This is a genomic window from Cryobacterium sp. M96 (assembly GCF_002929845.1).
Classification (GTDB): Bacteria; Actinomycetota; Actinomycetes; order Actinomycetales; family Microbacteriaceae; genus Cryobacterium; species Cryobacterium sandaracinum.
Window position 1 is genome coordinate 1 of record NZ_PJJS01000040.1, and the last position, 94450, is coordinate 94450.

A 94450-nucleotide genomic window follows, 5' to 3' on the forward strand; every position below is an offset into this window, starting at 1 on the left:
TAGGACACCGCCGGACTCAACGTAGCAACACACACAATGGCCACCCCAACGGGTGGCCATTGTGCGTTAACCACCACCACCGCCCCGCCCGGTGGCCACCAACAGCGACGCCCCCGCCCCATCCACCCCGCGGCGCACATCCGGCAGCGGTCGTGGCCAACTCAGGAGATCCAGCCGGGCCGTGCCGGGCATCCGCACCAATGCCGCACTAACCCGCGGCGGCCGTCTACTGCGGGCAACAGATGTCCTGAGTTAGCCACACACACACGGGCTCTGGTGCGAGGGCGCACACCTGCACCGACGACAGAGGGCCACCCGCGCGAGGGGGCCTGCCGTCGCTAAGCGAGGGTGAGTAGGCCCGTTCCGGGTGCAGTCATGCGGGGTGCGGGACCGGCGGCTGCTAGTTGATGGGGAGGAGGTTGCCGGCGGGGACGGGCTCGCCGTTGAGGACGTCGAGGGTCCAGCCTGCCTGGTCATGGACGACCACGTTGAGGGAGGCGTTCCTGATCGTGTCGACGGGCTTCTCGAGCGCCTGCATCAGCGTCAGTCGGATCAGTGTTCCGTGGCTGACGACGATGATACGGGCACCCGGGTGGTTGCGGGCCAGCAGCTGCAGGGCCTCGACTCCGCGGTCGGCGACACTGGCCTCGGTTTCGGCGCCGTGGAAGCCGCCGATTCCGGTGGGGCCGCCGGGGACGCGGAGCGCGTCCAGCTCGGGGCCTGCGCCCAGTCCCTCGGCGGGACCGTAGTTGCGCTCGACGATCCCTGGGATGCGACCGGTGACGGTCAGGCCGAGGCCCCGGGCGATGAGATCGGCCGTCTCGGCTGCGCGGCTGAGTGGTGAGGAGACGACGAAGTCCCACTCCTGTGCGGCCAGGTGGCCGACGGCATCCGCTGCCTGGCCACGCCCGGTGTCATTGAGCGGGATGTCGGAGTGGCCCTGGATACGCAGAGCGGCATTCCAGTCGGTCTGGCCGTGGCGGATCAGGGCAAAGGTAGTTGTGGAACTCACCGTTCTATTCTGCCTCGGGCTGAGGTCGGGAGATGAATCGGGTCTCGACCGGGTCGAACATCGGGCGGATCGACTTTTGGAGCAGAGCGCGGTGGCTCAGGTGACCGGGGACGACGCGAAAAGCACGTGCTTGCTCGCCACCAGGTCTGCTGCGTCGTAGATGCGGGTGAGGTCGAGGCCCGCGGCCCGGGCGCCGCGCTCTTCGGGCTCACTCTGCGGGGCCATCCGCCCGAGCATCACGCCGCCGAGGGCGCGCACGGCGCAGGCCGCGATGACGCCTTCCGGGGTACCGCCGATTCCCATCGAGAGGTCGATCGCGGCATCCGTCGATGCGGCGGCGATGGCCGTGGAGACGTCACCCTCGGCCGTGCGGAGCACGCGTGCTCCGGCGCACCCGAGTTCGCGGATGAGTTCGACGTGGCGCGGTTTGTCGAGCACAGCGACGGTGAGCGCGGTCTCGGGGATGCCGCTGGCGAGCGAGAACGCACGGAGGTTGCGGGTGGCGGAGGCGTGCAGGTCGAGCACGCCGTGACCGGCTGGGCCTGAGATGAGCTTCTCCATGTAGAAAACACCGGCGGGATCGAACATCGTGCCTCGGGGGGAGATGGCGATCACGCACACCGCCCCGGGCAGGTTCCGGGCGACGAGGGTCGTGCCGTCGAGCGGGTCGACTGCGATGTCGCAGTCCGGTCCGTTCCCCGTGCCGAGCTGCTCCCCGTTGGCAAGCATGGGGGCCTGGTCCTTCTCGCCCTCGCCTATCACCACGGTTCCGCGAAAAGGCGCGGTCAGGAGAACGGCACGCATGGCGGCGACGGCCGCCTGGTCGGCGTTGATCTTGTCGCCGCGACCCACCCAGGGCAGTGTGGCGCGTGCCGCCGCCTCGGTCGACGCGCGCACGGCGGCGACCAGCCCGGCCGGCCAGCCCTCGGCTCCGATCACGGTGGATTCGGGCAGGGGAGCGAACGGGCGGTGCTGCGGCATGGGCTACCTCTTGCTGGGACGGCGGTCTCGTGACCGGCAGCTGAAAGCCTACTCGCGTGCCCGGGGCGGGCACTCGTGCGGGCGACAGCGCGGGCGACAGCGCGGGCGACTCAGCGCGGGCGACTCAGCGGGCGGGTACCGGTGCGTGGGCTAAGCGAGCAGCTCACGAATGTCGGCGGCCGTCAGGGCGGTCCCGCGCGCGGCGCCATCCGTCATCACGCTCTCGAAGAGGCGGGCCTTCGTGGCCTTGAGGGCCATCACCTTTTCCTCGATCGTGTCCCGGGAGACCAGGCGGTAGACGAAGACGTTCTTCGTCTGGCCGATCCGGTGCATGCGGTCCACGGCCTGCGCCTCGGTGGCCGGGTTCCACCACGGGTCGAGCAGGATGGCGTAGTCGGCCTCGGTCAGGTTCAGGCCGAACCCGCCGGCCTTGAGGCTGATCAGGAAGACCGAATTGTCGCCGGCCTTGAAGCTCTCGATCACCTGCGCCCGGTTGCGGGTCTTGCCGTCGAGGTAGGAATAGCTGATGCCCGCGGCGTCGAGGCGTGCGCGGGCCTTGCCCAGGTACTTTGTGAACTGGCTGAAAATGAGGGTGCGATGCCCGCCGGCGACGACGTCCTCCAGCAGTTCGAGGAGCACGTCGAGCTTGGTCGACGGGATGTCGTCGTACTTCGTGTCGTAGAGGCTGGCATCGAGGCTGAGTTGGCGCAGCATGGTGAGCGAGCGGAAGATCTCGAAACGGTTGGAGTTCATGTCGTCGATCAGGCCGAGCACCTTCTGCCGTTCCCGCTGCAGGTGGGTGTCGTAGACCGCGCGGTGCTTCGGGTGCAGCGTGAGCTCAAGCACCTGCTCCTGCTTGGTGGGCAGGTCGCCGGCCACCTGCTCCTTCGTGCGGCGCAGCATGAACGGGCGGATGCGGCGGCGCAGCTGGTCGAGCCGGTCGCCGTCGGCATCCTTCTCGATCGGTTTCTGGTAGTAGTCGCCGAAGCGGCCGGGGCTGGGGAACAGTCCCGGTGCCGTGATTGAGAGCAGCGACCAGAACTCCATCAGGTTGTTCTCCAGCGGCGTGCCCGTGATCGCGAGCTTGAACGGGGTGGCCAGGCGGCGGGCGCACTGGTGGGCGCGGGACTTGCGGTTCTTGACGAACTGGGCTTCGTCGAGCAGCAGCCCGGACCAGGCCAGGGCCTCGTAGTCGCCGAAGTCCAGCCGGAATAGCGTGTACGAGGTGACGACGACGTCCGCGCCGGCGTGCAGCGAGGCCAGAGTGCTGCTGCGCTTGCCGGCGGTCTCGGTGATCGCGGCCACCCGCAGGCCGGGCGCGAATCGGGCGCACTCGGCCGCCCAGTTGGAGACCACGCTGGTGGGTGCCACGACCAGGAACGGCGCGCTCTGCCCCGGCTGCTCCCGCACGCGTTCCATCAGGGCGATGGCCTGCAGGGTCTTGCCGAGGCCCATGTCGTCGGCGAGGATGCCTCCCAGTTGATGGTCGTAGAGAAAGCTCACCCACTCGAAACCGGCCTGCTGATAGCCGCGCAGGGTGGCGTCGACCCCGGCCGGCAGCGGCTGTTCCGGAATCTGGGCGACGTCGGTGAGCCCGGACACGGTGTCGCGCCACGCGGCCGCCTGGCCGGCGACGACCCCGAGGGACTGCAGCTCCTCCCAGAGGTCGGCCTGGAACGGGCTGATCCCCAGGGACTCGGCGCCGGCGTCCTGCAGCCCTCGGGCCTCCTCGATCAGCCGGCGGAGCGTGTGCAGTTCGGGGCGGTCTAGATTGAACCAGGTGCCGCTGGGCAGGATCATCAGCTGCTGACCGACCGCCAGGGCCCGGAACAGGCTGTCGAACGGGATCTCCTCGCCGTCGATGCTGACGGCCACCTGCAGGTCGAACCAGTCCCGGTCATCCGGGCGTTCGGTGGTGCCCACGGTGATCACCGGCGCCTCGTCGGCCTGGCGGTAGTCGGGGGCATCGCCGGCGACCAGCACGGTGACATGGTCTGCGGCCGCCAGGGTCGGCACCACGGAGTCGAGGAAGCCGAGCATGGCGGTGCCGGCCAGGGTGGCGCGCTCGATCAGTACCGGCAGGCCGCTCTGCTGCCCTACCAGGGCCGGCACGGAGGTGAGGAGCGCCTGCACGTCGTGCAGGATCTGTCCCTCCCGGGTGCCGTCGCGAAACCTGTCATCGTCCGGCACCGGGCGGAGTGGCTGGTGGTATTCCGGGTAGTGCCACACCCAGTGCAGGGTGATGCGGGCATCCATCTGGTGCGTGACGGTCAGGGCCAGCACGGGCTGCGGGGTCTCGGGCAGGGCGAACGACTCGTCCCGGCTGGTCACGGTGACCCGGTGCCGAAGGAACGGGTAGAACTCGGCCAGGAAGTCGGCCTCGTCCGCGCCCGGCACCGCGATGGTGTCGGAGGCCGCCATGGACCGCAGCTCCCGGCTGATCTCGCCCGACAGCGGGGCGAGGGTGATCTGCGGGGAATCGCTGCCGGACTGGCCCGCCCAGGTGTAGACGCCGTGGGCGGGGTTGCCGATGAACCCGAACGTGCCGCGCGCCTGCGGCTCGTCGCCCAGCAGCAGGACGGGGCGCAGCGTGAGGCCGTCGGACACACGACGGATGTCCAGCTCGAGGCACGCAGGAACGGGCGAGACGAGCACGGGATCCTGCTGCGCCGTGGCGGAGACCAGGGGGAGCCCGGCGTTCGCCGCGTCGTCGAGCAGGTCCCAGAGCGCTCGGTCGGGGAAAGCGTCGACCGGAATCCACTGGGTGGAGGTGGCGTAGTACGGGCGGGCCGCGAACTGCAGCGCGTAGAGCGCCGAGAGCACCCGCAGCTGGCCGCGGTCGAGCGACCCGTCGGTGGTCAGGTTCTCCCAGGTGACGCTGCCCCGGATCCACTTGCCCTGCTTGCCCATCATCACGGGCCGCGCCGCCAGCCGGCGCAGCCCCGGCTGACTGGCGAAACGCCCGTGCTCGGGAGCGAGAAGTTGGAACTGGAGGGCGAGGCGGGTGTCTGCGGACGGCGCGGAATCCGGTCGCGTCAGAGGAGCCAGCGTACTTCGCCACGCTGCCCGTGCGGAGAACCCGGCGGTGCCGACGGCCGACCCGGGCTCGCGGCCCAGGGCGGTGGCGGGGGCACCCGGCACTCCGCCGAGGCTGCGGCCCACGGCGCCGCCCTGGCTCGCGATCAGCAGCGCGGCGACATGCTTGCAGTTGCGCTTCATCGGGCAGGTGCAGACGCCGGATGCCCGCACCGCGGCGCCGGCGGAATCAAGGGTGAACGAGACGGTCACCGAATAGGGCGTCGGGTGAGAACCGCGCACCATGCCGAAGAGCTGGGTGTTCGAGCCGAACCAGGTCTCGGCATCAACGTGGCCGTTGCGGGCGTAGCGTTCGCCGCGTGAGAACGCCTGGCTGCCCACAAGGAGCGCGATGTCGTGGGAGCTGAACGTGTGGGCCATGGCGGGAACCATTCTTCCATGCCCCAGCCCGGCTGTGCCCGGCCGTGCCCGGCCGGGCGCATCAGGGGGCTACTCGACGTGCCCGTGTTCCTTCGAGGACCCCTTCGTCAACGTCTTTCCCTGGAAGAAGGCCGGGTTGACGCTGCGCTGGATCAGCATCAGCACGAGGCCGCCGATGAACAGCACCATCGCGAGGATGAACACGAGCCCGACCCCGCCGATGTTCGATCCGCTGCCGTAGTCGGGGTTCATGCTGTCGTAGAGAGTGGTTGCGAAGATGACCAGCAGGATGACCCCGCCGATCAGCGGCGCCAGGAGTTTGAGCAGGATGGCCCGGGGCCCGTTCAGCGAGTCGCGGAAATACCAGACGCAGGCAAACGCGGTGACCCCGTAGTAGAAGCAGATCATCATGCCCAGGGTCAGGATCGTGTCGGTGAGCACATCGGTGCTGAGCACGCGCATGATCGCGTAGAAGCCCCAGGCCACGATTCCTGCCATTACGGTGGCGAAGGCCGGGGACTTGTAGCGCGGGCTGATTGAGGCGAACCGCTTCGGGAACGCTTTGTAGTGGCCCATCGATAGCATGGTGCGTGCCGGCCCGACGAAGGTCGACTGCAGCGACGCGGCCGAGCTGGACAACACGGCCAGCGACATCAGGATGGCGAAGGGACCCATCACCGGTCCGGCGAGGGCGGCGAACACGTTGCCCTGGATCTCCTCATTGCCGAGTCCGAATTCGCCGGCGCCGATGCCGGAGAACATCAGGGCGGCGACCGCCACGAGGATGTAGAGCGCGAAGATGATGCCCACGGTCAACGTCGCCGCACGCCCGGGGGTTGTCTTCGGGTTCTTGGTCTCCTCGTTCATGGTCAGGGTGACGTCCCAGCCCCAGAAGATGAAGATCGAGAGCGAGACCCCGGCCGCGAAGGCCGAGAACGAAGGGGCGAGGAACGGGTTGAACCAGTCGGCGCTGAACGCAAGGGCATCGAAGGCGGTGCCTTCTACGACCTGCAGCAGGGCGGCGACGCTGAACCAGACCAGCACGATCAGCTGGAAGGCCACGAGCACGTACTGCACGGCCTTCGTGGTCTCCATGCCGCGGTACGAGACATAACAGGCCGCCACCATGAACACCAGACAGGTGAGCACGTTGATCACAACATTGTTCGTCAGGTCGGCGAGGCTCGGGTTGCCGAGAAGCTGGGCGAGCATCAGATAGAAGAAGTCGACGGCGACTCCGGCGAGGTTGGAGAGCACGACCACCGTCGCGACGATCAGACCCCAGCCGCCCATCCAGCCGAGCCACGGCCCGAAGGCGCGGGTGGCCCACGTGAAGGAGGTGCCGGCATCCGGCATGGCGTTGTTGAGCTCGCGGTAGCCGAGCGCCACCAGCAGCATGGGGATGAACCCGACCAGGAAGATGCCCGGCATCTGGGTGCCGACGGCCGCGACCGTCGGGCCGAGGGAGGCCGTCAGGGTGTACGCCGGCGCGATGCACGAGATGCCGATGACCGTGGCGCCGAGAAGCCCGATGGAGCCAGCGCTGAGGCCCTTCTCGGAAAGGCCGCCGGTGAGGGTGGAGGTGCCGGGCGTGGAGCCCGAGGAGGGATGTTGGCTAGTCATGGACTGTCCTTAGGGTCAGTGCGGCTTACGGGCGTCAGTGCCGGTGGGGACCACGATGAGGGGAACGGGGAGCGCGTGCAGCATGCGGTGCGCGGTGATGCCGAGGAAAATCGTGGTGGGCTGAGCCAGCCGGCTGGAGCCGACGAAGGCGATTTCGGACGGCTGCCAGTCGAGGGCCTCGACGGCGGCCTCGACGGTGTGCCCGGACGCGACCTCGGTGGTGATGGTGCCGCGCGCCTTCGACCGACTCTGGAAGTACTCCAGGACGCCGTCGAGGTGGGCCTGGCTCTCGCTCTCGTCGACCGGGTGCCGACGACCGGCGTCGACCTCCACGAGCGTGACGAAACGCAGGTCGACCGTGAGGTCCGCCGAGAAGGCCACCAGTGAGTCGAGCAGCGTCTTCCAGCCCGGCCGGGTGCCGATGGCGCAGGTGATCCGGGTCAGCTGTGCGGGAGCCTTGTAGCCGCGGGGCGCGAGGGCGACGGGCGCCGGCGAGGCGTGCAGGAGCGCGTTGGCCACGCTGCCGATCGTGAATCGGTTCATCAGGCCGCGGCGTGAGGCCCCGACGACGATGCGGTCCGAGTCGAACGCGCGAGCGGCCTGGAGCAGCCCTTCCGTGGTGGAGTCGGCGTAGAAGAGATGCGTTGTGGCGACCACGTCATCGGGAACCAGGGCCTTGCCCTGTTCCAGCCATTCGAGGGCCTGCTCCTCGAGCAGAGCCTGGTAGTCGGGGGAGGTGGAAGCACCGACCCGGGCCGGGACGGTGGATGAATGATGCGGAAGCACGAGGCACAGACGCAGCTCGGAGCGGGTCAGGCGCGCCAGCGCGACACCCAGCTCGACGGTGTCATTGCCCCGTTCGGTCGCTTCGTATGCGATGACGTAGTTGGCTACTCGGGTCACGCTGGTTTCTCCCTCGGTTCGCGACGGGTGTCGCACTCAGTGGTCATAGTGCTGTGGATTATGGGCGGGCTGGTCATGTTCATGGTCATGCTCGGCGTGCTCGCCCGGCGCACAGTGCGCCGGGCTGCGTTCCACGTCGAGCGACGGATTGCGGTCGAAGAAGCCGACCGGCTTGAGCCAGAACGACACGGTGTCGACCGGCATGATCGGCCACTCTTCCGGTCGGGTGATGTGGTGGATACCGAAGACGTACCAGAGCACGATATCGGCGTTCCGCACCGGCCGGCGAGCCTGGATCCACTCGGGCAGGCCGTGGTCGACCGCGCTCTGGTTGACGAACTCGCCGCACGGCCAGCGTTCGGACTCGTCGTTCGGGGTGACCCAGACCGTGTGCCCGATCACCTGGGCGCGTTGGAGGGCAGGCGCCGCCTGGTCGAAGAAGGACGGGATGGCTCCGCCGGGCACCAGCTTGTAGGACACGGGGGTGCCGAGGCCGTTGAGCGAGTTCTCGTTCACGACCTTCCAGGCCCGTTGGGTGTCCCAGTTGTAGTCGTCGAACCCCTCGGTCTCGATCGGGGTGTTCAGCTGGGTGATCGCGAGGCCGAGCGGGTTTGCGGCGCTGATCGGCTCGGCCTGCGTCTCGGTGCGGAACACCGTGTTCTCGCGGCCGTCGACGTCGAGGTCCATCCGGGCCACGATGAAGTGCTGGTGGAACGGCGCGTAGGTGCGCGTGTCGACCAGGGTTCCGTTGGGGTGCGGCTGGCCCTCGTCGAGGTGCGTCACCACCATGATCCCGGTGGCGCGCACCTCGCATTCCATGTTGCCGTCCTGGTAGAAGCGCCAATAGACGAGGTACTCGTAGTTCGCTACCGTGACGTGGAAGGACACGACGAGCCGGCGCATCCGGCGCACCTCGGCACTGCCGTTGTGGTCGACGTGCTTCCAGAGCACCGCGTTGTCTTCCTCGTGGATGCAGAACGCGTTCGGGATGCTGTACGGCTCGCCCTTGCTGTTGTGCAGCACGGCATCGAGGTAGCGGATTTCGCCGAGGCAGTCGCAGCCGAGCTCGAGCGAGGTGGTCATGAAGCCGAGGCCCCACTCGCCGATGTCGAAGGCGGTGCGACGGAAATGGTCGACGCTGGGGTCGCGGTAGGGCACGACCATCTCCGCGAACGACAACCGGTTGGCGATGGGCCGCACCCGGCCGCCGTCCCGGTAGCCCACGGTATGCAGGGTCATGCCCTCGCGGTAGTTGAAGCCCACCCGGAGCGACCAGTTCTGCCACTCGATCAGGTTGCCGTCGAGCGTGAAGCTCGGGCCGTCGGGCTGCCCGATGTCGAGCGGGGTGAGCGGCGGGCGCGGGCTTCGATCCCGGATGCGCCGGGGCACCAGGTGCGGCACGTATTCGCCCATTCCCGCCGGCGGTTCGACCGTGAACGAGTCCTCCACCTGGAGCAGTTCCATGGTGTTGACGTCGAGCACGAAGTGCAGGCCGCTGACCGGTCCCGCATAGGGGTTGGCGTCGGTGGACGCCCGGACCCAGACGTCTGACCAGCCCAGGCGGCGGCCGCGATACCGGTCGGGGATTACCGCGTCGCCGTAGGTCCAGGTGTCGATGAAGACCAGGTCGAGGTCGGTGATGCCCCGGCGGGCGAGAGTGGCGATCACATCGGGGTGGGCGCGAAGGGCGGCGTCGGCTTCCTCCCACTCGTCGACGGTGAAGTTCGCCTGCATCCCCGGCACCGTTTCCCACTCGAGCAGGGCGTCGGTCGTGAGCGAGACGACGCCCACCCAGGTGGTGTTCTCGGCGCGGTGGAGCACTACCAGCCGTGCGCGTCGGTCGGGAACCGCGCTGGTAGCTGTGAACTCGGCGACGGCGCTCCGGGGCGGCTCGACCAGCTCGATCGAGGTGAACCGCCACCCGTCGGCGACGCCGCGCTCGCGGGCGAGGATGGCGACGGCGGAGGTGAACTCAGCGGCGGAGAGCGGGTCGAGCGGGTGGAAAGTCATCGAGGGGCCTCTGTTCTCGTTGGCGGTGGTCGAGCCTGGCGGTGGTCGAGCCTGTCGAGACCCGTGTTTATTCCAGCGCGCTCATCACGTGCTTGATCCGGGTGTAGTCCTCGACGCCGTACATCGACAGGTCTTTGCCGTATCCGGACTGCTTGAAACCGCCGTGTGGCATCTCGGCGGTCAGCAGGAGATGGGTGTTGATCCACACCGCGCCGAAGTCGAGGTCGCGGGAGACCCGCATGGCCGTAGCGTGGTCGAGGGTCCACACGCTGGAGGCGAGCGCGTAGTTGACATCGTTCGCGAGCGTGACCGCGTGCTCCTCCGACGTGAAGGGCTGCACCGTGATCACCGGGCCGAACGTTTCCTCCTGCACGATCGCATCCGTTTGGCGCACCTGAGTGACGACTGTGGGCTCGAAAAAGAAGCCCTCGGTGCCGACCTGGTGTCCGCCGGTGGCAATGACAGCGTGGTCGGGCAGGGCCGCGACCTTGCGCGAGACGTCGCCGAAATGGTTGACGTTGTTGAGCGGCCCGAAGTAGTTGTCGGCGTCGTCGGCCGACCCGGTAGTGCGGCTGCGGGCCTCGGCGACGAGTGCGTCGACGAACTCGTCATGGATGGACTCGTGCACGAGCACTCGCGTGATGGCCGTGCAGTCCTGCCCGGCGTTATAGAAGGAGAAGTCGGCGATGGCGGCGGCGGTCACGCTGACGTCGACGCCGGCGAAGACCAGGGCCGGCGCCTTGCCGCCGAGCTCGAGATGGGCCCGCTTGAGCGTCTTCGCGGCGCCGGCGGCGACGGCCATACCGGCCCGCACGCTGCCAGTGATCGAGACCAGGCCGGGTACCGGATGCTCGACGATCGCGGCCCCGGTGCCGCCGTTGCCGAGCACGATGTTCATCACGCCGTCGGGGAGGATGCCCTGGCTGATCCGGGCGAGTTCGAGGGTCGACTCCGGGGTGGTGTCGCTGGGCTTGAGCACGAGGGTGTTGCCGGCCGCCAGCGCGGGGCCGATCTTCCAGATGGCCATCAGGAAGGGGAAGTTCCACGGGGTGACCTGCCCGACCACGCCGATCGGTTCGCGGCGTACCCAGGAGGTCATGCCGGGCAGATATTCACCGGCGGACTTGCCCTCGAGCAGTCGGGCGGCACCGGCGAAGAAGCGCAGCTGATCGGCGCCGGCCGCGACCTCGTCAACGGCGATCGTGGCGCGAGGTTGGCCCGTGTTGCGGTGCTGGGCCTCCACGATGGCGTCGCTCTCGGCATCGATCGCGTCGGCGAGGCGCAGCAGCGCGCGCTGCCGCTCGGCGGGAGTGGTGCGGCCCCAGGTGCGGAAGGCGGTCTTCGCGGCGGTCATCGCGTCGTCGACGTCGGCCGCGGTGGAGACCGGGGCCCGGGCAACCCGGCGTCCCGTTGTGGGATCGACGATGTCGAGCAGCTCGGTGCCGGAGGGAGTGACAAAGCGGCCGTTGATGAAGTTTTTAAGGGTGGGGGTGGCCACGGGCCTGATCCTCTGCGCTGAGTGTAGAAACGGGTCTTTTGTTCGGTAAGTATGGCATCCGACAGAGGAATTCGGATACCCGGACGAAAACTGGGTCGTGATGGGGCTGCCGCCGTAGCACCGCCGAGTTGTCTCCGGACCGCTGGCGCGTTTTCTCGATGTCCCCTAAACTTGAGTCCAACAGGCTCAGCTTTTTGCCGACCTGCGACGAGAGCGGCCGGCCCGAGAGAGGATCTTCCGATGCAAGCAGGTCAGCAACCGCCCCAGGATGAAGCGAAGACGGCGTTGGAGCAGTACGGTGTCAACCTCACCGAGATCGCCCGGACCGGCAAGCTTGACCCGGTGATCGGGCGGGACGCGGAGATTCGGCGGGTCAGTCAGGTACTCACCCGCCGCACCAAGAACAACCCGGTGCTGATCGGTGAACCCGGCGTGGGCAAGACCGCCGTTGTGGAGGGACTGGCCCAGCGCATCGTGGCCGGCGATGTGGCCGACTCCCTCAAGGGCAAGCAGCTGGTCTCCCTCGACCTGGCGGCCCTGGTGGCGGGGGCCAAGTATCGCGGCGAGTTCGAGGAGCGGCTCAAGGCCGTGCTCAAGGAAATCAACGACGCGCAGGGGCAGATCATTACCTTCGTCGACGAGCTGCACACCCTGATGGGTGCCGGCGGCGGCGAAGGGTCCGTGGCGGCCTCCAACATGCTCAAGCCCATGCTCGCCCGCGGCGAGTTGCGCCTGATCGGTGCGACCACGCTCAACGAGTACCGCGAATTCATCGAGAAGGATGCCGCCCTCGAGCGCCGGTTCCAACCGGTGCTGGTCGACGAGCCCAGTGCGGAAGACACTGTGGCCATCCTGCGCGGGCTCAAGGAGCGCTACGAGGCCCACCATAAGGTGTCGATCGCGGACTCGGCGCTGGTGGCCGCGGTCTCCCTCTCCAACCGGTACATCACCGCCCGCCAGCTGCCGGACAAGGCCATCGACCTGATCGACGAGGCGGCCAGCCGGCTGCGGATGGAGATCGACTCCGCTCCCGTGGAAATCGACGAACTGCGTCGAAGGGTGCAGAGGCTGGAGTTGGAAGAGCTCGCGCTGAAAAAAGAGAAGGACGACGCCTCTAAGGCTCGCCTGGGGAAGTTGCGTGCTGACCTTGCCGAATACACGGTGGCCCTTGCTGAGCTGCAGGACCGCTGGGACAAGGAGCGTTCCTCGCTCAACCGGATCGGCGATCTGAGGAAGCGCTTGGTGAGCACCCGCAGCCAGGCCGAGGTGGCCGAGCGCGAGGGCAACCTGGAGAAGGCGTCCAGGCTGCTCTACGGCGACATCCCGGTGATCGAACGGGAACTCGCCGAAGCGGAGCAGACCGAGCAGGATGGGCCGCGGATGGTCGGTGACCAGGTCACCGCGGAGGACATCGCCGCCGTGGTCGCGATGTGGACCGGCATCCCGGTAGGGCGGCTGCTGCAGGGCGAGACGGAGAAGCTGCTGAACCTCGAGGGTGAGCTCGGGCACCGCTTGGTCGGGCAGAAGCAGGCCGTGCGCGCGGTCGCCGACGCCGTGCGCCGCAGCCGGGCCGGCATCTCCGACCCGGACCGGCCGACCGGTTCGTTCCTCTTCCTCGGGCCGACCGGCGTGGGCAAGACGGAGCTGGCGAAGGCGCTCGCCGAGTTCCTCTTCGACGACGAAAAGGCGATGGTGCGCATCGACATGAGCGAGTACGGGGAAAAGTTTTCCGTGTCCCGTCTGGTCGGGGCTCCTCCCGGCTATATCGGCTACGAGCAGGGCGGGCAGCTGACCGAGGCCGTGCGCCGCCGCCCGTATTCGGTGATTTTGTTCGACGAGGTGGAGAAGGCGCATCCGGAGGTCTTCGATGTCTTGCTGCAGGTGCTCGACGACGGCCGGCTCACGGATGGCCAGGGCCGCACCGTGGACTTCCGCAACACGATCCTGGTGCTGACCTCGAACCTCGGGTCGGCGTTCCTGATCGACCCGGTGCTCAGCCGGGACGAGAAGGAGGCGGCCGTGCAGGCACTCGTGCGCAAGACGTTCAAGCCCGAGTTCGTCAACCGTCTCGACGACATCGTCGTGTTCGAATCGCTGTCGATGGAGGACCTCGGCCAGATCGTCGGGCTGCTCGTTGACCGGTTGGAAAAGCGGCTGATCGAGCGGCGGCTCGAGCTGGGCGTGACCCCGGATGCCCGCACCTGGCTGGCGGAACGCGGCTATGACCCGATCTACGGTGCGCGCCCGCTGCGGCGGTTGATGCAGACCGAGATCGACGACAGGTTGGCGACCGCGATCCTGTCGGGCGCCGTGCGGGACGGCGAGACGGTACGGGTGGACCTGGCGCCGGACGGGGAATCGCTCAGCGTCGCATCCGCCCCGTTGCTGGTCGTGGACCCGGCCGACCTCGACGACGACGCGCTGCTGTAGTTCTATCCGTCGCCGGATTTCGCGTTTAGCGGAATTCGGCGGGAATACGACGGAACGGGCCCCCTGCCCCGGTGACGGTCAGGGGGGCTGGCATAGGGTCGAAGCATGCGTGCAACAGTGATTTACGGGGAACGGGACATCCGCCTCGAAGAAGTATCCGATCCGATTCTCTCCACCGGCGGTGACGCCATCGTGCGCGTCGTCGCAGCCTGCGTCTGCGGCTCAGATCTCTGGCCCTACCGCGGCATCCATCCCACCGAGGAGCCGAAACGAATCGGCCACGAGTTCGTCGGCATCGTCGAGGAAATCGGCGCCGACGTCAGCCGGGTCAAGGTCGGCGACTTCGTCATCGCGCCGTTCTACGACTGCGATAACACATGCATCAACTGCCAGAACGGCACCAGCACCTCCTGCCTGAACGGCGGCTGGTGGGGCTCGGACGACCAGCTCGGCGGCTTCGCCGACGGCGCCCAGGGCGAGAAAGTGCGCGTGCCGCACGCCGACGGGTCGCTCGTTGCGACGCCGACCCTGCCCACCGACGCCCAGGTTCCCGGTCTCCTGGCCCTCGCCGACGTCATGGGCACCGGCCACCACGCCGCGGTCTCCGCCGGTGTGACCGCGGGCAGCACGGTCGTCGTCGTCGGCGACGGCGCGGTCGGCCTCTGCGCCATCATCGCGGCCAAGCGGCTCGGGGCCTCCCGGATCGTGGCCATGTCGCGTCACCCCGAACGGCAGATCGTGGCCCGCGAGTTCGGCGCGACCGAGATCGTCGAGGAGCGCGGCGAGGCCGGCGTGGCCCGCATCCGTGAGCTGTTCGACGGCATCGGCGCGGACTGCGTGCTCGAGTGCGTCGGCACCAAGGAGTCGATGGAGCAGGCCATCGCGTCGGCCCGTCCCGGCGGAATGGTCGGCTACGTGGGCGTGCCCACCGGCGGACCGATCGAGGTTAGCCCGCTGTTCGGGCGGAACGTGGGCCTGAACGGCGGCGTCGCATCCGTTCGCGGCTACGTCGAAGAGTTGCTGCCGGAGGTGCTCTCGGGTGCCATCAACCCCGGCCGCGTGTTCGACCTGCAGCTGCCGCTGGCCGAGGTTGCCGAGGCCTACGCCGCCATGGACGAGCGCCGCGCCATCAAGGTGATGCTGCTCCCGTAGGCACGGAGATCACACGTGTCGGGAGGGGGATCTCGACGGGCTCGATCACCGCGACGGGCAGGATCACCGCGGCCGGCTTCGGCGCTTCCAGCAGTAGTCGACGGGCCGTGAGGCCGATGACGGCACTGTAGGTGGGGTAGGCGAAGCGCACCCGGGCCAGAGTGGCGACGTCGACGCCGGCGGCCATCGCCGTCGTCACGGATTGGATCACTTCGACCGCGTTCTCCCCGGTGGCATGGGCGCCGAGGATCAGCTCCCGCCGCCGGTCGGCGATCAGCTTGAGGAAGCCAGGTTCCCGGCCGTCGATCACAGCGCGGTCGAGTTCGGCGTAGGGCACTGTCGCGACGACGCAGTGCGGGTCGCGAGCCCTGGCCTCCTCCTCGGTGAAGCCCACGCCCGCGTAGTCGGGGTCGGTGAAACCGCCGGCCGGGAGCAGGTGGTGCGGCGTTCTGCGATTGGCGCCCAGCACCGCGTTCTCGGCCGCGGCCTCGCCCTCGAATTGGGCCGCCTGTACGAGCATGTCCCGGCCGTTCGCGTCGCCGACCGCGAAAATATGGGGCACGACACTCCGGAAGTACTGGTCCACCGGGATGGCGGAACGTTCGATGGTGATGCCAGCCCGGTCGAGCCCGAGGTCGTCGACATCCGCCGGCCAACCGGTGGACATAATGACGGCGTCGAAGGCGGAAGACTGTTCCGTTCCTTTTTCGCGCCAGGACAGGGTGAGGGTTCCGTCGGCGTCCGGCTCGATCGCCGTCACCGCTTCAATGCCCGTGTGCACGGCCACGCCCTGCTCGCGGAACGCCGCCGAGACCGTGGCGGAGATGTCGGAATCCGACGCCATCAGGATGCGCGGTGCCACATCGAGCACGGTCACGTCGGAGCCGAAGGAGCTGAACACCGTGACCAACTGGGCGCCGGTGTTTCCGGCGCCGATCACGGCTACCCGTCGGGGTAGCGACGGCAGCTTCAGAATGTCTTCCGGGACCGTCGCCAAGTGCGCCCCCGGCACGGCGAGTCGCCGAGAATGCCCGCCGACGCAGACCAGGAACGTGGCGGCGGTGAGGATGCGGCCGGTGTCCAGGACCACGGAATGCGGGTCGATGAATCGCGCCCGACCTTCCAGAACCAGTTCGATTCCGGCGGCCGCGAACCTCTCGGCCTCGCTCTTGATCGAGCGCACCTTGTTCACCCGCGACTGCACCCGGTCTCCCATGGTGGCCCAGTCGATGACGGGGTCGTTGACTACGATCCCGTAGGTATCTGCCGCGCGCACCTCGCGCATCAGGCGCGCCGCCTTGGCGAGCACCCTCGTCGGCACGCACCCCGTGTTCACGCAGGTCCCGCCGAGCTGGTCGGCCTCCGCCACGGCGACCCGGGCTCCCAGTTCGGCGGCACGGAGCGCCGCGGCCGTTCCCGCCGGCCCCGCGCCGATGATGACGACATCAAAGTGATTTGGGGTGTGTTCGGTCATCGTGGTCTCCACCGGTGTTCACTGCTGGGGGCAGCCGGGCGCGTTGCCGGGAAAAATAGTCGAATCATGTTTTTACCTGACGGGGCTGTGGAGTTACTGTGTCGGGGCGGGCTCTTGCTGCTGGTCGTTGACTAGTCGTTGACCAGTCGTTGACCAGGAGAAGCTCGACGAGAGGCTTGCGGGTGCGCGGGGCGGACTCGCGTTCGAGCAGCTCAGGGGAGAGCAGGGAGACGTCGCCGAGCACGCCGAGGGCGGTGCCGTCGAAGCCGCCGAGCTGGTGGGTGTGCAGTCCCTCGTGCTGGGCCTGGATCGTCAGATGGGCGACGGCCTGACCCAGGTCGTAGCGGGCCCACGGGTTCTCGCGGGTCACGTCGATCGGCAGGGTGGCGACGTTGACGATCAGCACGGAGGCGGCATCCGCCCCCGCCTTGTTGAAGCCCATCAGCGTCTCATGGATCTTCGCGAAGCTGTCCGAGCCGCGGCGGGCGACGATGAAGCGGGCCGGCTGCATGTTGCTGGCCGAGGGAGCCCAACGGGCGGCTTCGAGCACGGTGGTCAGAGTGGCTTCGTCGACGAGGGCCGTCGGGTAGAAGCCGCGGGGACTCCAGCGCCCGGCGAGCACGGGGAGGAGGAGCGACGCCGTGTGGGCGGCGCGGCTGAGGGTTTTGGTGATGAGGTTCATAGGCCCATCTTTTGCCGGAGTCTGGCTGGGATGGCGGGGCAACGCTGACCCATCCACTCCAACGCGGGCGGCGGCACACTATTCCGCTACCACCTGCCGCTGCGGTATACGCATCGCCGAAGCATCTCACGAGCGGGTAAGCGTCGGAATGCGGCGTCGAAACCGACGCTCTACCCGCTCTCGCGGCTACTCCTTGATCAAGCCGGCTCGCACCTCGCGGCGCAGCACCTTGCCGATCAGCGACCGGGGCAGCTCGTCGACCTCCACGACGGTGCGGGGCACCTTGTAGGCGGAGAGCCGGGTGCGGCAATACGTGCGGATGGCGTCGACGTCGAGGGTGGCCCCCGCCGCCAACACGACCGCGGCGGCGACGTCTTCGCCGCCGTTCGCGCTCGGCAGCCCGACGACGGCGGCGTCGGCGACATCCGGATGCGACAAAAGAGCGGCCTCGACCTCGGAGGGCGCCACATTGAAGCCGCCGGTGATGATGAGTTCTTTGATACGGTCGACGACCGTGACGAAGCCGTCGGAGGAGACGCGGACGATGTCGCCGGTGCGCAGCCAGCCTCCATCGAGAAGGGTCTTGGCGGTCTCGGTCGGCTGGTCCCAGTAGCCGGAAGAGACCTGTGGGCCACGGATGAGTAGCTCACCTTCCTCTTCGATCCCGCGGTTCACGGTCGGGTCGTCCGGGTCCACCACGCGGATCTCGGTGCTCGGGAACGGCACGCCCACCGTGCCGGGGCGCCGGCTCGGGCCCATCGGGTTGCCGACAGCGATCGGCGAGGCCTCGGTCATGCCGTAGCCCTCGACCAACAGCCCGCCGGTGGCGGCCTCCCAGCGTTCCACGATCGACACCGGCAGGCTCATCGCGCCCGAGATGGCGTAACGGATGCTGCGCAGGCTTACATTCTTCGCCGTCGCGGCCTTCACGAGCCGGTCATAGATCGGCGGGACGGCCGGCATGAATGTGGGTGGGGTGCGCCGGGCCGCATCGAGCAGCAGTCCCTCGTCGAACTTGGGAAACAGCACGAGCCGGGCGCCGGTGGCCATCGCGAACGTCAGACAGAGGGTCAGGCCGTAGGCGTGGAACATGGGCAGGACCGCGTAGAAGACCTCCTCGCCAGGGCGCAGCCCCTGCACCCAGGCCTCGCCCTGCAGGGCGTTCGAGCGCAGGTTGAAGTGGCTGAGGATGGCACCCTTCGGGGTGCCGGTGGTGCCGCTGGTGTATTGGAGCGCGGCGGTGTCGGTGACCTTCGGGCGCGGGTGGCCGGGGCGCAGCTTGCGTGAGCCGACGATGCCGGACCAGCTGAAGGCATCCTTGCCCAGCGGGCCCGAGGTCAGGGCGTCTCGCGACTCGCGGGCTTTAGCGATCGGCAGCTTGAGCAGGAGCCGCTTGGCGAGCGGCATCGCTTCCGTCAGGTTCACCGCGATCACGGTGCGCAGGCCCAGGTCGGCGGGGAAATCGGTGACGGTCTGGTAGATCTTGTCCCAAACGATGGCGACGCGGGCGCCGTGGTCTTCAAACTGGTGTCGGAGTTCACGTTCGGTGTAGAGCGGGTTGTGCTCGACGACGATCGCGCCCAGGCGTAGCACGGCGTAGAAAGCCACCACGTGCTGAGGGCAGTTCGGCAGCACAAGGGCCACCCGGTCGCCGGGTTTGACGCCGAGGCGCAGGAGGCCGTTTGCAGCCCGAGAGATCTGCTCGCCGAGCTCGGCGTAGGTGGTGGTGGCGCCGAAGAAGTCGAGGGCCACGCTGGGGCCGAACCGGCGCGCCGAGGTCTCGATCATGTCGGAGAGCGTGTCGGTCGGTTCCTGGATGGTACTCGGAACGCCGGGGGCGTAGGAGCCGAGCCAGGGTTTATTCTCGAAGACGTTCATCGGGCGGCCAGTTCTCTGATCAGGGCCGCGACGAATGCGTCGATGTCGGCCTCCTCGGTGTCGAAGCCGCACATCCAGCGCACCTCGTTGGTCGCGGGGTCCCAATCGTAGAACCGGAAGTGCCCGCGCAGGCGATCGGCCACGCCGGGGGGCAGGATCGCGAAGATCGCGTTGGCCTGAGTGTTCTGGGTGAAGGACAAGCCCTCGATTTCGCCGGCGGCGATACCGGTCTCGAGGGCGTGGCGCATCCGTGTGGCCATGGCGTTGGCGTGGCCGGCGTTTCGCTGCCAGAGGTCGCCGCCGAGCAGCGCGATCAGCTGGGCCGAGATGAAGCGCATCTTCGAGGCCAGCTGCATGTTCAGTTTGCGCAGGTAGAGCAGGCCCGCGGATGCCTCAGGGTTCAGGACCACGACGCACTCGCCGTACATCATGCCGTTCTTGGTGCCGCCGAAGCTGAGCACGTCGACGCCGGCGTCACGGGTGAAGGTGCGGAACGGCAGGCCCAGCGAGGTGGCGGCGTTGGACAGGCGGGCGCCGTCCATGTGCAGCTTCATGCCGTGGGCGTGTGCGTGGTCGGCGATGGCCCGCACCTCGTCGACCGTGTACGCGGTGCCGAGCTCGGTGGTCTGGGTGATCGACACCACGAGCGGTTGAGCGCGGTGTTCGTCGCCCCAGCCCCAGGCCTGCTGGTCGATCAGTGCGGGGGTGAGTTTGCCGTCGGGGGTGTCGACGGTGAGGAGCTTGATGCCGGCCACCTTTTCGGGGGCGCCCGCCTCATCCGTGTTGATATGAGCGGTGGATGCGCAGATCACGGCGCCCCAGCGCGGCAGCATCGACTGCAGGCCGATCACATTGGCGCCGGTGCCGTTGAAGACCGGGAAGGCTTCGACGCCCGCGCCGAAGTGTTCGGTGAAGACCTGCTGCAGCCGGGCAGTGTAGACGTCTTCGCCGTAGGCGATCTGGTGCGCGCCGTTGGCGGCGACGATCGCCTCGAGAATCTCGGGGTGCACCCCGGAGTAGTTGTCGGATGCGAACCCGCGCGAAGAAAGGTCATGGAGTTGAGTCACCCCTCCATCTTCGCGCATCCGTCTGCTCCGCTTCTGTGCGCTCGGTGTGCGAATTCGACGGAGATTTTGCGTTGAAACGGTGATTTCGGGCCGAAACCGGCCCGTGGGAGCAAAATCAACGTCGAATTGGTTCGGGGCAGGGTTCAGGTTCGGGGCCGGGATCGGGCTGGCGGGGCGGCAGGTCAGCCGCGCAGGGCCTGGCGCAACGTAACGCGGGCGCCCATCCGCAGCAGGGAGTTCGAGTAGATGCGGGAGCCCAGCAGGATGACCACGGCCGTCGAGGCGAGCAGGATGGCCAGCGAGAGCAGCGGCTCCCACCAGGCGGCCGTGCCGAGGAAGATGCGCATCGGCATGCCGACCGGGGCCGAGAACGGGATGTAGGACATGACGGCGAGCACGGTGGGGTTGTCGTTGAAAAAGATCACCAGAAAATAGGGAATCATCACGAGGAACAGCACGGGCGAGGTGGCCGAGCCCACGTCTTCCTGGCGGGAGACCATCGACGCGGTCGCGGCGAACAGCGCCGCAAGCATGACGAAGCCGAACGCGAAGAACACGGCGAACCAGACGATCGACGGCCCCACGGTGCCCAGCAACCCGAACTGGCCGGTCGTGGCCATGCCGATCGCCACCAGCAGGCCGATCGCCACGATCTGCCCGAAGGCCATGATGCTGTTGCCCACCACCTTGCCGCCGAGCAGGGCGCGCACCGGGATGGTGGTCATCAGGATCTCGACGACCCGGGTCTGCTTTTCCTCGACGACGCTCTGCGCGATGGTCGAGCCGAACGTGATCGCCGACATGAAGAAGACCAGCCCGAAGCCCAGGGAGACGAGGTAGACGAGGCCACCGCTCTGCCGCGATGTCGGCTCGAGCAGGCTCACCGCGGGGGTGACGCTCAGGGCCGCGAGCACACCCACCGGCGGGGAGTCGAGGGCGATGACGCGCACGCCGAGCAGGGCATCCGCCCGGGTGGACGGAACGACCGCCGCGGAGACGGTGCCGTCCCGCACCAGGGACTCGGCAGCGCCGATGTCATCGGCCTTCACCATCGTGAACGACTCGGTCTGCTCGACGACCTGAGCGGCGGACCCCACGACGGCCACCTTCGGCATGGTCAGGTTCTGACTCGCAATACTGCCGGCGACGACGGAACCGACCGAGATGAGCAGCAGGATGCCGGTTGAGATCAGGAAGGCCTTGCTGCGCAGCCGGGCCATGATCTCGCGGGTCGCGACAAGCCACACACTCCGGGCGAAGCTCGGCGCCGGATACCGGGGGCGAACCTGCGGGCGTCCGATGTGTGGCGTGCCGGCGCGGTCGTTCCAGATGGTGCTCACTGCACGATCTCCTTGAAGATCGTGGCGAGGCTGGGCCGCTGTTGGCTGAACTGTGTCACCGGGGCCCGGGTGAGGGCCTGGCGCAGAACGGACTGGCTGGCGGCATCCGTTTCGGCTTCGAACACGGCGACACCCCCGGAGAGGTCGAGCACGGAGATGCCGGGCACGGTATGGATCCACTCAGCGTCGGCCGCGGTGCGCAATTCGAACCGGGGGCTGCTGTGCTGCTCGCGCAGCCGCTCTCGGGGGCCGTTGGCCCGGATCTCGCCGTCGGCGATGATGACGACGTCGTCGCAGAGGCGCTCGACGATGTCGAGCTGGTGCGAGGAGAACAGCACCGGCGCGCCCTGGGCGGCGAAGCCGGAGAGCACGCTCATGACCACTTCCACCGCGAGCGGGTCAAGGCCGGAGAACGGCTCGTCGAGCACGAGGAACTCCGGGTCGTGCACGAGCGCGGCCGCGATCTGGGCGCGCTGCTGGTTGCCGAGCGAGAGAGACTGCACCAGGTCACCGGCCCGCTCGCCGAGGCCGAGCCGGTCGAGCAACTCGGCGGTGTTGCGGCGGGCGGAAGCCGGGCCCAACCCGTGCAGGCGGGCCAGGTAGACGAGATGCTCGCCCACCTTCATCTTCGGGTAGAGGCCGCGCTCCTCCGGCATGTAGCCGAAGCGGCGGCGGTCGTCGCTGGTCAGCGGAACGCCGTCTTGCAGCACGGTGCCGGAGTCGGCCGACAGCACCCCCAGGATGATCCGCATGGTGGTTGTCTTGCCGGCGCCGTTCGCACCGACGAAGCCGGTCAGGCGTCCGCTCTCGACGCCGAAACTCACGTCGGTCAGCACCTGCCGGGTGCCATAACGCTTGTTTATGGTCCTGATGTCGAGCATGCCCACCCCTCTGTAGCCTGGTTCCACGCTAGCGCGCCGCGGGGTGCCGACGTCGGGTTCAGGGGGCCAAAAGCACGCGAGAAGTGTTGACGGATGCCGCCGACGCGTCCCACAGGCCGACCACCGCGGTCGCAAGTGCGGTTTCCAGCCCGGCGAGGGCACGCACGACGAAGATGACCGCCGCGGCATCCGCGCCTACTTTCGCGAAGCCCTGACCGACCGCGCGGGTCCAGGTTTCGGCGGCGGCCTTCGCGGCGGCGTAGTTCGCGCCGCCCGGGGCCGGCTTGTCGACCGATACCGACGACACGATCGCCAGGCGACCGGCCGGCGAGGCCAGCAGGTCGTCGTTGAACGCGCGGGTGGTGTTGCGCAGCGTGGCGACGACGTGCGCGTGCAGGAAATCCCAGTCCCCGTCGGACTGGCCGGCCAGCCCGCCGCCGCCGCGCCAGCCGCCGACCAGGTGGATCAGGCCGTCGATCGGACCGTGCTCGCCGTGCACGGCGTCGGCCAGGGCCGTGACCTGGGCGAAGTCGCCGAGGTCGCAGACATAGGTTGCGGCACCGGGAACCTCGGCGCGGAAGCCGCGCAGGCGCTCGGCGTTGGTGCCGACCGCGATCACGTGCGCGCCGGCATCCGTCAGCGCGGTGGCCACGGCGCGGCCGGCCGCGCTGGTCGCACCGGCGATGAGCACGGTGCGACCAGCGACGGCCCTGCCTGCGGTGTCAGTCACGCCCGGTGAGCCCGGCCGTCGACTCGATCACGGGCTTCATCTTCTTGTCGAGCGCCTCGAAGAACATCGACAGCGGGAACTCGTCGTCCAGAACAAGGTCGGTGTAGCCCTTCGGTGCGCCAGCAAGCACGTCCAGCGGCAGGCCGCGAGCCCACTGCGACGCCGGGTTCGGCGTGAGCGTCTCCGCGATCATGTCGTAGGCGGCCAGCCAGTGGGCCTTCTTCGGCCGGTCGATCGACGCCCAGTAGAGGTCGTCGATTCGCTTGCCCAGCGCGATGACCACGTCGGGCACGGCTTCCCAGTCGAAGGTGAGCCGGGTGTCGGTCCAGTGCAGCACGTGGTGCTGGTGCATCCACGCGAAGAGCAGCTGCCCGCCCAGCCCGTCGTAGTTCCGCACCCGGGTGCCGCTGATCGAGAATCGGAAGATCCGGTCGAAGATCACGGCGTACTGCACAAGTTTCGCGTGCCGGCGTGCTTCCGGGCTGGCGTTCTCGTCGCGTTCGATCGTGACCGATTCGCGGAACGCGGTCAGGTCGCAGCGCAGTTCCTCCAGGGAGTAGAGGAAGAACGGCATCCGCTGCTTGATCATGAACGGGTCGAATGGAAGGTCGCCGCGCATGTGCGTGCGGTCGTGGATGAGGTCCCACATGACGAAGGTTTCCTCGGTCAGGTGCTGGTCGTCGAGCAGCGCCGCCGCATCGGCAGGCAGTTCGAGACGCGTGATCTCGGCGGCCGCGCGCACGACCCGGCGGAACCGGGCAGCTTCGCGGTCGGCGAAGATCGCACCCCAGGTGAAGGAGGGGATCTGGCGCATGGCGACGGTCTCGGGGAATAAAACGGCCGAGTTGGTGTCGTAGCCGGGCGTGAAATCGAGGAAACGGATCGGCATGAACAGCTCGTTCGTGTACTCCTGCTCGAGCTCGTCGATGAATTCCGGCCAGATCACCTCGATCAGCACGGCCTCGACAAAGCGGTTCGCGCTGCCGTTCTGCGTGTACATCGGGAACACGACCAGGTGACGGATGCCGTCGGCCCGCTGCTGCTGCGGCTGGAACGCCATCAGGGAGTCGAAGAAGTCCGGCACGCCGAAGCCCTCGGTGCTCCAGCGGGTGAAGTCCCGGGTCACGGCCGCGAGGTAGGCGGCGTCGTGCGGGAACAGCGGGGCGAGCTCGTCAATGGCGGCGGCGATCACGCCGACGTGCGCCGCGGCATCCGCGTGGTCGGCGGCGACGGGGATGGAGCCGTCCTGCGCCTGGCTGGCCTGAAGCGAGGTGGCCGCGGACTTGAGCCGGAGCCAGGCCGGGCTTGTGGCCGGGTTGGCGGCGGTGACGGCATCCTCGAGAACCTCGGGCTCACCGACCAGTGCATCGTGCGCAACGTAATTCGACATGGGAACCTCCGTTCTTCGTGAGTGCCGCGGTCGCGGCGGGGTCGTTCGTGGTGGTGCTGGGTGGTGCCGGTGGTGCCATTTGGCGCCACGGTCCAGAGTAGCGGGAGGGTGCGGGCGTTTTCTTGCCATATCTCGCAACGAATCGCCGTGTTCCGACCCTCCGGTCGTCGAAAGCCCCCGTTCCGGTTGAAAGTGTGCGTTGTTCCGGTCATTCTCCGAGAATCGCCCATTGTGCCGAGTGCCGCCCTTCCGGCGGTGATTGTGGGCGCACACGGAGCTTTTGGTCTCTGCGGCGCGAGAGGGCGGTGCACGAGAACCGGCTGCCCGGGTCTCGACAGGCTGGGCCACCGGATGGCTCGACCACCGGATGGCTCGACCGCGGGGGTGGCCTGCGCTATCGTCGAGGCGACCATGCAGCGACCATGCAGCGAGGAGCGCCGCCGATGAACTTTGACGAGGTGATCTCGGCGGTCGTGCGGATCGTCGAGGCGGCCGGTGCAGCCATCATGGTGCTCGGCGGCGCGGCCGCGATGATCGCTGCGGTGCCGACCGCGCTGCGGGCCGACACCCGGCAGCGGGCCTATGAGAAGTTGCGCCGCAATCTGGGCCGGGCCATCCTGCTCGGGCTCGAAGTGCTGATCATCGCCGATATCATCCGCACGATCCTGGTGGATCCGACCCCGCAGAGCGTGCTGGTGCTCGGCGCGATCGTGGTGATCCGGGTGCTGCTCAGCTTCTCGCTTGAGGTGGAGATGGACGGCATCTGGCCCTGGTCCCGCTGGCGCCTCGCCGCGAACAAGGGCGGCACGCCGAACCTCAAGTAGCGCTCGAAACGACACGTTCGAGGGGCGGGCGCCGCCGCGCACCCTTCAAACCTGACGGTTCACCGAACAGCGTCAGGCGCGTCGGGGGCATCGGCAGTCGACTGGGCCGGCGGAGAGACGGCCCGCAACCGCCAGAGCGACGTCACTTCCTTCGACCGGGCGGCGTGCAGGGGATCGGACGCGTCGGCGGCGCGGCCGTGCACGGGTTTGGCGTCCAGGCGGGCGACGACCTCGAGGCCCGCGTCCTCGATCAGGTCGAGGAGTTCGCCGCGGGAGCGCAACCCGAGGTGCTCGGCGATGTCGGAGAGCACGAGCCAGCCCTCCCCGGCCGCCTGGAGGTGGTCGGCCAGCCCGGCCAGGAAGCCCCGCAACATCCGGCTGTCGGGGTCGTAGACGGCGAAGTCGGTGGCGGTGACGGCGGACGCGGGAATCCACGGCGGGTTGCAGACCACGAGGTCGGCGCGGCCGGCGGGGAACAGATCGGCCTTGATGATCTCGACCGCACCGGCCAGCCCGAGCCGCCCGATGTTCGCGCGCGCGCAGGTCAGCGCCCGTGGCTCCTGGTCGGTGCCGACCACGTGACGGATGCCGCGTCGCGCCAGCACCGCAGCGAGCACCCCGGTGCCCGTGCCGATGTCGAACGCGGTGGCGGTCCCGGCGATCGAGCCGGCCTCAGCCGCAGAACCTCCGGCCCAGGCTGCCGGCAGCGGGGCCGTGTTCACCAGGTCGAGGTATTCGCCGCGCACGGGCGAGAACACCCCGTAGTGCGGGTGGATGCGGGCGCCGAGCGCGGGTACGTCGACCCCGGTCGTGCGCCACTCGTGCGCCCCGATGACGCCGAGGAGCTCGCGCAGGGCGGTGACCGAGGCATCCGTCGCCGGGCCGTAGGTCTCGGTGCAGGCCTGGCGCACGTCGGGCGCGCGGCGGAGCGGAACGGTGTAGTCGGCGTCGAGCGGCACGAACACCAGGCCGAGCAGCCGGGAGCGGCGCAGCGCCTCGGAGCGGTAGTGCCGGAAAGCGGCGGCCAGGTCGGTGGTGGGCGCGTGCCGGCCGTGGTCGATGCGGCGGGCGAGGGCGCTGAGCAACTGGCGGGCGCCCAGGAAGTCGCCGCGCCAGAGCATGCCGGTGCCAGCCTTCGCGTGGCGGTAGGCGGCATCCGCGGTCATCGTGTCGTCGGCGATGACGACGCGTTCCGGCGGCGCCCAACCGCTCTCCGAGTGCCAGAGGGCCGACCGAGTCCGCCCGGCCTCCGCCCAGGTGATGCGGGCGGGCCTGGTCGCCGTGTTCGTGCTGGTCATGGGTTCCATCTTTGCGCGGGTGGGGTGGGGTGGGCGTGCCGGGGCCGGCGGGAGAGCACGGGGTGCGGCCCGATCAACGCAGCGCGGGCATGACCTCGCGTTCGAAGAGTTCCAGACCCGAGCGGTCGTAGGCGGCCTCCGGGAAGTAGTGGATGGCGTAACCGAGGCCGCGTGCCTTCATGCCGTTCAGGCGCTCGACGACCTGTTCCGGTGTGCCGACGCACTGCGCCTCGCCGCTGCGGTACTCGGCCATGAATGCCGCCGCGCCCTCCGAACCGAGGTAGGGGGTGACCCGGGCCTCGATGGCGTCGAGACGGTCGGCGACCTCGGCCTCCGTCGCCGCGATCACGGTGTTGTAGTTCGCCGAGCGGGTGATCGCGCCGAAATCGGTGCCTTCCGCCATGCAGTGCGCCTCGAGCAACTCGCTCTTGTGCGAGAAGCCCTCGGGGGAGCCGTCGAAGTTCGTGTAGTTCGCGTACTTCGCCGCGATCTTGAGGGTGACCTTCTCGCCGCCGCCGGCGATCCAGACCGGGATGCCTCCGTCCTGCAGTGGTAGCGGCCGCACGATGGCGCCGTCCACCTGGTAGTGCTGTCCGTCGAGGGTGGCCTTACCGGTGGCCCAGGCCTGGCGCATGATCTGCACGCCCTCGTCGAGGCGTGCGAGGCGCTCGCCGGCGCGCGGGAAGCCATAGCCGTAAGCGCGCCATTCGTGCTCGTACCAGCCGGCGCCGATGCCCATCTCGACGCGTCCGCCGGAGATGATGTCGATGGTCGAGGCGACCTTCGCGAGGTAGGCCGGGTTGCGGTAGCTGATGCAGGTGCACATCTGGCCGAGGCGCACCCGTGTCGTGGTGGCGGCGAACGCGCTCATCAGCGTCCAGGCTTCGTGGGTGGCCTCCTCGCTCGGCACCGGCACGGTGTGGAAGTGGTCGTACACCCAGATCGACTCCCACTCGCCGGCGTCGGCGTGCGCGGCGAGGCCGCTCATGGTCGCCCACTGTTCGACGGGATCGATGTCGACCAGGTCGTGACGCCAGCCCTGAGGTATGAAGAGTCCGAATCGCATGGTTTCGAGCCTACGCGGGGGTAGCGGATGCTGCGTCCTGCGCCCTGCAGTTGCAGCTGGTGCCCGGGACCGGGAAGATCAACACCATGAAGTTCGTTCTGGCCCCCGACTCGTTCAAGGAATCCATGTCGGCCGTCGAGGCCGCCACGGCCCTGGAGCGCGGCATCCGTTCCGTCTTCCCCGGCGCCGAGTGCGTGCGGGTGCCGATGGCCGACGGCGGCGAGGGCACCGTGAACGCGATGGTTGCCGCCTGTGGCGGTGAGATCGTGGAGACCGAGGTTCAGGATGCCCGCGGACGCCCGGTGCTGGCCGCCTACGGCTATGTGGCCGCCGAGCAGCTGGCGATCATCGAGGTTGCGGCGTCGGCCGGCATCCATCTCGTCGCCGCAGCCGACCGGGACGCACGCACCGCCAGCACGTACGGCGTCGGGCAGCTCATCACCGACGCGCTGGACCGCGGTGCGAGCCGGTTCGTGATCGGGCTGGGCGGCTCGGTGACCAACGACGGAGGGGCTGGCATGCTTCACGCCCTCGGCGCTCGTCTGTTCGATTCCGCCGAACGTGACCTGGACTGCGGGGGAGCGGCGCTTGCGCGGCTCTGCCGGATCGACCTGGAAGGATTCGACCCGCGGGCGCGGTCCGCGTCGTTCGAGATCGCGAGCGATGTCGCCAATCCGCTGCTCGGTCCGGGCGGCGCCACCGCCGTCTTCGGCCCGCAGAAAGGCGCCGATCCGCAGGCCGTGCGGGACCTCGAGGAGGCCCTCACGGTCTTCGCGCGGGTGCTGACCGCGGATTCCGGGCGTTCCGTGGCGGAGCTGCCCGGCGCCGGCGCGGCCGGCGGGCTCGGCGCGGCCTTCCTCGCCTGCTTCGACTCCCGCATGCGGCGGGGCGTCGAGGTGGTGATGGAGGCCGCCCTCCTCGAGCGTCGCCTGAGCGGGGCCGACTTCGTTTTCACCGGCGAGGGCAGCATCGACGGGCAGACCCTGCACGGCAAGACCCCGCTCGGCGTGGCCGAGGCTGCCGCGCGCAACGGTGTGCCCGTGATCGCGTTCGCGGGCCGGGTAGGACCCGGGTCCGAGGTGCTCTATGACCAGGGCTTCGCCGCGCTGGTGCCGATCGTTCAGGAGGTCAGCGACCTCCCGCAGGCACTGACGGATGGTCCGGCGAACCTCGAACGGGCCGCCGCCACGGTGTGCCGTATCCTCGCCCTCGGGCTGTCGGCCGGGGCGGCCCGCGGGGCGCAGACAAGCTAAGCGACGGGAGCCGGAACGTCACGGACGGCTCGAGATCACACACCCGAGCTCACAGGCTCGAGATCGTCAGGTACCGCCCTCATTCGCGAGGGTGAGGGCGGCCGCCAGCGCGGTGACGGAGTCGAGGTAGCGGCCGCCGAACGGCACGGGACGCCCCCGGGCGTCGAAACGGTAGACCAACGGCTGTCCGGTGGGCAGGTTCAGGTCGCGGATCTGCCCGTCGGACAGGCCGTCGATCACCGCGCACAGAGCCCGCAGGGAGTTGCCGTGGGCCACCACGAGCACGATCTCGCCGCGGGCGAGAAGCGGGTCGACGCGCTCGGTGAGGAAGGCATCCACTCGGGTGATGACGTCGCTGAGCGCCTCGGTGCGGTTCAGTGCGGCCGCCGGCAGCGCGCGGAACAGGGCGGTGCCGGCGAACTCGTCGTAGAGCAGGTCGCCCATGGCGGGCGGGGCCTCGGCGACCGAGCGGCGCCAGGCCACGAACTGTTCCTCGCCGAACTCGGCGCGCACATCGTCTTTGGAACGGCCGGTCAGCGCGCCGTAATTGCGTTCGTTCAGTCGCCAGTCGGCGTCGCAGCCGACCGGCGGGCGGGCCAGACCGGCGGCGACGATCGCGGCGGTCTGCCGGGCGCGTGTCAGCGTCGAGGTGAACAGGGTGACAGGTGCTGCAGCGGGTGCCGGTGCCGTGGTCATGGCCGGAGAGCCGGTGCCGGTGGTCGGTGGCCGTTCGCCCGGCAGCGCAAGGTTGAGGAGGATGGTGGCCGTGTGGGCCTCGCGGATCCCCTGATCCGACAGCGGCGCATCCAGCACGCCCGTGAACAGCCCGGCGGCGTTCGCGGTGCTCTGGCCGTGCCGCAGCACGATTAACACCCCCGTTTCACGCACGGTGACCAGCCCTGTTCGAGTCTCAGCCGGCGGATGCCTCAGCCGTCGCGGATCTTCCGCCGCTAATTCTCAGGCTACAGCCCCGCAGTGACCACCGCCCGGCGGGGAGTGGCCGGGTTGAGCGGGAGCGACTCTCGCGGAAGGGGGTGGGCTCAGAAGCCGAAATCGCCGCCGCCGAAATCGCCGCCGCCGAAATCGCCGCTGCCGGAGTCGCCGCCGGAACCCGCGTCGCCGCCGGAACCCGCGTCGCCGCCGGAATCGCCGCCGGAGTCGCCGGAACCGGAGTCGGCGCCCGAGGCATCCGCGCCGCCGGAGTCCATGGGCAGGAAAGCGCTCATCAGCGTCGACGCGATGACATAGCCCGCCACGGTGCCGAGCAGGGAGCTGCCGACCATGCTGCCGAAGCTCGGCCCGCCCTGGCCCTGGTTGCCGAAGGCGCGGGTGAGGGTGCCGGGCTGGCGCAGCTCCGCCCGGGTGGCCGCCTGAGCCAGTGTTGCCGGTTCGGCGTTCGCCGGGCGCTCGCTGGCGTTGGCGTTCTCGCTTAGCTGGCGGAACAGCAGGTCGCGTTGCTCATCGTTCAGTTTGCTGAAGGCCTCCGCGTGCACCTGCTCGATCGTCTCGGGCGGTGCCGTGCGCAGTAGGTACTGATAGCGATCGACGGCGATCTCGTCGTCGGTGCGCTGCGGTGCGGCCGCGCGTCGCTGCTGTTCCGGCTGCTGGGGCTCGGTTCCGAAGAGGCGGTCGAAGAATCCCATGGTGTGCTCCTCTGGCTCGGGTCGTCTGGGGCGTTGGTCCCTACGATTCCACCCGTCGCTGGGTAGGCGCTGGAACCGTGCGCTCAGCGCTGCCGCGCGGCCGCCACGATCACGGCGATGCGGCCCGGAACCGAGTCGTCCTGGAGCGCGGTCACGTCGCCGAGCGCACGACCGGCCACGATATCGCCGAGGAGGCGACGCATGATCTTGCCCGAGCGGGTCTTGGGCAGGTCAGGCACAACGAACACCTCCTGCGGCCGGGCGACGACCCCGATGGCCTGCGTGACGTGCGCGCGCAGCAGTGGCTCGAGGGTGCCCCGGGCGGCCAGCCAGACCGCGGGGTCGCCCAGGTTGCCGCGCTCGCCGGAACCGCTGGTGGGGCGCGGTGCCGCGGCCGGGATCACGAAGGCCGCGATGGCCTCGCCTGTTCTCGCATCCGTCACGCCGACGACGCCGGCCTCGCCGACCAGCGGATGTGCGACGAGCGCCGACTCTATCTCGATCGTCGACAAGCGGTGCCCGGACACGTTGATGACGTCGTCGACGCGGCCGAGGAGCCAGATGTCGCCGTCGTCGTCGTATTTCGCGCCGTCGCCGGAGAAGAAGAAGCCCTGCTTCGCGAACCGGGCCCAGTAGGAGTCGCGGTAGCGCTCGGGGTCGCCCCAGACGGTGCGGGCCATGCCTGGCCAGGTGCCCTCGATCACGAGGTAGCCGCCGGAGCCGAACGGCACCGGCCGGCCGTGGTCGTCGACGACGTGGGTCGTCAGGCCCGGCAGGGCGCGCAGGGCCGAACCGGGCTTGAGCGTGCTGACGCCCGGTAGCGGCGCCATCACGGCGGCGCCGGTCTCAGACTGCCACCAGGTGTCCACGATGGGGGCGCTGCCAGCGCCGATGTTCTCGCGGAACCACACCCAGGCCTCCGGGTTGATGGCCTCGCCGACCGACCCGAGCAGACGGATGCTGGACAGGTCGAACTCGCTCGGCAGCCCTTCCGGGAACCACGTCATCAACGTGCGGATGAGTGTTGGCGCCGTGTAATAGGTGGTCACCCCGTAGCGCTCGATGATCTCGAGGTGCCGGCCCGGATGCGGGGTGTTCGGCGTTCCCTCGTAGATCACCGAGGTGGTGCCGTTGGAGAGCGGCCCGTAGTGCACATAGCTGTGAGCGGTAACCCAGGCCAGGTCGGCCGTGCACCAGTGCACGTCGTCGTCCTTGACGTCGAAGACGGCCCAGTGGCTCCAGGAGGTGTGCGTGAGGTACCCGCCGCTGGTGTGCACGAGCCCCTTCGGAGTACCCGTCGTGCCCGAGGTGTAGATGATGAACAGCGGGGTCTCCGCGTCGAAGTACGCGGGTTCGTGCACGGGGGAGGCGAGGTCGACGCTGTCGTGCCACCAGACATCCCGGCCCGGCGTGAAGGGGATGTCGGGGGTCAGGTCGCCGGTGCGGCGCACCACGAGCACGTGCTCGATCGAGTCCACGCCCGCGACGGCCTCGTCGGCCGCGGCCTTGACCGGCACGGCCTGACCCCGGCGGAACTGGCCGTCGGTGGTCACGAGCAGCTTCGCGCCGGTGTCCTCGACCCGGAACCGCAGCGCTTCGGCGGAGAAGCCGCCGAAGACGAGCGAGTGCACGGCGCCGAGGCGCGCGATGGCGAGGGTGATGATGATGGTTTCGAGGATCACCGGCAGGTAGAGCACGACCCGGTCGCCCGGCACGATGCCGAGGTCGGTAAGCGTGTTGGCGGCGCGGTTCACCGCGCGTTCGAGTTCGGCATAGGTGATCGTTCGGCGGTCGCCGGGCTCTCCCTCGAAGTAGAAGGCGACCTTGTCACCCTTGCCGGCGGCCACGTGCCGGTCGACGCAGTTGACGGCCACGTTGAGCTTGCCGCCCGCGAACCACTCGGCGCGGGGAATGGAGAGCACGCCGTCGGCGTCCGCCCTGGCCGGCTGCCAGGTGTGGTCGGTGTGCCACGGCTCGGCCCAGTCGAGGCGGTTGGCCTGCTCGGCCCAGAACGCGATCGGATCGGCGGCGGCCCGGTCCCACCAGGTGGCGTCGACGTTGGCCTGCGCCGCGAAGGCGGCCGGGGCCGGGTAGCGCCGGGTTTCGGTCAGGAGATTACGGATGGTGGCGCTCGCCGGATCGAACGGGGCCGGCATCGGCGTCAGGCCCATTTGCGGTTCGCCCAGCGCTCGAAGAGGCCAACGGCGGCATCCGTCAGCTTGCCGAGGATGGCGAGCAGGATGATGGCGAGCAGGATGCGGTCGATGCGGCCGTTGTTCTGGGAGTCGATCAGCAGGAAGCCCAGCCCCATCGAGGAGGCGATCAGCTCGGCGGCCACGAGGAACAGCCAGGCCTGGGCCAGAGCCAGCCGCAGCCCGGAGACCACGGCGGGGATCACCGCGGGCAGCTGCACGGCCGTGAACAGGCGCGCCCTGCGCAGGCCGAACGCGCGGCCCGCCTCCACGAGCTGACGGTCGACGTGCCGCAGCGCCGCAGACACGGTCGTGTAAACGGGGAAGAAGGCGCCGATGGCGATCAGGGTGAGCTTGGACTCCTCGCCGATCTTCAGCCAGAGGATGAGCAGGGGAACCCAGGCGAGCGACGGCACCGCCCGGATGGCGCCAAGGGTAGGGGCGAACAGTACGTCGGCGGCCCGGGACAGGCCGACTAGGGCGCCCAGGGCGATGCCCAGGGCGGCGCCGACGGCGAAACCGATGAGCACTCGCTGGGTGGAGATCGCCGCGTACTGGCCGAGCAGCCCGCTCGCGAACAGGTCGACGCCGGCCTGCCAGACCATCGCGGGGGAGGGCAGTTGGGCCATCGTGAACACGCCGAGCGCGGTGGTGAGCTGCCAGGCCGCGAGGATCAGGACCGGCAGGACCGCTCCGCCGCCGAGGGCGATCCAGCCGCGCGAGGCGAGCGGCCGGCGCGGGGCACGCGCCGTGCGGGCGGCGGGGGCGGATGCAGCGAATGCGGTGGCGTCGGGCACGGTCCGGGCCGACGTGCGCGGCAGCGTGCGGGGCAGTGTGCGGGGCACAGTCTCGGTCATGGTCGCGTCCTCTCGGTGGGTGGCGCTGGTGGGGCCGGGGTGCTGGGTGCAGGGGGTGCTGGTGGTGCGGGTGTCCGGGGCGGTTGCCCGCCCCGGACGGCGCTACGGTGGTTCCTGATTACTCCGTGACGACCGACGGGTCGGCCTTCGTGGCGAAGCTGTCGTTGACGATCGTGTCGAGGGCGTCGTCGATCTGGCTCTGCGCTGCCACGTCACCGGCGGCGACGAAGGTCGGGCCGATCTTCTTCAGCACCGTGAGCTGGGCCTTGCCGGGCACGTTGTCCACGTCGAGGTTGGAACGCTCGGTGATCACCGTGGTGGCCACGGCGAGGTCGAGGCCCGAGACGCCGGCCAGGATCTCGGCGGTCTGGCTGGGGTTCTCGAGCGCCCAGGCGCGGGCGTGCTCGTAGACGTCGACGACGGTCTGGGCCACATCGGGCTTCTCGGTCAGGAAGCTTTCGGTGGCGTTGAGGAACCCGTAGCTGTTGAAGTCGACGTTGCGGTAGAGCAGCTCCGCGCCGGCAGCCTCGGCACCGGCCATGATCGGGTCGAGTCCGGCCCAGGCGTCGACCGAGCCGTTCTGGAGGGCAGCCCAGCCGTCGGCGTGCTGCAGGTTCTGCACGGTCACGTCGTCGAGGGTGAGTCCGGCCTCCTCCAGAGACTGGAGCAGGAAGAAGTAGGGGTCGGTGCCCTTGGTGGCGGCGATCTGCTTGCCCTTGAGATCGGCGACGTCGGTGATCGCGGAGTCGCCGGGAACGACGAGGGCCGCCCACTCGGGCTGCGAGAAGATGTCGATGACCTGGATCGGCGAGCCGTTCGAGCGGAACAGCAGCGCGGCCGAGCCGGCGGTGGAACCCACGTCGATGGCATTGGCGCGCAGTGCCTCGTTGGCCTTGTTGGAGCCGGCCGACTGTACCCAGTTCACGGCGATGTCCTGGTCGCTGAGGGCATCCTCGAGCCAGCCCTGGTCCTTGATCACCAGGCTGAGCGGGTTGTAGGTGGCGAAGTCGATGTTGAGGGTGCCGCCGGTGGTGACGGTGGTCTTACCCGCTTCGGCGGCCTCGGCCGGCTCGGCGACCGGTTGGTTTTCACCCGCGACGCAGCCGGTGAGCAGCAGGGCGGCGGCGGTTGCGACGGCAAGGAGTGCGATTCGTGTGGTGGAGCGGTGCTGTGTCATCGGGATCTCTCAGTTGATTGGGCAGCGGATGCTGCACCCGGTGTGGGAAAGCGGTGGTGAAAGCAGTGCGGTGGTGAAGTGGTGAGGCAGAAAAGTCAGTAGGGGAAGGCCGGGATGGTAGAGGTCGCGGCGAGCCCGCGTGCCTCGCCGTGGCGGTCGATGCCGAGCCCGGCGAGAAGTCGTCCGCGCAGTTCGGCGAGTTCCGCCGAGCCGCGGTCGCGGGGGCGGGCCCCGGGAACGGTGAGTTCCTGCACGATGGTCGCGCCGGCGCGGGTGTCGTTGTCGGGCCGGCCGAGCAGGATGATCCGGTCGGCCAATTGCAGCGCCTCGTCGACGTCGTGCGTGACCAGGAGGACCGTCGTCGGCGCCTGGGCGTGCACGTCGAGCAGGAGGTCCTGCATCTTCAGGCGGGTGAGCGCGTCGAGGGCGCCGAACGGTTCGTCGAGCAGCAGAACGCCCGGGTTGCGGGCCAACGCCCGGGCGAGGGAGGCACGCTGCGCCATCCCGCCGGAGATGGCCTGGGGGCGGTGGCCGGCGAACGCGGCCAGACCGACCAGCTCGATCAGTTCGGCGACGCGGGCGCGGCCGGCGGCCCGCGGGGTGCCGCGGGGCAGTCCCAGTGCGACGTTCTCGGTGACGTTGCGCCAGGGCAGCAGGCGCGGCTCCTGAAATCCGACCGCGCAGCGCGGGTCGATGCCGGCGACGGGCGAGCCGTCGATTCTCACCTGGCCGATGGTCGGGGAGTCGAGGCCGCCCGCGATGCGGAGCAGAGTGGACTTGCCGCATCCGCTCGTGCCCAGAATCGCCAGCACCTCGCCGGGCCGCACCGTGAGGGAAATGTCGCGGAGCACCGGGGGTAGGGCGGTGGCCCCGCGGGTCGTGGCAGGGGCGAACGTGCGGCCGATCGCCTCGAACTCGACTGTGCAGGCCGAGTTTCCGGTCGTGGTCGTGGCCGTGGATCTGGACGCCGCGCCGCGCACGGACGCCGGATCGGCGAACGCCTCGTGTGGTGCGGCGCGGTGCGGCATGGGCGGCTTTCGGTCGAGGGAGGGGAAGAGTTGCTTGACGTTAGCCGAGGGCAGACGGATGCTGCTGGGCCGGCCGCAACCCGACGTAACACGCGGCGCTTCTTCTTGGGATGATGGGGCCATGACTCGAACCGTTTCCGGAGCCCGTGTGCTCATTACCGGTGCCGCCAGCGGCATGGGCCGCCTCTATGCCGAGCGGGCCGTCGCCGAGGGCGCGAAAGCCGTGATCCTCTGGGACCGGGACGCCGGGGCGCTGACCCGTGCGGCCGGCATCCTCGGCGATCGGGCCGGCGAGGGCACGCTCGTTGTCCCGTATGTCGTGGACATCGCCGACCTCGGCGCGATCGCCCAGACCGCCCAGCGGGTGCGCACGGAGGTCGGCGACCCGGACATCGTGATCAACAACGCCGGCATCGTGCGCGGAGCCTTCTTCTGGGAGCACGACAACGGCGCGGACACGCGGCCGACCATGCAGATCAACGCGCTCGCGCCGATGTACATCGCCCGGGAGTTCCTCCCGGCGATGATGGCCAATCGCGGTCGTGCGTCGCGTATCGTGAACATCGCGTCGGCGGCCGGGATGCTCTCGAACCCTCGGATGAGCGTCTATGCGGCGTCGAAGGCGGCCCTGATCGGGTGGGGCGACTCGCTGCGTCTGGAGCTCAAGCAGCAACGGTTCGGGCACGTGAAGGTCACGACCGTCTGCCCCAGCTACATCTCGACCGGGATGTTCGAGGGTGCCCGCGGTCCGCTGCTGACGCCGGTGATGACGCCGGAATACGTGGTCGAACGGGTCTGGCAGGCGATGCTCGCGGGCAAGCCCATGCTCACCATGCCGTGGACGGTCGTGCTCTCGAAGGTGGTCCGCGGTCTGCTGCCGCTGCCCCTGTGGGACGTCGTCGCGGGTCGGGTCTTCGGTGTCTACGGCTCCATGGACAAATTCACCGGTCGCCCCTAACCCGAGCCCCGGTGGTCGAGCCTGTCGAGACCCGGCGACCCGCCCTCCCGAGGTTCCCCGCCGGTGGTCGAGCCTGTCAAGACCCGGGACGAGAGCCGCGCCCTACAGCCCCACCCGCTTGCTCGGCAGTGCGATCAGTGTCTGCTCCGGATCGTTCTCCACCGGTGGCCGGAGCCAGTGTTGCGTTCCGGTGCGGGTGATCTTCCAGTGCTGGTTGTGCAGCAGTAGGTGGTGCGGGTGGCAGAGCAGCACTCCGTCGGCGAGGTTGGTGTCTCCGCTGACTGTGAGCCAGTCGTTGATGTGGTGGGCTTCGGTCCAGGCCGGTGATCTGTCGCAGTCGACCCACCGGCATCCGCCGTCGCAGAGCACCCGGTCGATGGTTTCCTGCGAGATGGGGACCGGGTTGCCTTCGATCTGCCCGTGAGCGGCGGGTTCGGCGGCACCCGGCTCGGCGGGTTCGGCTGTGAGGGCCTTCTCGGTCACGATCACGCGCCGCCTGGCGGCGTCCGCCGAAGACCCGGCCGGGGTCGGCTTCGCCGGCGATTGTGAGCAGTTGCACGAGGGAGTCCGTGTTGATCTGCTCGGTGCTGCGCGGGTCGTCCTGCTTTTTTTGGGCCCAGGCGGCGCGTTCCGGGTCGACGAAGCGTACTCCGCCGCGGCGGGGGCTGGTGATGGAGTCGAAGGTGGAGAGCACGAACTCGCCGTCTTCGGGGGCGAAGAGCCCGTTCAGGCGCACGTTGCCATTGCTCAGCCGGTAGACCTTCAGGTAGCGGTCGTCGTGGGCCTGCTTCTCGCGGGCGGCGATGCCGGCCTGATCGAGCCGGTCGCGCATCCGGCGGGCCCGTTTGAAGACCTCGTCGGCATTCAGTGACGGTGCCTCGGTGAGGAGCGCCGCGAGGGCCACCCGGAGCTTCTCCGCGGTAACTGCCGCGTCGATCTGGCCGAGCCGGCCCGGATAGCCTCGGCCGCGTCAACCGAGAGCGTGCCGGCGGTGACGCCCCGGGCAACCGGCGCCTGCCAGGGCACCCTCGCGGCGAACGCCGCGACGTCGACAGCGTCGGCGTCGGCGTCGGGCGTCGGGCGTCGGGCGTCGAGAGCGTCGAGAGTGCCTCTTCGACCAGCTTGTCGGCCGCCTCGGTGTCGGCCATCATCGTGCCGACCGCGACGAGCTTGTAGGCGTCGCCCTTGGATGAGCCGGTCCAGTTCTGGATCAGGGCCTCGGGCGAGAGGAACCCCTGCTGCGCGGCCAGCCCCGAGTGGCCAAGTTCCGGGCGGGACCGGCGGGCGATGGTTGCGGCCATCAACGCGGCATAGGTGTCGAGCAGACGGCGCGCGCAGGCGATCCGCTTCTGGCCGGCCAAAGCCTCGGCGTCGGGAAGAGTCGCGAGGTCGGCGCTCGAGGAGCCCAGCAGGGCGACGGCGTCGGCCGCCTGCCTGAGGTCATCCGCGAGNGCCTGAGGTCATCCGCGAGTTCGTCATGTTATGAGGATACTTTAAGGAGCACACGTAGTCGAGTGTCACTCATCTTTTGTGGATAAAAGTTTCGTATCTTTGTTCAGCAGCACGGCTGTTTGGCCGCGCGGCGCCACCGAGTCAGCGCTGAGCCCGCGGCCTGACCGGCAGCAACGCTCGGTGCCGTGGCGCAGGTTGGGGACGACGGCGGATCCTCTCACGTGCGCCCGCTTTACGGAACGCGTGCCGGGAGGTGCAATGTGGCACGGGAACCCTGATGACTGACTCGCCGGGTCTCGACGGGCTTGACCACCGACGGGGCCGCGACTTCGAGGCGCAGACAGGCCCAGGCCCAGGACTGACGCGGGTCGCCCCGCCGACAGGTCCGCTACCGGCAGGTCTGTGACTTTCGGATGGATCCGTCCGAGTTCTAGCCGACCCAGAAGGGTGCCGTCTCTGTAGGTATCTCGCTGAATCTCCATGGTCTCCTCCGCGCCGTACCGGGCATGCTACTTCGCTGCACTGTTCCTCCGGGCTCGTTGACAGCGGCCCTCGCGGGGACCTAGTATGAAATCGTTTCCATGGAAACGATTCCACGACTACATTGATACCCGCACGAACACGAAGAGGTGAGAGATGGTTGCCATCACGATCAAGGATGTCGCCGCCCTGGCCGGCGTCTCCGTGGCCACGGCCTCCCGGGTCCTGTCCGGCAGCCCGGCCACCTCGCCCGCGGCTCGGGCTGGCGTCGCCGCCGCGGCCGCCCAGCTCGACTACCGGCCCAACGCCCAGGCCCGCGCCCTGCGCAGCACCCACACCGAGTCCATCGGCCTGCTGGTGTCGGATGTGCGCAACCCCTTCTTCGCCGACCTCGCCCACACGGTCGAACAGGCCGCCCTGGCTGCCGGCTATGTCACGCTGCTCGGCAACGCGAATGAGCGCAAGGAACAGCAGGACCGGTACCTGGACACCCTGATCTCCAGGCGAGTGGACGGCATCGTCGTGGCACCGCTCGGGGACGGCAGCGGCAGCATCCGTTCGCTGATCGAACGCAAGATCCCGACCGTCTTCGTGGACCGCACCGTGGACGGCCTCGATGTGCCGAGCGTGACCACGGACAGCGAAACCGGCATCCGCCAGGCTGTTGCACACCTGGCCGCGGCCGGCCACACCCGCATCGGCTACATCTCGGGCCCGCAGGCCATTTCGACCGGCCGGGACCGGTTCGCCGCCTTCACTCGCGCGGTGGCCGAGTTCGGCCTCAGCCAGGACCCCGACTTGGTCTACTTCGGCGACTTCCAGGCCGCCAGTGGCTCGGCCGGCGTGCACGCGCTGCTCGAACTGCGCCAGCCGCCCACCGCCCTGCTCGCCGCCGACAGCCCGATGGCCGTGGGCGCGATCGCCATTCTTCACAAGCGCGGGCTGCGTATCGGCCGGGACGTGGCTTTGATCGCGTTCGACGACATCGAGTGGTTCGCCCTGCTCGACCCGGCGCTCAGCGTCATCTCGCACAGTGTCGAGGACATGGGCCGGATCGCCGTGAAGATGCTGCTCGAGGTCATTGGCGGAGGCACCCCCGAGTCGGTGGTGCTGCCCAGCGAACTGATCATCCGGGCGTCGTCCTCGGCGCCCATCTCAGGAGTGCCCGATTCACCCGCAGCCGTTTCACCCGCATCCGGGCCGAGCCCGAGGAAGAACTGACATGAGTCAACAACCACTGGTCACCCTGCAGAACGTGGGCAAGACCTTCGGACCGGTGACGGTCATCAAAGACGTCACCGTCAGCGTCTACGCCGGCAAGGTGCAGGTGCTGCTGGGCGAGAACGGCGCCGGCAAGTCCACCCTGATCAAGATGATGGCGGGGGTGTACCAGCCGGACGCCGGCCACATCGTGGTGGACGGGCAGACAGTCACCCTGCCCACCACCCGCGCGGCCGAGGAACTCGGCATCGCCACGATCCACCAGGAACTGAACCTCGTTCCCACCATGAGCATCGCCGAGAACGTGATGCTGGGGCGGATGCCCACCAAGCACGGCCTGGTCGACCGCAGCGCCCTGCGCAATCGGGCGCGTGCCGCCCTCGCCCTGATCGGCCTCGACGTCGACGTGGACACCCTGGTCGGCGACCTCGGCATCGCCCGGCAGCAGCTGGTCGAGATCGCCAAGGCGCTCAGCATCAACGCCCGCATCCTGATCCTGGACGAGCCCACCGCGGCACTGACCCGCCACGAGACCGAGAGCCTGTTCGCCGTGATGACCGACCTGCGCCGCCGTGGGGTGGGCATGCTGTTCATCAGCCACCACCTTGACGAGATCGCCGAGGTCGGCGACACCGTGACCGTGCTGCGCGACGGCGAGTTCATCGCCGAGGTGCCGGCCTCCACCCCCGAAGACGACCTCGTGAAGCTGATGGTCGGCCGCAACATCGAAGACCATTTCCCGCGGTCGGCCGGCGACGTGAGCCAGGCGACCGAGATCCTCACGGTCGACAAGCTCACCTCGGCCGGCTCGTTCAGCGACATCAGCTTCAGCGTCAAGGCGGGCGAGGTGCTTGGCATCGCCGGGCTGGTCGGCGCGGGGCGCACCGAACTGATCCGCGCGATCGCAGGCGCCGACCGGTACACCTCCGGCACGGTCGCCGTGCGCGGCCGGCAGCTGCCGAACGGCAGCATCCAGGCGGCAATCGCAGCGGGCATCGGGCACGTGCCCGAAGACCGCAAGGGACAGGGGCTGGTGCTCGACGCATCCGTCAACGACAACCTCGGCTACGCCACGCTCGCCGCCACCGCGAAGCTGGGTCTGGTCGACTTCGCCGGCCAACGCAGCCGGGCCGCCGAGGTGGCCATGAAACTGCGCATCCGGATGCACACCATCGACCAGTCGATCGGCGCACTCTCCGGGGGCAACCAGCAAAAAGCCGTGTTCGGCCGCTGGATCATCGCCGCCTCCACGGTGCTGCTCCTCGACGAGCCCACCCGCGGCGTCGATGTGGGCGCCAAGGTCGAGATCTATGAACTGATGAACGCGATCACGGCGGCCGGGGGAGCGATTCTGATGGTCTCCAGTGAACTGCCCGAGATTCTCGGCATGAGCGACCGCATCCTCGTGATGCGCGACGGCCGGATCGCCGGCGAGCTCACCGCCGCCGAGGCCACCCAAGACGCAGTCATGACACTCGCCGCCCGCGATGTCGACGAGAAGTACGAATAGAGATAGGGAAGCCACCATGTCCACCACAACCCTGCCGTTGAAGCGCCGCGGTCTCGACTACAAGAAGTTCCTCGCCAACAACGGCGCCCTCGTCGGCCTCGTCGTTCTCTGCATCGCCCTGTTCATCGCGACTCCCGACTTCCTGACCGCGCAGAACCTGCTCAACATCGGCATCCAGGTGTCCACGGTGGCCGTGCTGGCCTTCGGGATGACCTTCGTCATCGTGGCCGGCGGGATCGACCTCTCGGTGGGTGCCGTGGCGGCCCTGTCGGCCATGTCGTCGGGCTGGATGTTCGCCAGCGCCGGCCTCCCCGGCTGGATCGCCCTCCTGGGTGGTCTGTTCGTCGGAGCCCTGGCCGGCACCATCAACGGTTTGGCCAACGCCTACGGCAAGCTGCCCTCGTTCATCGCCACGCTCGCCATGCTCAGCGTGGCCCGCGGACTGACCCTGGTCATCTCCGACGGCCGTCCGATCTCGACGCCGGCCGAGGTCTCCTTCCTCGGCGGCAACCTGGGCCCGGTGCCGATGCCGATCATCATCCTTGTGCTCGCCGCCCTGGCCGCTTCCTTCCTGCTCAACCGGACTGTCATCGGCCGCTCGATGTACGCGGTCGGCGGCAACGCCGAAGCCGCCCGGCTGTCGGGACTGCCGGTCAAGCGCATCCTGGTCACCGTCTTCGCCCTGGCCGGACTATTCGCCGCACTTGCCGGGCTCCTGCTCGCCGGGCGCCTCGACTCCGCGCAGCCGCAGGCCGCGGCGGGCTACGAACTCGACGCCATCGCGGCCGTCGTGATCGGCGGTGCCTCCCTCGCCGGTGGCCTCGGCAAGATCTCAGGCACTTTCGTGGGTGCCCTCGTGCTCGTCGTCATCCGCAATGGCCTGAACCTGCTCAACGTGACGTCGTTCTGGCAGCAGGTTGTGATCGGACTCGTGATCGCCCTCGCCGTGGGCGTCGACGTGCTCCGCCGCAAGACCCGCAGCAGCTGACCAGGCCGGCGGCCGACATCCGTCACCCCCTCTACCTTTCTCCTCACCCATCAATAACCACAAAGGAATACACAATGAAGTCCTCCTCGTTTCGCAAAATCGCGGCGCTGACCGCCACCGCCGCCCTGATTCTGGTGGGCACTACGGCCTGCGGCCGTGGTGGCGGGTCTGAGGCGTCGGGCACCAAGATCGTGCTGGCCGTCTCCACCCTGAACAACCCGTTCTTCGTGGAACTGCGCGACGGCGCGCAGGCTGCCGCCGACGAGGCCGGCGTGCAGCTGAACATCGTCGACGCCCAGAACGACTCGGCCACGCAGGCCAATCAGCTCGCCACCGCCGCCTCCGGCAGCACCAAGGCCGTCATCGTGAACCCGGTGGACTCCGACGCAGCCTCCTCCGCCGTGAACGACCTCCTCAGCGCGGGTATTCCGGTCATCGGGGTCGACCGCACGGTCAACGGCGCCGACCTGAACTCACTCGTCGCCAGCGACAACGTGGCCGGTGGCCGTCAGGCTGCCGACGCCCTCGCCGAGGCCATGGGCGAAACGGGCAGCGTCATCCACCTGCAGGGTGTCTCCGGCACCTCGGCCAGCCGTGACCGCGGCCAGGGCTTCGAAGAGGGTATGAAGGCCTACCCGAACATCACCGTGGTCGCCAAGCAGACCGCCAACTTCGACCGCGCCGCCGCGCTCGACGTGACCACGAACCTGCTGCAGGCCAACCCCGGCGCGACCGGCCTCTTCGCTGAGAACGATGAAATGGCGCTCGGCGCCATCCAGGCGCTCGGGTCGCGGGCCGGCACCGAGGTCGCGGTCGTCGGCTTCGACGGCACGGCCGACGGACTCGCCGCCATCGAGGCAGGCACCCTGGTTGCCACCATCGCTCAGCAGCCGGCCGAACTCGGCAAGCTCGCCGTTGAACTGGCCATCAAGGCCATCGCCGGCGACACGATCGAGAAGACCGTTCCGGTCGAGGTCGTCTCCGTCACGAAGACGAATGTCGGCGACTTCGCCAAGTGAGTTACTCCGCCAGCACGGTCGTCGTCGTCGGGTCGATCAACGTCGACCAGCTGATCACCATCGAACGCCACCCGCTGCCCGGTGAGACCCTCATCGGAACGTCGATGGAGCTCCTCCCCGGAGGAAAAGGAGCCAACCAGGCCGTCGCGGCCGCCCAGCTGGGCGCCGCGGTGAGTATGGTCGGCCTGGTCGGCCGGGATCCGCAGGCCGAGGTCGCGACTGCGATCCTGACCCGCTCCGGAGTGAACTTGTCGAATGTGCGCGCGGTGGACGGCCCGACCGGCCTGGCACTCGTCACGGTCGCCGCCGACGGCGAAAACACCATCGTGATCATCCCCGGCGCCAACGCACTGCTGGGCGCGGAGGCCGTTGAGGCCAGCGCGACCGTCATCGCGGAGGCCGCCGTGGTGGTGCTTCAGGGTGAGATTCCCGCGGAGGGCATCGTGGCGGCAATGCGGCTGGCCACCGGCCGGGTGGTGCTGAACCTGGCGCCCGTGATCGAACTGGATGCCGCGAGCATCCGTCGGGCCGACCCGCTGGTCGTCAACGAGCACGAGGCTGCCCTCGTGCTCGCGCAGCTCGCCCCGAAAATGGTCATCCCCACCGAGGACGCCGAGCTCGTCGCCCGGCTCCTCGACTGGGGCGTTCCCTCGGTCGTGCTCACCCGCGGTGCGAAGGGCGCGATCTGCGCCGACCGGGACGGTACCCACAGTCTGGCGTCGCCACGGGTCGTTGCCGTGGACAGCTCGGGCGCCGGCGACGCATTCGTCGGCGCCCTCAGCGCGCAGCTCGCGGCCGGGTCGAGCCTGTCCGAGTCCGTGCGCCGGGCCGTGCGCGTGGGTGCCTTCGCAGTGCAGTCGCGCGGCACGCAGACGTCGTATCCCTCCCTGGCCGACGAGCTGCCGCTGGTACGCGCATGAAGCGCCGCGGCATCCTGAACGCCGACCTCTCCGGCGCCCTGGCCCGCCTCGGGCACACGGATGTCGTTCTCCTCGCGGACTGCGGCATGCCGATCCCGGCCGGCGTTCCCGTGATCGACCTGGCGCTTGTGCATGGTGTGCCGCGCTTCGAGCAGGTGCTCGACGCCCTGCTCGAGGAGATGGTGTTCCAGCGCTGCGTGGCCGCGGAGGAGTCGAAAACCGCCCCCGCCGGGGTCTGGCTGGCCGACCGGTTCGACGCGATCGAGTACATCAGCCACGCCGAGTTGAAGGACCTGTCGGCCTCGGCGAAGCTATTCATCCGTTCGGGGGAGGCGACGCCGTTCGCGAACGCGGCGCTGGTCTGCGGCGTCTCGTTCTAGACGTCTCGTTCTAGGCGTCTCGTTCCCGAACGAATTGGTTCACACCGAACCCGGTTGAGCTACGGGTGACGGATGCCCCGGCCGGCCAGCACGGCCCGGTAGCCCTCGCGGTAGGTCGGATAGCTGAACGTGAAACCCGTGCCCAGCAGCAGATGGTTGCGGAGGCGTTTGTCGCCTCCGCGCTGGCTGTCCCGCGGGACGGGCCGAGTGGGCGCGGCAGTCGTTGTGCCGGGAGCGCCGGGTGCCTCAGGCTTAGGGGCCGGCAGTCCAAGCTCCTCGGCAAGGAACGCCAGCACCTCACCGCCGCGCACCGGCGCGCTGTCGACGCCGAGATAGAGGGTCGCCGGTGCTTCCTCCCGCAGCATCAGGTGCACGATCGCGGCCGCGGCATCATCCCGGTGGATGCGGTTCGTGTGGCGGGCCGAGGCCGACGCGGTGGTGCGGCCGCTCCGCACCTGGGTGATCAGGCGCTCCCGGCCGGGGCCGTAGATGCCCGACAGGCGGAAGACGACAGCCGCGGGGATGCGGGCGTGCAGCATCCGTTCGGCCTCGAGCAGAATGGCGTCGGTGCCCGGCCGCGGGTTGGCCGGCGTCTGCTCGTCGACCCAGCTCTCGTCGGACACGTCGTAGACGGCGGTCGACGACACCAGCAGCACGCGGCGGGGCGTGACGCCGGCCTCGTCGAGCGCGTCGAGGAGGTTCTGCAGACCGTCCACGTAGGCCGCCCGGTAGACCGCAGGGCTGGGGTTGCCCGCGGCGATCGCCACGATCACGATCTCGGTGTCGGCCGGCACGACCGGCTTGTGCGCGCTGAGGTCGACGGACTGGCCCTCGATACCGGCGGGGAGAACGGCCGCGTTGCGGCGCAACCCCACCACCCGGTGCCCGAGCGCCGCGAAACGCAGGCCCACCTCCGTGCCGAGGTCCCCGCATCCTGCAATGAGTACCTTCATCTCGCTCCTCTTGTCTGCTTCCAACGCTAGCGGCACTCTCTGAACGCTGACAGTCGACGCAGTAGGCTCGGTGGGTGAGCGAATCATTCCGCAGCATGCTGCGTTCCCTGCCGGATTTTCCCGTCGATCTGCCGATTTTCGACCCGGCGTCGGCGCCACTCGACCCGGCTGTACTGTTCCGGTCGTGGCTTGATGAGGCCCTCGCGGCCGGGGTTTCCCAGCCGCACGCCTTCAGCCTGGCGACCGTCGGCGCCGAGGGCATGCCGTCGTCGCGCATGCTCATCCTCAAGAATCTCGACGCCGAGGGCTGGCACTTCGCCACCTCGCGGGCGTCGCGCAAGGGCCGGGAGCTGACGGAGCATCCGTTGGCCGCGATGAATTTCTTCTGGTCGGCGCTGGGCCGCCAGGTGCGCGTGGTCGGCCCGGTCGCCGAGTTGTCGACGGATGCCTCGGCGGCCGACTGGTCCGAACGGCCCGGCGCCGACGGATCAGAGAACCCCACCTGGCAGCTGTACGCCCTGCGCCCGGTCGAGGTCGAATTCTGGCAGGCCGACCCCGGCCGCCGGCACGTGCGCCACCGCTACCTGATTCCCGCCGAGGGCTGAGCGCGCTCGGGCTGAGGGGGACTACTTCCAGCGGCGGGCGGACCCGGTGAGGAACCGCACATAGCCGACCAGTGACGCGTAGGAACACAGCACCTGGTCGCCGAGCAGATAGGCCAGGTAGCCGAACCGGTTGCGTCGCATTTCCAGACCGAGCGGACCGAAGACCCGGCGGCTCTGGAACATGCGCAGACTTCCGTAGATCACCAGGGTGATCGGAAGCACGGCCAGCGCCCAGATCGAGACCACGGCCGTGTTGCCGAAGACGGCGAACAGCACGAGGCCGGGCACCCAGAACAGCCCGTCCACTTCTGCATGCGGGTGGGCAGGTTGATGCGGGAGTTGCGCACGAGAACCGCGCCGGCCACGGCAACAGTGTCTGCCGGGGCGGATTCAAGCCGGGAGATCAGGTGGCGCGGGGCCTTCCGGTGCAGCAGCGTGTCCGCGTCGACCGTGATCAGATAGGGCGTGGTCACGTGGGTCAGTGCGGAGTTCAGCGCGTTCGACTTGCCGGGGACAGGTTGCCGCACGACCAGCAGGTCCACGTCGGATTCGATGGCGGCGACGTTGGCGAACCGCGCCGTAGCGTCATCGGAGCCGTTGTCGGAGAGGATCACCGTCACCTCGCCGGCGTAATCGCTCCCGCCGATGCAGCGGATCGCCTCCCGGAGACCGTCCTGCTCGTTTCGGGCGGCCACGATGATGGTCAGGGGGGTGACCGGATCGGGGACCCGGAACGGCGGCTGGCGATCCAGCAGGAGCGACAGGCTCAGAAACGCCACCACGAAGCCAGGCAGGAATGCCACCAGGGAGACGATGATCCACGCCGCCGGTTTGCCGGTCAGGCGGGTCAGGTCCTGGATCCACGGCAGCGAGATCCAAACGGATGCGTCGGTCCAGCTGAGCGCGAACAGAACGGACAGCCAGAACTTCACGGCGACGGAGAGGCAGAGCCGGCGCCCGGGCGTCCGGTGGAGGGCAGCGGGCTCAGCGCACGCTGTCGGCGATGCCGGCGGTGCCGGCGCGGTTGGAGCGCGGGCATGTGAGCCCCAGGTGCGGGCTGTGTGACTCACGGCTGCGGCATCTGTCCCCCGGGTTGTTACTACAAACGTACGCCGCGACGGGCCCGCTGAGGAGTTGCCGAAGACACCAGTTCGGAGAGCTAGAAGTCCTCGTAGGTGAAGGCCTCCTCGGCGAGAAGCTGGGTCCAGGGCTCCGGTCGTTGGGAGCGGACTTGTTGCAGCGTGACGGTCGAGTTCGGGGTGATCAGAAGCGTAGTCAAGAACCCGGCGGAATTGATCACATTGATGAATCCTCCACCGCGCTGCACCGCGTCGGCCACGGAGGTTTTCCATGCTGCCAGGTCATCGTCGGTGTCGACAACGTAACGGTCGCCATTCACGGTCAGACGGTACTCGTTCATGGAAATAGACCCTGTCTCTCAGCGGACCCTGAAGCGCCACGTGGTGGTTCAGCAGAGATCGGACGATGCCCTAAGAATTGGCGTCGGAGAGTAATATATAGCGATCAGTTTGAATTTCAAACTATTTTATGTTGGAAGATGATGCACGTCGTCGATAGGGTGGAGGCGGAAATGTGCCGCAGATCCAGCTGAGTACTTTTCGTTGATGTCGGGAGGAAACCATGTTCAAGGAAAGTGGCTCCGTCCAGGTTCTCGAGGGTGTTGCTGCTGCGGTGGTCGTTCTGCTTCGAGCGCTGGACAAGACGCGTGCCGGGATGGCGGCGAAGGATGGCTTCACGGGTTCTGAGATACGGGTTCTTTTTCGAATTTCGGAAGCGGGCCGGGTGACACCGAAGATTTTGGCCGGTTCCACGGATCTCTCGATGGGTGCGGTCAGCGCGATCTCTGACCGGTTGGTCGCCCGGGATGTCGTGCGCCGAGTTGCCAACCCGAATGACCGGCGGAGCCTGTTCCTGGAGCTGACTGCGACGGGCGAGACGCTGATGGATAGCATCTACGGTGATTTTCGTGCACGGATCGGCGAAGCTCAGAGGAAAATGTCGTGTGCTGAACAGGAGCTGCTCGAGGCGCAGCTGCTGAATATCGCTGCGGCGCTCGGCTACGACCTGGAAGAAAGACTTGCTGGAACTCAAATATCGGTCGTGAAGGCTTCTTGAGCCTCCCGTTTCGGACGTGGCGGGGTACGTTCGGAAAATGACTTGGCCACGTTTGAAAAGGAGCAGCAGCGAGAATCGCAGGAGGGATTGCCATGCGTGATCAATTCGCGGTTGCCGAAAAGGCATTGTCCGCTTTGACAGGCAGCGAGTCCCGTCTGTTCGAGCCGTTCCTGGGGGTACTGCCAGTGGATGGCGTGTCAATCTCGACGTTCGGTGACTTTCTCCCTGATGAGACAATCTCGGCGAGCGACGCCCAATCGATGCGGCTGGACGAGCTTCAATTCGATCTGGGCGAGGGTCCGAGTTGGGATGCTCTAGAAACCGGGGCGCCGGTCTTCGAGCCGAACATTCGCGAACGACCGAACCGGGTTTGGCCGGCGTTCTCGGAGGCAATCATCGCCGATGATCTGGGCGCGCTTTTTGCTTTTCCTTTGTCGTTGGGGCCGTTGCGCATCGGGGCGATCGACCTGTACACGAGTCGGCCCAGTCATCTCAGTGATCTGAATATCCAGCACACTGCAGCCCTCGCGACCGTCGTCAGCCGGCTCGTTCTCGCCCGTGCCATCCGGCTGTCCCAGAGCGACATTAAGGGTGAAACCGACACGCGCAAACAATTCTCCCGACGTGAGGTGCATCAGGCCACAGGCATGGTGCTGGCCCAACTGGGGATTTCTGCCCTGGACGCCCGTCTGATCATCCAGGGCCATGCCTTCGCCGTCGGCCGATCTGTGCAGGAGATCGCGGAGGAGATCATCGACCGGCGATTGACTTTTGCGGTGAATGAAAACCAGATCGAAGGGTCTCATGATTGATGAAACGAGAGAAGACCGCCTGATCGAAACGTTCGCGACCCTAGCTGACACCCTGGTTGCCGGTTATGACGTGGTGGAGCTCCTCCAGACACTGGTGGAGAGTTGCGCCGGGCTCTTCGATATTGCGGCGGCAGGTATTCTCTTGGCCGACGAAAACGGAGAGCTCGAAGTTGTCGCTTCCACCAGCGAAGCCAGCAGGCTTGTCGAGGTGATGCAACTGAGCGCTCGGGCGGGCCCGTGTGTCGAGTGTTTCATTACCGGGTCGGTCGTGTCCCTGCCGGACGTGGAGGACAGCCCGCTCGCGTGGCGGCGGTTTCGGGACAGTGCCAGGGAGCAGGGTTTCGCTGCGGTCCATGCGATTCCGTTGCGGCTGCGTGAGACTACCATCGGCGCCCTCAACTTGTTGTCCACTGTTCCCGGCGCCCTGCGTCAACAGGATGTGCGCGCGGCCCAGGCGTTGGCCGATGTGGCCACGATCGGGATTCTGCAGGAACGCACGCTCCGAGAAAGCAACTCGGTGCGGGAGCAATTGACGATTGCGTTGAACTCCCGAGTCCTCATCGAGCAAGCCAAAGGCGTGATCTCGCATTCCCGCGGAGTCTCGATGGAGGACGCATTCGCGTTGCTGAGGAATCACGCTCGCAGTAACCACTTGTTGTTGTCCCAGGTTGCTCAGGGGCTGGTCGACCAGACCCTTGTCATCTAGGCGGGAGACCCCCGCGCCTCTCAGAGCGCCTGAATCCTCCAGGAGCGCGAAATTCCCTGCTTGATTTCTGTGACGAACACCCTCTGAAATACGACTACATATTAAGAGATTCTCGCTGAAGACAGATTCTGTCTCGGCGGGACACGCTCCGATCGCGTCCACTCCATCGATTCTCCTGTGACGCGGCTGAGCGAAGTCGTCCTGACTCTCTGAGGTTCATATCTGTATCAGTAGAGGAGATATCAACATGGCAACATACGACTCATCCGGTTTAAACATGAATCGAAACATCGACGACCACGGCTCCGATGCTGCGGTATCCGCGGGCGATGGGGCGACCAACCGCCACGAGGTCGCCGACCGTGATAAGGCCGTCGGCCGCGACGAGGCCCGCTTCGGCGGGATCAAGTGGGGATCGGCTTTCTTCGGCTGGCTCACCGCCACCGGGACCGCGGTGATCCTCACCGCCCTGTTCGCTGCGGTCGGAGCCGCAGTCGGCCTGGGCGGGGCCGATTCCACAGACCAAGCTGCCGGAACTGCTGCCGAGAACGCCGGCACCATGGCACTGGTCGGAGCGATTGTGCTCGCGGTTGTGGTCTTCGTGTCATATTTCTGCGGCGGCTACGTCGCCGGTCGGATGGCCCGCTTCAACGGAATCAAGCAGGGAATCGCGGTCTGGGTCTGGGCGATCGTGATCGCTGCCGTCGCCGGGATCCTCGGGGTCATTGCCGGCGGTGAACTCAACGTTCTGGGGAACCTGAACAGCTTGCCCAGCATCCCGCTCAATCCGGACGGTCTCACGGCAGGCAGCATCATCACCGCGATCGTCATCGTCCTGATCAGCCTCATCGGCGCAATCGTCGGCGGACTCGCCGGCATGCGGTTCCACCGCCGCGTCGACCGCGAAGCACTCGGCCGCTGACGGCCAGCACCTAACACTCATATCCAACACCTGCACCGGGCGGCTGGGCGGGCGCAGGTCTGCCCACCCGCTACCGCACTCTCGTACCCAAAATTTTATACAGAAATGAGACCGCCATGGCGCGCCTGCTGAAGTACATCCCCGTAATCCTGACCGTGGTCACCAAGTACCTGCGCAGCCCGCAGGGGAAGGCCGCGATGCAGAAGGTTCGCTCGTCGCGCCGCCGGCCGAAGAACGTCGGCAGTACCCGCCCGGGATACTGAAGAAATCCGTCTGCGCCGCGACCACCGGCCCTGCACCTGGCAGACGCCGCTGACGGTGACGAAAACTGGGAAGAAGCTGAGACAGTCGACAGCGGTCGGCACTGGAGCATCGCCGGCACCACCCCGGTAGGACCGGCCGACGGCTACTGAGTCCTTGATGCGAGGGGCCTGACAGCCGTGAGGGATCGTGGATTTGGGTTCGCGGCGGTTGTCCGCGAGGTCTGGCAGTGACTTTCCTCGAACGAATTCGACGGAGATTCTGCCCAAATCGCCCACATAGAGCCTGAAATTGCAGTTTTCCGGCAGATTCTCCGTCGAATTGGTTCAACACCGGACACGACGCTCCGCCTGGGCTCAGCCGCGTCCACTCGGTGCAGTCAGCTCTGACTTTCCGGGAGCGACTCCACCAATCGAATAGGGTCCGCTCACCTACGCCTCGGTCACCTGGCCGTTGTCCACCCGCCAGTGCCGGTCCGTGTGCACGTTGGCCAGCATCCGTCGGTCGTGGGTGACCAGCAGCAGCGTGCCCTCGTAGGACTCGAGGGCCTGCTCGAGCTGCTCGATGGCGGCCAGGTCGAGGTGGTTGGTGGGCTCGTCGAGCACCAGTAGATTGATGCCGTGCGCCTGCAGCAGCGCCAGGCCGGCACGGGTGCGCTCGCCGGGGGAGAGGTCCGCGGCCGGACGGTTGACGTGGTCGGCCTTGAGGCCGAATTTTGCGAGCAGGGTGCGCACCTCGGCCGTGGACAGATCGGGCACGAGTTCCTCGAAGCTGGTGGCGAGGTGCCGGGTGCCATCGAGTTGGGCCCGGGCCTGGTCGATTTCGCCAATGCTGACGCTGGCACCGAGGCTGGCCGTGCCGGCATCCGGAACCTGATGCCCCAACAGCGCGCGCAGCAGCGTGGACTTGCCGGCCCCGTTCGGCCCGGTGATGCCGATGCGCTCACCCGCGTTGACCTGCAGCGACACCGGGCCGAGGGTGAAATCGCCCTGGCGGAGCACCGCGTTGCTCAGCGTGGACACCACCGAACTCGAGCGGGGCGCGGACCCGATCGTAAAGTCGAGCTGCCACTCCTTGCGCGGCTCGTCGACCTCCTCGAGGCGCGCGATGCGGCTCTCCAGCTGCCGCACCTTCTGCGCCTGCTTCTCGCTGGACTCGGCGGATGCCTTGCGTCGGATCTTGTCGTTGTCGGGTGCCTTCTTCATGGCGTTCCGCACGCCCTGGCTTGACCATTCGCGTTGGGTGCGGGCCCGGCCCACGAGGTCGGCCTTCTTCTCGGCAAACTCGTCGTAGTGTTCGCGCTTGTGCCGGCGGGACGTTTCGCGCTCCTCCAGGTAGGAGTCGTAGCCGCCGCCGAAGACCCGGTTTGCCCCCTGGGCGAGGTCGAGTTCGAGCACGCGCGTCACGCAGCGCGCCAGGAACTCACGGTCGTGGCTGACGAGCACGACGCCGCCGCGGAGGCCGGTGACGAAGGACTCCAGGCGTTCCAGGCCGTCGAGGTCGAGGTCGTTGGTGGGTTCGTCGAGCAGAACGATGTCGAAGCGCGACAGCAGAAGGGCGGCCAGTCCGACCCGCGCGGCCTGCCCGCCGGACAGAGACGTCATCAGGGTGTGCTCGGCGAGCTCGGTGCCGAAAGTGAGACCGAGGCCGGTGAGCACCACGGGCATCCGTTCATCGAGATCGGCGGCGCCGCTGGCCAGCCAGCGCTCGAGGGCGGCCGAGTACACGTCGGCCGGGTCGAGGCCGTCGGGTCGCGGGCTCGGTGATGCATCGCCGAGAGTGGATGCCGCGTCGTCCATCTCGAGGGTCGCCTGGGCGCAGCCGGTGCGCCGGGCGATGTAACCGGCCACGGTCTCACCGGGCACACGCTCGTGCTCCTGCGGCAGGCAGCCGACGAAGGCATCGGCCGGGGCGAGGCTGACGGTGCCGGACTGCGGTTCGGACAGGCCCGCAAGCAAGCTCAACAGCGTGGACTTGCCCGATCCGTTCACACCGACGACACCCACGACGTCGCCGGGCGCGACGGTGAGGTCGAGGGAATCAAAGAGTGTGCGGTCCGCGTACCCGCCGGTCAGGCCCTTGGCCACGAGTGTTGCGGTCATTCGTCTATTTTCTCAGACTGGCACTGCGGTTGCGCGCGTCACGGCGTGCTGCGAAAGTCTTCAAGAAGAGCGGCTCGACGGATGCCGACGGATGCAGACGGCGGCTCAGGCTGGTACCGGTTCCGCCTGCCTACGGGTCCGAGCGGGCGCCTGTGCTCGGGCTCCGGACGGAGCCTGAGCCTGACCCGGAACAACAACGGCCTCAGCGGCAGCCGGCACGAAAGCCTGAGCCGAAGTCGCAGCGGGTGCGAGGGTGAGGATTCGTTCCAGGAGCAGCGTCGCGGCGTTTCGCCGGATGGACAGCACGACCCGGGCCTCGTGCGGATTCTGCCCGGCAGGCCCCGCGGTGACAGGCCCCCCGGCCGCCGCCTCCACCTTGGCGAAGTGGGTCTGGCCGTGGCGCGGGCCGGCGCTCATGTCCACGCAGATGCGCAGGGTCGGCGCCCGCTCGGCCTCAAGAGCGCCGGTTGCGAAGGCCGCGGCGATGGAGGTATGCAGGGCGAAACGCCGCGTGCTGAACTGCGTGCCGCACTGCGTCAGGCAGGTGCCGAGCATGGCGGCCAGTGCCTGCTGGGTCAGCCCCGAGGCCGAGGCGAGTGCCCGCCGGTGGGTCTCGTCGAAGGTGTGCGGCGCCGTCGCGTCGAGCGGGACCACGGTCACCGGCCAGCTGGCCGCGAAGACGTCCGCGGCGGCCGTGGGGTCGGCGGCGATGTTGCCCTCGGCGAATTTGCCGACGTTGCCGGGCGCGAAGACGGCGCCGCCCATGATGGTGACGCGACGCACGAGCCGGGGAAGTTCCGGGTCGAGGTAGAGGGCCTCGGCCAGGTTCGTCAGCGGGCCGACCGCGATGACCTCCAGTTCGCCGGGATACTCGTGCGCCAGCCGGATCAGCAGCTCCGTGGCGCTGTCGTCGACTGGGTGCCGCCGCGAGCGGGGCAGCAGCACGTCCCCGATCCCGTTGCGGCCGTGCATGTGGGCGGTCCCGCGCCGGGAGATCCCGCTGACGGGCTCCCAGACGCCGACCGCGACCGGGATATCGTCACGCCTGGCGGTAGCGAGCAGGCTCAGGGTGTTCACCGCGGCGACGGCCGGGTTGACGCATCCGCTCACCGTGCCGATCCCGACCAGACGGATGCCCGGTGTCGCCAGCAAGAACGCAAGCGCCATCGCATCGTCGATCCCGGTGTCGCAGTCGAGGTAGATCGGGCGGGGGTGGGGAGCCGTCGTGGGAGTCATCGTTGACCATCCGTTCTCATGGTGCTGGTTCAGGGGTTCAGAAGCGGTGCGGGAGTTCATGCGGCGGGGCGCAGAATCAGGGAGGCCAGGAAGGATGCCAGGGTGAGACCCGCGGAGATCCACAGGGCCGTCTGGAAGCCGGCGACCGTGCCCGCGGCCACGACCGGGGCGACGAGGGCGATGCCGATGCCGATGCCGATGCCGAAGCAGGCCCCGTTCAGGCCGGGCAGGGCCCCGCGCGCCTCGGGCGGCGAGTTGAGCACGGAGACGCCGTTGACCGAACTCTGGAACAGGCCGAGGTAGAAGACGCCCATCACGATGAGCAGGCTGAAAACCAGCCAGCGGTCTATCGCGAACACGGCCAGGCCGACCGTGATCAGGGTGATGACGCCGCTGCTCAGCCGCAGCGCGGTGATCCAACCGATCCGCACGGCGATCCAGCCGGAGAAGATCGCCGCGGTGACGCCGACGAACGCGGTCGGGGTGAGGTAGAGCAGCGCCGACATCGAGGCGGAGAGCCCGTAACCCACCTGATTGTTCTGGCTGAGCAAGACCACGGTGAAGTTGAGCGCGGAGAAGACCCCGGCCAGGGTGAGCACCGTGGACAGCAGGAGCGGCCACACCCGGCGGGAACGCAGCGCGTGGATGGGAATGAGCGGCCGTCGGGTGCGCCTCTCAACGAGCACGAAGACGACCGCGCTGACGACCGCCCCGACGAGGTAACTGAGCGTGAGCGGGTCGGCCCAGCCTGACGACGACGCCTGCGAGATCAGGCTCGTGAGCAGCACTAGAAACAGGGACAGGATGCCGGCACCCCACCAGTCCATTGACCCGTCCTGGGTGCGCGGATCATCCTGCGGAATGAAGAGTGCGACGCAACTGATTGCGACCAGCCCGAGGCCGAGGGTGAACACGAAGAGGAACCGCCAGCCGATGGTGTCGGTCACGTAGCCGCCGAGAAAGCCGTCGACGCCGAACAGGCCGCCGTTGACCGAGGTGATAATGCCGACCGAGATGCCGAACAGGCGGCTGTTCAGGCGCTCCGAGAGTAGGAGGAAGGAGATCGTGAAGGTGGCGTTGGACGCGCCCTGCAGCACCCGGCCGAGCAGCAGCAGTGGGAGGCTCGGTGCGAGGGCGCAGATGACGGTGCCGATCAGCAGCAGCGTCAGTACGATCACGAGGCTGCGCTTGCGGCCGAGGAAATCGCTCCAGCGGGAAAAGACCATGCCGAAAACGGCGCCGGAAAGGAAGAACACCGACTGCACCCGGGCGACATCCTGCATGCTCTCGCCCAACTGGGCGCCGACGGCTGGCAAGGCGGCGGAGAGGAGGGTGGCATTCAGCTGGAACGTCAGGATCGCCAGGACCAGCGTGCCGATCAACACTCCGGGAGCCCGGGGAGCGCGGGCGCGCCCCATTACGGGAGCGGCTTCGGAGGAAAGCACGAGCATGACACGACTCCTTCATTGGAGCAAACACAAGGTCGACACGCTCAGTGTACATGCTTGTTATACAAGTACGTGAGATCACACGATAGGCTCGACTCACCGACCAGGGGAGAACGAATGGATCGACGCACGGAGGCGGCCCTGGCAGGTCCGCTCGAGACCAATGGAAGTCTGCCGCTGCGGGTGGCGGTGTACTCGCGCATCACCGAGGCGATCCGCAACGGATCCCTGCCGATCGCCTCCCTGCTCCCTTCGGAGTCCGAGCTCGGCACGGCGATGGGCGTCAGCCGCACGGTCGTGCGGGAGGCCCTCATGCTTCTCGAGGAGGACCGCTTCGTGCGCTCGCGCCGGGGCATCGGGCGCTTCGTCGCCGACCGGCTGCCTCACCTCGGGCTGCAGAAGATCCGTCCGATCGAGGAGCTTCTCAGCGAGACCGGACCGACCGTGCACGTTCGCCGCACCCAGACTGCGCTGCAGTCCGCGTCGCCCGCGTTCACTGCGGACGCCATCGGCATCCGCACCGACGAGGCCTCATGGTTTCTCGAGAGCGTCATCACCCGGGAGGGTGCACCCATCGCCCTGATCCAGGAGCATGTGCCGGGAGACCGCCTGAGCCGGCTCGGCGAGGCGGCGGTGGCGGCCGTGTCCGAGGCAGGCGTCGACGCGAACGCCCAGGGTGACGCGGGAGCTGCGGGACACAGTGCGCTCGCCGCGCTGATCGCAGTGCTCGGTCCGATCTTCGGGCCCGGCGAAACCGACATCACGCTCGGTGTTCCCGGTGCCACACGCGGCAAGCTGCTCGGGCTGCCGGCCAGCAGCCCGGTGCTCATCCTCACCCAGACTCTCGACCACGACGGGCGCCCGTTCTATCTCTCGAAGGCCCTGATCAACACCGACTTCGTGCAGCTGACGATCAGCCACGCGGTGCAGTCCTGAGCCGGGCCGCTACCGCAGCGCCGAGATAGTCATCGAGATCGCCTTGAAGTTCGCGATCCGCTGCTCGTAGCGGGCCGCGAGCACGATCAGGATGACGCCGCCCACGCCCAGCCACAGCCACCACGTCACCGCGCCGTAGGCCAGCGAGATCCAGGGCCAGAGCTGCGCCACCGCGTGCAGCATCAGCACGATCGCGCCGATCACGAACGGAGCCTGCAACTTGCGCACGGCACCGACCACGATCACCACGGTGGCAACGAGGCCGAGGCCCACCACCCGCCAGAGCGGGCTCTCGGTGATGTCGAGCAGCACCGACGGAACGAGCAGCACGAGCAGCCCGGGAGCAAGCCAGCGCCGGCTGCGCGCGGCCGGCGTGACGTCGAGGTGCAACCAACCGGTGGCCAGCAGGGCGATGGCCAGTGGAACGCTCACGATCTCCACCGTGGCCGGCGCCGCGTACGCGGACCCGGCGACCACGGCGCCGCCGCCAGCCCCGATCGCCACCCAGGCGACCATCCGGCCCAGCCGGCTGTCGTCGCACCAGAACGCCGCCAGGTGCAGCGCGGAGAAAGTCCAGACGAGCAGGATCACCCGGATGGTCGCCAGCGGCTCGTAGCCGAGTGCGGCCACCTCGGCTGCGAGAACCCCGACGATCGCCAGGACCAACAGGACGTAACCGAGGCGCAGCGCGGGGGCATCCGTCGCTTCGCTGCGGCCCGGGCCGGTACCCTCATCGGTGCGCCGGGTGACGGTGACGAGACCTGTGCCGACGGCCGCCAGGATCAGCGCCGAGGGCAGCAGCCATGCCTCGAGCCGGGTGTCTGGGCCGTTCGGCGCGAGCTCGAGCAGCGGCTGGATGCGGGATGCGGCCGTGAGCACAACCGTGAGCGCGCCGACGCCGAGGGCCGGCCAGGCGAGGAATGCCCAGCGCGGCCGGACCAGGAGGAGCGCCCCGCTGACGGCGAACGCACCGCCGATGGTCAGGGCCAGCACGGGGCGGAGGAGATCGCCCGTGCCGCCGACCACCGCGCCGGGCAGCAGGGCAAGGGCCAGTCCGGCCGTGATCCAGCGGGCCCGCACGGCGACCGGCGCCTCGGTGTCGGCCGGTCGCGCGCGCCCGGCGAGCACCTGGCCGACGACGATAGCGAGGCCGAGCGGCACGGTCACGAACTCGAACGGTTCGGTGGCTTGCGTCCCCACGGCGCTCATCAGGGCGAACCCGGCCAGCCCCGCCGCAACCCAGCCGACGGCCATGGTCAAGGGCGCGCGCAGCCGCCACGCGGCCAGCACGTGCACGACCCCGAGGGCGAGCACGAGAACGGATGCACGCACCGCGGTCACGGCGGTGTCATCGGTCATATCGGCCCCGGTGAATGCGGCAATCTCGGCCGTCGTCACGGTCGCCAGCGCCAGCACGAGCAGCATGATGCTCGCGATGGTGCGCGGACGGAGGGTCGCTGGGTCGGTGCGGGCGCCGATCAGGAACGCCCCCGCCGCCGCGGCAGCGAGCGGGAACAACCAGCATTCGAGCCGCGCATCGGGTGCGCCGGGTGCGCCGAGCACGCGCATCAGCTGCACGATGCTGGTCACCAGGAGCCCGATTGCTCCGCTCGTCCAGGCGGCGGCAAGGTACGCCGATCGTGATGGCCCCCAGCGCGCGACGGCAGAGCCCAGCAGCGGCACGCCGCACGCCGCGGCCATGACGATCGGACGCGCGGGCGAGCCGGAGGCCGAGGCGAGCGCCAGCGGCACGATCGCCACGAGCAGGCCGGCCAGGGTGAGCAGCGCCGCGGCCGGGCTTGCCGCTGCAGCCCGAGGAATGCGGCCGAACCGGCGGATCAGCACGGCCAGGACCAGCAGCATGCCGGCGACCGGGAGCACGTACGGCTCAGGGGCCTCGGTGCCGACGCGGTTCAGCCCGACCCAGAGGCCGGCCGTGCCGAGCAGCAGGGCGAGCCAGCCAAGATGGCGTCGCGGTGACCGGGAGCCGAAGAGCCCGTCCGGGGCGATCGCCGTGACGAGGGCGGTCGCGCCGACCAGCAGCAGTACGAGCCAGGCGAGGGGGCTCCCGGCGGCGAGAGTCAGGAGAGTGCCGGGAACCAGAATCAGGCCCGCGCCGGCCTCGAGGGCGAGCCGGTCCGTCCGCCCTTGGGTGTTCGAGGCCGTGTCACGTGCCCCCACCGTGTCGAGTACGAGGCCGAGGGCGCAGACGAGTAATGCCGCGGTCGCGACGGCGATGCCGTCGACGGGCGCGGGGGCATCCGTCGTCTGCCGCACGGACCAGATCAGCGCGAGCAGCGTTGGCGCGGCTGCGCCGAGGGCCACGACACGCTCGATCCGTGCGGTGCCGGAGTAGACGTGCAGCCGCAGCCAGATTCCGATGGCGCCGAGCAGGATCACCGTGGGCACGACCGCCAAGGTGGGGGAGCCCAGCAGCAGCGCGGCGCGAACGCCGGCCGGTAGGGTCTCCGCGAGACCGGTGACCGGCAGGGCGACGGCCGCCACGGTCGGGGCCAGCAGTGCCCAGAACGCCCAGCGGCGCTCGGTGTCGGTGAGGATGCGGCCCGCGGGGAATGACACCGCGAGCTGCAGCAGGGCGGTCGCGAGTGCGAGGGCGCGCAGGCCGTCGACGATGAGGGCCGTTTCAGAGGGTGAGGCCGCCAGCGTCAGGGCCCACGGCGTGACGACGGCGGCGACGAGCGTGAGCAGGGCGGCCCCGGCCAGGAGGATGCCCCGGCCGGCGCGGCCTTCGTGCGCCCCGGCCGCGCCGGACTAGAGCCGGTGCTCCGCCAGCCAATCCACGAGCACCCGGTTGAAATCCGCCGGCCGTTCGACGCTCGGCAGGTGGGCGGTATCGCGGAAGGTGAAGCCGGTGACGTCAGGGAGCGTCGACAGGACATACTCATATTCGGCGAGATGCGGAGTGATGTCGAACTCACCGACCGAGACGAACGCGGGTACCTGAATGTCGCTGACCTGGTTGAAAGCGGGCGGCTCGAGCGGAATCGGCGTCGGGGACTCTTCCGCATGCGCGGCGTTGACACGGCCCAGCGCGTAGGCCGTGGCCACGAATTCGGGGTCGAGGTCGGCCTCGGTGCGCAGTGGGCCGAACGCCCAGAGCGCCACCTCGAGGCGCGCCAGACGGTGCCAGTCCTGGGCGTCGAATGCGGCATCCAGTTCGTCGAACCGGGCGTCCTCGAGATCGGTCAGTTCAACTTCGGGGAACCCGCTGGGCCCGGCTCCCACGGTCACCAGGCCGTCCACGCGGTCGGGGCTCTCCGTGGCCAGGTCGATGGCGATCCCGCCTCCGCGAGAGCACCCGATCAGCGTGGCCGACGCCACCCCGAGGTGGTCGAGAACCGCGAGGGCGTCCGCGCGCGGCGAGAACTCCACGTTCTCGGTGGTCGTCTGGCCGCATCCGCGGCTATCGAAACGGATGACGAAGTGGCCGGCAGCCAGCGCGTCGATCTGCGGGTCCCACATGCGCAAATTGGCGATGCCGGCGTGCAGCAAGAGGAGTGCCGGTGACGATACGTGGCCGGCTGTCTCGTAGTAGAGCGACGCGCCCGGAACGGTGAGGTGAGGCATGATTTAGCGTAGGCGTGCGGCGGGCGCCGCGGCAAGGGAATTACCGTGAGCGCACGAATCTGTGACCGCTGAATACCGGCGACCCCAACCCGGGTGACGGGTATGCAGGTGGACAGATTGACATCCATCGGGGCAAGAGTCACATTCGATATATCGACGCCGATCGATTAGTTGGTTGTCTGCCGTTCTGGGCCACGACGTGGCCCCATGAATTGGACCCACGACCTGGGACCAGTGGATCAACCCCATGGCGATCGCCCCAGAGTCGCGCGACGCCCCCATCAATGCCCCGTTCACTGCGCCGGGACTGAGCCGGCAAGTCCGAGGACTCGTGTGTCCGGGTTGCCCCGCGAACTCCTGCTCGCTTCGCGTGGCCGAAAAATACGAGGAACACCATGAACGCGTACATCACGACCACCTCTCCCCGCGACGGTGATTTCGGCATGCCTATGGCCCATCCGGCAGGATGGGCCATAGGCTCTTTCAACCCAGAGTCGTGCTGAGGGTGTTGTCTATTCCAGGATGCCGCAGGCGGCCGGATCCGTTGCTTCTGCCGGCAGGTTCGGGTCGAGTTCGCTTGCACCTCGGCTGAAGTCATACTCGCCGTTGCCGTTGTAGTCGACGCCATGGATCACGACGACGCCTTCGCCCTCGCGGATGGAATCAGCGATCTCTTTCGCCGTTCCTGTTCCGCTGGGGCCGGGGTATCCGGTTCCCCCCACCTTGGTGATGTGGAGATTGTCGCGGCTGTAGTGGTAGCTGCCGCCCTCAGACACCGGGAACCGGGTGACGTCCAGCAAGCTGGCCGGTGAGGTGTCCCCTGTCGTCGTCAGTGAGACGACGACCGGTCCGTAGGCGGGAATCCCTTCCACGGTGTTCAGGCGACCATCACCGTTGCTGTCCAGTGCGATGGTGGGGCACTCTTGCATCGCCTGGTTGCCGTAGTGAATGTGCTGAGCGTGCGGGGCCTCTGGCATCAGCCCGGAGGCGTGCACTTCAATGTGCTTGATCTTCTGGTTGCGAACTGTCGCGGTTGCAGTTCCGGATGCCCCGGATCCGTTGAGTTCCGTGAGGTTCGCGGTCAACGTCACCGTTTTGGGGGTGCGTTCGGATTGCGTGGTCTGCGCTTGAGCTGCTCCGGATCCGAGTACGGCTGCGGCGAACAACGCAACAGTCGAAACTCCGAGAATCCCGATGGAATGTCGTTTCACGATTTACTCCTTGGTCAGCGGTCAACGAGGAATTCCCGTTGATCATTGGTGGTTCGGAGCGGACAGTAATGAGGTTTGGTCATGTAGACAAGGCCGGGTGCGTGTCGGTCATCCGATTCGGTCTCGGAGAGACGACTTCCTCGTCGCAGGTTTGCCGGTCCATCCACAGGGTTCGTGAACTAAGGTTAGCCTTGCCTCAGTGTGACTGCGGGGGCAAACTTCGACCAGAGACAGCCGTGCGCACCGACAAAACATACGATGCATTCCCGCCCGCAAGGATATGCGCGGTAGAACCACTGAGGAGCACCCGACGCGACCCGATGGGCGGTCTTGAGGCCCTCCGACTCCTCTCCGGCGATCCGTCCGCGACTGCCCTCGTGACCGCGAATGGAACCATAAACTACGCCGAACTGGACGAACTTGTCCGTGACCGGCGTGAATTATTGGGAGACGGCCGCCGACTCGTCATGGTGTCGTGCGCGAACGCCCTGGAGCCCCTGGTGACTTATCTCGCCGCGCTCGCGGCGGGGCATCCAGTTCTCCTCGTCGCAGGCGACGGGGACGAGCCGAGCCAGGAGCGGAACAGGAACGGGCTCCTTGAGCGTTACGACCCCGACGTGGTTTTGGCGCCCGTCGGCGGCGAATGGCGTCTGGATGAGCGACGCGAGGGAAGCCGGCACACGTTGCACCCTGAGCTGGCACTGCTGCTCAGCACCTCGGGCTCGACAGGATCGCCGAAACTCGTTCGGCTGTCACGCGAGAATGTGCGCAGCAACGCGAGAAGCATCGCCGACTACCTCGCCCTGACCGAGCAGGACCGGGCGGCCACAACCCTGCCGATGCACTACTGCTACGGCCTCTCAGTCGTGAACAGCCACCTGATCTCCGGGGCGAGCCTGCTCCTCACCGAGCGTTCTGTGGTCGAGTCTGCATTCTGGAACGAGTTCGACGCGGCAGGGGCCACCTCCTTCGCCGGCGTTCCCTACACCTTCGACCTTCTCGATTCGACCGGATTCGCTGGGCGCCAACATTCGAGCCTGCGCTACATCACTCAGGCCGGCGGCCGGCTCGGCCCCGACCGGGTGCGCGATTACGCCCGGCTGGGGCAAGAACGTGGATTCGACTTCGTCGTCATGTACGGACAGACAGAGGCGACCGCACGGATGGCCTACCTGCCGCCGGAGTTGGCGGCGACCCGGCCTGAATCCATCGGAATCCCGATACCGGGCGGGCAGTTCCGCATCGACGACGCCGACGAGCACTCGGTCGGTAACCTCGTGTACACCGGGCCGAACGTCATGATGGGATACGCGGAGAGCCCGGAGGAACTCGCCGCTGGACCGACAGTGGGGGATCTGCGCACCGGCGATCTAGCCCGCCAGCACGACGACGGACTCTTCGAAATCGTCGGGCGGAGCAGTCGCTTCGTCAAGATATACGGCCTGCGGATCGACCTCGACCGGGTCGAACGGCTCCTTGACGACGACGGTGTCGAAGCGAGGGCGGTGAACCTTGAGGAACGCCTTGTGGTCTTCGTGCGAGAGCGGTGGGCCCTCGGGCTCGTCGCGCCGATCGTCGCGGAGGCGCTTGGCTTGCCCGATCACATCGTCCGGGTGCACCTTGTCGAGGAGTTCCCCCTGACGTCCAGCGGCAAGCCAGACACCGCGAGCCTGCTCCGGGAGGCGGCGCTCCTCGAGCGCAAAGCCCCGTTGGTGGATCGCAGAGGGACCGTGACGGCGGAGAATATTCGGGCGCTCTACGCAACCCTCCTCGACCGCCCGGATGCGGTCCTGGACGACAGCTTCGTCGCGCTGCACGGCGACTCGCTCAGTTACGTCGAGGTCTCGGTGCGGCTCGAGCAGATGCTCGGCACGCTCCCCAGGGACTGGCCCGCGAAATCGGCCCGGGAGTTGGCCAACCGCCGAACCGCACCGACCGGGGCGCGACCCCGACGGTCGCTGGCGCGCATGGAGACATCCGTCTTGCTGCGGGCTATCGCCATCGCGCTCATCACTGGGACGCACGCCAACCTCTTCCACATACAGGGCGGTGCTCACCTGCTGCTCGGAATCCTGGGCTACAACCTGGCCCGATTCCAGTTCGCCGATGTACCTCGGCCGATGCGGCTCGGGAAGCTTCTGCGCAGCGCCGTCCAGATCTTCGTCCCGGCCGTGCTGTGGATCGGTGGAGTTGGCCTGATTGGAGGGATGTACGAACCCGCGACGGTCTTCATGCTGCACAACCTGCTCGGCGGCGACGAACGCTGGACGGTGCAATGGCAGTACTGGTTCCTGGAATCCGTCGTGTGGACGATCCTCGGCCTGGCGCTTCTCTTCTGCGTGCCCCAGCTCGACCGGATCGAGCGCCGATACCCCTTCGTCTTCGCGGCGTCCTTCTTTGCGGGGGCGCTTCTGCTTCGCCTGCTGCTGACCGGAGGGGTCGAGGCCGGGCCGACCGAACGGTATTCGCTGCCGATCGTGCTCTGGCTCATCGCTCTCGGCTGGCTCATCGCACGTTCCACGAACGTCACGCGGCGGGTGCTGAGCTCGGCGGTCGTCGTGCTCTCCGTTCCGGGCTTCTTCGGCGACCCGGCCCGCGAGGCGACCACGATAGCGGGACTGCTTCTTCTCCTCTGGCTTCCGGCCGTGCCCCTCCCGCGGATTCTGGTGCCGGTGCTGAGCGTCACGGCCTCGGCCTCGTTGTTCGTATATCTCGTCCATTGGCAGGTCTTCCCGCTTTTCGGGAACGACGGACCGCTGCTCGCCACCCTTGCCTCCTTCGCGGTGGGTATCCTCGCCTGGCGAGGGTATTCCGCACTGAGCGCTTGGTGGACTCGTCATCCCGCGGTCGCAACCCGCACGCTTATGACCAATGTATTCGCGACAAGAACGTCAGCCGGTCGCCGGCGGTGATGTTGGGCTGGATGAGCGGGGCATAGTTCGGGGCGAGGTCGGGTGCGGTTAGGAACGCGGGAGACGTCGTCCCCCGATGAGCAGCCAGAAGATCATGGCGGTCTCGCCCACGAAGCCGAACAGGCCGAAGGTCGGGGTGAAAGCGGGTGCCACCACCAGGCCGATGAGGTCGGCAATGTAACCGATGCCGGCGAGACCGATCAGGATTCCAAAGACCTTCGGCATGAAGCCGGAGCGGATCGACAGATAGGCGATCAGGAGGAGATGCACCCCGAACAGGCCCAGGGCGGTGTTCCAGATCGACGAGAACGAGTCGATGTCGGCCAGCGCGACTTCCGGGGTGTCGAGGTTGTTGAAGGCGACCACGAGCCGGCTGAGGGCGACCATGAACCACCCGGCGAAAGCGATTCTGATCAACCCGGCAAGAGCGGAGACGACACGGCTGACGGGCTTGAAGAGCGCGTAGGTGCCGGCGGCGGCGATGACGTCCAGCACGACGACGACACACAGCGCGCCGATTCCGGCGAGCCACAGCGCCGGCGAGGCGGAAATTGCATCGGTCGTCTTTTCCGCATCACCGGCGGTCACGAGGCCGTTGATGGCGATGAAATAACCAAAGATCGAGAGGAACACCATGGCCGTGAGGGCGGTGCCCGTTACGAGCGCTCCGGTTCGCTGCGACCAGCGGAAGGGGTTGAGTGTGGCAGCCGGCGCTGTGGCGCTGGGCGCGGGGTGGAGGTGAGTGGTCATGGCTCGTATCCTTACTGCATCTGTGGCTAAAACTTACGATGTATGCTTATGTTGTAAGTAAGATATATGTACGTGGTAAGGTTTGTCAACGGATATGAGTGCGGGAGAGAGACTTGGCAGCAGCACGTGAAGCAGCACCCGCACCCCGAGCTCGTTTGAACCGCGAGCGGGTGATCGCTGCCGCCGTTCGCCTTGCCGACACTGAGGGGCTTGAAGCCCTCACGATGCGGCGTCTGGGCGAGGACCTGAACGTGAAGGCCATGTCGATCTATAACCACGTGGCCAACAAGGATGACCTCATCAACGCCATGGCCGATGCGATCTTCAGCGAGATCGAATTGCCGTCACACAGCGATGAGTGGAAGCCGGCAATCCGAAAGCGCTCGATCTCATTCCGGGATGTCCTCGCCCGTCATGCTTGGGCTACGACCGTTCGTGACTCCGGAACGAACCCGGGACCGGGCACCCTCCGGCACCACGACCGGGTGATCGGAACCTTCCGCAACGGCGGTTTCTCGATCGCGAAGACGGCCCACGCGTTCTCCGCTGTCGACAGCTATATCTACGGGTTCGCGATGCAGGAGAAGAGCCTGCCCTTCACCACGCCGGAAGAGACGGCAGCGATGGCCGCGATCATGCTGGCGCAGCTGCCCACAAGCGAGTACCCGTACCTGGCTGAACTCACGGCCGACCACGTCTTGAAGCCCGGATACTCCTATGGGGATGAATTCCTGGTCGGGCTCGACCTCATGCTCGACGGACTCGAGACCATGCGAGACACCGATCAGGCCTTTGAATGAATGAGGGCGTCATGAGACACACGTGACGGGCACCCATTGACATTCCACGCGGCATCCGCGCCCCGGTTGTCACCTACACGGTGGTGGCGTCATCGACCTGGCCGACGAGCTCCTCGATGATGTCCTCGAGGAACAGAACGCCCGTGGCGACTCCGTCAGCGTCGAACGATGTGGCGACATGCGCACCGAGGCGCCGCATTGACGCCAGGGCATCCTCGAGCTCGCTGCCCCGGAACACGGAGGCCAGGCGACGGATGCGTTTGGCCGGCACCGGCTCCGTGAACGTGCTCCCGGAGGTGAGGTCCATCACGTCTTTCAGGTGCAGGTAGCCCGTGGGCTGCCCGTCGACGTCAGTGAGGATGTACCGGGAGTAGCCGTGCTGGGCGACGGCCCGCTGGATGTCGGCGGGTGACGCGGATGCCGGCAGGCAGACCATTGAGCCGATCGGCACCTCCACGTCGGAGACTCGCTTCGAGGTGAACTCGAACGCGGCGGAGAGGGTGCCCGAAGCATCCGTCAGGAGACCCTCGCGGGTGGACTGCTCCACGATGCCGGCCACCTCGTCGAGGGTGAATGCGCTGGTCGCCTCATTCTTCGGCTGCACCTTGAACAGGCGCAGCACCCCGTTCGCCAGCCAGTTCAGGCTGACGATCACCGGGTTGAAGATGCGGGCGACGAGGACGAGCGGCGGCGCCAGGATGAGCGCGGCGCGGTCGGGCACGGAGAAGGAGATGTTCTTGGGCATCATCTCGCCGAACACCACGTGCAGGAACGTCACGAGCGCGAGCGCGCTCGCGAAGGCGATCACGCTGATCGCGCGCTCAGAGAGTCCGGTCAGGGCCAGCGGGTACTCCAGCAGGCCGTGGATGGCCGGCTCGGACACGTTCAGGATGAGCAGCGAACACACGGTGATGCCCAACTGGCTGGTCGCCAGCATCAGGGTCGCGTGTTCCATCGCCCAGAGGGTGGTCTTCGCCGCCTTGTTGCCGCGGGCGGCGAGCGGCTCGATCTGCGACCGGCGGGCCGAGATCACGGCGAACTCGGCGCCCACGAAGAACGCGTTGACGGTCAACAACACGACGAGCCAGATCAGGCCCGGCCAGTACTCACTCATGGGTCAGGTCCTTCTGGATTCGGGTGACGATTCGGTCGTGTCTGGTGGCCAGGCTCGGATCGTGCTCGGGGTCTTCGGGGGTGTAGCGCACGCGCTGAACCTGCACGCCATCGACTCGGTCGATCCGCAGGATGCCACCGTCGACGGGGACCTCGTCGCCGAGTTCGGGAATGCGGTCGAGCTGATCGGCGATGAAGCCCGCGACGGTCTCGTAGTCGCCGTCCTCGGGCACCGTGACGCCCGTCCGATCGAACAGCTCGTCCGGCCGCCAGCCGGCGTCGAACACCACAGAACGACCCGAACGGATGACGCCGGCTTTCGCCCGGTCATGCTCGTCTTCCAGCTCGCCCACGAGTTCTTCGACGAGGTCCTCGAGCGTGACAATGCCGGCCGTTCCGCCGTATTCGTCCGCGACGACCGCGATCTGGAAGCCCTGTCTGCGCAGCAGGCCCAGGAGCGTGTCGACGGCCATCGACTCGGGCACACGCAGTGCCTCCACCTTCAGCTCGTCGGCGGTGACCTGGTCGCGTTGCGCCAGCTCGACGGCGAAGGCCGCCTTGACGTGCAGCACCCCGACGATGTCGTCGGAATCCCTGTCGATCACGGGGAAGCGGGAGTAGCCGGTGGCCGTGGACAGGGCCAGGATGCTCTCGGCAGAGTCGGTGACCTTGACCGAGGACATCCGTACCCGGGGGGTCATGACGTCGTCGACCGTGTGGTCGGCAAAGCGCAGCGTGCGGTGCAGCATGGCCGCGTGGTCGTTGTCGAGCACGCCTTCCGTCGCCGACCGCCGCACGAGGAAGCTGAGCTCTTCGGCGCTGCGGGCACCCGAGAGTTCCTCTTTCGGCTCGATGCCGACCAGGCGGATCAGGGCGTTGGCGGTGTTGTTTAACAGCAGAATGACGGGCTTGAATACGGCGGTGAACAGGGCCTGCGGGGGCAGCACGATCTTTGCCGTGGCCAGCGGCACGGCCAGGGCGAAGTTCTTCGGCATGAGCTCGCCGATCACCATGGAGAACAGGGTGGCCAGCGAAATGGCGATGATGGTGCCGAGCAGCGGCACGAGTCCTTCGGGCACGCCGGCGCCCGTGAGCGGCCCGGTCAGCAGCGAGCTGATGGCGGGCTCGAAGGTGAACCCGGTCAGCAGGGTGGTCAGCGTGATGCCGAGCTGCGCGCTGGACAGGTGCGTGGAGGTGATCTTCAGGGCCTTGATGGTCGGGCCGAGGCGTTTCTCGCCGCGTTCCTGCCGGGCCTCGAGCTCGTTGCGGTTCAGGGTGACCAGGGAGAATTCGGCGGCGACGAAGATGCCCGTTCCGACGGTGAGGAGAAGCCCGACCCCCACCATCGCCCACTCAAACAGCATGTGGCCCTCTCAGACTCGGGCGCAGGATGTCGAGGCGTGGCTGGATGGGCGAGGGTTTATCAGGGTCCATGAGGAGGGTAAGACTATCGGGCGGTGCCCGGCTGTGGCTGGGAAACTCTCGGTTCCAGCCTCCCTAAGCTCGTCGCGTGGGCGGTGCTCTGGTCGGCTTCTCCGTCATCGGATTCGTGATCCTGGTGGGCTGTCTCGTCGCGCTCCTCGGCATCATCGGCGTCGGCGCCGGGCTGGCCATCAACCGGGTGTTCTTTCACACTCCGATGGCTGAAACCATGCTGGGTGCGGCTGCTCCTGGCGTTCGGCATGTCGTTGCACGGGGAGCGCCTGCTCAAGGCGGGATCGGCGCGCAAACGCGTGGCGGCGGCATCCGTCATCAAGGGGGTCGTGATGCCGGTGGTGCCTACATCTTCGGCCGGTTCGTCTCCGGCTGGACGCTGCGAAGCTGTTCGCGGTGGTGGCCGTCGCGGCGCTGCCTGCCCCGATCTAGCGGCCGGCCGGCCGATGGCCGAGCACGACATCGATCGCTCGAAGCCGAACACGGCTCCGGACCACAAAGCGAGGGAATGCCGGCCGAGCTGAGTCCGAGGCCCTGCGCCTCGTTCCGAACGAATTCGACGGAGATTTTGCTTTAGAAAGCGTGTTTCGGTTCAAAAACGGGTGCTTGACCAAAAATCTCCGTCGAATTGGTTCGACGCCGGGCACAGCGTTCCGCCTTCGATGAACCGAGGCCACTCGGTGCGGTCAGCTCTGACCTTGCGAAAGCGACACAACCAAACGATTCGGACTCACTCATCTAACACCGGGGGCCGCCGTCGCAGCCAGGGGCGCAGCATCCGGGTGATCTGGGGCATGACCAGGAAGCTCCTGGCCCCGCTGAGCCCAGCGCGTGGCCTCAGAGATGCGGGTCGGCTCGACGCGGCGGGTGACGGAGACGGTGACGGAGGTCGCTGGGCGCGCTTGTGGCGCGCTTGTGGCGATCTTGTGGCGCCCCCAGGGTATGGAAGTCATTGTGCGAGTAGCGCCGCCGCGCTCGCACGCGCCGTTGCCGGCACGTTTCCGGCTCGGTGCGCCGGTTAGAAGATCATCGGGCGGTCGTCGTCTTCGCCCTCGAGGGCCAGCTCCACGACCACGGGAACGTGGTCGCTCGGCGCATCACCCTTGCGCTCATTGCGGTGGATGCTCGCCGCGGTCACCAGATCCGCGAACGCGGGGGAGCCGAGGATGAAGTCGATCCGCATGCCCTCGTTGCGGGGGAACCTCAGCTGTTTGTAGTCCCAGAAGGTGTAACCCTCCGGAGCCAGCGGGCGCACCACGTCGAAGATGCCCTCCGCCTCGAACGCGCGGAACGCGGCCCGCTCGGGCTCGGAGATGTGAGTGGATTTGCCGGGAACGAAGCTCGGGTCACCCATGTCACGCTCGAATGGGGCCACGTTCCAGTCGCCCATCAGTGCGAGGGCCAGGTGCGGGTCGCGAGCCAGTTCGTCCCGGGCGTGCGCGCGCAGGCGCTCCAACCAGTCCAGCTTGTAGGCGAAGTGCGGGTCGTCGATGCTGCGTCCGTTCGGAACGTACAGGCTCCACAACCGCAGGTCCTCCACCGTGACGCCGAGCGCCCGGGCCTCGAGCGGGAGGCCGGGACCCTCCTGGCCCTTCAGAAAGCCGGGCATGCCGGGGAAGCCGGTGGCGACATCCGTCATCTCGAGGCGACTGGCGAACGCGACGCCGTTCCACTGGCTGAGGCCGTGGACGGCGAGCTCGTAGCCGGCGTCCTTGAACGCCTGCGCCGGGAACTGCGGAGGCTTACATTTGATCTCCTGCATCGCGAGCACGTCGATGTCCTCGCGCACCATCCAGTCGACGACCCGGCCGACTCGGGCACGGATGGAGTTGACGTTCCAGGTGGCGATGCGCATGCTTCCAGCCTATTTGACGGATGCCGCTCGGGCGTTTCTAAGTGGGGAGGGGAGTTCTCGGAGCCGGGAGTGACAGGATCGAACCACAACGAAAGGCAGGGCGGTACCCATGACGGATTTGCAGATCGGCTACGCGGCGATGCTGGAGCAGTTCGCGCCCGCGGAGGCGGTGGCCCTGTCGGCCTACGCCGAGGAACACGGGTTCACCGGGGTGATGGCGGCCGACCACTTCCAACCGTGGGTGCCCGCCCAGGGTGAGTCCTCGTTCGTCTGGAGCGTGCTCGCGGCGATCGGTGAGCGCACGAAGGGGGACCTCGGGCCCGGCGTCACCGCGCCCACCTTCCGGTGGCACCCGGCGATGGTGGCGCAGGCCTCCGCGACGCTCGCCTCGATGTACCCCGGCCGGCACTGGCTCGGCCTCGGCTCCGGCGAAGCTCTGAACGAGCACATCGTCGGCCAGTATTGGCCGGAAGCCCCCGAGCGCATCAATCGCATGTTCGAGGCCATTGAGATCATCTCCAAGCTGTTCACCGCCTCCATCGCAGGCAAGGACGTCAAGCACTCCGGCCAGTTCTACAAGCTCGAGTCGACCCGGCTCTGGACCATGCCCGAGGTGGCCCCGGAGATTCTCGTCGCCACCGCCGGCCCGGTCACGGCCAAGCGCGCCGGGCGTCACGCCGACGGCCTGATCACGGTCGGAGCCCCGCTGGAAAAGATCTCGATGCTGTTCGGCAAGTTCGACGACGGCGCCCGGGATGGCGGCAAGGACCCGGCCGCTATGCCCAAGGTGCTGCAGCTGCACATGAGCTGGGCCGAAACCGACGAGGTGGCCATGCGGAACGCCCTGGTCGAGTGGCCGAACGGCGGGATGAAGTTCCCGAAGGGGGATATCCGTTCACCGTTCGAATTCGAGCAGATCGCCAAACTCGTTCGCCCCGAGGACTTCGAGGGCCGCATGATCATCTCAGCCGACCCCGACGACCACCGGGCCTACATCCAGAAGTTCGTCGACCTCGGCTTCGACCGCATCTACCTGCACAACGTGGGCCGCAACCAGCGCCAGTGGATCGACGTTTTCGGCGCGTCCGTGCTGCCGAAGCTCGTGCGCTAGTGGTGCCAGAACCAACCGGCCTGCACGTTTTCGTGCTGGAGGGCATCGGTGAGGTCGAGGCCGGCGCAGACCTCGCTGCGCTCATCGCCGACGCGGCAGGCAGCCGCCTGCGCGACGGCGACATTCTCGCGGTGACAAGCAAGATCGTGTCCAAGGCCGAGGGCCGCCAGGTGCGGGCGGCCGATCGGGAACAGGCGATCACCGATGAGACGGTGCGGGTCGTCGCGACCCGCGCCTTTCCCGGTGGGATGACGCGGATCGTCGAGAACCGCCAGGGCCTGGTGATGGCGGCGGCCGGCGTCGACGCGAGCAACACCCCCGACGGGTTCGTGCTGCTCCTTCCCGTCGATCCGGATGCCTCCGCGCGCGCCCTCTGCGCAGCCCTCCACGAACGCACCAGCCTGCGGCTCGGCGTGCTGATCACCGACACCGTCGGGCGCCCGTGGCGTGAGGGCCAGACCGACATCGTGATCGGAGCCGCCGGAGTCACGGTTCTCGACGACCTGCGCGGCACGACCGATGCGTCCGGCCGGCGCCTCGACGTGACCGTCGCCGCGGTCGCAGATGAGATCGCCGGCGCGGCCGATTTGGTGAAGGGCAAGACCAGCGGCAACCCGGTCGCGGTCGTGCGCGGGCTCGGTCGCCTCGTGGGCGAGCCCGACGACGCGGATGCGCGCGGAGCGACCCGGCTGCTGCGGCCGAGCGAGAACGACATGTTCCGGCTGGGGAGCGCCGAGGCGCACTCCGAGGGTTTCTCGGAGGGGTACACGGCGGGGCTGGCCGCTGCCGCCGTCGACGCGGCATCCGTCGTTTCCGTCACCGAATGAGCTGGGTGGCGATCGTGCCCGTCAAGGGCAACCCCGGGGCGAAGAGCCGGCTGGGCGAGCGGCCCGATCGGGCCGGGCTGGCGGATGCCTTCGCTCTCGACACGGTCGCGGCCCTGCTGGCGGCGCATGGTGTCGACCGGGTGCTGGTCGTCACGGGCGACGGTGAACTTTCGGGTCGGCTGGCCGAGCTCGGGGTCGACATCGTGCGCGAGGCCCCGGTGCGCGAATCGATCCTGCCCGCAGACCCGTTGAACGCGGCAATCCGGCAGGGACTGATGGTTGCCCGCGGGGCATTTCCGGAGGCGAACCTAGCCGTGCTGACCGGCGATCTGCCGGCGCTGACGCCCGCGGATGTCGAGCGCACTCTGCACCTCGCCGCCGCGCACGATCGCAGTTTGGTGCCCGACGCGGCCGGAACCGGCACCACGGCTCTGCTCGCGCTCGCCGGAGTCCCGATCGAGCCTCGGTTCGGGGTTGGGTCTCGGGCCGCCCATGAGGCCGCCGGCCATGTGCCGCTCGTGCTGGCGGCATCCGTTTCGATCCGTCACGACGTCGATACCGCCGCCGACCTTGCGGTGGCGCAGCGGCTCGGTCTCGGGCCGCACACCCTCCTGGTCGTCGAGGCCCCGGGGTCGGCCGCCGCGCGCTGATCGGCGCGTCGCTACAGTCAGAGATTTTTCGCGAAACGCCGGGTCACCCCAGGGCGCCGTGAGCGGCGTGTCGCAAAAATCTCCGAGGTTACGTGCACGCCCGTTGCGGCAGGGAGTCGAAACTGTTGCCGCCATGGATGGAGCTGCCGCGGCTGTGCTACTGCCGCTCAGACGACGGAGTGGGTGCCGCGAGCGAAGGCGAGCGCATCCGCCGCGAGCCGCATGGTTGTCGCGGCATCCCGCATCCAGAGCGGCACGGCGACCGAATGGATGCCGGCGGCCGCCAGCGCCGGCAGCGCGCCGGCATCCGTCTCGTCCACCAGCCACCCGTCGAGCACGCCGCCCGCGGCGCGGGAGCCGTAGTGCAGGCCCACGGCCTCGGCCGTAGTCTCGACGCCGATGGTGTGCAGGCAGGCGTCGGCCATGCCGCGCACGGCCGCGCCCGCGATGATCGGCGAGACGCCGACCACAGCGGCGGTGCTGGAACGCAGGGCGTCCCGGATGCCCGGTACGGCGAGGATCGTGCCGACCGAAACGACCGGGTTCGACGGTGGCAGGATCACCAGGTCGGCCGTCATGATGGCGTCGACGACGCCCGGCGCGGGGACTGCGGACTCAAGTCCGACCTGCACGAACTCGGTCGCCGGAACGCCGGCGCGGTAGCGCACCCACCACTCCTCGAAGTGGATCAGCTCGCCGGCCCGGTGCTCATCGGCATCCATAGCCAGTCGGGCATGTGTCTCGACGGGGATGTCGCTCATCGGCAGCAGGCGCGCCCCGGGCTGCCAGCGGCGGCAGAGGAACTCGGTGGCCTCGCTCAACGTGGAGCCGTTCCGGAGCAGGTCGCTGCGCACGATGTGGGTGGCCAGATCCAGGTCGCCGAGCGTGAACCAGGACCAGCCGCGCCCGTAGGCGGCGATCTCAGCGGAGGCGCGGCGGGACTCCTCGGGCCGCCCCCAACCCTGCTCCTCGTTGATGCCTCCGCCGAGGGTGTACATCACGGTGTCGAGGTCCGGGCAGATGCGCAGCCCGTCCAGCCACATGTCATCGCCCGTGTTCACGATCACCGTCACCGTCGCCTCCGGCTCGGTTTCCGCCAGGTGCTTCAGCAGCCCGCGGGTGAACCGGGCGCCGCCGATGCCGCCGGCCAGAACGGTGATGGTCGTCATCTGTGCGCTCTTCCGTGCTGGGTGACTTCGGGTTCACGGGGAGGCGGGAAGGCCAGAATCGTCGAGGATGGAGCGAACACGATCACCGGATGCCCGCCGCGCGGATGTGGGATCACGTCGCAGTCCACGCCGTAGACCTCCGCAATGGTCGCCGGCCGCAGCACCGCCTCGGGGGTGCCGGCCGCGACCAGTCGCCCGTGGTGCAGCAGCAGGATCTGGTCGCAGAACGCGGCGGCCAGATTCAGATCGTGCAGGGCCATGATCGCGGTCAGGCCCGTGCCGGCCGCGCCCGCGCAGAGCCCGCGCACCTGCCCGAGCAGCCCGATCTGGGCGCTCACATCGAGGTGGTTGTTCGGCTCGTCCAGCAGCAGCAGACTCGGCCGCTGCGCCAACGCTCGGGCGATCTGCGCGCGCTGCTGCTCGCCGCCGCTGAGCGTATGCCACGCCCGGTCGGCGAGGTCGCTGCCGCCGACCACGGCCAGCGATTCCTCGGCCACCCGGTGGTCGTCGTCGCCGCCGAAGCTGCCGAGCACCCGGCTGCGGTGCGGGATCCGGCCGAGGAGCACGACCTCGCGCACCGTGAGGTCGACGCTGGGCGCGGCGTTCTGTTCGAGCAGCGCCACCCGCCGGGCGGTCTCGCGCCGCGACAGACCGGACCCTCTGCCGGATCGCGCTCCGTCGAGTTCGACGCCGCCGGCATCCGGTGCCTCCAGCCCTGCGATCAGGCGCAACAGGGTGGACTTGCCGGCCCCGTTGGGTCCGAGCAGGCCGGTCACTGCGCCCGTGGGCACGACCGCCGACACATCGGTCAGAATCGGGGTGCCGTCGACCTGGAACGACACCCGGTCGAGGATCACGACCATGCGGCGGCCTTTCTGCTCTTGATCAGCACGATGAAGACGGGCACGCCGATCAGCGCGGTGATGATGCCCACGGGCAGCTCGCGGGGGTCGAACACCGTGCGGGCGACCGTGTCGGCCACGATCAGGAACAGGGCGCCGAGCACCACGGTCAGCGGCAGCAGGCGGCGGTGGCCGGGCCCGCTCAGGCCGCGCACCAGGTGCGGCAGGATCAGGCCGACGAAGCCGATGGCCCCGCTCACGGCCACCATGGCGCCGGTCAGTAGCGCCACCGCGCCGAGCAGTATCCACCGGGTGCCGTTGACGTTGATGCCGAGGGATGCCGCGGCGGTGTCCCCGAAGGTGAACGCGTCCAGACGGGTGGCCGAGAGCACGATCCCGGCGCCGACCACCACGAGGGCAGTGCCCGAGATGACGACGCTCGACCACGAGCTGCCGGCCAGCGAGCCCAGCAGCCAGTTGAGGATCTCCCGGTAGGAGTCGCCCTTGGCTGCCCAGAAGATGATGAAGGACGTGCCGGCCGCACCCAGTTGCGCGATGGCCAGGCCCGAGAGCACCGCGCGCCCGGGCGTGATCGTGTTGCCGACGCGCGCGATGCTCAGCGTGGCGACGAGGGCTGCCAGCGCGCCGAGGAACGCCGCGGCCGGCAGCGCCACCGCGACGCCGAGAACGATCACACAGACCGCGCCGAGAGAGGCCCCGCTCGACAGCCCGAGCAGGTAGGGGTCCGCCAGCGGGTTGCGGGTCACCGACTGCATCACCGCGCCGCAGAGCGCGAGCCCCGCACCGACAGCGGCCGCGGTCAGAACGCGCGGCAGGCGCAGCTGCCACACGATCGAGTCGGTCAGCGGGGCCACCCCGGCGGCGCCCGGCAGGCCGAGGTGCCCGGCGAGGCTCGCGGCGACATCCGTCAGGCTCACGTCGGCCGGACCGATGGTCACGGCCAGCCCCGCCGTGAGCACGAGGGCCAGGACCGACAGGGCGAGCCAGCCCAGGTAGCGCGCGCGCCCGGCCACGCGACGGCTCTGGGCCGCCGTGCGTTCCGGCTGCTGCAGCTCCACCCGATCCACCCGATCCACCTGCCTCGCCTGTTCCGTCGTGTCTGTCCCGTTGGTGCTGTCCTGGCGTGTCCAGCGTCGTGCGTCGTGCTCTGGCGCCGGTCGCTAGCCGGCCGTCGTCGACCCGAGCGCGTCGAGCTGTTCGATGGTTGACGCGGCGGCTTCGACGTTGCGGATGCCGGCCTCGGTGGCCGCGAACGGCAGCACGATGTAGCGCTGGTTCTTCACGGCGTCGAGTTGCTGCGTGGCCGGGTTCGTCTCGAGGTTCGCGATCTTCGACTCCGCGGTGTTCCAGGTGGCGTCGACGAGCACGATCACGCTCGGGTTCGCCTCGATGACCGACTCCCAGCCCACCGAGGTCCAGGTGTCCTGCACGTCGGCGAACACGTTGGTCAGGCCCGCGGCCGCCATGATCATGTTGGGCGAGCCGATGCCGGCGCCCACGTAGGGAGTGTCGGTGCCGCTGGAATACCAGAGCGCGGTGGTGTCCGCGGCGGCGGGGTCAAGGGCCGCGAGGGTCTTCTGCTGATCGGCGACCAGGTCGGCCGCGGCCTCTTCGGCGCCGAAGATCGCGCCGGCCTCGGTGATCTCGGCGAACACGGAGTCGAAAGTGAGCGGGTCAGGCATGTAGCCCTCGCCCTTGCAGGCGGCGGGGGAAACGTAGCTGCCGATGCCGAGGTCGGTGAGGCTCTGGCGTTCGCCCACGCCCTCGGCCGAGAAGTTGGACTCCCAGCCGCCGTAGACGAAGTCGGGCGTGAGTCCGAGCACGGCCTCCCGGCCGGGCACGAAGTCGCTGACCACGAACAGGCCTGCGCCGGCCTTCTCGAGGGATGCCGGCAGCGGGCCGTCGAGGAACGCCGAGCCCACGATGCGATCGGAGAGGTCCAGTGCGAGCAGCAGCTCGGTCGTCGACGACTTGATCGTCACGATCCGTTCGGGCGCGGCCTCCACGGTCACGTCGGTGCCGCAGTTGTCGATCGTCATCGGGTAGCCTCCACCCGTGCCGGCGCTCGCGCCCGGCGCGGCACTGGGCGCGGCGACGGGACTCGCCGCAGCGCATCCGCTCGATAGCAGGGCAGCCGCCGCTACGACCACCAGCAGGGGACCACGCAACGAACGTAATTGGGACATGTTACCGATCCGGTTCAGGGCCGCGAGAGCTGGTGGATCGTCGGTATGAGCGCGCCATGGCGACGATTCACCCGCTCTGGCGAGCACAGGGAGAACTGCGGGGCAGGAAGGGTGCGACCGAGCACGTGTCGGCGACCTGCCGCCCAAGTCGGGGCCGGCTCAACCGGTCAGAGCCAACCGGCGGTCTTCGTTCAGCCTAGGCCAGAACTTCGGCGCGGCCCATCCCGGGCGAGCGGGGCGATGGGGGACGGATGTCCGGCGCGCCCGGGATACTCAGTGCGGCCAGTCGCCGGGCCGGTGAGAGTCAGTTTCGTCCTCTGCTTAGTTGAAGACCATTCCGCCGTCGACCAGAATCGACTGTCCGGTGATGTAGCCGGAGTCGGGGCCAGCCAGGAACGAAACGACCCCCGCGACCTCGGACGCTTCGGACAGGCGGGCGAGGGCGATGCCGTTCGTGAACTGATCCCAGCCCCACTCTTCCGACTGGCCCGCGTCGGCTGCCACCTTTTTCGCGAGCTCCTCCATGAGGGGCGTCTTCACGATGCCGGGGGCGAAGGTGTTGACCGTGATGCCGAATTGGGCCAGGTCCTTGGCGGCTGTCTGGGACAAGCCACGAATGGCGAACTTGGTGGCCGAGTACAACGCGATGCCGGGGTTCCCGACGTGACCGGCCTGGGACGCAGCACTGATGATCTTTCCACCGTGGCCGAGCTCTTTGAACGCCTTGGTGGCTGCCTGAATGCCCCACACCACGCCGTTGAAGTTGATGGAGAATATTTTTGCGATGCTTTCCTGGGTGATGTCATCGATTGGAGACGTGGGGGCGATGCCGGCGTTGTTGACGATGACGTCGAAGCCCCCGAGCTCCGTGACAGCCTGCTCGACCGCGGCGAACACGCTGTCTCGGTCGGAGACATCGACGTGCAGTGCGAGTGCTCCGCCCTCCTTGCCTCCCAGGGATTCGGCAACTGCGCCTGCGGTCGCACGGTTCAGGTCGGCGATGGCGACCTTGAAGCCGTCAGCGTGGAGTCGCTCAGCAATGGCCTGACCAATCCCCTGTCCACCACCGGTAACGAGTGCGACTTTTCCGTTTTCTGTGCGTGCCATGGTATTGATTCCAATCTCGATTATTCGCAACCTGCCGGCGAGTCGATGACGTCATGTCAAGGCAGGACAGGAGTTTTACTGATCCGATACGTACGGCGCCAGCAGCGCGGCGCGCACCGAGAATTTCCGGCGTCGTCGCGGCGGATGAGCGGCCCCGAGGGTGAACCTCTCGGGGTGAATCTGAGACATCCCCGTTTTTTTGTGTCGATGTTGTCTAAGAACTCCAGCAGCAGACGAGGCATTACCCCTATTGTAGGCGCGATCGAGTGATATTCGGTCGGCCAGTGACCCCGTGCCCGACCGCGACGATAACGGTTTGCATGAACCCTTGCCACCGGCAGATTCGCTCGACAGGATGATATACGCGTTAGTCACACAGAAAAACAGCACCAAATGTTTGCGTCGAAGACTAATAAGCCCGGACGCTGTCGTTCGGCTCAACGGTGTTCCGTCACTGGCGAATGTGGAGACAAGATGACTGTAGTTCGGGCCGCAATCACCCAGACCGAGTGGACGGGCGACCAGGAGTCGATGATCAAGAAGCACGAGGGATTCGTGCGCACCGCCGCCGAAGCGGGAGTGCAGGTGATCTGCTTCCAGGAGCTGTTCCACGGCCCCTACTTCGGCATTGTGCAGGACTCCACGTACTACGACTTCGCGCAGAGCGTGCCGGGACCACTCGTGGAGCGGTTCCAGAAGCTCGCCGCCGAGCACACGATGGTGATCGTGCTCCCCGTCTACGAGGAGGAGCAGCCCGGCGTGCTCTACAACACGGCCGCCGTGATCGACGCCGACGGCACCTACCTCGGCAAGTACCGCAAGCACCACATCCCCCACCTGCCCCAGTTCTGGGAGAAGTTCTACTTCCGCCCCGGAAACGCCGACTACCCCGTCTTCGACACCATGGTCGGCAAGATCGGCGTCTACATCTGCTACGACCGGCACTTCCCGGAGGGCTGGCGGGTGCTTGGCCTGAACGGCGCCGAGATTGTCTTCAACCCCTCAGCCACCAAGCCCGGCCTCTCGAACCGGCTCTGGGAGCTCGAGCAGCCGGCCGCCGCCGTCGCCAACCAGTACTACATCGGCGCCAACAACCGCATCGGCACCGAGACCGAGGAGTTCGGCGCCGACGCCGTCACCTTCTACGGCAGCTCCTACTTCGTCGACCCGCGCGGCAACTACGTCGGCGAGGTGGCCTCCACCGACACCGAGGAGGTCGTCATCCGCGACCTCGACCTGGGCGTCATCCGAGAGGTGCGCAACTCGTGGCAGTTCTACCGGGACCGCCGTCCCGACTCCTACGGCCCGATCGCCCGGCCGTAGCCAGGGGCGCATCGTGACGACCCTGATCCAGAACGGCACCGTGGTCAGCGCGACCGGCCGGGTGCAGGCGGATGTCCTCATCGACGGCGAGATCATCGTCGCCGTGCTGGCACCTGGCTCGGCTCTCCTCGGGAATGACCTCGCCGCATCCGTCGACCGTGTGATCGACGCCACCGGCAAGTACGTGATCCCCGGCGGCGTCGACGCGCACACGCATATGCAGTTGCCGTTCGGCGGCACCGCGGCCAGCGACACCTTCGAGACCGGCACCCGGGCCGCGGCCTGGGGCGGCACCACCACCATCGTCGACTTCGCGGTGCAGAGCTACGGCCAGCGGGTCTTCGACGGTTTGGCGGCCTGGCACGAGAAGGCGGCCGGAAACTGCGCCATCGACTACGGGTTCCACCAGATCATCGGCGACCTCAACGAGGACTCGCTGCAGGCGATGGACGGGCTGCTGGACGAGGGCATCTCCAGCTTCAAACTGTTTATGGCCTATCCCGGCGTCTTCTACTCGGATGACGCGCAGGTGCTGCGCGCCATGCAGAAGTCCGCCGAGACCGGGCTGATGACCATGATGCACGCCGAGAACGGCCCGGCCATCGACGTGCTCGTCACGCAGCTGCTCGCAGAGGGCAAGACCGACCCCTACTACCACGGTGTCGCGCGCGCCTGGCAGCTGGAGGAGGAGGCCACGCACCGAGCGATCATGCTCGCGAACCTCACCGGGGCGCCGCTCTACGTGGTGCACGTGAGCGCCAAGCAGGCCGTGGAGCAGATCGCCGCCGCCCGGGACCACGGCCAGAACGTGTTCGGTGAGACCTGCCCGCAATACCTCTACCTGTCGCTCGAGGAGAATCTCGGGGCACCGGGGTTCGAGGGCGCGAAGTGGGTCTGTTCTACGCCGCTGCGCTCGAAGGCCGAGGGCCACCAGGACCACCTGTGGCAGAGCCTACGCACCAACGACATCCAGATGGTCTCCACCGACCACTGCCCGTTCTGCATGAAGGGGCAGAAAGAGCTGGGCCTCGGCGACTTCTCGAAGATCCCGAACGGCATCGGCTCGGTCGAGCACCGCCTGGACCTGCTCTACCAGGGCGTCGTCAACGGCCGCATCTCGCTCGAACGCTGGGTGGAGATCACCGCGACCACCCCGGCACGGATGTTCGGGCTGTACGGCAAAAAGGGGGTCATCCAGCCGGGCGCCGACGGCGACATCGTGATCTACGACCCGAACGGCCACACCTCGATCGGCCTGCCCGTCAACGGGAATGGCAAGACCCACCACATGAACATGGACCACTCCGCCTGGGAAGGCTACGAGATCGACGGTCACGTCGACACCGTTCTGTCCCGCGGCAAGGTCATCATCGACGACAGCTCCTATCTCGGCTCCAAGGGTGACGGCCGGTTCGTCAAGCGCGGCCTGAGCCAGTACCTGATCTAGACGGGACCCCAGATGGACTTCGGAGCAGTGCTGCAGACCAACCCCCCATCCGCCCGCACCGTGCAATTGGCCAAACTGGCCGAGGCGCACGGCTTCAGCCACGTCTGGACGTTCGACTCGCATCTGCTCTGGCAGGAGCCCTACGTCATCTACAGCCGCATCCTCGCGGAGACGGACAGGATCATCGTCGGACCCATGGTCACCAACCCGGGCACCCGCGACTGGACGGTCACGGCCTCCACCTACGCGACGCTGAACGAGATGTACGGCAACCGCACCATCTGCGGCATCGGCCGCGGGGATTCGGCGGTGCGGGTCATCAACGCAACCCCCACCACCCTGAAGACGCTGCGCGAGTCGGTGCACGTGATCCGGGAACTCGCGAACTCCCGGTCGGTCGAATACAACGGCGCGACCCTGCAGTTTCCGTGGAGCCGCGGCTCCACCCTTGACGTGTGGGTGGCGGCCTACGGGCCCCTCGCGCTCAAGCTCGCGGGCGAGGTCGGCGACGGTTTCATCCTGCAGATGGCCGACCTCGACGTGGCCGAGTGGATGATCAAGACCGTGCGGGAGGCCGCGGCGAAATCCGGCCGCGACCCGATGGCGGTCAAGTTCTGCGTGGCCGCGCCCATGTACATCGGCGACAATTGGGGCCACATGCGCAACCAGTGCCGCTGGTTCGGCGGCATGGTCGGCAATCACGTGGCCGACATCGTCGCCAAGTACGGCACCGAATCTCATGTGCCGAAGGCCCTCACCGACTACATCATTGGCCGGCAGGATTACGACTACAACGAGCACGGCCGTGCCGGAAACGCGCACGCCGAGTTCGTGCCCGACGAGATCGTCGACCGGTTCTGTCTGCTCGGCACCGCGAAGGACCACATCGAAAAGCTCGAGGCCCTGCGCGCCATCGGCGTCGACCAGTTCGCCGGCTACCTGCAGCACGACAACAAGGAAGAGACGATGCGCGTCTACGGGGAGACCGTGATCCCGGCGATGACCGAGCCCATCGTGGCAAAGAAATGACCCGATTCAGGTGAATGGTGCAGACTTCAAGCCGATCGAGGTCACACTGAAGGTGGGCGATCCACGGCCTCACCATCTCAACGCAGAGAGAAAGAAATCGATATCTGTGAATGACATCACTTCCCCAAGCGCCACGGCCAGCCGCAACGAGCTCGCCTACGACCTTGACCGGGCGCACGTCTTCCACTCCTGGTCGGCCCAGGGTGCCCTCAAGCCGCTGGTGATCGCCGGCGGGCAGGGCTCCCGGGTCTGGGATTATGACGGGCGCAGCTATCTGGACTTCTCCAGCCAGCTCGTCAACGTGAACATCGGCCACCAGCATCCGGCCGTCACTGCGGCCATCATCGAGCAGGCCGGTCGGCTCGCCACGGTGGCGCCCTCCACGGCGACCCTGACCCGCGGCGAGGCCGCCCAGCGCATCGTCGAACGGGCGCCGGAGGGCTTCAACAAGGTCTTCTTCACCAACGGCGGGGCGGATGCGATCGAGAACGCGATCCGCATGGCGCGCCTGCACACGGGCCGCGACAAGGTGCTCTCCACCTACCGCTCGTACCACGGCAACACGGGCGCGGCCATCGTCGCGACCGGCGACTGGCGCCGCATCCCGAATGAGTTCGCCCGCGGGCACGCGCACTTCTTCGGCCCCTACCTCTACCGCAGCGAGTTCTGGGCGACCAGCCCCGAGCAGGAGTCGGAGCGGGCCCTGCGCCACCTCGAGCACGTGATCCAGAGTGAGGGACCCGCGGGCATCGCGGCCGTGCTGCTGGAATCCATCCCAGGCACCGCCGGCGTGCTCGTGCCGCCGCCCGGCTACCTCGCCGGCGTGCGGGCCCTCTGCGACCGGTACGGCATCATGCTGATCCTCGACGAGGTGATGGCCGGCTTCGGCCGCACCGGCAACTGGTTCGCGTTCGACGGCTTCGACGTGGTGCCGGACCTGATCACTTTCGCGAAGGGCGTCAACTCCGGTTATGTGCCCACCGGCGGTGTGATCATCTCCGACCCCATCGCCCACGACTTCGACACCACGGTCTATCCCGGTGGCCTCACCTACAGCGGACATCCGCTGGCGATGGCGTCGATCGTGGCGGCCCTGGACGCCATGAAGAACGAGGGCATCGTGGAGAACGCCGCCCGGATCGGGCGCGACGTGCTCGCCCCCGGGCTCGCCGAGCTGCAGGCTAAGCACCCGATCATCGGAGAGGTGCGCGGGGTCGGCGTGTTCTGGGCGATGGAACTCGTCTCCGACCGGGAGACCCGCCAGCCGCTCAGCGGCGCCGTGATGGGCCGGATCAAATCGGAGCTGCTGGCCCGCAACCTGCTGCCGTTCCTGGCCGAGAACCGCATCCACGTGGTGCCGCCCTGCGTCGTCACCGACGCCGAGGTCGCCGAGGCGCTCACTATCTACGACGAGGTCCTCAGCCTCGACCGGCTTGTCTGACGCCCCGCGCACCCTCACCCCGACTCGATGAAGAGAATGAAGAGAGACGAACGCCCATGACCGAACTGCCCCTCATCACCCACTGGGTCGACGGGGCTCCCCTCCGGGGAGCCTCGACCCGCACCGCGCCCGTCTTCAACCCCGCCCTCGGCGCCGTCGCGAAGAACGTAATCCTGGCCAGTGCCACCGACGTCGACACCGCCGTCGCCTCCGCCCACGCTGCCTATCCGCTCTGGCGCGACACATCCCAAGCCAAGCGCCAGGGCATGATGTTCAACTTCCGCGAACTGCTGAACGCGCGCAAAGGCGAGCTGGCCGACATCCTCACCGCCGAACACGGCAAGGTGACCTCGGATGCGCTCGGCGAGATCGCGCGCGGCCTCGAGGTCGTCGAGTTCGCGCTCGGCATGCCGCACCTGAGCAAGGGCGAGTACTCCGAGAACGTGTCCACGGGCGTCGACGTCTACACGCTGCGCCAGCCGCTCGGCGTGGTGGGCATCATCAGCCCGTTCAACTTCCCAGCCATGGTGCCCCTCTGGTTCTTTCCGATCGCCATCGCGGCCGGCAACACGGTCGTGCTCAAACCGAGCGAGAAAGACCCGTCCGCGTCGAACTGGATGGCTGCCCTGATGACCGAGGCCGGCCTGCCCGCCGGTGTGCTCAACGTCCTGCACGGCGACAAGGAAGCCGTCGACGCCCTGCTCGTGCACCCCGACGTGCAGGCGATCTCGTTCGTCGGCTCCACGCCGATCGCGCAGTACATCTACGAGACGGCCGCCCACCACGGCAAGCGCGTGCAGGCCCTCGGCGGCGCGAAGAACCACATGCTCGTGCTGCCGGACGCAGACCTGGACCTGGCCGCGGATGCCGCGGTCAACGCTGGCTTCGGCTCGGCCGGTGAGCGCTGTATGGCGATCAGCGTGGTGGTGGCCGTGGAACCGGTCGCTGACGACCTGGTCGCGAAGATCACTGCGCGGCTGAAGAGCCTTAAGGTGGGCGACGGCATGCGCGGATGCGACATGGGACCTCTGATCACGAAGGTACACCGCGACAAGGTGGCGTCCTACATCGACCTCGCCCAGACCGACGGAGCCGAGGTCGTCGTGGACGGCCGCGGTATCGAGGTGGACGGTGACGCGAGCGGATTCTGGCTCGGCCCGACCCTCTTCGACAAGGTCAGCACGGACTCGGACGTCTACCTCGACGAGATCTTCGGCCCGGTGCTCTCCATCGTGCGGGTCGCCAGCTACGCCGAGGGACTTGACCTGATCAACCGCAGCCGCTACGGCAACGGCACGGCCATCTTCACCAACGACGGCGGTGCGGCCAGGCGGTTCCAGAACGAGGTGCAGGTCGGTATGGTCGGCATCAACGTGCCGATCCCGGTGCCCGTGGCCTACCACTCGTTCGGCGGCTGGAAGGACTCCCTGTTCGGCGACGCCAAGGCCTACGGCCCGGCCGGGATCGCCTTCTACACCCGAGAGAAGGCCATCACGAGCCGGTGGCTGGACCCGAGCCACGGCGGTATCAACCTGGGCTTCCCACAGAACGCCTAGGGGATGAGGGCGTGCTTGGCCTGCACGCGGGCGGCCTCGGTGCGGAGCACCTCCAGAACGGTGCGCACGGCGAGGCGCTCGGCCCGATCGGGGCGCATCAGCGCCACGATTTGCCGTTCGGCGTCCACCCCGCGGAGCGGCTTGAGCACGAGGCGGCCCGGCTGGTCACCGCCCCAGGTGTACCGGGGCACCAGAGCGATGCCGAGGCCTGCCACGACGAACGCTTCGATCACCCGCAGGTCGGCGAACTGCTGGGCGACGGTGATCTGACTGCCTGCCTTCTGCTCGATCTGGTGCAGGATGCGCTCGAACGGGTAGCCGGTCGGCGCGCCGATCCAGGTCTCGCCGATCACGTCCGCCGGGGTGATCCACGACCGGGAGGCCAGCCGGTGGTCGGCCGGCAGCCCGACGTCGAGCGGCTCTGTCATCAGCGGGACCACCGTCAGTCCGCGCCCGCCCCATGGAAGCTGGCCGCGCAGGCTGTAGGCGAGCACGATGTCGTACTCCGCCGTGAGCGCGGGGAAGTCGCTCAGTTCCGGGTCCTTGTCGGTGCAGTTGACGATGAGTCCGGGCACGGCGGCGATGCTTCTCACCGCTCCCGGCAGCAGCATCTCGCCCGCGGTCGGAAAGGTGACCAGGCTCACCTCGCCCGTGGCGTCGTTGCGGAACTCGTCCCAGACCGCCCGGGCGCGGGCGAGGGCGACCGCGACATCCGTCGCGCTGCGGGCCAGAGCGCGGCCGGCATCCGTCAGAATGAGGCCGCGACCGCTGCGCTCGGTGAGCGGAAGGCCGGCCTCGCGTTCGAGCACTTTCAGCTGCTGCGAGACAGCGGATGGCGTGCGGTGCGTGGCGCGGGCAACCTCAGTGATGCTGTGGCGCTCGGCCAGTTCGCGGAGAAGTTCGAGTCGTTGGACATCCATGTAGTAACGCTACACACTCCGTGCAGAACTATGTGATTGTGCTGCAAAGTCAAAGATGATGAAATGAATACGTCGAACTCGAGCAATGGTGCCTCCGTCTCCCCGATACTCAACCCCATTTCCCGAAAGGTACGACCGTGTTTGTTCTTCTCGCCGTTCTCGTTCTCATCGTCATCTCCTCCGTCGTTGCCGTCGTCGTCGACGTGCACAAGGACGGATTCCGCCGCGTTCCCGAGCGCAAGCTCGTTCGTATCTTCTAGAGCAACGCCTGCTTCAGGTTCACCGACCGGGCGATGGCCTAAAGTTGGTCCTGTGACGGACACACGCCAGCAGCTCATCGCCCACATCTCGGCCGAGGCCGTTTTCCGCGGGGATTTCACCTTGACCAGCGGCAAGAAGGCGACGTATTACGTCGACCTGCGCAAGGTCAGCCTCGACCATCGCGTCGCCCCACTGATCGGCCAGGTCATGCTCGACCTGATCGCGCACATTCCGGATGTCACCGCGGTCGGCGGCATGACCATGGGTGCCGACCCGGTGGCGGCGGCCATCCTGCACCAGGGCGTGGCACGCGGAGCCGCGTACGACGCCTTCGTCGTGCGCAAGGAGCCCAAGGACCACGGCCGGGGCAAGCAGGTCGAAGGACCCGATCTCGCCGGCAAGCGCGTCGTCGTGCTCGAAGACACGTCCACCACGGGCGGTTCGCCCCTGGCGGCGATCGACGCGCTCCTCAAGGTCGGTGCGATCATCGCCGCCGTCGCCGTCGTGGTCGACCGGAACACGGGCGCGCGCGAAGTGATCGAAGCCGCGGGCTACCCCTATTACGCCGCGATCGGCCTTGAGGACCTGGGGCTGAACTAGTGCCCACAAATGAGGTGCCCGGCGAGGACGGAATGAAGTGGCTGGCATCTCAGCTCGGTGACGGCGCGCGCCCGGCCCTGCCGGACGAATATTCGCCCCGCCAGTCGCCGCGGTGGCCGAGAACCTCCCGCATTGTTCCACCGGCACCCGCCGAGCCGACGACCCATACCGGCGTCTTCCTCTGGGGGCTCAAGCCGACCTCCCAGCCTGACCCTCGGCTCGCCAAGGGTGCCGCGGCTCGGGCCGCCGCTGCTGCGGCTGGCGCTGCTGGTCCCGCTCCGGCGCCTCCTGCCGCTCCTGTGCCTTCGTCGGGAGCGACGCCTTCGTCGGGAGCGACGCCTTCGGCTGGAGCGACGCCTTCGGCTGGAGCGACGCCTTCGGCTGCGGGGCCAGCGAATGTGACCGGATCCGTGCCGATCACGACCGCGGCCCTGTTCGTCCTGACGCCCGCAAACCCGGCGCGTGCTGCTTCTGCAGTCGATGGGGCTGCTTCCGGGGCTGCTTCGTCTGCTGAGTCGGCTGCCGTCGCGGCGGCTGCGGCCGCGTCCTCGTCTGCGGCCGCGTTTTCCGAGCTCCAGCCGGCCGCGTTCGCGCCCTCGGCCGCTGTCAGGTCGGCGGCTTCGTCCGCCGCGCTCACGGATGACTCGGCTTCGGAACTGACGCCGGCCGAAACACGCTCGGCCTCAGCTTCGGGGCCCGCCCCGTGGGCGCCCGACGCGTCGGCACCGGCACCTCTGGCACCCGTCGAGGCTCCCGCGCCTCTGCCGATGCTCGGCGGGAACGGGCCGGACGAGTCTGACCGGAGCGGCAGCATCCGTTCGGAGAAAGCCGATCTCGCACCGGCGCCGTGGTGGACCACCTTCACGCAGTCGCCGCTCGAGCTGACCGCTGAGGAGGTCGCGGCCGCCGATCTGCTGGCCGGGCGCACGCCGCCTGCTCCCGACCCCGAGCCGGCCGCGCTGCCGGCTCCGGTCTCCGCCCGCGGCCGTCTGCGCGCACGACTGGCCGCGTCACTGTCGGCTCCGGTCCCTCTCGCGGGCCAGGCCCGCGACGCCGCCGGGATCGCTGGAGCCGGGGCCCGAGTTGCGGCGGGAGCCGCGGCCGTTGTTGCCGCCCCAGGTGCCCCGTTAGCCGCGGCAGCCATCCCGGCGCCGGAGGCAGCCTTCCCCGCACCGGATGCCCGTGCAGGCACACGGCTGGCCGAGACGGCGGCGCAGGCCTCGGCCGCGGCCCGCTCCGCGCCCACCGCCGCCCCGACTCCACCTTCACTGGCCGCAACGCCGGCCCACCTGTCCGCCACGTCCGCGTCCGCGTCAGCCACGTCCGCGTCCGCGTCCGCCGTCACTGCTTCCCCCGAACCTGCACCAGCCGGGGCTGGGGCAGGTATCCACGCCGGTGCGAGTGCTGCTGCTGCCACCACTCCGCGGCCCGCGTCGGGTACGACCAATATGTTCGGTGCGGCATCCCCGCGCCCCGCGTCGGGTACGAACTCCTCGTCGGGCGTGGCCACTCCGGTCGCAGCGAACGGCCGGCGTTCCGCAGTGGACGCGGCGCCGTCCGGTGCCGGTGTCGGTGCCGATGTCGCGCGGCCGGCCTCGGCCGGTCGCCCGCCCGGAGGCAGCCGCCCCGGCAGGCCCCGGCTTCTGATCTGGAGCGTCGGCGGCCTGGTGGTCGTGCTCGCGCTGGCGGCACTGTTCTTCCTCGGGCAGAGCCTGGTCGGCGGCGACGCTGCCCCCATCGCGGTGGCCACGTCCAGCGCTACACCTGCCCCGAGCGCCACCCCGAGTGTGGCGCCGTCGGCGCCGCCCGAGGCCACCGGCCCGCAGCCGGTCGGCGTGCACCAGTGGGACACCCTGTTCGGCGGCGAATGCCTGCAGCCGTACGTGACACCCTGGGAAGAGGAATTCACGGTCGCCGACTGTGCCACCCCGCATGCGGCTCAGCTCGTGTACCGCGGAGTGTTCGCCGGGGATGCCGCCACAGCCTTCCCTGGCGAGGCCGAGCTGGCCGGGCAGATCAACCTGCTCTGCAGCGCGACCGGCGTCATCGACCTGGCCGCGGCCTCGGCCTACGGCGACGTGCAGGTGCAGGGTAGTTACCCGATCACCGAGGAACAGTGGTCCGATGGCGGCCGCTCCTACTACTGCTTCGTGAGCCGGGCCTCCGGCGAGCCGATGAACGCGAGCATCGCGGGCCCCGGACCGGTACCCGCCGCATAAGCGTCCCGGAGCATCCGTCACCGACGTCTGCCGCCTGGCTGTCTGGCTGTCTGGCTGTCTGGTTGCCTTGTAGCGCAGCGGAACCCCAGCCGTGCAACCGGGATCCGCCGTCGCCCCCCATGCCCGATGATTGAACGAATTCAACGGAGATTTTGCCGAAAATGGTCAGTTCTGGGTCGGAAACGGGGTGGTGGTGCAAAATCTCCGTCGAATTCGTCAGGGCCTGGCGGGAGGGAGAGCGGGAGCAGGAGCGGCGGGCGCGGCGGTAGAAGTGCTGAGGCGACGGGTGCGGCAGAGCGCGGCTGCGATGGGAGCGGCGGAACCTAGATCGCGTCGGACTCCACGGGCTCCTTGGAGACCAGCTCGTGCACGCCGGAGAGGATCTCGTCCGGGCGGAACGGGTAGCGGTGCACCTCAGCGTCGTCACTGATGCCGCTCATCACGAGAATGGTGTGCAGCCCGGCCTCGATCCCGGCGATGATGTCGGTGTCCATCCGATCACCGATCATGGCCGTGTTCTCCGAGTGCGCGCCGATCTTGTTCATCGCTGAGCGGAACATCATCGGGTTCGGCTTGCCCACCACATAGGGCTCCATGCCGGTGGCCTTGGTGATCAGGGCCGAGATTGCACCCGTGGCGGGCAGGGGGCCGTCCGCACTGGGGCCGGTCGCATCCGGGTTCGTCGAAATGAAGCGGGCACCGTTCAAGAGCAGACGGATGGCCTTGGTGATGGCCTCGAACGAGTAGTTGCGGGTTTCGCCGACCACCACGTAGTCCGGGTTCGTCTCGGTCATGATGAAACCCGCCTCGTGCAGGGCGGTCGTGAGTCCGACCTCGCCGATCACGAAGGCGGTGCCGCCGGGCGCCTGGGAGCGGAGGAAGTCTGCCGTCGCCAGCGCGGAGGTCCAGATGCGGTCTTCGGGCACGTTCAGGCCCGAGGCGCGCAGGCGGGCACTGAGGTCCCGGGGAGTGAAGATCGAGTTGTTCGTGAGCACCAGGAACGGCGTGCCGGCGTCGCTCCACTGCTGCAGCAGCTGCGCCGCGCCCGGCAGCGGGCTGTTTTCATGCACGAGCACGCCATCCATATCGGTGAGCCAGCATTCGATGTCTTCGCGGCGTGTCATTGGGTGCTCCCTTGGTTCGGGGATAAGCCTAGCGGCGCGAGGTTTCCGGACGGTTACGAGGTGAGCCAGATCGATCGGGCCGCCGCAGACGACAGCCGACAGATGCCGCCGCCCGGCAGCCGCACCACGCCGGGTTCGAGAACGGTGAGCCGGGTTCCCGGGCCGACCCGGTGCACGGCAAGGTCGCGCAGGATGTCCGGGTCGCGGTCGCTGATGCGCACGACCGCCCCGACGTGGCCGGGTGCGGCCTCAGCCAGCAGGATGGCGTCCGGCCGGGTCAGGCTGCCGTCCTCGGCCGGGATCGGGTCCCCGTGCGGGTCGGCCGACGGATGCCCGAGCCGATCGTCGATCGCCGCCAGCAGCCGGTCCGAGATCGAGTGCTCGAGCACCTCCGCCTCGTCGTGCACCTCGTGCCAGTCGTAGCCCATTTTCCGCACGAGCCAGGTCTCGATCAACCGGTGCCGGCGCACCACCGCGGTCGCCCGCAGGAAACCGGTCCGGCTCAGGGTGAGCGGCCCGTAGGGGACGTGCTCGATCAGGCCGCCGGCGGCGAGCTTCTTCACCATCTCGGTGACCGATGACGGCGCCACCCCCAGCCGCGCGGCCAGCACCGAAGGCGTGATCGGGTTCGGCTGCCATTCGGTGTGCGCGTAGATGGTCTTGAGGTAGTCCTCGGCCGCGGGTGTGGGGTGTTTCATCACGCCCCTGTGAACACGAGCACGAGCAGCACCACGTTCAGGGCCACCAGGAGCAGGGCGCAGACGGCGCCGGCGACTGTCGTGTACCAGCGGTTGACATGCTCGCCGAGCACCCCGCGCTGCATGGTGAGCCAGACCAGGGGGATCAGCGCGAACGGGATGCCGAACGACAGGACGACCTGGCTGAGCACCAGGGCCTCGGTCGGGTCGAAACCCACCCCCAGGATCAGCAGCGCGGGAATGAGGGTGACCACGCGACGCGCCAGCAGCGGCACGCGCACGTGCAACAGGCCGTGCATGATCTCCGCTCCCGCGTACGCTCCGACCGAGGTGGAGGCCAGCCCGGAGGCGAGCAGCCCGACCGCGAACACCGTCGCGATCACGGGCCCGAGGGTTGCCTCGAGGGCGGCGTGGGCGCCCTCGAGCGTGTCGGTCCCGGCGACGCCCTGCAGAGCGGATGCCGCGAGCAGCAGGATCGACAGGTTCACCGTGCCGGCGATGGCCATCGCGATGGTGACGTCCCATTTGGTGGCCCAGAGCAGGCGTCGCGTTGCTGCGCCGTCCGCCACGACGGGGAATCGGTCCCGGGTGAGCGCGGAGTGGGCGTAGATGGCGTGCGGCATGATCGTCGCGCCGAGGATGGACGCGGCCAGGAGCACCGAATTCGCGCCCTCGAACCGCGGCACGAGGCCGGCGACGACGCTGCCGGCATCCGGCGGAGCGAAGAACACCCCGGCCGCGAAGCCCACGGTGATGATGAGCAGCAGCGCCACGATGACGCGTTCGAAGGTGCGCGGGCCGCGCCGGGTCTGCACCGTGAGCACGATCATCGAGATGACCCCGGTGATCACGCCGCCGGCAAGCAGGGGGAGGCCGAAGAGCAGGTTCAGGGCGACCGCGCCGCCGATGATCTCGGCCAGGTCGGTGGCCATGGCCACCAGTTCCGCCTGCACCCAGTAGAGGCGGCGGGTGAGCGGGCGCCGAATACGTACCCCGAGAATTTCCGGCAGGCTCGTGCCGGTTACGATGCCGAGCTTGGCCGAGAGGTACTGGATCAGCCAGGCCATCACGTTGCCGGCCACGACCACCCAGACCAGCAGGTAGCCGTAGCGAGCACCGGCCGTCATATTGCTGGCGACGTTGCCGGGGTCGAGGTAGGCCACGCCCGCGACGAGGGCAGGGCCGAGCAACCAGAGCAGGTGAGAGGATGCCACGGTGGCGATCTCAGGGACCGGTCCCCTCGCATCCGTGCGCACGTTGTTTTTAGCCACACCGAAAGGATAGGGCAGATTTAGGCATGCCGAAAGATCAGTGCCTGCGTGGGCGGCCCGGCACACCAACGTTTCGGCGCGGTCATACGTTTTAGTAGCTAAGCAGAGGGAGGAAACGGGTTCACGGTCGGTGGGGCCGAGGCCTACGTGCGGCGGGCCATCTTCAGCGGCTACCTCGACGAGGGCCGGAAACGCACCCCTGTGGAGCCGGATCGCCCACCGGGCCGCGATGTCCGCAGCGCTCGCCGGGCCGCTCGCCGCCGGAACCACCGACCAAGCCACCCACCCGATCCCGCCCCGACCGGCCCGCGCTCCCGCCGGGGGAGTACCAGATCTCGGCGGCGATCGACCCGTTCACGGATGCCGGCACTGGCCGGTCTGACGCTGCGCTGACCCTGTGCCGAGACGCGGCCGCCTCTGAACTGGGCGGTTACTCCTCGCGCAGGTCCTCGGGAATCGTGGCGACGGGGACCGGGGCCTTGCCGCGGGTGCGCTTCTTCTCGCGGCCGGCCTTGTAGAGCTCGGACAGGATCGGCACGCCCGAGAGCAGCACGATGCCGATGATGAAGAATTCGGAGTACGTCGCCACGAACTCGATCTGGCCGAGCAGGTAGCCCATCAGGGTGCTTCCGACACCCCAGGCGAAGGCGCCGATCAGGTTGAAGAACACGAAGGTGCGGTAGTGCATCCGTCCCACACCGGCGGCGAGAGGCACGAAGGCGCGGAACACGGGCAGGAAGCGGGCGATGATGATGGCCTTGCCGCCGTGCTTGGCGAAGAACGCGTTGGTGCGTTCCACGTTCTTCGGGTTGAACAGGCGGTTCTGCTCGCGGGTGAAGACGGCGGGGCCGGACTTGCGGCCGATTAAATAGGCGACCTGGTCACCGGCGAACGCGGCGATGAAGATGACGAAGCAGGTCACCCAGATCGGAAACGGCACATCCCCGGTGGCGGTGAGCAGGCCCACGGTGAAGAGCAGCGAGTCGCCGGGCAGGAACGACAAGACGATGAAAGCCGTCTCGACGAACACGATGGTGGCCACGCCGAGGAGCACGAACGAACCGAACCAGCCGATCAGCCACTCCGAGTCGAGAAAGTCGATACCGAAGAGCGTGGGATGCATGGTGATGGTTCCTTCCGGGCGGGGTGCGAGCCGGCGAAACGCGAACCCTGCACGTCAGAATACCCGACGGCATGCCCGGCATGCCCGGCACGCCCGGCGGTGCCCGGCGGGATACGGTGGATCGGTGCAAGAACCGCAGAACCCCACGCCCGAACTGTCCACCCACGGCGTCGGACCCTGGGCCGGAGAGTGGCCCGAGGAGTCGTTCTACGACCGCGAGCTGCTCGAGCGCGGCGACACGCGCAACGTGATCGACCGCTACCGCTACTGGAGTATGGCGGCGATCGTCGCCGACCTCGACGAGAAGCGGCATCCGTTTCACGTCGCCATCGAGAACTGGCAGCACGACATGAACATCGGCTCGATCGTGCGCAGCGCCAACGCGTTCGCCGCCGACACGGTGCACATCATCGGGCGCAAGCGGTGGAACAAGCGCGGGGCCATGGTCACCGACCGGTACCAGCACGTGCTGCACCACCCGGATGTCGCGTCCTTCGTCGAGTGGGCCGCCGCCGAGACCTTGCCGATCATCGCCATCGACAACGTGCCCGGCAGCGTGATCATCGAAACCTTCCGCTTCCCCGAGCGCTGCGTGCTCCTGTTCGGGCAGGAGGGTCCCGGCCTCTCTCCCGAAGCGATCGAGGCAGCGGATGCCGTCGTCGAGATCAGCCAGTTCGGCTCCACCCGCTCGCTCAACGCGTCGGCCGCCGCGGCTGTCACCATGCACAACTGGGTGTTGCAGCACCGGTTCTGAGCGGGCGTTTCACCACCCCGATCCCTCCACAATCAGGGCCTGATCGGGTTATCCACAGGGTGCGTGTAGGTGGGCGGATGCCGCGGGTAATGTCGGTGGGTGCCCGTAGCGTGTGTGTCATGAAGCCCTCATTTATGGAAGAGCAAGAGGCTCTCGGGGAGCATTTCGAGGCGATCGCGGAGGCCGAACTGGCCATCGCCGTGGCGTTCGCCCGGCGG

General features: G+C 68.2%; 81 protein-coding genes and 1 pseudogene. 33 read left to right on the forward strand and 49 right to left on the reverse strand.

From position 1 onward, the window contains the following. Positions 1-400 precede the first annotated feature (400 nt). From CXY79_RS04910 to CXY79_RS04940, 7 genes are all read right to left on the reverse strand, one after another. Positions 401-1012 (reverse strand): histidine phosphatase family protein, encoded by a 612-nt coding sequence (locus CXY79_RS04910; protein WP_104100035.1) that lies wholly within the window; start codon positions 1010-1012, stop codon positions 401-403. Positions 1013-1108: 96 nt separating this feature from the next. Then, a complete protein-coding gene (locus CXY79_RS04915; protein WP_104100036.1) occupies positions 1109-1993 on the reverse strand; it encodes a fructose-bisphosphatase class II family protein in 885 nt (294 codons plus the stop codon). A 150-nt stretch (positions 1994-2143) separates the two neighbouring features. After that, positions 2144-5449, reverse strand: a complete 3306-nt coding sequence (locus tag CXY79_RS04920; protein WP_158250223.1) for a DEAD/DEAH box helicase — start codon at positions 5447-5449, stop codon at positions 2144-2146. Between the two features lie 69 nt (positions 5450-5518). Then, entirely contained in the window at positions 5519-7072 is a 1554-nt protein-coding gene (locus tag CXY79_RS04925; protein ID WP_104100038.1) for an APC family permease, read from the reverse strand. Positions 7073-7087: 15 nt separating this feature from the next. Then, positions 7088-7975, reverse strand: coding sequence for a universal stress protein (locus CXY79_RS04930; protein WP_233191258.1), 888 nt, complete (start codon positions 7973-7975; stop codon positions 7088-7090). 36 nt (positions 7976-8011) lie between these two features. Then, positions 8012-9985 carry a primary-amine oxidase gene (locus tag CXY79_RS04935; protein ID WP_104100039.1) on the reverse strand — a complete coding sequence of 658 codons (1974 nt, stop codon included), beginning with the start codon at positions 9983-9985 and terminating at the stop codon, positions 8012-8014. Positions 9986-10052: 67 nt separating this feature from the next. Then, a complete protein-coding gene (locus CXY79_RS04940) occupies positions 10053-11483 on the reverse strand; it encodes an aminobutyraldehyde dehydrogenase (protein WP_104100040.1) in 1431 nt (476 codons plus the stop codon). 240 nt (positions 11484-11723) lie between these two features. On the opposite strand from CXY79_RS04940, the gene CXY79_RS04945 reads away from it, so the two are divergent. Together CXY79_RS04945 and CXY79_RS04950 are read left to right on the forward strand one after the other, a co-directional pair. Beyond that, the gene (locus tag CXY79_RS04945; RefSeq protein ID WP_104100041.1) at positions 11724-13913 is read left to right on the forward strand and encodes an ATP-dependent Clp protease ATP-binding subunit; all 2190 of its coding nucleotides are present in this window, start codon (positions 11724-11726) and stop codon (positions 13911-13913) included. 105 nt (positions 13914-14018) lie between these two features. Continuing rightward, positions 14019-15065: a zinc-dependent alcohol dehydrogenase family protein gene (locus CXY79_RS04950; RefSeq protein WP_104100042.1), complete on the forward strand. Its 1047-nt coding sequence runs from the start codon at positions 14019-14021 to the stop codon at positions 15063-15065. Here the strand turns inward: CXY79_RS04950 and CXY79_RS04955 are convergent. From CXY79_RS04955 to CXY79_RS04990, 8 genes are all read right to left on the reverse strand, one after another. Next, positions 15043-16539: an NAD(P)/FAD-dependent oxidoreductase gene (locus CXY79_RS04955; protein WP_104100043.1), complete on the reverse strand. Its 1497-nt coding sequence runs from the start codon at positions 16537-16539 to the stop codon at positions 15043-15045. The genes CXY79_RS04950 and CXY79_RS04955 overlap by 23 nt on opposite strands. Before the next feature lie 64 nt (positions 16540-16603). Then, positions 16604-17221, reverse strand: coding sequence for a nitroreductase family protein (locus tag CXY79_RS04960; protein ID WP_104100044.1), 618 nt, complete (start codon positions 17219-17221; stop codon positions 16604-16606). Positions 17222-17407: 186 nt separating this feature from the next. Next, entirely contained in the window at positions 17408-19099 is a 1692-nt protein-coding gene (locus CXY79_RS04965; protein WP_104100045.1) for a long-chain-fatty-acid--CoA ligase, read from the reverse strand. Beyond that, complete coding sequence (locus CXY79_RS04970; RefSeq protein ID WP_233191259.1) at positions 19096-20166, reverse strand: low specificity L-threonine aldolase; 1071 nt, start codon at positions 20164-20166, stop codon at positions 19096-19098. The genes CXY79_RS04965 and CXY79_RS04970 overlap by 4 nt, the downstream gene beginning before the upstream one ends. A gap of 182 nt (positions 20167-20348) precedes the next feature. Next, on the reverse strand, positions 20349-21386 hold the full coding sequence (locus CXY79_RS04975; RefSeq protein ID WP_104100102.1) for an ABC transporter permease: 1038 nt from the start codon (positions 21384-21386) through the stop codon (positions 20349-20351). A 116-nt stretch (positions 21387-21502) separates the two neighbouring features. Next, positions 21503-22387, reverse strand: coding sequence for an ABC transporter ATP-binding protein (locus CXY79_RS04980; RefSeq protein WP_104100103.1), 885 nt, complete (start codon positions 22385-22387; stop codon positions 21503-21505). 58 nt (positions 22388-22445) lie between these two features. Further along, on the reverse strand, positions 22446-23117 hold the full coding sequence (locus CXY79_RS04985; RefSeq protein ID WP_233191261.1) for an SDR family NAD(P)-dependent oxidoreductase: 672 nt from the start codon (positions 23115-23117) through the stop codon (positions 22446-22448). Next, positions 23110-24507 carry a DUF6421 family protein gene (locus CXY79_RS04990; RefSeq protein ID WP_104100047.1) on the reverse strand — a complete coding sequence of 466 codons (1398 nt, stop codon included), beginning with the start codon at positions 24505-24507 and terminating at the stop codon, positions 23110-23112. The genes CXY79_RS04985 and CXY79_RS04990 overlap by 8 nt, the downstream gene beginning before the upstream one ends. 443 nt (positions 24508-24950) lie before the next feature. Here CXY79_RS04990 and CXY79_RS04995 point away from each other — a divergent pair, with 443 nt between their 5' ends. After that, positions 24951-25331: a DUF1622 domain-containing protein gene (locus tag CXY79_RS04995; RefSeq protein WP_104100048.1), complete on the forward strand. Its 381-nt coding sequence runs from the start codon at positions 24951-24953 to the stop codon at positions 25329-25331. Positions 25332-25390: 59 nt separating this feature from the next. Here the strand turns inward: CXY79_RS04995 and CXY79_RS05000 are convergent, their stop codons facing one another. Beyond that, complete coding sequence (locus tag CXY79_RS05000) at positions 25391-26629, reverse strand: class I SAM-dependent methyltransferase (protein WP_104100049.1); 1239 nt, start codon at positions 26627-26629, stop codon at positions 25391-25393. 73 nt (positions 26630-26702) lie between these two features. After that, entirely contained in the window at positions 26703-27695 is a 993-nt protein-coding gene (locus CXY79_RS05005) for an LLM class F420-dependent oxidoreductase (RefSeq protein WP_104100050.1), read from the reverse strand. 86 nt (positions 27696-27781) lie between these two features. Here CXY79_RS05005 and CXY79_RS05010 point away from each other — a divergent pair, with 86 nt between their 5' ends. Beyond that, positions 27782-28948, forward strand: a complete 1167-nt coding sequence (locus CXY79_RS05010) for a glycerate kinase (protein WP_104100105.1) — start codon at positions 27782-27784, stop codon at positions 28946-28948. 66 nt (positions 28949-29014) lie between these two features. Here CXY79_RS05010 and CXY79_RS05015 read toward each other — a convergent pair whose 3' ends face one another. The 6 genes from CXY79_RS05015 to CXY79_RS05040 form a co-directional block, all read right to left on the reverse strand. Continuing rightward, on the reverse strand, positions 29015-29821 hold the full coding sequence (locus CXY79_RS05015) for a 2,3-diphosphoglycerate-dependent phosphoglycerate mutase (RefSeq protein WP_233191263.1): 807 nt from the start codon (positions 29819-29821) through the stop codon (positions 29015-29017). Positions 29822-29988: 167 nt separating this feature from the next. Continuing rightward, entirely contained in the window at positions 29989-30591 is a 603-nt protein-coding gene (locus tag CXY79_RS05020; protein ID WP_104100052.1) for a hypothetical protein, read from the reverse strand. A gap of 83 nt (positions 30592-30674) precedes the next feature. Further along, positions 30675-32762 (reverse strand): acetate--CoA ligase, encoded by a 2088-nt coding sequence (gene acs, locus CXY79_RS05025; RefSeq protein WP_233191265.1) that lies wholly within the window; start codon positions 32760-32762, stop codon positions 30675-30677. Beyond that, positions 32753-33640 (reverse strand): ABC transporter permease, encoded by an 888-nt coding sequence (locus CXY79_RS05030; protein WP_104100053.1) that lies wholly within the window; start codon positions 33638-33640, stop codon positions 32753-32755. Before CXY79_RS05030 ends, acs begins: the two co-directional genes overlap by 10 nt. A gap of 118 nt (positions 33641-33758) precedes the next feature. Beyond that, the gene (locus tag CXY79_RS05035) at positions 33759-34817 is read right to left on the reverse strand and encodes an aliphatic sulfonate ABC transporter substrate-binding protein (protein WP_104100054.1); all 1059 of its coding nucleotides are present in this window, start codon (positions 34815-34817) and stop codon (positions 33759-33761) included. Positions 34818-34912: 95 nt separating this feature from the next. Continuing rightward, positions 34913-35845 carry an ABC transporter ATP-binding protein gene (locus CXY79_RS05040; protein WP_104100055.1) on the reverse strand — a complete coding sequence of 311 codons (933 nt, stop codon included), beginning with the start codon at positions 35843-35845 and terminating at the stop codon, positions 34913-34915. 121 nt (positions 35846-35966) lie between these two features. Between CXY79_RS05040 and CXY79_RS05045 the strand changes: the two genes are divergently transcribed. Next, positions 35967-36803, forward strand: coding sequence for an SDR family NAD(P)-dependent oxidoreductase (locus CXY79_RS05045; RefSeq protein WP_104100056.1), 837 nt, complete (start codon positions 35967-35969; stop codon positions 36801-36803). A 102-nt stretch (positions 36804-36905) separates the two neighbouring features. On the opposite strand, the gene CXY79_RS16395 is transcribed toward CXY79_RS05045, so the two are convergent. Both CXY79_RS16395 and CXY79_RS16890 read right to left on the reverse strand, forming a co-directional pair. Beyond that, positions 36906-37286: a hypothetical protein gene (locus CXY79_RS16395; protein WP_233191266.1), complete on the reverse strand. Its 381-nt coding sequence runs from the start codon at positions 37284-37286 to the stop codon at positions 36906-36908. A gap of 115 nt (positions 37287-37401) precedes the next feature. Further along, positions 37402-37707 (reverse strand): annotated as a pseudogene (locus CXY79_RS16890) (DUF222 domain-containing protein); the annotation flags it as partial. Positions 37708-38891: 1184 nt separating this feature from the next. On the opposite strand from CXY79_RS16890, the gene CXY79_RS05055 reads away from it, so the two are divergent. From CXY79_RS05055 to rbsD, 6 genes are all read left to right on the forward strand, one after another. After that, complete coding sequence (locus tag CXY79_RS05055; RefSeq protein WP_104100058.1) at positions 38892-39956, forward strand: LacI family DNA-binding transcriptional regulator; 1065 nt, start codon at positions 38892-38894, stop codon at positions 39954-39956. Between the two features lies 1 nt (position 39957). Next, positions 39958-41466: a sugar ABC transporter ATP-binding protein gene (locus tag CXY79_RS05060; protein ID WP_104100059.1), complete on the forward strand. Its 1509-nt coding sequence runs from the start codon at positions 39958-39960 to the stop codon at positions 41464-41466. Positions 41467-41482: 16 nt separating this feature from the next. Further along, positions 41483-42454 carry an ABC transporter permease gene (locus tag CXY79_RS05065; RefSeq protein ID WP_104100060.1) on the forward strand — a complete coding sequence of 324 codons (972 nt, stop codon included), beginning with the start codon at positions 41483-41485 and terminating at the stop codon, positions 42452-42454. 74 nt (positions 42455-42528) lie between these two features. After that, positions 42529-43473, forward strand: coding sequence for a substrate-binding domain-containing protein (locus CXY79_RS05070; protein WP_104100061.1), 945 nt, complete (start codon positions 42529-42531; stop codon positions 43471-43473). Continuing rightward, entirely contained in the window at positions 43470-44393 is a 924-nt protein-coding gene (locus tag CXY79_RS05075; protein ID WP_104100062.1) for a ribokinase, read from the forward strand. Before CXY79_RS05070 ends, CXY79_RS05075 begins: the two co-directional genes overlap by 4 nt. Then, the gene (gene rbsD / locus CXY79_RS05080; protein WP_104100063.1) at positions 44390-44773 is read left to right on the forward strand and encodes a D-ribose pyranase; all 384 of its coding nucleotides are present in this window, start codon (positions 44390-44392) and stop codon (positions 44771-44773) included. Before CXY79_RS05075 ends, rbsD begins: the two co-directional genes overlap by 4 nt. Before the next feature lie 59 nt (positions 44774-44832). Here the strand turns inward: rbsD and CXY79_RS05085 are convergent, their stop codons facing one another. Next, the gene (locus CXY79_RS05085; RefSeq protein ID WP_104100064.1) at positions 44833-45726 is read right to left on the reverse strand and encodes an NAD-dependent epimerase/dehydratase family protein; all 894 of its coding nucleotides are present in this window, start codon (positions 45724-45726) and stop codon (positions 44833-44835) included. A 74-nt stretch (positions 45727-45800) separates the two neighbouring features. On the opposite strand from CXY79_RS05085, the gene CXY79_RS05090 reads away from it, so the two are divergent. After that, the gene (locus CXY79_RS05090; RefSeq protein ID WP_104100065.1) at positions 45801-46331 is read left to right on the forward strand and encodes a pyridoxal 5'-phosphate synthase; all 531 of its coding nucleotides are present in this window, start codon (positions 45801-45803) and stop codon (positions 46329-46331) included. Between the two features lie 21 nt (positions 46332-46352). On the opposite strand, the gene CXY79_RS05095 is transcribed toward CXY79_RS05090, so the two are convergent. The 3 genes from CXY79_RS05095 to CXY79_RS15900 form a co-directional block, all read right to left on the reverse strand. Continuing rightward, positions 46353-46553: a hypothetical protein gene (locus CXY79_RS05095; RefSeq protein ID WP_158250224.1), complete on the reverse strand. Its 201-nt coding sequence runs from the start codon at positions 46551-46553 to the stop codon at positions 46353-46355. Further along, complete coding sequence (locus CXY79_RS15895; protein WP_158250225.1) at positions 46532-47263, reverse strand: glycosyltransferase family 2 protein; 732 nt, start codon at positions 47261-47263, stop codon at positions 46532-46534. The genes CXY79_RS05095 and CXY79_RS15895 overlap by 22 nt, the downstream gene beginning before the upstream one ends. Positions 47264-47490: 227 nt before the next feature. Next, positions 47491-47751, reverse strand: a complete 261-nt coding sequence (locus CXY79_RS15900) for a hypothetical protein (protein WP_158250226.1) — start codon at positions 47749-47751, stop codon at positions 47491-47493. Positions 47752-47972: 221 nt separating this feature from the next. Here CXY79_RS15900 and CXY79_RS05105 point away from each other — a divergent pair, with 221 nt between their 5' ends. From CXY79_RS05105 to CXY79_RS15905, 5 genes are all read left to right on the forward strand, one after another. Further along, on the forward strand, positions 47973-48467 hold the full coding sequence (locus CXY79_RS05105; RefSeq protein ID WP_104100068.1) for a MarR family winged helix-turn-helix transcriptional regulator: 495 nt from the start codon (positions 47973-47975) through the stop codon (positions 48465-48467). Between the two features lie 92 nt (positions 48468-48559). Beyond that, on the forward strand, positions 48560-49279 hold the full coding sequence (locus tag CXY79_RS05110) for a GAF and ANTAR domain-containing protein (RefSeq protein WP_104100069.1): 720 nt from the start codon (positions 48560-48562) through the stop codon (positions 49277-49279). Next, complete coding sequence (locus tag CXY79_RS05115) at positions 49272-49985, forward strand: GAF and ANTAR domain-containing protein (protein ID WP_104100070.1); 714 nt, start codon at positions 49272-49274, stop codon at positions 49983-49985. Before CXY79_RS05110 ends, CXY79_RS05115 begins: the two co-directional genes overlap by 8 nt. Positions 49986-50262: 277 nt before the next feature. Next, the gene (locus CXY79_RS05120; protein ID WP_104100071.1) at positions 50263-50907 is read left to right on the forward strand and encodes a hypothetical protein; all 645 of its coding nucleotides are present in this window, start codon (positions 50263-50265) and stop codon (positions 50905-50907) included. A gap of 116 nt (positions 50908-51023) precedes the next feature. After that, the gene (locus tag CXY79_RS15905) at positions 51024-51170 is read left to right on the forward strand and encodes a hypothetical protein (protein WP_158250227.1); all 147 of its coding nucleotides are present in this window, start codon (positions 51024-51026) and stop codon (positions 51168-51170) included. Positions 51171-51599: 429 nt separating this feature from the next. Here the strand turns inward: CXY79_RS15905 and CXY79_RS05125 are convergent, their stop codons facing one another. The 3 genes from CXY79_RS05125 to CXY79_RS05135 form a co-directional block, all read right to left on the reverse strand. Further along, on the reverse strand, positions 51600-53270 hold the full coding sequence (locus CXY79_RS05125; RefSeq protein ID WP_104100072.1) for an ABC-F family ATP-binding cassette domain-containing protein: 1671 nt from the start codon (positions 53268-53270) through the stop codon (positions 51600-51602). A 105-nt stretch (positions 53271-53375) separates the two neighbouring features. Beyond that, positions 53376-54506: a nucleoside hydrolase gene (locus CXY79_RS05130; protein WP_104100107.1), complete on the reverse strand. Its 1131-nt coding sequence runs from the start codon at positions 54504-54506 to the stop codon at positions 53376-53378. 56 nt (positions 54507-54562) lie between these two features. Then, complete coding sequence (locus tag CXY79_RS05135; protein WP_104100073.1) at positions 54563-55957, reverse strand: MFS transporter; 1395 nt, start codon at positions 55955-55957, stop codon at positions 54563-54565. Between the two features lie 114 nt (positions 55958-56071). On the opposite strand from CXY79_RS05135, the gene CXY79_RS05140 reads away from it, so the two are divergent. Then, complete coding sequence (locus CXY79_RS05140; protein WP_104100074.1) at positions 56072-56890, forward strand: GntR family transcriptional regulator; 819 nt, start codon at positions 56072-56074, stop codon at positions 56888-56890. 9 nt (positions 56891-56899) lie between these two features. Here the strand turns inward: CXY79_RS05140 and CXY79_RS05145 are convergent, their stop codons facing one another. From CXY79_RS05145 to CXY79_RS05160, 3 genes are all read right to left on the reverse strand, one after another. Next, a complete protein-coding gene (locus CXY79_RS05145; RefSeq protein ID WP_104100075.1) occupies positions 56900-59470 on the reverse strand; it encodes an SCO7613 C-terminal domain-containing membrane protein in 2571 nt (856 codons plus the stop codon). A gap of 192 nt (positions 59471-59662) precedes the next feature. Continuing rightward, complete coding sequence (locus tag CXY79_RS05155; protein WP_104100077.1) at positions 59663-60478, reverse strand: alpha/beta fold hydrolase; 816 nt, start codon at positions 60476-60478, stop codon at positions 59663-59665. A 512-nt stretch (positions 60479-60990) separates the two neighbouring features. Beyond that, positions 60991-61644, reverse strand: a complete 654-nt coding sequence (locus CXY79_RS05160) for a hypothetical protein (protein ID WP_104100078.1) — start codon at positions 61642-61644, stop codon at positions 60991-60993. 365 nt (positions 61645-62009) lie between these two features. Between CXY79_RS05160 and CXY79_RS05165 the strand changes: the two genes are divergently transcribed. Continuing rightward, complete coding sequence (locus CXY79_RS05165) at positions 62010-64601, forward strand: AMP-binding protein (protein WP_369827936.1); 2592 nt, start codon at positions 62010-62012, stop codon at positions 64599-64601. Positions 64602-64649: 48 nt separating this feature from the next. On the opposite strand, the gene CXY79_RS05170 is transcribed toward CXY79_RS05165, so the two are convergent. Continuing rightward, complete coding sequence (locus CXY79_RS05170) at positions 64650-65351, reverse strand: DUF4386 domain-containing protein (protein ID WP_104100080.1); 702 nt, start codon at positions 65349-65351, stop codon at positions 64650-64652. Positions 65352-65464: 113 nt separating this feature from the next. On the opposite strand from CXY79_RS05170, the gene CXY79_RS05175 reads away from it, so the two are divergent. Further along, a complete protein-coding gene (locus CXY79_RS05175; RefSeq protein ID WP_199186727.1) occupies positions 65465-66151 on the forward strand; it encodes a TetR/AcrR family transcriptional regulator in 687 nt (228 codons plus the stop codon). Positions 66152-66224: 73 nt separating this feature from the next. Here CXY79_RS05175 and CXY79_RS05180 read toward each other — a convergent pair whose 3' ends face one another. Next, positions 66225-67265 carry a hemolysin family protein gene (locus CXY79_RS05180; protein WP_104100082.1) on the reverse strand — a complete coding sequence of 347 codons (1041 nt, stop codon included), beginning with the start codon at positions 67263-67265 and terminating at the stop codon, positions 66225-66227. Next, the gene (locus tag CXY79_RS05185) at positions 67258-68625 is read right to left on the reverse strand and encodes a hemolysin family protein (protein WP_104100108.1); all 1368 of its coding nucleotides are present in this window, start codon (positions 68623-68625) and stop codon (positions 67258-67260) included. The genes CXY79_RS05180 and CXY79_RS05185 overlap by 8 nt, the downstream gene beginning before the upstream one ends. A 149-nt stretch (positions 68626-68774) precedes the next feature. Here CXY79_RS05185 and CXY79_RS15640 point away from each other — a divergent pair, with 149 nt between their 5' ends. Beyond that, a complete protein-coding gene (locus tag CXY79_RS15640; RefSeq protein WP_146068090.1) occupies positions 68775-69275 on the forward strand; it encodes a hypothetical protein in 501 nt (166 codons plus the stop codon). Between the two features lie 441 nt (positions 69276-69716). Here CXY79_RS15640 and CXY79_RS05195 read toward each other — a convergent pair whose 3' ends face one another. Beyond that, positions 69717-70553 carry an exodeoxyribonuclease III gene (locus tag CXY79_RS05195; RefSeq protein WP_104100084.1) on the reverse strand — a complete coding sequence of 279 codons (837 nt, stop codon included), beginning with the start codon at positions 70551-70553 and terminating at the stop codon, positions 69717-69719. Positions 70554-70662: 109 nt separating this feature from the next. Here CXY79_RS05195 and CXY79_RS05200 point away from each other — a divergent pair, with 109 nt between their 5' ends. From CXY79_RS05200 to cofC, 3 genes are read left to right on the forward strand one after another with little or no spacing between them, the layout of a single operon-like run. Then, positions 70663-71664, forward strand: a complete 1002-nt coding sequence (locus CXY79_RS05200) for a TIGR03557 family F420-dependent LLM class oxidoreductase (RefSeq protein WP_104100085.1) — start codon at positions 70663-70665, stop codon at positions 71662-71664. Between the two features lie 2 nt (positions 71665-71666). Continuing rightward, positions 71667-72491 carry a coenzyme F420-0:L-glutamate ligase gene (gene cofE, locus CXY79_RS05205; protein ID WP_199186728.1) on the forward strand — a complete coding sequence of 275 codons (825 nt, stop codon included), beginning with the start codon at positions 71667-71669 and terminating at the stop codon, positions 72489-72491. Beyond that, positions 72488-73141, forward strand: coding sequence for a 2-phospho-L-lactate guanylyltransferase (gene cofC, locus CXY79_RS05210; protein ID WP_104100086.1), 654 nt, complete (start codon positions 72488-72490; stop codon positions 73139-73141). The genes cofE and cofC overlap by 4 nt, the downstream gene beginning before the upstream one ends. A gap of 167 nt (positions 73142-73308) precedes the next feature. Here the strand turns inward: cofC and cofD are convergent, their stop codons facing one another. The 5 genes from cofD to CXY79_RS05235 form a co-directional block, all read right to left on the reverse strand. After that, positions 73309-74310 carry a 2-phospho-L-lactate transferase gene (gene cofD / locus CXY79_RS05215; protein ID WP_104100087.1) on the reverse strand — a complete coding sequence of 334 codons (1002 nt, stop codon included), beginning with the start codon at positions 74308-74310 and terminating at the stop codon, positions 73309-73311. Beyond that, positions 74307-75173 carry an ABC transporter ATP-binding protein gene (locus CXY79_RS05220; RefSeq protein ID WP_104100088.1) on the reverse strand — a complete coding sequence of 289 codons (867 nt, stop codon included), beginning with the start codon at positions 75171-75173 and terminating at the stop codon, positions 74307-74309. The genes cofD and CXY79_RS05220 overlap by 4 nt, the downstream gene beginning before the upstream one ends. Beyond that, entirely contained in the window at positions 75164-76186 is a 1023-nt protein-coding gene (locus CXY79_RS05225) for a putative F420-0 ABC transporter permease subunit (RefSeq protein ID WP_104100110.1), read from the reverse strand. The genes CXY79_RS05220 and CXY79_RS05225 overlap by 10 nt, the downstream gene beginning before the upstream one ends. A gap of 147 nt (positions 76187-76333) precedes the next feature. Then, positions 76334-77359 (reverse strand): putative F420-0 ABC transporter substrate-binding protein, encoded by a 1026-nt coding sequence (locus tag CXY79_RS05230; protein WP_104100089.1) that lies wholly within the window; start codon positions 77357-77359, stop codon positions 76334-76336. Between the two features lie 321 nt (positions 77360-77680). Beyond that, a complete protein-coding gene (locus CXY79_RS05235) occupies positions 77681-78466 on the reverse strand; it encodes a (S)-acetoin forming diacetyl reductase (protein WP_104100090.1) in 786 nt (261 codons plus the stop codon). Between the two features lie 474 nt (positions 78467-78940). On the opposite strand from CXY79_RS05235, the gene CXY79_RS05240 reads away from it, so the two are divergent. The 5 genes from CXY79_RS05240 to CXY79_RS05260 all read left to right on the forward strand — a co-directional run bounded on the left by CXY79_RS05240 (position 78941) and on the right by CXY79_RS05260 (position 85262). Beyond that, complete coding sequence (locus CXY79_RS05240) at positions 78941-79789, forward strand: nitrilase-related carbon-nitrogen hydrolase (protein ID WP_104100091.1); 849 nt, start codon at positions 78941-78943, stop codon at positions 79787-79789. A 10-nt stretch (positions 79790-79799) separates the two neighbouring features. Beyond that, positions 79800-81236, forward strand: coding sequence for a dihydropyrimidinase (gene hydA, locus CXY79_RS05245; protein WP_104100111.1), 1437 nt, complete (start codon positions 79800-79802; stop codon positions 81234-81236). Positions 81237-81248: 12 nt separating this feature from the next. Beyond that, the gene (locus CXY79_RS05250; protein WP_104100092.1) at positions 81249-82265 is read left to right on the forward strand and encodes a TIGR03842 family LLM class F420-dependent oxidoreductase; all 1017 of its coding nucleotides are present in this window, start codon (positions 81249-81251) and stop codon (positions 82263-82265) included. Between the two features lie 106 nt (positions 82266-82371). Continuing rightward, positions 82372-83706, forward strand: a complete 1335-nt coding sequence (locus tag CXY79_RS05255; RefSeq protein WP_233191270.1) for an aspartate aminotransferase family protein — start codon at positions 82372-82374, stop codon at positions 83704-83706. Between the two features lie 56 nt (positions 83707-83762). Further along, positions 83763-85262, forward strand: a complete 1500-nt coding sequence (locus CXY79_RS05260; RefSeq protein WP_104100093.1) for a CoA-acylating methylmalonate-semialdehyde dehydrogenase — start codon at positions 83763-83765, stop codon at positions 85260-85262. Here the strand turns inward: CXY79_RS05260 and CXY79_RS05265 are convergent. Further along, positions 85259-86182, reverse strand: coding sequence for a LysR family transcriptional regulator (locus CXY79_RS05265; RefSeq protein WP_104100094.1), 924 nt, complete (start codon positions 86180-86182; stop codon positions 85259-85261). The two genes, CXY79_RS05260 and CXY79_RS05265, sit on opposite strands and share 4 nt — an antisense overlap. Positions 86183-86319: 137 nt before the next feature. Here CXY79_RS05265 and CXY79_RS16715 point away from each other — a divergent pair, with 137 nt between their 5' ends. The 3 genes from CXY79_RS16715 to CXY79_RS15910 all read left to right on the forward strand — a co-directional run bounded on the left by CXY79_RS16715 (position 86320) and on the right by CXY79_RS15910 (position 89262). Then, positions 86320-86442, forward strand: coding sequence for a hypothetical protein (locus tag CXY79_RS16715; protein WP_255408580.1), 123 nt, complete (start codon positions 86320-86322; stop codon positions 86440-86442). A 52-nt stretch (positions 86443-86494) separates the two neighbouring features. After that, positions 86495-87043 (forward strand): orotate phosphoribosyltransferase, encoded by a 549-nt coding sequence (gene pyrE / locus CXY79_RS05270; RefSeq protein ID WP_104100095.1) that lies wholly within the window; start codon positions 86495-86497, stop codon positions 87041-87043. 767 nt (positions 87044-87810) lie between these two features. Then, a complete protein-coding gene (locus tag CXY79_RS15910) occupies positions 87811-89262 on the forward strand; it encodes a hypothetical protein (protein WP_158250229.1) in 1452 nt (483 codons plus the stop codon). 323 nt (positions 89263-89585) lie between these two features. Here the strand turns inward: CXY79_RS15910 and CXY79_RS05285 are convergent, their stop codons facing one another. From CXY79_RS05285 to CXY79_RS05300, 4 genes are all read right to left on the reverse strand, one after another. Next, positions 89586-90386, reverse strand: coding sequence for an HAD-IIA family hydrolase (locus CXY79_RS05285; protein ID WP_104100098.1), 801 nt, complete (start codon positions 90384-90386; stop codon positions 89586-89588). A gap of 53 nt (positions 90387-90439) precedes the next feature. Beyond that, positions 90440-91084, reverse strand: a complete 645-nt coding sequence (locus CXY79_RS05290; RefSeq protein WP_104100113.1) for a metal-dependent transcriptional regulator — start codon at positions 91082-91084, stop codon at positions 90440-90442. Beyond that, on the reverse strand, positions 91084-92307 hold the full coding sequence (locus tag CXY79_RS05295) for an Nramp family divalent metal transporter (protein WP_104100114.1): 1224 nt from the start codon (positions 92305-92307) through the stop codon (positions 91084-91086). Before CXY79_RS05295 ends, CXY79_RS05290 begins: the two co-directional genes overlap by 1 nt. Positions 92308-92785: 478 nt before the next feature. Then, positions 92786-93478, reverse strand: a complete 693-nt coding sequence (locus CXY79_RS05300; protein ID WP_104100099.1) for a DedA family protein — start codon at positions 93476-93478, stop codon at positions 92786-92788. 124 nt (positions 93479-93602) lie between these two features. Between CXY79_RS05300 and CXY79_RS05305 the strand changes: the two genes are divergently transcribed. After that, a complete protein-coding gene (locus CXY79_RS05305) occupies positions 93603-94232 on the forward strand; it encodes an RNA methyltransferase (protein WP_104100100.1) in 630 nt (209 codons plus the stop codon). The last annotated feature ends 218 nt before the right edge of the window (positions 94233-94450 follow it).

Excerpts from the sequence above, each read along its gene's own strand:
- CXY79_RS04915 (WP_104100036.1), bottom strand. The coding sequence starts at position 1,993 with ATGCCGCAGCACCGCCCGTTCGCTCCCCTGCCCGAATCCACCGTGATC.
- CXY79_RS04920 (WP_158250223.1), bottom strand. The coding sequence starts at position 5,449 with ATGGCCCACACGTTCAGCTCCCACGACATCGCGCTCCTTGTGGGCAGC.
- CXY79_RS04925 (WP_104100038.1), bottom strand. The coding sequence starts at position 7,072 with ATGACTAGCCAACATCCCTCCTCGGGCTCCACGCCCGGCACCTCCACC.
- CXY79_RS04935 (WP_104100039.1), bottom strand. The coding sequence starts at position 9,985 with ATGACTTTCCACCCGCTCGACCCGCTCTCCGCCGCTGAGTTCACCTCC.
- CXY79_RS04945 (WP_104100041.1), top strand. The coding sequence starts at position 11,724 with ATGCAAGCAGGTCAGCAACCGCCCCAGGATGAAGCGAAGACGGCGTTG.
- CXY79_RS04950 (WP_104100042.1), top strand. The coding sequence starts at position 14,019 with ATGCGTGCAACAGTGATTTACGGGGAACGGGACATCCGCCTCGAAGAA.
- CXY79_RS04955 (WP_104100043.1), bottom strand. The coding sequence starts at position 16,539 with ATGACCGAACACACCCCAAATCACTTTGATGTCGTCATCATCGGCGCG.
- CXY79_RS04960 (WP_104100044.1), bottom strand. The coding sequence starts at position 17,221 with ATGAACCTCATCACCAAAACCCTCAGCCGCGCCGCCCACACGGCGTCG.
- CXY79_RS04965 (WP_104100045.1), bottom strand. The coding sequence starts at position 19,099 with ATGAACGTCTTCGAGAATAAACCCTGGCTCGGCTCCTACGCCCCCGGC.
- CXY79_RS04975 (WP_104100102.1), bottom strand. The coding sequence starts at position 21,386 with ATGGCCCGGCTGCGCAGCAAGGCCTTCCTGATCTCAACCGGCATCCTG.
- CXY79_RS04980 (WP_104100103.1), bottom strand. The coding sequence starts at position 22,387 with ATGCTCGACATCAGGACCATAAACAAGCGTTATGGCACCCGGCAGGTG.
- CXY79_RS04990 (WP_104100047.1), bottom strand. The coding sequence starts at position 24,507 with ATGTCGAATTACGTTGCGCACGATGCACTGGTCGGTGAGCCCGAGGTT.
- CXY79_RS04995 (WP_104100048.1), top strand. The coding sequence starts at position 24,951 with ATGAACTTTGACGAGGTGATCTCGGCGGTCGTGCGGATCGTCGAGGCG.
- CXY79_RS05000 (WP_104100049.1), bottom strand. The coding sequence starts at position 26,629 with ATGACCAGCACGAACACGGCGACCAGGCCCGCCCGCATCACCTGGGCG.
- CXY79_RS05005 (WP_104100050.1), bottom strand. The coding sequence starts at position 27,695 with ATGCGATTCGGACTCTTCATACCTCAGGGCTGGCGTCACGACCTGGTC.
- CXY79_RS05010 (WP_104100105.1), top strand. The coding sequence starts at position 27,782 with ATGAAGTTCGTTCTGGCCCCCGACTCGTTCAAGGAATCCATGTCGGCC.
- CXY79_RS05020 (WP_104100052.1), bottom strand. The coding sequence starts at position 30,591 with ATGGGATTCTTCGACCGCCTCTTCGGAACCGAGCCCCAGCAGCCGGAA.
- acs (WP_233191265.1), bottom strand. The coding sequence starts at position 32,762 with ATGGGCCTGACGCCGATGCCGGCCCCGTTCGATCCGGCGAGCGCCACC.
- CXY79_RS05030 (WP_104100053.1), bottom strand. The coding sequence starts at position 33,640 with ATGACCGAGACTGTGCCCCGCACACTGCCCCGCACGCTGCCGCGCACG.
- CXY79_RS05035 (WP_104100054.1), bottom strand. The coding sequence starts at position 34,817 with ATGACACAGCACCGCTCCACCACACGAATCGCACTCCTTGCCGTCGCA.
- CXY79_RS05040 (WP_104100055.1), bottom strand. The coding sequence starts at position 35,845 with ATGCCGCACCGCGCCGCACCACACGAGGCGTTCGCCGATCCGGCGTCC.
- CXY79_RS05045 (WP_104100056.1), top strand. The coding sequence starts at position 35,967 with ATGACTCGAACCGTTTCCGGAGCCCGTGTGCTCATTACCGGTGCCGCC.
- CXY79_RS05055 (WP_104100058.1), top strand. The coding sequence starts at position 38,892 with ATGGTTGCCATCACGATCAAGGATGTCGCCGCCCTGGCCGGCGTCTCC.
- CXY79_RS05060 (WP_104100059.1), top strand. The coding sequence starts at position 39,958 with ATGAGTCAACAACCACTGGTCACCCTGCAGAACGTGGGCAAGACCTTC.
- CXY79_RS05065 (WP_104100060.1), top strand. The coding sequence starts at position 41,483 with ATGTCCACCACAACCCTGCCGTTGAAGCGCCGCGGTCTCGACTACAAG.
- CXY79_RS05070 (WP_104100061.1), top strand. The coding sequence starts at position 42,529 with ATGAAGTCCTCCTCGTTTCGCAAAATCGCGGCGCTGACCGCCACCGCC.
- rbsD (WP_104100063.1), top strand. The coding sequence starts at position 44,390 with ATGAAGCGCCGCGGCATCCTGAACGCCGACCTCTCCGGCGCCCTGGCC.
- CXY79_RS05085 (WP_104100064.1), bottom strand. The coding sequence starts at position 45,726 with ATGAAGGTACTCATTGCAGGATGCGGGGACCTCGGCACGGAGGTGGGC.
- CXY79_RS15900 (WP_158250226.1), bottom strand. The coding sequence starts at position 47,751 with ATGAACGAGTACCGTCTGACCGTGAATGGCGACCGTTACGTTGTCGAC.
- CXY79_RS05105 (WP_104100068.1), top strand. The coding sequence starts at position 47,973 with ATGTTCAAGGAAAGTGGCTCCGTCCAGGTTCTCGAGGGTGTTGCTGCT.
- CXY79_RS05110 (WP_104100069.1), top strand. The coding sequence starts at position 48,560 with ATGCGTGATCAATTCGCGGTTGCCGAAAAGGCATTGTCCGCTTTGACA.
- CXY79_RS05115 (WP_104100070.1), top strand. The coding sequence starts at position 49,272 with ATGATTGATGAAACGAGAGAAGACCGCCTGATCGAAACGTTCGCGACC.
- CXY79_RS05120 (WP_104100071.1), top strand. The coding sequence starts at position 50,263 with ATGAATCGAAACATCGACGACCACGGCTCCGATGCTGCGGTATCCGCG.
- CXY79_RS15905 (WP_158250227.1), top strand. The coding sequence starts at position 51,024 with ATGGCGCGCCTGCTGAAGTACATCCCCGTAATCCTGACCGTGGTCACC.
- CXY79_RS05125 (WP_104100072.1), bottom strand. The coding sequence starts at position 53,270 with ATGACCGCAACACTCGTGGCCAAGGGCCTGACCGGCGGGTACGCGGAC.
- CXY79_RS05130 (WP_104100107.1), bottom strand. The coding sequence starts at position 54,506 with ATGACTCCCACGACGGCTCCCCACCCCCGCCCGATCTACCTCGACTGC.
- CXY79_RS05135 (WP_104100073.1), bottom strand. The coding sequence starts at position 55,957 with ATGCTCGTGCTTTCCTCCGAAGCCGCTCCCGTAATGGGGCGCGCCCGC.
- CXY79_RS05140 (WP_104100074.1), top strand. The coding sequence starts at position 56,072 with ATGGATCGACGCACGGAGGCGGCCCTGGCAGGTCCGCTCGAGACCAAT.
- CXY79_RS05155 (WP_104100077.1), bottom strand. The coding sequence starts at position 60,478 with ATGCCTCACCTCACCGTTCCGGGCGCGTCGCTCTACTACGAGACAGCC.
- CXY79_RS05165 (WP_369827936.1), top strand. The coding sequence starts at position 62,010 with ATGGGCGGTCTTGAGGCCCTCCGACTCCTCTCCGGCGATCCGTCCGCG.
- CXY79_RS05170 (WP_104100080.1), bottom strand. The coding sequence starts at position 65,351 with ATGACCACTCACCTCCACCCCGCGCCCAGCGCCACAGCGCCGGCTGCC.
- CXY79_RS05180 (WP_104100082.1), bottom strand. The coding sequence starts at position 67,265 with ATGAGTGAGTACTGGCCGGGCCTGATCTGGCTCGTCGTGTTGTTGACC.
- CXY79_RS05195 (WP_104100084.1), bottom strand. The coding sequence starts at position 70,553 with ATGCGCATCGCCACCTGGAACGTCAACTCCATCCGTGCCCGAGTCGGC.
- CXY79_RS05200 (WP_104100085.1), top strand. The coding sequence starts at position 70,663 with ATGACGGATTTGCAGATCGGCTACGCGGCGATGCTGGAGCAGTTCGCG.
- cofC (WP_104100086.1), top strand. The coding sequence starts at position 72,488 with ATGAGCTGGGTGGCGATCGTGCCCGTCAAGGGCAACCCCGGGGCGAAG.
- cofD (WP_104100087.1), bottom strand. The coding sequence starts at position 74,310 with ATGACGACCATCACCGTTCTGGCCGGCGGCATCGGCGGCGCCCGGTTC.
- CXY79_RS05220 (WP_104100088.1), bottom strand. The coding sequence starts at position 75,173 with ATGGTCGTGATCCTCGACCGGGTGTCGTTCCAGGTCGACGGCACCCCG.
- CXY79_RS05230 (WP_104100089.1), bottom strand. The coding sequence starts at position 77,359 with ATGTCCCAATTACGTTCGTTGCGTGGTCCCCTGCTGGTGGTCGTAGCG.
- CXY79_RS05235 (WP_104100090.1), bottom strand. The coding sequence starts at position 78,466 with ATGGCACGCACAGAAAACGGAAAAGTCGCACTCGTTACCGGTGGTGGA.
- CXY79_RS05240 (WP_104100091.1), top strand. The coding sequence starts at position 78,941 with ATGACTGTAGTTCGGGCCGCAATCACCCAGACCGAGTGGACGGGCGAC.
- CXY79_RS05250 (WP_104100092.1), top strand. The coding sequence starts at position 81,249 with ATGGACTTCGGAGCAGTGCTGCAGACCAACCCCCCATCCGCCCGCACC.
- CXY79_RS05260 (WP_104100093.1), top strand. The coding sequence starts at position 83,763 with ATGACCGAACTGCCCCTCATCACCCACTGGGTCGACGGGGCTCCCCTC.
- CXY79_RS05265 (WP_104100094.1), bottom strand. The coding sequence starts at position 86,182 with ATGGATGTCCAACGACTCGAACTTCTCCGCGAACTGGCCGAGCGCCAC.
- CXY79_RS15910 (WP_158250229.1), top strand. The coding sequence starts at position 87,811 with ATGCTCGGCGGGAACGGGCCGGACGAGTCTGACCGGAGCGGCAGCATC.
- CXY79_RS05285 (WP_104100098.1), bottom strand. The coding sequence starts at position 90,386 with ATGACACGCCGCGAAGACATCGAATGCTGGCTCACCGATATGGATGGC.
- CXY79_RS05290 (WP_104100113.1), bottom strand. The coding sequence starts at position 91,084 with ATGAAACACCCCACACCCGCGGCCGAGGACTACCTCAAGACCATCTAC.
- CXY79_RS05300 (WP_104100099.1), bottom strand. The coding sequence starts at position 93,478 with ATGCATCCCACGCTCTTCGGTATCGACTTTCTCGACTCGGAGTGGCTG.